Source organism: Leptolyngbya sp. FACHB-261, assembly GCF_014696065.1.
GTDB lineage: Bacteria > Cyanobacteriota > Cyanobacteriia > FACHB-261 > FACHB-261 > FACHB-261.
On sequence record NZ_JACJPL010000026.1, the window covers coordinates 1 to 115,343 of the forward strand.

The following is a 115,343-nucleotide window of genomic DNA, read 5'->3' on the forward strand; positions in this document are numbered from 1 at the left end:
TAACGGCTTCGATCGCTTTGGTGCGTAGGTCATAACTGTAAGGCGCAGGCATGGGTGTATCTCAATGCTTCTCTCTCTAGAATAGCGTCCTAACGTGCGTGCGTAGGGCTATAAGGTTTGCGTTCTAATCAGTACGTCAGTGCTGTGTTTCAATCCCTCAAAGGGATTTGCTGTTTTTGCGACACGGCAACGCCATGCTTTAGCCAATTTTCCCCTTTGGTTTCAATCCCTCAAAGGGATTTGCTGTTTTTGCGACCGCAGTGCGGCCAATGTGCTCCGCGATGTGCGGGTAGTTTCAATCCCTCAAAGGGATTTGCTGTTTTTGCGACTTTAAGGTTAGCTTCCTCCAGAAGCTTAGAGAAAGTTTCAATCCCTCAAAGGGATTTGCTGTTTTTGCGACAGCGACAGAAGCAAAGCCGCTCGGAGTACTGCCCCGTTTCAATCCCTCAAAGGGATTTGCTGTTTTTGCGACAGCTGATTAGAGATGTAGGGATCTAACCTTGTCATAGTTTCAATCCCTCAAAGGGATTTGCTGTTTTTGCGACGCCGTAGCGTTACCCGTTCGCATCAGTAGATCCCGGTTTCAATCCCTCAAAGGGATTTGCTGTTTTTGCGACTTTCTTCTAGTGGCTTGCCTTGTAAGTACCAACGCGTTTCAATCCCTCAAAGGGATTTGCTGTTTTTGCGACCAGCCTACGTTCTAGCAGTGGACAGCCAGTAACCGTTTCAATCCCTCAAAGGGATTTGCTGTTTTTGCGACCTTAAGCGCTTCAAATTCCATTGGAGAATCTGTTCTGTTTCAATCCCTCAAAGGGATTTGCTGTTTTTGCGACCTGGCGCTGTCGTGGGGGTCGGCGTCGCAGCCCTGTTTCAATCCCTCAAAGGGATTTGCTGTTTTTGCGACGATTTCGTACCACCAAGTAGGCGGATCATGGTCAGTTTCAATCCCTCAAAGGGATTTGCTGTTTTTGCGACACATCGATTTGCGACCCGTCCGGGTTGCTGATTTTGGTTTCAATCCCTCAAAGGGATTTGCTGTTTTTGCGACTTCGAGGATTTAGCAGGGTAGCAACGATGAATTATCAGTTTCAATCCCTCAAAGGGATTTGCTGTTTTTGCGACCTACACCAGCAGCGATGACCGCCACAGGAACGATGTTTCAATCCCTCAAAGGGATTTGCTGTTTTTGCGACCAATCTTTCGAGCGATTAGGAACGCGCGTCGGTTGTTTCAATCCCTCAAAGGGATTTGCTGTTTTTGCGACTATTTTTCTCCTAGCTGGGGCCTGCGGATTCACCAGTTTCAATCCCTCAAAGGGATTTGCTGTTTTTGCGACAGTTGAGCCAGTTGAGCCCCACGGGTTTAAGCTCCGTTTCAATCCCTCAAAGGGATTTGCTGTTTTTGCGACATAAGCAGTGGATCCCTCATCTAGTTACCGATCAAGTTTCAATCCCTCAAAGGGATTTGCTGTTTTTGCGACCGGGTCAGAGATGTTGATGGCATGTTGGCCGCTGGTTTCAATCCCTCAAAGGGATTTGCTGTTTTTGCGACGCCTGAGGACTTGGATGCCAGTTGTAAGGGGATTGTTTCAATCCCTCAAAGGGATTTGCTGTTTTTGCGACGGAGAAGAAAATGCCTGATCCAGCATCGCCTTGGGTTTCAATCCCTCAAAGGGATTTGCTGTTTTTGCGACACTCGGCAATTAATGGTTCGTCAATAGCGCTTGTTATGTTTCAATCCCTCAAAGGGATTTGCTGTTTTTGCGACAACCACGTCTTCGGCACCTGCTCCTAGGACCAATGGGTTTCAATCCCTCAAAGGGATTTGCTGTTTTTGCGACTGAGGTCAGTTTCCTCAGCTAAATCAAGCAGCTGCTGTTTCAATCCCTCAAAGGGATTTGCTGTTTTTGCGACAGTCGAGTGTGGTTAGGTTATCCCCTGAATACGAAGTTTCAATCCCTCAAAGGGATTTGCTGTTTTTGCGACTTGATCTATTGCAAGGCTGCCTATCAACTTCTCAGTTTCAATCCCTCAAAGGGATTTGCTGTTTTTGCGACGATTTGGATCGGAGCCGCTGGGCAGAGCTAACGCTGTTTCAATCCCTCAAAGGGATTTGCTGTTTTTGCGACGTTCAAGTTTTTTGCTGATGGGGTGAGGATAGGTGTTTCAATCCCTCAAAGGGATTTGCTGTTTTTGCGACGGCGGGGGGCTGGAGGGCTTGGTGTATTTAGTTTTCGAGGTTCGGTTGCGCGGATCAGCAAGAGTATAGCGTTTGTGGGGGGAGATGTCGTGAGTGGTCAAGGTGGCTTGGGGGCTGGATTCGGGATGTAGCAAGGGTTTCGGGAGTTGCGCGGATGGGGTTGGGCTTATGAAGGGGACAAAGCGGCTCAGGGTAGCGGTTTTAGCTGATATTTCTGCTGGGCTGGCTCCAACACCTACCCATTCGCGCGGAGCTAGGTGATTAGGCAGCAGATTAGACCAGGAAGATCGATTCGTCTCGGGGCATTTCGCCGCCGATGCGCTCGACTTTGCCTTGGCAGCAGGCGCAGAGAAAATAGAAGCGGATACTGTCTTGATCGGGTTTGATCAGTCTTGCGAGACGAGCACGCAGTTTGGCATATTCAGCATCGCTGAGATTGCATTCAAACAGGCTGAATTGCATCCACTGGCCGTAGGACTTGAGAACCTTATGAATTTTGGTTCGGCGCTTATCTTGCGGGATATCGTAGGACACTACCACATACATTCAGCACCCAGCCTGGCTACTTGAGCACGAGCGGTGGATACTGTTGGGTTTGCCCCAAAAGATATTTTGAAAGCAGTCTGGCCTGGATCTCAAAAGCTTCCTGGTAAGTGCATTTGCGGCCCAGGACTGGGTGCTTGAATGCCGACTGCTTCTTTTGCTCATAGAGTCGCAGGAAGGTACGGCGACCTTCGGGCGTGAGAGAGACGGCCTGACTCAGAGGCTCAGCCGTGAAGTCGGTGGGTTTGAGGAAGCGTTTGTTGAGGACGCTGAGAACTACTGCATCCACAACCAGGGGCCGGAACTCTTCCATTAAGTCGAGGGCTAGACTGGCGCGGCCATAACGTTGCACATGCAGATAGCCCAGGTAGGGATCAAACCCGACGATATTCAAAGCTCCCTGCACGTCATGGCGGAGTAGCGAGTAGCCAAAGCTGAGTAGTGAATTGACAGGATCGGTTGGGGGACGTCGGCAGCGGGTTGCGAAGTGAAAGCCTTCAACTCGAATCAATTGATTGAAGCAGCCAAAATAGGCGGCGCTACCGGTTCCTTCCAGGCCGCGCAAGGCATCAATTTCGGGTGTTTTGTCGATGGGAACAATTGCCTGTTCTAGCCGACTTAAGGCAGTTTGTAATTGAAGTTCGGGATAATCGCGCTGGGCTCGTAATAGGGCACTGCGATAGTTTTTGAGTTTGCCGCGAATGAAGCCCCGGATGATATGCACAGCTTTTTCGGGTTTGCCTGCTGCTTGCCATTGGGCTGAGCGCACAAAAATGTTCTTGGTCAGTTCGGGTTCCAAGCGGCCTAGATAACGCCCTGTGCTAGTCATAAAGCTCATGGGGATCTGGCGCTCTAGCAGTTCATTGAGAGCCGCTGGAGAAACGGTTGCTCGTCCCAAGACAACGACGCCATCGACTTTAATAAAAGGCACATCCAACAGCGATTTTCGCTCGGCTCGGACGGTGAGGCGCTCATCGGTTTTGCCGATGTAGGCGTCTTCCTGAGTGATGTAAACAGTTCCCATGTCTTCTTCCTGATCGTTCATTGGCGACCTCTGTGATCTTTTGCTGGTTGCAAGTTCAAGTTGGCGAGTTTGCCAGTGAGAGCGCTTAAGCTTCGCGGTAACGGCTCACCTTATCCACGGCTTGGGGCAAACATTGCTGATACAAACTACAGCCTTTGCAACGAGGTGTGTAAATGGCTGGGGGCATGGTGCCAGTCTCTATTAGCGCGCTCACAGCCTGAAGGGTATCGAGGGTTGTTCGCCGCAAGTCTGCGTTCATCTCTACTAGCTGGCGCTGATGGGAATGTGCGTAGTAGAGATAGCCCTGATGGATCGTTTGCCCGGTCATTTCTTCTAAGCAAAGGGCTTGAGCGCAGACTTGTAGCTCGTCGTTGTCCCATTCGCCGCGCTTGCCGCGCTTATATTCCACGGGGTAAAGCTGGCCGTTGGCTTCTTCAATCAGGTCCGATTTGCCGATTAGCCGGTAGCGGTCTGACTTGAGCCAAACCGCGCGAACTTGCCAGGTTTCTTCTCGCTGATTGCTGCTTAGGGTATGCACCCGTTCGTGCAAGGCTGTTCCTTCAATGGTGTAGGCGTTATCGGTGTATTCGCCTGCACAGAACATGCGCCAGCAGCGGTGGGGGCAGTAGGCATATTGGTTGAGGGCAGCAATGGGGATGTAGTCCTCGTTTAGGAGTTGGGCCATCGTCGCACCATGCCCATGCCCATCGGTGTTTTGCGGCCAATGCCTGCGTAGATAGCGAAGTCGGCAAGAGCGTTGATTTGTTTGATGATGGTCGGGTCAACATCGCCCAAGATTTTGTAGCTGACTTTGCCGACACAGCCGATGAATTTGCTGCGGTTGTCTTGAACGATTTCGGTGTGGATATCGAAGTAGCTGGGGAAGATGCAGGCGGCTAGGTTCTCGCTGAGCTCGATGTTGCTGTATTTGCGCCAGCGCATCGCCAAGCTGTTGAAGACGGCTTCGGCGCTGGGCAGGGCGGAGTCGTGTTCGCGCTGGCGAAAGGTGGTGGGGGTGTGGAAGTGCAGGCTGATGTTGCGCTCTTGGTCGGAGGCTTGCTCGTAGAGCTGGGTGTAGGGGGCGTAGTTGGCCCAGGGTTGGGTGGATTGGGGTGTACCGAGGACGCTGGTGATTTGTAGGTCGGCGGGGCCAAGGTGCCAGGGCTTGTGGGGGTTGAGGTTGAGCCACAGGCGACTCAGGTGGCCAAACAGTGGGTCGTCTAGCAGGGAAATGCGCCACCAGCAGCCGGTGCCAGGAGCGATAGTTGAACGGTGGTCCCATTGCAGGCGGCGAGGGTTGGGGGTGCGAGGGCTGGCTTGCAAGGGATTGGCTTGCAGAGGGCTAAGGGTGAAGGCTTTCTCGGCTTTCTGGGCGTGTAGGGAGTTGCCTAGGGTTTGATCCACGGAGCTGACCAGGGTTAGGAAGAGGGCGTGAAGATGGCGGCCTTCTAGAAATTGGGAAGGGATGGGGGATTGCGGGACTAAATTCAGAACTAGACTATGGGGCATTTTGTTGCTCCAAATAAACTTGAACTTGTTGGATGTATTGCGGATAGAGTTCCAAAGTTAGAAGAATAGAACGCCACACAATTCGTGAGTCGATTTCCTCGTACTGATTAACTAAGCGATTGCGTAGGCCGGTTGAGGGAGCTAGTCTTTGGGCTAAGCCTTGGCTGAGGCTGCTATTTCGACTCACTTTGATAAAGGAGTCGAAATAATCTTCAGGGATAGGCTGGGCCAGGCTGAGTAGAAGTTGAAGGTTGATGTCGATGGCTGTTTGCACAATGAGCTGTAGCAAACGCTCAACGATTAACTGTTGCCGAAGTTGTCTAGATATGCTTGTTGATCGCTGGTCGCGTAGGATTTCAGCACGTTGAGATACCGAACCATCGCTTGCAATTTTCGGGTGATAATTGCGCGATCTAGAGAAGTCATTGTTTCAAGTTCTCCAGACCTCGACGGATGTACTCCTGCTCATAAGCTCGCAGCTTGGCTGTATCTAGATAGATGTGCCAGGCTTGGCGCTGAAAGTCGATGAATAGGTTGGGCTCGGCTTCGTACAGGACTTTCCCCTGTAGCGCTACGGCATATTTCAGTAAGGGTGAGCAGTGATTGAGGTTTACCAAGTCGATTTGGTCACTGGAAACCTGAAGGATGTGTCCTAGTTTTTCGTAGAGCCCCAGCTCTCCCCAGGGATCTGAGGTTAGTTCAGAACCATCAGCTGAGAGTATGGCTAAATCCCAATCGCTGTGCTCCCTGGCTGTTCCTTTGGCCCGTGAACCAAAAAGGATCAGCAATTTTAGGTTGGGAATTGCCTGCAAGATTTCAGCTCTGAAGAGATCTGGGTTATGCACCATGTGAGGGGTCACCCCTTAAAGCGATACTGCATTTGATTTAGGGACATATTATTTGTTTAGCCTGCAATCCAAAACTCTTCTTCATCCATTAAACGAATTTTGATCTTGTTCATCGCTGCCGTCATAATCGCGTAGATTCCAGTAAAGAGAGTATATTCCTTAGCAAAGTCATCGCATTGAACTGTAATGTTGTAAGATTCAATCCCTTGTTTGCGAAGATAGAAGATGATGCCCTGATTAGTCAACGTTGGCACAATTACACCTGCAAGCCACTCTTTCTCTAAGGCACTGAGTAGCGGTGTTGGAGCAGTCACGCCACCTTGCCTGCGTCGAATAGTACAATTTTTTAGTGCAATAAGGCGATTAAGATTGGTAGCTTTGAACTCATCTGCTGAGCCGTCGTAGCGCCATGCAAAACTGATCTCGTAAGTGGCCTGGGCACGGTTGGTAACTTCAAGGAGATCGTCTTTTTGTACAAATTCATAGTTTCTTAGTAGATGAATCGGATCGAGATCGGTTTCCTCCGCAAGATCTACCAGCAGGTTATGGGGATCTCGGATGTGAACGTTCTCGAATAAACTTGAGCGAAATTGAAAGAGAGGAGCGTAGCTACTCAGCCATTCTTCAGCGAACTCTTTCATTTCTACAGCAATATCTTCTCTGTTTGCGAGCGCTTCGTTCCAATCCCTCAGGGTTGTCTGGCCCGACGTCAAATCCTCCGCATCGTCAGGATGCTTCGCCTCTAAAAAGGACCTAAGAAAGCAATACCTAGCACTGCAGGGTTTTGTACTCCAAACTTTGGCGAGATTCCATTGTCTCTGATTAGAAGTTCTAACCGGGGCTTTTTGCAAAGCTTCAGCAAGAATCAGTGCCTGCACGCGAGAGCGATAGTGCTGCCATTCACGCCCGCCACCTAGGATAGTTCTTAAGGTCGTGAATAGCTTAAGAATCAGGCTTTCTTCCGGAAGCTTCTTAAGCGATTCCTCCAAGAAAAACAGTGGCCGCGCTGTTTCTAAAAGGGCCTCAGACTGCCAATACACATGAAGGAATGGACGTTCCAGGCACTTAATTGCTCCCAGCTTTTCCTGAAGGGCATCATGACCGCCCGTTGTGTCTAGCGAAGCTAGGTCTTGCTCCCATGCAGTTTCTTTCAGGTAAGCAATCGCCTCTGATGCAATGTTTGTCTGCTTCTTGCCAAGCACTCGACCAACTCGCCCTAACCGTTGCCAGAATGCAGCGCGGTCGCGAGCTGAGAAGATGAGCCAATCTAAGTTTTGGCGCTCAGGTTCTAGATCTCGCTTAAAGTTAAAGCCAACATCTACTGTACTAGTTGCTAGGATGATTGGCTGTTGCGCTGCCCACCTACGTTCCCCAGAGGGTGTTGAGCCTGTAATCCTGCCGTACTGTCCAGCAAGACCTCGCTTCTTAAGAAGATCTCTGAGCCGACCAATGTGATCTTTAGAGTCGAGGATGACAGCTCCGTTCTGGGCAGGGTTCTCACGGAAGCGTCTTACGACCTCATCAGCTATTTCAGCTAAGAGTTGATCCCGCTCTTGCTGGGGACGAATTTCTAAATTGACAGCAGTTTGTGAAGGAATACGCTGCTCACCAGACTCACCGTTAATTCTTTGGATGCGAACCCCTTGCTCTGCAAGCATGTTTAGGGCAGCATCACAAGCAGGTTCAGGTGTTGCTGTCAGTAAAACAACCTTCACACTCTGCTTAAAGAAGCCAAACTCATGTAGGTAGACTAAGTAGAACAGTAAGCCAACTAGTTGTTTGGCATCGTAGAGGTGAAATTCATCAAAGATGATTGTGCCAAACTGCGTCAAGAAGGAATAAGCGATGTTGCCTTGATCGAGCTTGTTGTACTGGAAGAAAGTGGCGTAATAGAAAATATCAGGGTTGGTAACCAGTAGTAAAGGACGATTTGCACCAACCTCTGGAAATATAGAAGCTGGATTGCGAATCAGGTTATAAAGCTTTTCTCCAGAACGAGCGCCTGCGCGATCGTTGGACCATTCGCGAACTTCTTTCGCTGAAACAGCTTTAACTATATGGTTTAGCCTGCCTTCACTACTTTGAATGAATTGTTCTGCTGCCTCTCTTTGCTGCTCGATCAACGCGTTGGTTGGAGCAATGTAGATCGCACTACGATGGGGCTGATGTAGCAGAGTTGTCAATCCTGCAACTGTTTTTCCAGTTCCAGTCGGTGCTAAATCAAGAATGATGTCGTGGTGCTCTGCTTTCTCAAACACCTCAATCTGGTGCTGTAAAGCCTGGGGCATGAACCCTAGCTTCTCAGGTAATGGCAGTGAGTAGGTTGCAATGCTTCTTGGCTCTAACTGGATGATGAGAGGTTCATACCCCACTTTGAACACCTCCTCCGCAGAACTGTAAATTTGCAGGGACAATAAAGTTGCCAGCTTGCCATGCCTCGGCGTGAAATCGCAGATTTTTGACAAGAGGAGTTGGCGGTATGGAAATCAGATCAAATGACAGTAGGTTGATGCCCGATGGTAAATCGGCAGTGCTGAAGTAGGCTTGGCTAGAGTACTCGGCTGCTGGCAGGTTGGTAATAGGCATCTCCTCTAGAATCTGGACTCGGACTTTACTCATGAATTTGCCGAGCCGAATGTATTCTGGGATGTCATGATTGCCAAAAACCAGAGTGTGAAATCGGTTGTTTCGCTCAATCAGACGTAACCGGCCTGTCTGAGGATAATTGCTTGGTCGAAATGTATTTGGCTTATCGCCACGTCGCACCCTTAATACATCTTCGCGAGCAGTGGCAACTCGGTTATTGGTCATCGCGTACCAGTACGCGTCGGACAAGGCATTAAACCGCTCGAATCGGAACGTCGGGCTCCCGTTTGCTGACCAAGCAGGGAGTACATAGCATTCGTGGTTTAGAGGAGTTAAATCCTCAATATAGCGGGGGCGTCCTGCTTCGGAGCTAGTCAGACGGTAGGGCGATCGCGCCCAGCCAAAGGCATATGCCAAAGCATAATTGCCGATCGCACCCTCCGTGTAATAGGTGTCTGATAGTTCTCTAGAGGCAAAGAACACAGGCTCAGCACACCATAATTCAACTAGTTTTGCTGTATTGAATCTAGGAGTTGTGGCAGACTCTGCTTTGTCTAGCAAGTTTAGTTGAGCGGGCATCTTCTAGCTCCCTGCTTCAGCAGTTTCTTTCTTCTTACCCTTACCCTTCTTCGACTCCCCAACTTGACGGAACGGCTCGTAGGATTGATCTAATCGCCTCAAAAATGCTTCTCGCTCTGCATCTGACCAATGCTGATCTACATCTGCAATCACGGCGGCTAGTTCCTCATCTGAAAGTTGCAGCGAAACTCCCCGTCGATTTGTCCAGGAGGCAATAACTGTCTTGGTTGCATCGATCAAGTCGCCGTTGTCGAGCGGATGTTCTAAGGGGGTGCCAATTGTCGTGAACTGATCATGTATAGCCTGCACTAGTTCTAAGGAACTTGGCAGTTCCGCAATGCCCCCAAAGATGCCAAGGATTTGATTCTCCATCCGACCAACACGACTAGAAACAGCTCCATAGCGACCAGTCAGCAGGATGTTGCCAGTGAGGTAGCGAAACTCATCAGCTGTGACATCCTTGAGGGTAACAACATCTAGGAAATGAACACCTGGCTTTATGTATTCACTAGTGTTCAAGGCTGTCGATGCATTACCTTTCTCATCCCGCATCGTGCCTGTCTCAAAGATCGCATTAATAGTGCGGTCACTGAGGGTATCGGTCGCTGTCAAAATGCTGAATGCATCCTCTGTCCAGATGCGACTTTTCTGAGCCCCGCCACCTCCGGCAGCAAAGCCATATAAGAAGCAATCAATACACATCTCGCAGGGTGCATTAGTATTTAGAGAGCAAGTTAGGATCTCTTCCTTCTTCTTGATGGTGTAGAGCAGATTATAAGCACGTAAGTGCTCACGACCTTTACGGCGCTCCGGCGCGACCTGTTTACGTTTGGTCATTACCAATCGCTGAACCACCTGCCTCCGCGAGTCTCCTGTTGATCCTGCTTGGACAAACTCACGACACATCGGCTCTCCGGTGCCTTCAGTCCGCAGAATCAACTCTGATAGAGAAGTTCTGAGAGTCACTAAACTGATCATGCGCCCTTTTGGAAAGTTTTCATACGTGGGCGCAAGGAAACTGTTGAGTTTTTCGATTGACATGATAATTCCTCAGTAATTAGTAAAACGACGGCATACCGAACTGCTAAGCAACAGATTCTTCTGTTTGCTTGCTGCCTTCAGCTTTTGCTCTCAGCTCTCGACGAGCTTCCTCTAGGAAAAAGAGGTAGGCTGCTTCCAAGTTTTTTTGATCACTCAAAAGCTTATCTGGTCGGCCTTGATAAACCTCTTCATATAGTTTGCGAAGCACAGCGTAGTAGCTTTTAAGCTGCTCCAGTTTAGTTAGCCCTACACCGTGTTCTCGAATGCGATCGAGACGAGTGTGATATTTCTGGACTAGGGCAGCAAACATAAATTCCAAATCCATGTAGCTCTTTTGAGAACGAACGGAGGTAACGAACTCGGTGAAGGGCTCGGATAGTGAAGTTCGCTTCTCAGCTGAGCTACCCCAAAGCCTTGATTCTGCTGCAATTTGAGTAGCCTCTTTTAAGTAGCGGGTCAGGGCAGAATTTTCATTTGGCATTAGGCTCTCCAGTAAAACGTGTAATGGTTCACGGATACGGCTCCAAATCAAGGCAAAGCTTGGGCTCTCCTGCTCTCGCAAAAGCCAACGCATTAAAACGAAGTACAGACTAAAGGGCTGCGCACAGGCTCGTGCCAGGTCATAGACACAATCATCTAGTTTGGACAAGCTGACAATGCTGATTGCTAAGTCAGTTAGACAACGAAGTCGCTTGAGAATTTCTGAGGCTTGGGCACGGTCGTAAACTCCGATTTGAGATGCCTCAAGACTGAGTAAAGGCTGTAATCCAGAGGAGATGCCTTCAATTCTACCGAAGCTCTGTACAGATGCATCAACCTGTAAACCAGAGCTAAGAATAAACGGAAAACCGAACTCCGCAGATAAAGATAGTTCAAGCGCCAATCTTAAGGACTTTAACAATGCTAGGGATGCGGTTGTCTCACCCCACATGATTGGAATTGTCACGGTAGAGTGAACAAATTCCGCACGCTTTGGTAAAGCAGCACCAACAACTTTATTAGCTTTAAATTCAATAGCTCTATCGCGATAAAGCTTCAGCTCATCGACTGTTACTGGACCACCCTCTGCATTGGTTGCCGCCGTATCCTGTAGCCAGTCGCGCCAAATTCGAAGCAACGCAGGGGCGGATCCGTTTGGTAGTGCAAGGTGGAGGTAGTAAGGAGGCTCCTTCTTAGCTGCTGGTAGATGAGCACCAACGGTCATTAGTTGATAGGCGAGGGACGCTATTGGGTCTGCCTGTCGTACAGGATCGCTGGTCATTCCACCAGGTAACCGATTGGAAAACATTTGCACTTTTGTGCCGATTGGCATTTGGTCGGAGCTTAAAGCAGCGGTTTCACTGACAGTGGCTCCTAATGAGCACCGCTGCCGAGGATTTGCTTCAATGTATGCTGCTAATTCGCTGCTACCCGCCATATTTTTAACAAAAGGACAACTGAGCGAGCGTTGTACTGCGGCAATCATCTCTTCTGAAACTTCTATCTCAGTTGATGAAGCCTCTCCTTTTCGCAGTTCTAACGAATCTTGTAAGGCTGCAATTATTCCAGCTAATTTATTGGATGATGCTTTGGCTGCAAATAGCGCTCGACCGTACAATGCATCAAATGGATCTAAAGCTGCTCTTTGCTGCTCTGACAATCCGGTGTGTGCAGCTATTTTGTCCCAGACTTGTATTGGAGACAGTTTAGGCTGAACTTCCCTGTAACTCAAATAAGCAGCCTTCATTCCCTCAGAGGTATAAAAATCCTCTGCGTTATCAACAGGAACTAAGCCGACATCTAGTGCAGCCTGTAATTCGTCTGGGCTAACGTTCTGTTTGCTCCATTTGTCAACATCGCCTTGAATTTTATCGAGCTTGAATCCTGCTTTCTTTTTCTCCAGTAACCCCAAAACGGTATTGATGACTTCTTCACGATTATGTTGTACTGCTTGGCTCGAAATCTTTATGCCGTCCTTGGTTGCTCTAACTAGCTTCTCGATGTTGCCGCCAAAAACTTGCTCAATTTTATCTTCCCATTTCGCTGCAATCTTAGTGGTTAAATCTGAATTGCTATTTGCTGGGCCTTCGACTAGAACACCGTCAGGGAATATAGCTAGAACATTATATTGATGCTGATGCAGCACCTCTTCGCAAGCACTTAGCAACAGAGCAGTAATATACCCTCGGTCTTCTGTAACTCTGATACGGTAAAGCTCACAGGGGCGGTTGAATGCGTGAATTAGCTCTTTCCGCAGCTTTTGAGTCAGTTTTTCTTCCTCAAGCTCCAAATCAAATAAATCAGCCGCTCGGAGAATCGATGCCCAGCGTTCAATATTTGGGTCTTCAGGTAAGAATCGTGTCCCATCACTGACGTTGTGACCGGAGTGCCGCTCAATCAGTTTGCGGGCTAATTCAAGATCCTCATCATTTTCAATAAGGTCGCTAACTCCAGCCCTTTCAAGCTGCTCCTGTAAGAAGCTTCGATCTCTCACGAGTGTTTTGACATTACGTTCCTTCGCTCCTTCCAGCTTATTCAAGTCATGCACTGCTGTTGCAGCCAGCAATACCGCTCTTTTTGGCTCTGGCACATTCGCTAACCGGCTGACTGTTAACGTGAACTGACATGCAGAGTCCAGATGCTCCGCTAATGTCCGACTTTCACGGACTCCAGATTGCTGATGTTTACCATGCAGCTCATAAAGCTTAGGGCGAACCCCTTGAAAGTACCGTTCTTCCAGTGATTTGGGAGTTCGTTTCAGTAACGACATTTAGAAAACTCCAGCTTTGGCATTACTCAACATTCGAGAAGTGCCCGTGACCTGTTGCAATGGTCAAATGATGCCACTCATGATGAAAGAGCGTCAAGTATAAAGTACACGTACACTTTGGATGCTGTATGGGTCGTCGGGGACAATCGATCACTCTCTCGGTCTCGGAGAGAGACAAGGCACAGTTAGAAGCCCTGGCCCAGGAGCTGGGCATGATGTGGGGGGACCGGCCAAACATCACCAAGTTGGTTGAAGCCATTGCGCGGCGGCAGCTCTTGGTTGGAAAGAACAATGATTGGTCAGAAGCCCGGATTCAGATGCTGAATCGAGTCCGTCAATTCTTGATTGATGCGGGGCAGGTCGAGGACGCGGAAGCTTTGGCTAGTCTGCTCTTGGAGCGTGGCGAACTATCAGCGCCGTTACGAAAAGAAATAGAGCACTTTCTAGAAACACCGCCATTCCCCTGGCGAACTGAGCTGGATAGCTATATCCGTCGCCAGCAGCCCTTCCGCCTGGCTTATCAGGATGCGGCGGAGCGAGCTTGGAGCTTTACGATCCGTTTTGCTCGTATTGCGGCTCGGGAGCGGCGTCAATATTTGGAATGCTGGGTAGAAGAAGTGGAGGGCGGCGAGGATATCCCGGAGCTGGTGCATAACCGCTCGCTGCGGATAGACCGGATCCCTGAGGCGGCGGTTGTACCGATCCGTGGCGAATGGCTTCCCGATCTGGCTCAGGTGAAGGTGGAAATGCACCTGTTTGCGGGTCTGGCTTTTGCTTATCGAGCGAAGCCCCAAGATGAGGTGAGCGAGTGGATTCCAGACAGGCCGGATGTGCGGCGAGTGATGCGGCCTATTACGCAGACGTTTTGGTTTGTGCGCGAGGTTCTGCCCTATGGCGGTGATTGCGAGGTCATCTCACCCGCGAGTGTACGCGACAAGGTCAAGGCAGAAATGCAGCGGATGTGTAGCCGCTATGGTCTGACTGTTTCAGAGTCAGGCGAGCCGGACGGCAACTAAAGGCTGCAGGCTAAGGAACGGCTCTTGGCTTGGATGATTTCTATTTATGCTGTCGTGAGCCAGATCGTGGATCAGTAGAAAATTTACGTAGAGAAGTGAGATTAGATCGTTTTGAAAACAGAAAAGATGGTGAGCGAGTCGAAAATTTACGTAGAAGAGTGAGATTAGATTGTCAAAATCATAGAAAAGATGATGAATGAATAGAATAAATGCCTAGAGAAGTGAGATTAGATCGTCTAAGTCATAGAAAAGATCATCTAAATCATAGAAAAGATGGTGAGCGAGTCGAAAATTTACGTAGAAGAGTGAGATTAGATCGTTTTGAAAACACAAAAGATAGTAAACGAGTCGAAGATTTACGTAGAGAAGTGAGATTAGATCGTCTAAATCATAGAAAAGATAGTGACTGAGTAGAACAAATGCCTAGAGAAGTGAGATTAGATCGTTCTGAAGATGATCTTTTTCATCCTGGGAGAGCAGAGATGCTGGCTGAGTCGAAGAAATACGTAGTAAACCTAGATTTTTCTATGAGCGAGACGGTTCATTTCAGGCTGGCAATGGAAACGTCTCTCTCAGACTGCTGAGCAGCTATCGACAAAATAGAACTGAGTGACGATGACTAGCTATCAATAGTGAGCTCTATAAAGTGAAAGGAGCGCAGAGCTGCAATCTTCTTGCACTTCTCTTGCGCTCCTATGAAATTGTTTAGGCTTGGATTTAGGGTCAGAGACCAAGACCCCAGTTCTGAACTGGCCTGCTGGCTGCTGGGGTTGCCATTGGGTTCAGCGACCTAAGCGTCAGAGGTTGGCGGGTTGTTCTTCTTTTTGCGCGTGGTGCTAGGGTACCGGCGCTTCATTTGCCCCAGGACGGTGTCCAAACCGTTGACATCGTTGCTGGTGGCGTGGCCTTTGGCATGATAGTAAACTGTGCGGGCGGCGGTGTAGGCTTCGCTGCTGGCCAGCCGGTAGGTGTCGCTAACCAGTTCTTGTAGTTGGGTGAGGGCGATCAGCAGAGGATAAAGGGCCTCCGTGAGTTCGAGATCGCGGCGCATTTCTTCGATATCGAAGGAGCGGGGTAGGGCGTTGGGGTTTTGCATGGCGATTTGCATGGCCCGCTCGATGAAGAAGCGGGTTTTGTCGCCAACTTTGGACAGGGCCTTACGTTCAGCAGGGGTGAGGTCTATTAGACACGAGAGTTTCTCGCGAACCAGGGCGAGGCCTGCCATTGCTGCCTGTTGGTCTTCGTCGGATAGGTCAGCGCTAATTTGGTTTTTAGGCATGGGAAAAGAGCACTCCTTCGGTGCAATGAGTAGAAATTGGCTTGAAGTTCAAGCTAATTTCACAGTTCCCACCTGAAGCCCAACACGAACTTCATGGAATAGGGTTGTGGGCTGGCCGGGGCAAAAAGTATGCAAACCTACTTGCTAAACTCGGTGGAGTTCTGTAATCTTTATGGCTAACCTATCCGGTCAGCACCTAGTAGGAGTGAGGTCAACACTCCTACTAGGCTAACCCCCAAGCTGATTAGACCAGCCCGGAGGCTAGTGGGCAGTTTAACACTGCTATAACTCCCTCATTCTCTTTGGCGAAAGGTGCAAGGTGGCGCGGTGGGCTAGGGCTAGCGGGGTCCAAACTCGCTATCCCGTCAAACCCAATACCTCAAGGATTGACACCAATGTGGACAACATTTGGCACCCTTGCAAAAGGGGAGCGGTTTTACTTTGCGGGTCATGTGGCAGTGAAGTTGACGAGTGGCGGAATCAACACGCCCGGTCGCTTTATGTGGGATGGCGAGTCGGATCACGATGGCTGGCAAATCTATAACGGCACACGCGTGCAAACCTGCACCTGTCCGCGAGAAATTGTAGAACCCGCTGAGGAGGTCAGGTCATAAGTTAGCGCCTTGAATGCCCAGGCCCCCTTGTGTTTCTGGCATAGGGGGGCTGGCTACAATGGCAGGACTTATGAGTTGGATGCACTGAACAAAGCTCACTCAGCGCGGATGGGTAGGTGTTTTAGCAAGGGTTTCTCTGAAAGTGCTTGAAGCTGCCATGCCACAAGGGTTTGCGGCTGGTGTAGTCCAATTGCGATTCGCGCAAGCGGTGAAGGGATTGGCAGGTCTGGGTTTGAGCCTTGCTATCTCTTCTCTCCCTAATGACTTCCAAAGCGGCAAACGCTATACTCACCTTGTCCCGCGCAACTGGACCTTGAAAACCAAATACACCAAGCTCTCCAGGCCCCCTAGTCGCAAAGAACCTAAATCCCTTTGAGGGATTGAAACGTCTACGGGACCAGCGCCACTAGCATAAGCACCCGCGTCGCAAAGAACCTAAATCCCTTTGAGGGATTGAAACGCTACGGGATTGTGGGCTGCATCACAAAAAGCCCCCGTCGCAAAGAACCTAAATCCCTTTGAGGGATTGAAACGGGACACCTCTATTTTAGGCCCGGACCTACTGCTGTCGCAAAGAACCTAAATCCCTTTGAGGGATTGAAACGCAAAAGAGCCAAGGCGATTGCGCTTAACTTGGCAGGTCGCAAAGAACCTAAATCCCTTTGAGGGATTGAAACTTGGCATTGCAATCAGCCCGCAATGAACCGGACGCGTCGCAAAGAACCTAAATCCCTTTGAGGGATTGAAACAGGTTGCGGCTGAGAGGTCCGAGGCTTGCGGCTTGGTCGCAAAGAACCTAAATCCCTTTGAGGGATTGAAACGTTAGCCATTGCTGGGAGCCGCCAAGCTCCCAACAGGTCGCAAAGAACCTAAATCCCTTTGAGGGATTGAAACTGAAAGTGATTTGTTGAATCACGATTACAGGTGGCTGTCGCAAAGAACCTAAATCCCTTTGAGGGATTGAAACATGACACCCATCTCACACTTGCCCTCTTCTACCCGAGAGTCGCAAAGAACCTAAATCCCTTTGAGGGATTGAAACGTAAAGGCTCACTCGACTACCTACCTAGCTATCCTGTCGCAAAGAACCTAAATCCCTTTGAGGGATTGAAACCTGGCAGCGACACACAACCTAGGTCAGTCGCCTGTGGTCGCAAAGAACCTAAATCCCTTTGAGGGATTGAAACAGGCGTCACCTATCGCCCTGATAAATACGACTTGATGTCGCAAAGAACCTAAATCCCTTTGAGGGATTGAAACGGGGCACCGTAGGAGGGCAGACCGCGCCGCTAATGGTCGCAAAGAACCTAAATCCCTTTGAGGGATTGAAACAGGCTGACTGCCAGCAACAGTTGACCGGCTCTGATCGTCGCAAAGAACCTAAATCCCTTTGAGGGATTGAAACCACACCCCAATCTCTTCTACTTCGAACTGCCAGGTCGCAAAGAACCTAAATCCCTTTGAGGGATTGAAACATCACTAACACAGTAGACCCTATCTGTGTCCCTGGTCGCAAAGAACCTAAATCCCTTTGAGGGATTGAAACCTTTAATGATGCTCGCGCTCGGTCCATCAACATTTGTCGCAAAGAACCTAAATCCCTTTGAGGGATTGAAACGAGGAAATCAATGCGCGACTCACTGAGGTTGGGCTTGTCGCAAAGAACCTAAATCCCTTTGAGGGATTGAAACATCGCCTGCGGAAGCTGTTTGTTTTGATGGTTCTGTCGCAAAGAACCTAAATCCCTTTGAGGGATTGAAACTGAATCAGGCTGAACACACTAGGGTGTGTAATGCGGTCGCAAAGAACCTAAATCCCTTTGAGGGATTGAAACGTAGCGCTTGCCAAAGTGTGAGGCCAGCGCTGGCAGTCGCAAAGAACCTAAATCCCTTTGAGGGATTGAAACTTGGAGCGGGCGATTGTGAACATCGCTCGCCACTACGTCGCAAAGAACCTAAATCCCTTTGAGGGATTGAAACATCGTTGGTCGTGCCAACGATCACTGAATGCCTAGGGAGTCGCAAAGAACCTAAATCCCTTTGAGGGATTGAAACCATCCATTGATAAGCCCTTTCCGAAACCTCACCCCGTCGCAAAGAACCTAAATCCCTTTGAGGGATTGAAACGCTAACTTGTGTGTGGGCATATCGGAGGGATCTGGTCGCAAAGAACCTAAATCCCTTTGAGGGATTGAAACGTGATTTGCGCTTTCAAACCTTCGAATCATTTGCTGTCGCAAAGAACCTAAATCCCTTTGAGGGATTGAAACTGCTGTTCCTGCGATTCACGCATGATTCGCTTGAGCGTCGCAAAGAACCTAAATCCCTTTGAGGGATTGAAACTTTTCTGCATGTGGCGATGCAGAGTTTGAGGAGGATGTCGCAAAGAACCTAAATCCCTTTGAGGGATTGAAACCTGACAGCGGGTGGATTGAACGCAAGCTGATGCGGTCGCAAAGAACCTAAATCCCTTTGAGGGATTGAAACATCTAAAGAACAATTCTCCCACTTGCCTTTGTAGTGTCGCAAAGAACCTAAATCCCTTTGAGGGATTGAAACTTCGTAAACTGCACGCCTAGCAGTTACATTGCGTGGAGTCGCAAAGAACCTAAATCCCTTTGAGGGATTGAAACGCGTATTTACATCGAGGTCAAACCGGAGTTTCTCAGCCGTCGCAAAGAACCTAAATCCCTTTGAGGGATTGAAACTGATAATCGCCTCCGCACCCCTCAAGGACCCCTAGGTCGCGAAGAACCTAAATCCCTTTGGGGGATTGAAACGGTATTGAGGCGATCGATAATCTCGGGCCTGTTCTGTCGCGAAGAACCTAAATCCCTTTGAGGGATTGAAACTTTACTGCGGGAAACTATCCGCCTCAGGCTCCAGCGAGTCGCGAAGAACCTAAATCCCTTTGGGGGATTGAAACTACAGCCGCTAGAATTGACGACTAACTCAGAAGTATCGCGAAGAACCTAAATCCCTTTGAGGGATTGAAACAATACCTGCCCACCCGTGAGAGGGGTACACTCCCTTGTTGCAAAGAACCTAAATCCCCCTGAGAGATTGAAACTCCAAACCCGAACCGACCGGAACCGGAGAAAATCGTCGCGAAGAGCCTAAATCCCTATGAGGGATTCAAACTCTCTAAGACTTCAGGGGGCGTCTGGTATGTACGTCGCGAAGAAGCTGAATCCCTATGAGGGATTGAAACGCTAGCCGATGGGTTCTAGGGCGCACTGGGAAGCTATCGCGACAAACCTAAATCCCTTTGAGGGATTGAAACCTGAATGTGGCGGGAAACCGCCAGAGTGACTTTAAGTCGCGAAGAACCTAAATCCCTTTGAGGGATTGAAACAGCTCTCTCACGATCCACTGGCCATCAGCACCGGCGTCGCAAAGAACCTAAATCCCTTTGAGGGATTGAAACGTCAAGCTCTACCTAGAGTCCGAGGTACATCGACGAGCAATGGCGAAGAACCTAAATCCCTTTGAGGGATTGAAACTTGATTGTTCAATTATGACCTAGATTGCTGTTGGACATCGCGAAGAACCTAAATCCCTATGAGGGATTGAAACTCCTCATATGTGAAGCAGGCTGTACCCCTACTGCTATCGCGAAGAACCTAAATCCCTTTGAGGGATTGAAACCGCGCTGATACACCTAATTGCAAACGCACCCGAGCATCGCGAAGAACCTAAATCCCTCAAAGGGATTGAAACATAACTAGCTTAAGTTGGATCAACTAGCGAAGGAAAATCGCGAAGACCCTAAATCCCTTTGAGGGATTGAAACTTGATTGTCCAATTGTGACCTAGATTGCTGTTGGACATCGCGAAGAACCTAAATCCCTTTGAGGGATTGAAACTGCACCTGGTCTTTGTTGGCTAGCTGGCGTAGGGCGTCGCAAAGAACCTAAATCCCTTTGAGGGATTGAAACATTTAAGCCTCCAATAAAAGTGTTAACTGTCCTTGTCGCAAAGAACCTAAATCCCTTTGAGGGATTGAAACGGGTCCCTCCAGGCCAACTACACCGATAAGTTGGCGTCGCGAAGAGCCTAAATCCCTTTGAGGGATTGAAACGGTGCTGCACTATTACCTGGGCTTTGCTACGCCCGAACGTCGCGAAGAACCTAAATCCCTTTGAGGGATTGAAACGGGATAACGCAGGCAGAGAAGCCAGAATCCCTGGGAGCTGGCGCGAGCAGGTCGCGAAGAAGCTGAATCCCTATGAGGGATTGAACCCAAGCATAAATTCAGGCATACTTTTAATATTTATCACGAAGAAACTGAATCCCTATGAGGGATTGAAACGTGCTGGCCCACAAGCTTCTGTTCAGCTCACAGAGGTCGCGACAAACCTAAATTCCTTTTGGGGATTAAAAGAACTCAATCAGCTTTTGCAAGTCTTAAAGAGCTTAGGAAATGCGATCGAATCAAGAGGTAAATAATTTATTTAATGGGCTTGTTTAGGGGGGCTCAATTCAGATCGATTAGAATCCCAACGAACTTGAGAGGTGTGAATGCCTGTAATTTCTAACCCTGAAATACTAGAGATCCTGATGCCTCTACGAGAATACCTTCAGCAGGAATATCAGGAACGCTTTTATCGCGCTATTCTATTTGGTTCACAGGCAAGAGGTGAAGCAACCGCAGCCTCGGATATAGACATACTGATTGTATTGCAAGACCCAGTGGATGCCAGTGAAGAACTTGAGCGTACCAGTCATTATGTTGCAGGGTTGTGTCTGCAACATAATCTCCTGATTTCCCGACTCTTCATGCCGCGCTCACGCTTCGAGGCTGAGAACTCACCGCTGCTGCGAAATATTCGCTCTGATGGAATTGTCCTATGACTCCAGAACAACAAGCCTTGCTCGATAAAGCACACCGCAGCTTGGTAGCAGCCCAGAGCCTAATTGAGCGAGGGTTTTATGACTTTGCTGTCTCCCGTGCCTACTATGCAATGTTTTATATTGCAGAAGCCCTTCTTGATCTAGAAGGGCTCTCTTTCTCAAGTCATGCTGCCGTTATCAGCGCCTTTGGGTAATATCTAGTCCGCCCTGGTAAAGTTCCCACTGAATTTCATCGTCAATTGATTGATGCCCAAGCCCAACGAACGCGCGCAGATTACGATCTAGATCCTGGTTTGTCAAAGATAGATGCTGAAAAGCTCGTTAAACAGTCCCAAACATTTTTATCAATCGCAGAACGAAATCTGGACTCTAGTTAGAAAAATAGACAACAGAATTGCGATGCTCCTAATTGAGAGTGACAGAAAAGTTATGGTTTTAGTAACAAAAAATTTCATCAGGAATTTCAAGCACAACACCAGAGCTTTTTGCAGCAGATCGAGGGCATTGAGAAAGAGTCCGATCACCGCTGGTATGCCTCATGGCATTTAGACGACACACTAAGCGGGAAGGTCAATGAAATTAACCCGGATGTGTCGGGCTAGATCTTTGAGAATACATTAACCAGAAGGCATTTGGGGCGTACTATACGTTCATCGAGATTACCGAATATTTGTGTGATCGAACGCTCAACAAGCTGATTCTCGACCGGGTGAATCAAATTTGGCAGTAGCAGTTCGATAGCATTGGCGATTTGCTGGTGAAGTTGGATGCCAACCTGTGTCGGCAGCTGCTCTATTTGAGTAACCGATTGAGTCTTCGCTCTCTTTGGGACTTTAAACCTACCAGGGCAACACTTCTCCATTGGCGTGCCAGAAAGTGCCTGTGTTCTCCAGCGTTAACTCATTAAGCCGAGTCAGCAATCCCTTCACGGACTCTTCCGGTGTAATACCACCTGTCGTAAAGTTCGTCATGCGAGTTTGAACTAAGCCAGGATGCAGAATTGCCACCGCAATCCCACGGGGTTTAAGGTCGTGAGCCAGCGACTTACCTGCCATCGACAACGCCACCTTTGACATGCGGTAGCCATAGGAACTGCCAGAGGTATTGTCAGCGATCGAACCCATGCGGCTCGTCATCAAGACAATTCTGGAACCTGCTTTAAGATTGGGTAGGAACGCATGGGTTACTCGTAAACTACCCAGAGCATTTACCTCAAACTGTTCTCGAATGCTGTCGAAGTTCAGGTCTTCCAGCGTCACACGCTTGATGATGCCCGCATTGTTAATCAGAACATCGATTGCTCTATCAGCCAAACGAGTACGTAAATCTGCTACTGAGGCATCGGAGGTAATGTCAATTCCCTCCTCAAGCTGTATCCCAAGCTGCCGCAATTCTTCAGAGGCAGTGCGACAAACTGCAATGACAGTCTCTCCCCGTGCTTGCAGTTGACGGCAGTACTCGTAGCCAATTCCCCGATTCGCACCCGTAATCAGATAAGTTGCCATGTGAATTCCAATCGCTTGATTCGAGCGGTACCTCCAGAAAACACCTACAGGCAAGCTGAAAGTGTCATCTGCTATCAGGCTACCAACTTCTTCTACTACGATTCATTGGCACCAAAACCACGAGCACTAAATCCGAATTTTTGCCATAGACAGAAGCGGAAGTTCAGTTAAAGTTGCCAGTGTAATCCCTTGACAGGAGTGCTTCTACCATGTCTGAGCGTCCCTATGATGTTGTCCTTTACGGAGCTAGCGGGTTCGTGGGCAAACAAACCGTACAGTACTTTGCGCACCATACCTCCTCTAAAGAAGTCCGTTGGGCAATCGCTGGACGAAACCGTCAAAAGTTAGAAGCCGTTCGGGATGAAGTCGGTGCAGCAGTTGATGTGCTGGTGGCTGACAGCCAAGATCAACAGGCGATTGATCAAATCGTCTCTCAAACGCGGGTGCTGCTCACCACAGCCGGACCCTTTGCTGTTTATGGCAATGCCCTTGTCGATGCCTGTGTTCGTTTCGCAACTCATTACGTGGACATTACTGGCGAAACACCCTGGGTTAAAACACTGATTGATCGCTACCATACTCGGGCAGCCGCCGATGGTACCCGCATCATTCCCTGTTGTGGCTTTGATTCGGTGCCATCCGATCTAGGCACTTATCTGGTGGTTCGTCACATGCAACAACAACTGGGCGTACCTTGCAAGAGCGTGAATGGCTGTTTTCAGGTTGTTGGTGGTCTTAACGGAGGCACACTGGCCTCTGCTTTCAATCTCTATGACTCACAGGGGCCAGTACAGATGAGTGAACCCTTTCTGCTGAATCCATCCACACCTCATGAAGCTGAAGCCGAACGCAACCGTGACCCGCAAACACCATCTTTTAATGCCGACCTCAACACTTGGGTTGCTCCCTTCTTTATGGGACCTGTAAATACCCGCATCGTGCGTCGCAGTTCTGCCCTGTATGAAGAGTGGCAGGAACCTTACGGAGCTGACTTCACTTATCAGGAGTACCTCAAGGTTGATGAACCCCTAGCATCACTGAAAGCAACCGGCATCACCGCAGGCATGGCTCTGTTTACAGGTGTTCTGCAACAACCGCAACTGCGATCGCTGCTGCAACCCATCCTGCCCCAACCTGGTAATGGACCTTCTGAGCAAACGATGAATCAGGGCTGGTTTTCCTGTGAACTGGTGGGTACTAGTGTTGATGGACGAAAAGTACGGGGATTGATTCGAGATCAAGGCGATCCTGGCAATCGAGCGACGGTCAAATTTGTTTGTGAATCTGCCTTGAGCCTAGCGCTCCAATCCGATGAGCTACCAGGTGGTCAGGCGCGGGGAGGCATTCTAACGCCAGCAACCGGGTTGGGTGACATTCTGGCAGAACGGTTACGTCAGACTGGCATGATCCTAGAGGTGCCGATAGGTTAACTCAGGTATCGGGTTGGGATAGAGTAGCTGCTTCTGATCAACGTGTGGCAAAGCAGGAACAGGCTCTTACGGAAGTAGCACTGTGAGCCAACAGGCCGGCAACTGGACCTTGAAAACCAAATACACCAAGCCTTCCAGCCGCCCACCATCGTGAAGAAGCTGAATCCCTATAAGGGACTGAACCAAGATGAGCGTTGGCGGGCAGGTGCTCAACAAGGGCAGTCGCGAAGAACCTAAATTCCTATGAGGGATTGAAACTGCCTTGGGTGCAATGACTAGGGTAAACTCACGTTTGAACGTTAATCTACGGTGGACTGCTCGATTCGCGCCCTTGTTTGAAGCCAATCAATGGCGGTCTTGACTCATCGAGTTCCTTCCTGGCGCTTATAACGTTCCTCCATCTTCTAAAACAGTTTCAAGTAAAGGAGCAAGCTCTTGATTCAATCGACCCGCTCGAACAAATTCGGCATAGGTATCAGCTTCGATTGACAGCAGTTCCTCTCGCAGTTGTTGCATCATAAAGCCACTTAGATTTGGATATTCATCTTGAAGTTGGTTAATGTCGCTCTGTAAACGAGAAAGCTCTCCTTTGACCAGAGTTTCCTGGTAGCGGTAAAACTCTGATTCAATGCCTGGACGTTGCTCAATCTGGCCCAAATGTTGCAATACTCGATTCAACGCAACCTGGTGAGCGATCAGCTCCATGTATTGCTGGCGCACAGGTTGATCTCCTAAGAGATGAAGCTGTTTCAGCAGAGGTTGAATTGTTAAACCTTGCACTAGCAGCGTAAACAGGACTGCACCAAATACCGTTGCAATAATCCCTTCTCGATCAGGGAGTGTAGCAGGAATGCTGAGTGCAAGGGCAATCGAAACTGAGCCCCGCAATCCACCCCAACCAAGAATAGTTTGTTCAGCCAGTGAGATATCAGAATGAGTAAAACGATTACTCAAAAAGCTCAGACCGTAAACAGCAATCGCCCGTGTCACAGCATTGCTCCTAACGTCACAGCAATAATGCTTAAGTTATTGCCCAAGACAACAAAATGGATCTGGTCTCCAATTAATAAGAAGACAATCGAATTGACAAAGAACGCTAAAAAGTCCCAGAACTCGGTCACAATGATGCGAGTCCGGGGATTCATGCCAATGCGAGAACCAAAGTTGCCTAAAATCAAGCCAGTGCTGACAACGCCAATTACGCCTGAGCCACCTAAGTCTTCAGTGATCAAGTAGGTTCCGTAAGCAGCAACCAAAGTAAGCGACTGTTCCACCAGTGGCAGGTCAAATCGTTGAGTTAGATAAGAAATGCCAAACCCGATCAGGCTACCGGCTCCAATCCCAATTCCAACTACTACAAAGAATTCAACTAGAATAGACTGTGCTTGAAATTGAGCCGTTCCTAATGCAAAAGACAAGAGAAAGCCGAAAGCAACAATCGCCATCCCATCATTGAATAAGCTCTCTCCCTCCATCAGAGTTGTCAGTCGCTTGTCCACTCCCAATTCTCGAAATAGCGCAACAACTGATACAGGGTCAGTTGCAGACACACTGGCTCCAATTAATAGAGCCGTAGGCAAAGAGAGACCAGCAATCTGATTGAGCCCCAAAGCAATACCTACAATGGAAACGAGCACCCCAACGATTGCAAAGAGGCAAATTGGTATAAGATCCTGCTTCAGACGTGCCCATTGCAGATTCCAGGCAGCTTCAAATACCAGCGGTGGTAGGAAGATAGAAAGGATCAACTCTGGTGAAAGATTAACGAGCCGCACGTTGAGAAAGGCTAATCCCAAACCCACAATTACCAGCAGTAGAGTGTAGGGAATTTTGCGAAACCAGCTAACGATTTGGGGCAGTGTTGCTACGCTAAGGGAAACTGAAAGCACCAAAAGAAATTGCTTTAGATTAGTCTCAATTGCGGCTTCTCCCACTGCGGACTCAATTGCCATGTCAAAATTCGAGTAAATGTCTTGGATATCATAGTCAGCCTCTCTCCAGATGACACCTATCAAAGGAGAAGACTTCAATTGGAAGATATTTTGATGAGATTAAGGTTGTGTTTGGGTTGAGAGGCATTCGCGATCGGTTTCATCGCTTGAGAAGCAAGCGGGTTGAGACAAACCACGTCCAGCAGCTACAGACAGAACTGCTGGATGAATCGATTTTGAATGCGAGTTACGTGATTTTGATTGTCGGCTCTTGTGCAATCGCCACCTTTGGCCTGATTGCCAACAGTGCAGCTGTCATCATTGGTGCGATGATTATTGCGCCCCTCATGCTGCCGATTCGGGGATTGGCGTTTGGGGCACTAGAAGGCAATGTCCTTTTATTTCGCAAAGGATTATTTTCGGTCGTTGTGGGAACTTTGCTAGCGACTGCACTGGCATGGAGTTTAGGCTTGCTAGTCGGACTTCCTAGCTTCGGCAGTGAAGTGTTGGCTCGCTCTAAACCGACATTGCTAGACTTGGGAATTGCGGTTGCCGCAGGGGGAATTAGTGGCTATGCCAAGGTTCAGCCCAAGATTTCGGGCAGTTTAGCAGGAACGGCAATCGCGGTTGCCCTGATGCCTCCAGTCTGTGTCATTGGTTTAGGTCTAGCCCAGGCAGATTGGTCACTTAGCCTGGGAGCGACGCTACTCTACCTGACCAATCTGCTGGGTATCACGCTGGCTTGTATGCTGACGTTCCTACTGGCAGGCTATACGCCGCTGCAACGAGCACGAAAAGCGTTAGGTTGGGCTATTGCTCTCACCTCCGCCCTTCTCATTCCTCTTACCATTGGCTTTGCAGAATTGGTGCGTCAGGCTCGACTGGAAAATAGCCTTCAATCTGCGCTGATCAATCGCACCATCACGTTTCAGCGTATTGAGCTGTTGAGCATCAATACCAACTGGTTGACAACCCCTCCGCAAGTGCGATTGGGTGTGAGATCGTTAGCACCTATTACGCCAAAGCAGGTGCAACTCCTAGAAACATTCGTAGAGCGAGAGATGGGACGACCCTTTACCCTCATTTTTACCGTCAGCCAGGTGGAAGAGGTGACACGGGAGGGTGCAGTGGGGCAACCTGAGCGCCAACCTCCTTCGGACTGATAATTATTAGAGTAATATAAAGTATCTCGCGTTTTGGTGCAGCGTGTATCAAAAGGGATTAGCAATATGAATGCCGAACTTCTTGCTGGAAAGCCCTGGCTTGCATTCAGCTTGCTTGGAGTGGGCTATGCACTGCTGGGATGGTATTTGGCTGCTCACCACGTTTTTTGGCTAGTCGGTACCTTGGTCGGGATAGCAACCCTTGCTATTGCCTGGAAGAGCAATCCGATGTTAGAGTTCTTAGCTTGGTTAGTCAGGCAACGAGTATTTGTCGTCATCGGTGTTAGCTTTCTCTTTAGCCTGTTTGTGGCATTGATTCCTGTTCAACCGGTATTATTAAGCCTCATCCCATTGCCGCTGATAACGCTGCTCTACGCGCTGCTAGAGATGCGGCTGGCTGGGTTCCAACAATCTGACATATTGATATGGTCAGTAATAATAACTGGATTTAGTTTAGGTCTAGGTGAAGCTATCGACCTGTTTGTTGCACCCAGCATGAGGTATTAAGGCTTTCTAGCCTTTCATGAAATCTTGGTGCAAGGTACTGAGGCGCAGCTCTGCTGCGCCTCAGGTTTAACTTGGCGGTCGATTACGCGATTCCATGTTTATGGATCAGCGTTTAGGATCGGTAGACTGATCCTTATGCCTAGGTGGCTTGCTCTTATGTTCCGGTGAGTAGTGTGGGATTGCGATCTCAAGCCCAACCGATTGATCAAGTTCTTTGCAACGATTAACGACTCACGCCACTTAACTTCCAAACAGCCTTAATCAACAGACGGCAAAAGTACAACCGCGCGAATCTCTAGGATCAGCCCTTCAATACCCAGCTCGGTGATGCCGATGGCTGTCCAAGCTGGATTCCAATCGCCAAAAAACTTCTTTTTCTCTATGTTCACTAGCGAAAAATGTTCTCGCAAGCCGACATGAAAGGTTGTGATATCAACAACATCTCGTGGGCTGGCGGGGATTGCTTTAATTATCTCTCCCAAATTAGCAAAGGCGAGCGCGATCTGCACTTGCGGATCATCAATCACGCTGCCGTCCTCTTTCACTCCAAGCTGTCCGGAGATAAAGGCAAATTTGCCAGATGCTGTCACACCGGGAACGTAATCATAGGCTTCGTAGACGGCTTTGTGATGATCGGTTTTGATCCATTGAGGCTGCATGACTTAATATTCTCATCTTCGTTGGTAAGCAGTTGAAATTCTGAGTAGAGTTGTCCGTGATGTTCCTTGAGGTTTTGAGGCATAACTCTGCACCTCAATCCGCTCCACGTGGGTTATCGATTACGAATAACCACGTTCCATCTGGCTGGCGACGGACTACCTCGGCATTTTTTCCCGTTAAGGTGACTGGATTGCCATCGGTTCTTTTGGTGATACCACTCCATGTTCCACGCGTTATGGCAAGATTTCCGTCTGAGCTTTGGAATGCCTCGATCTCTGTTGTGAAACTGACCTCGTCAAACGCAATCCATGCTTTGAGAGCCTCACGAATAGCCGCTTGACCCGTGACAGCTTCCCCAGAGTCGAGTATAAACGTGGCGTTTGGCTCGTAGAGGGCAACGACAGTTTCTAAATCCTTTCGCTGCAGCGCCTCCATCAGTAGGATGTCGCATTCTTCTGGTTTGCGTGCTGGCATATTCTTTGTCCTTTGACTTGGTAGATGTGAACTTAACAACTTATCTGAGTTAAATACACTATGTCAGACGAACAGACAGAGCGTATTCTAAGAGCTTGCGGCGTTTTTACAAGATCTTGCTATCGTCGCAAAAAGGCTTTGGGAGTGATTCCAACAAGACGCTTGAAGTGATAATTCAAGTGTCCCTGACTGGAAAATCCAACGATTTGCGCAATATCTGCGAGCGCTAAATTTGTTTTAAGTAAGTCTTTGGCACGGTCAATTCGACATTTAATTTGATATTGATGAGGGGGTAAGCCTGTAGATTGCTTGAACAAACGAGCGAAGTGATAGGGACTGAGTTTAACAATCCCAGCCAGTTCAACTAAGCTTATTTTCCGCTCTAGGTTGCCATGAATGTAATCAATGACATGATTGAGCTGCTGTTGTGACAAACTCCCTAAATAAGTCGAAGCAGCGGATTTCTGTGCCGAGTATCGGAATAAGAGGTGTGTGACCAAGGTATGAATCATAGAGTCTGCATAAAGATGACTCGCTGGATCTTCAGTTTCAAGGATTGTCTTAAGTGCTAAACCAATTTGTAAAATCAAGGGATCTATAAACAATGCTGGTTGAGGAATGAGATCAACAGAAGCATCCCAGATTTCTTCGCTAGTTTGCCTCAAAAGTTCTGGTGCTATGTAAAGTTGCAGAAATTCTGCTTCTCCATCCCAAGAAAAAGATTGGCTAAGATTGGCCAAATATAGCCCGATCCCCCCAGGAATAGCCTCTACTGTTTCAGCGTAACCATCTATGACTTGTTCTAAGCGATAGGGTTTACCTAATTTGATACAGACCTGGTGATAAGGTAAACAATGCTCAGCTACACTGGTGGCTGGTTGCAGATGGTGTACAAGTAGAATGTTATTCCAATTGGCTTTGGCACTAGAGATAGTGGGTTCACGGGGGAGCACTAGTGAAGTATTTTGAATTGATTCAGCGCTATTAGATGCTGAGGAGATTGAGTATGGCATATTCACAAGTTCCTGCGTAAGTATTCGCCTTCCTACAATTTAGATATCCGATACCTCAAGGGGGGTAGTGTAAGAGGATCAACAACCGACCCAAGTAACTCTTGATTTGAAAGTGTCAGAACTGGATACTCATCATTATTGAGGATTTTACTTCATCTTTTAAGGGGGAGCGGTTTTACTTTGCAGGTCATGTAGCGATGCTAGCCAGTGATGTCATCAATGTGCCGAATCGCTTGATGTGGGATGGCGAATTAAAAGAACGCTGGTCATTAGCAGATTGCACTGCAACGTAGAGGCTTCACAGACCGTGGGCGCACTTAGCTGACTACTTGGAGCAATGCCGAGAGCCCAAGCCTATTCTCGCAAGTTGAGTTGACTGCCTCTAGCGGATAAATGCGTGAGTTATACCAATTCTCTCAATGAGATCTATCCATCAAAAAGCCACCGCCTACGGTACCTCCCCTTGCCAAGGGGAGGTTGGGAGAGGTCAATCTGTAGCGATTAAAGTCAGTTGGTATAACACAGTTGTTTCACTGTCTTTTGTGAGGCGGTTGGCAACTGCGCAGCCAGCCGACCTTCCTTGTCTGATGTTTATTGTGTGAATCGGTTGGTCTTGAACTAACGCAGTGACTTGAACGCCGCACGGATCTCCTCAGAGAAGAGCTGTGGCTGTTCCCACGCTGCGAAGTGGCCTCCCTTGTTGGCCTCATGGAAGTAGATCAAGTTGCGATAGGCGCGCCGAGCCCACGTGTCTGGAGCTTGATATATCTCCCCTGGAAATACTGTGATCGCCACCGGGAGCGAGATCTCGGCGGTTTTCTGCGCGGCCGCATTCAAGAGGCTGGCCTTGTTCTCCCAGTACAGCCGAGCTGACGAAACTGCGCTGTTTGTCAGCCAGTACAGCGTGATGTCGTCTAGCACCTCGTCTTTCGTTGGGGACTTTTCGGAATCGCTGCCTCTGGACGTCCACTGAGCGAAACCTGGATGCCCAAGCAGCCACGCCGCCAGTCCGGTTGGCGAGTCCGTCAGACCGTACCCGACCGTCTGTGGCCGTGTGCCCATCATCACGGCGTAGGCCCGTTCCCTTTTATTAAACGTGTCGAGTGAGTCGAAGGCCGCACGTTCCTTCTTGGACAGTCCCGCTGGCGCGGGTCCGCCGCTGGCGAGCACCGTGGCCACGTCGGGCGGTATCGTCGCCGGTAAGTTGATGTGGATACCGAGTAATCCTGCTGGTGCCTGACGTGCCATTGCGCTGGTAATGGGAGAGCCCCAGTCACCGCCCTGGGCGACGTAGCGGCTGTACCCGAGGCGCTGCATCAGCTCCGCCCAGGCTCGCGCAATGTGGTCGGGGTCCCAACCAGTGCCCGTCGGCTTACCGGAGAAGCCGTAGCCAGGAATCGACGGGATGACCAAATCGAAGGCGTCCTCCGGACGACCCCCGTAGGCCGTCGGGTCGGTCAGCGGGCCGATGATCTTTAGTTGTTCAATGACCGATCCGGGCCATCCGTGCGTGACAAGCAACGGCAAAGCGTTCGGATGTTTGGAGCGGACGTGGATGAAGTGAATGTCCAGTCCGTCGATATTGGTTACGAACTGCGGTAAGGCATTCAGCTTCGCCTCAGCTTTTCGCCAGTCGTAGTCTGTTCCCCAGTAACGGACGAGTTCTTTCATCGTCGCCAGTTGCACACCCTGCGACTGGTCAGTGACAGTTTCCTTGTCCGGCCAGCGCGTCGTTGCAATGCGCCTGCGGAGATCGACGAGCGCCGCTTGCGGGACCTGGACGCGGAAGGGGCGGATGGCATTTGTGGTGGAGCGCTGCGCCGTATTCTTCTGGGTAGTTTCTTTGCCAATGGCGGCAACTGTCACTGGCGACAACGCCGCAAGAGCTGCGATTGCTACGCCCTTAAGGAGCAGGGTCCGGCGTGACAGGACGGAAGCTGCAGTTGATTTGTGCTTGGTCATCGTCTCACTCCTTCCTGCTGTAGTTCTCGGTATTAAGGGGCGTAACGGTTGAAGACAGAGTCGGGAGCTTTGGCGATCGCGTGACAGGAAAAGCAAGTGTTTGACGCTGCCAGCTCCGAGTCGACGACTGGCAGAGGATATCTGGCTAGCCCCTCCTAGACAAGGTTCCTCAAGCCGCGACTCGACTCCGCGTAAATTCAGCAGCGTGCAATTTCACGAAGTCATACATGCTCGTCGGTGTCTTGCCAGTGAGCTTGAATAGGTCGTCGGTCATGCGGTCATAGCGCCCCTGCGCGTGAAGTTCGGCCATCGTCGCGAGGTGGTTGACCAGGTGCGTTGGCACGCCAAACTCACGAAGCGCGTCAGTCCACCTGGAGAGCGGCACATCACGGTAGCGGATCGTTCGGCCGAGGGCCTCGGAAAAGACGCGCGCGTAGTGGTCCAGACCCGCCGACTCAAATCCGGTCAGATTGTAAACCTGACCAATGTGCGAAGCAGGGTCGTCGAGGATCACGGCAACGGCACGCGCCACATCAACCGCCGAGATCGGCGAGGTCTTGCTGTTACCTAGTGGCAGTGCCAGTTCGTCGTTGTCCCGGATGCCAGCAGCGGCGAGACGCAGGAAGAAGCTCTCTAAGAAGACCGTTGGCCGCACTGTGACGACCGGCAGCCCCGACCATGCCAATGCCTGTTCCGCCAACCAGTGCAGCTTATGCTGTGGGCTCGGGGTGGTTTCGGTGATGCTCATCTGCGTCACCGTCATCTGCGACATGTTCACGAAAGCCTCAATACCGTGGTGCTTCGCCACCGCAGCGGTGTTGACCGTGGCTTCGAGATAGGCCGCTGAGACCGACATGCCGAAATAGATGCGTGCAACCCCTTCAATCGCGCGGTGCATTGAGGTGAGATCGGTCAGGTCGCCCTGCACGACCTCGGCTCCAAGGCGCCGCAGAGCTTCAGCGCGTTCATCCTTCCGCCGGACCAAGGCGCGCACCTTATGCCCCTTGGCGAGCAACATTGCGGTGAGGTTGCGGCCGATACCCCCGATATCGCCTGCTGCTCCGGTCACGAGGATGGGGCTGTTATGTGCAGATTTCATGGTCATATCGCTTACCTTGTAGTTGCGTTTAGATAAATACGGTGGGACTATAGGACCTCGACGGCCCTCTCCTCTGCGACAGCCGCGCGCAAGGCATCAGCTTTCGGGTGTGCGGTGCGTTCATGGATGGGCGACGCGGGCGTCCGGTCGATCAGCAAGCTGAGCAGTTCGGGGCGGCTGTAATGACCGCGTGCGTCCATGAGCCGCTTGCGCGCGTCGATCTGGCCAAAGTCAAGCTCGGCAATCACTTCGCCTTCGCCCACTTTGAGCGGCTCGCCAATGATCTGGCCGTCGGGACTCACGATGGCGGTGAAGCAGCCCCCCGAAATCGGCCCGATCGCACAACCCGTGTCTTTCATGATCTGAGCCTGCTGATCGGCATCCAGCCACGCCGTCGCACAGACGACAAAGCAGCCAGATTCAATGGCATGCTGGCGGACGTTAATTTCCGCTTGCTCTGCGAACAACGGGCCAGCAAACGAGCCTGGATACATCGCCGAGTGGATCTGCTCACCATCGGCAATCAGCGCATACCGGGCCAAAGGATTGTTATGCTCCCAGCAAGCAAGTTGTCCGATGCGCCCAACGGCGCTGTCGATGGCACGTAGGCCCGAGCCGTCACCCTGGCCCCAGAGTATGCGCTCGTTATAAGTAGGCGTGGTCTTGCGGCGGCGCTGGATCAGCGTCCCGTCTGCGTCGAACAGAAGCTGCGTATTGTAGATCGAGCCGCCGTCGCGCTCATTGACGCCGATCGAAACGACCATGTTTGCTTGCTTGGCGGCTTCGGCAATTGCTTGGGTCTCGGCGGACGGCACCGTAACCGACTCTTCAAGCAACCGCAGATGTTCCTTGGCCAACGCGAACGGGGCTAGCACATAGGAGAAGTAGGGGTAATAGGGAATGATGGTCTCAGGGAAGGTCGCGAACTGGACGCCTTGTTGGCCCAGCTCACGGATCTTCTTGACGACCTTCTCGACGGTACCCTGCCGGCTATACAGCACGGGGCTGATCTGCACGGCGGCGGCTTTAACGAGCGGACTGGCAAGGATATTTTTAGTCTTTTGCATGGTTTTATCAGCGAAGGAACGCTGCCGACACATTTATGCAGGTTTCAAAGTGAGGCTGCGGACAGGAGGCGAGATCCAGGGCCGTCCACGGCCTCGGGCGCAGCGACCTGAACGCCGCCCTGGATTCTTGAGCAAAAATCATTGCTTCGTAAGCCTCTGCCGCTACCTACTGGCTGACGTATTAGGCGGGTGTGGCAACTCTGGCCGCAGCCTCTGGAAGAGCAGAAAAAACTTCCATGTAACGGTCAGCGGCGGCGGCGGCCTCCTCCGGACTGCTGCCCTTCTGACGCTCACTCAGATAGGGCGCGTACCAGTCCCACCAGTTGTGCTCGGCGTGCGTCTTCTCGTAGGGGTCGTGGTGCTCTGCTGTCTCGCGCAGAAGGGCCGCAAGGGTTGCAACGTCTATGTTTTGTGTTTGCTGAGAGTCCCACAGACGACCAGGCAGCCGCGTTGTGATCTCCTGCAGCAACCAGAGGTTCCCGTCCGGGTCCTCAAACGAGGCAAAGGAGAAGTAGGAACGGCCTTGCGGGTCGCGCCCGCTGACGCGTGGGTTCTCCACGGCGTTGTTGAAGGGGCCGCCAGCGTAGTGGAAAACCTCGCTGACGTTGACACCACGGGCAATCAAGTCTTGGCGGGCGGCATCGAGGTCGTCTACAGCGAGGACTAGGTTTTGCACTGGGCCAGGATCATTAGGAGTAACTCCCTTGCCGAAGATGATTGAGGCGTCCGAGTTGGGCGGCGTCACATGCACGTTGCGGTAGCCGCCCGCCGCGATGTCGATGTCGAGTCGCCAACCGAGATTCTCGTAGAATGCCTTGGTGCGCTCCACGTCGGAAACGGTGAACACTACGACTTCGAGTTTCATGTTTGGACTGTTTACGGGATTGCTGCTCATCTTGTTCTCCGTTAGATTGGTGAGCTTGCTGCCCACGATTAACTTCATTCTTCTGTGATTGCCCAATGCAAGCCACTCAAGTTCTTTGAGTAAAACTGCAAGTTAAGCTTGCTCAATTTCCAACTGGCCTGCTCATTACTTTCAAGGGTTAGATAGAGTTAGGGTCAGGCTATATTCGAAGCCATTACACGCTGGTTGTGGTCAGTGCTGGTAGCAACTGGCAGCCATGCTTCGATTTCTTGGGCCATTTTCGCGGCGTTGTTCTGGTACATCGAGACTGCGTCTTTGCCGACAGGCAAATGCAGCGGCGGACGTTCTGTATTGGCAAGTTGAAGGATCACCTGGGCAAACTTTTTCGGATCACCGGGCTGGTTGCCATGTAGTGCATCGGCCCCGATCCGCATCCGTCCTACCGTTGCCTGGTAATCGTCGATGATAGTTTTAGCGGCAGCATAGGATTCAGTGCTCAGGAAGTCGGTCGTAAAAAGACCGGGGGCTACCGTCGTAACCTGAATGCCGAGCGGGGCCAGTTCGACTGCTAACCCTTTCGAGAGACCCTCGACTGCAAACTTAGTGGATCCATACAATCCCCAGCCTGGAACCACATCGTAGCCAAACAAAGACGAGATATTAATCACCCGCCCGGACTTTTGCTGGCGTAGGTAAGGCAACACGGCACGAGTCACGTTCAGTAACCCAAACACGTTGGTGTCATATTGTTTGCGAACTTCGGCATCCGTGGCTTCTTCAATCGCAGCAATCATGCCAAACCCAGCATTATTGACTAAGACATCAATTCGACCGAAACGGGCAATGCCTTGCTTGACTGCCGCTTGTACTTGGTCTTCCTGGGTGACATCCATCTGCACAACGTACAGATCTGGGTGGTTGTGCAGGGTAGTGGCGAGTTGTTCGGGCTGACTGCGAACCGTCGCCACTACTTGGTCGCCCTCTGCTAGGGCGGCTCTGGCAATTTCTAACCCAAAGCCTCTGGAAGCTCCGGTAATGAACCATACTTTCTGCGTTTTCATCTTGTGTCCTCGTTTTAGATATTGGCTAGTTTGTTAGCTTTAACTCTTTCGGTTAGTGCATGACTGCTGCACTGATGGTGAGGCTCAAAAAAAGCGAAAAGCTTGATACTTTTGGCTCCTTTTCACCCTCAAGCGATAGATCTCCTGTTATCGTCCGGGGGCGCGAGTTTTTACTTCTTGGAGCACCCAACCATTGCCGTCTGGATCACTAAATGAGGCAAAGGAAGCATAGTCACGGCGTTTCGGATCGGGACCCGATACCCGTCCCTCGGTTCCGGCGTGGTGGAAGATCCCGCCGATGTCGTGGAACACTTCACTCACTTCGACGCCCCGCTCAACGAGTTCGGCACGGGCGGCTTCAATGTCGTAAACGATCAGGTACAGACCTTGAACTGAACCCGGCACAGCTAACGAAATTCCTTTGCCAAAGATGATCGAGGCTTCCGATCCAGGAGGAGTTAACTGCACCACCCGGAAGTCCTCACTAGTGACAAAGTCGGCATCTAGCCGCCATCCCAACGTTTTATAGAAGTCCTTAGCCCGATCGACATCGGAGACGGGCAAGACCACAACCTCGAGTTTCATGCTTTGACTGGTTACAGGATTGCTAATCATCTTGATTTTCTTTAGGTTGATGAGCTTGCTGCTCACCTCGGTTAACTTCATTCTTCAGCGATCGCCCAATGCAAACCACTCAATTTCTTTGAGCAAAAACGCAACTTAGTCGTTCTGCATTAGAGAGCAACCGCAGGAAGCGAACCAGGAGCAATTGAACCTGATATACTTCAGCCCAGATAGAATCATCTGCCTGTCAATCTGTGTTGCTGAAACTCTTTGTCAAGCCTGGATTGAAGAAACCCCCGGTACTTTGAGGGAAGATCCGCTCTGTCCCTTACACCATTGGCTGATCTATGGACTCCAAACCATCAAAGGATTCCAAGTCATTGTCATCAAGAGCTGGACAGGGTCGCTCCACTGCTGGGCGAGGGCGAGGATTTATCCTATCGCCTCAGGGATGGCAAAGATTCCAGACGGCAAAACAGCAGGCAGAAGCAGACGAAACCTGGGGCAAGCACTTCACCCAGGAAGAGCTGAGCGAGCGCACCGGTCTCTCCCTCAATACTCTCAGTCGTATCTTCAAGCGCGAACTGAGAGTTGATCGTCAGTCCCTGGAGTACCTCTTCCGGGCCTTTGGGCTGGAGTTGACCAAGACAGACCTCACCTCCCCTGCCGCATCTGAAGAGACAGAAAGCCGCTGGAGCAATCCCCAACAGGACTGGGACACGGCGGTGGATGCCTCAGCATTTTATGGACGTGAGGCAGAACTGAGGCAACTGTGGCAGTGGGTTGTCGCTGATCGCTGCCGCATCGTCGGGTTGTTGGGCATTGGTGGCATTGGCAAAAGTACAATCGCCGTCAAAGCTGCGCTTGGCATGCAAGCAGAGTTTGAGGTCGTCGTGTGGCGCTCCCTGGCTAATGCGCCACCACTGGCTGAACTCCTGTCGAGCCTGCTGAAGTTTCTCATGCCGCTCTACGGGGAAGATCCGCTCATTCCCACCACGTTGGATCAGCAGATCTCCAAACTGATGCAGTATCTGCGAGGGCGTCGGTGTTTGTTAATTCTGGATAATACTGAAACCATCTTGCGACGTGAGCCAGTGGGACAATGGCGAGCGGGCTACGAAGGTTACGGGCAGTTGCTCAGAGCCATTGGTGAAACATCTCACCTCAGTTGTTTGTTGCTCACTAGTCGAGAAAAGCCACGCGAAATAGCGCTGCTGGAAGGTGCACAGGAGCTAGTGCGAGCGCTGAGCTTGAGCGGACTGACACCTGATGATGGACGCACCATCTTTCAACAAAAAGGAGCATTTGCAGGTTCAGAAGCCGAATGGGAGACTTTGATCCACCACTACGGTGGCAATCCTCTGGCCTTGAAACTGGCGGCAGCCGCAATTCAGGATTTGTTTAACGGCAGCATTACCGAGGTATTGCCCTATCTCAGTCAGGGATTGGCTGTTTTTGAAGACATCCGCGATTTGCTAGACCGTCAGTTCGCTCGCCTCTCTGAAGCTGAGCAGAGAACACTGTCCTGGTTTGCAATTCATCGGGAGCCAGTCTCGATCGCAGATATTCGAGAGAATGTGGTTGATCATGCTGCTCAACAAAGTGTACCTAATTTAATTAATTCTCTGCTCCGGCGATCGCTAATCGAAAAAACAGAGGGGTTATTCTTCTTGCAACCTGTGGTGATGGAATACGTCACCGAGCGGTTTGTACAGCAGATTTGCATCGAATTTGAGACGCAGCAGCTTAACCTTTGGCAAACGCATCCCTTATTGCGAGTACAAGCAAAAGACTACATTCGAGAGATTCAGACGCGCCTAATTATGCAGCCTGTGATGGAACAGTTGCTGTCTTGTTTTGGCAGTGTGAAAGCGATCGAGGCACAAGCAAAGCACCTATTAAAGCAACAGGGAAAGAAACCAGGATACGTGGCAGGCAACCTGATTAACCTGCTGGTGCAGCTTCAAGTGGACTTACGCGGCTCAGATTTTTCGGGTCTCGTAGTGCAGCAAGCCGACCTGAGACAGGTCGATTTAGCTGGGGTCAATTTTCAAAATGCCACTTTTGCCAAGTCCAGCTTTTCAGAAACACTCAGTATTGCCATGTCGATCGATCTGAGCCCAGACACTCAGCTGATGGCAGTGGGTGATTCCATTGGCAACATCTATCTCTGGAACATCACTACAACCCAACTCTTAGCTACCTTTGAAGGTCATATCGGCTGGGTTTGGTCAGTTGCCTTTAGTCCCGATGGCAGAACGTTAGCCAGCAGCAGTAGCGATAGTTCTGCGCGTTTGTGGGATGTCCAGAGTGGGCGATGCTTGCAGGTGCTTACAGAACATACTGGTGGCGTTCGATCAGTGGGTTTTAGTCCCGATGGTCAGCAGTTAGCAACTGGCAGTGAAGATAAAACGGTGCGTGTTTGGAATTTGCAAGGGCAGTGTCTGCGTGTTTTGGAAGGACACACCCAGAGCGTTTATTCTGTCCACTTCGCGCCGAATCAGCAAACTCTAGCCAGTAGCAGTAATGATGCAACCATTCGAATCTGGGATGTAAGCAATGGGAACTGCTTAAGTGTCTCACAAGGGCATACCAGTGGAGTTCAGTGTGTGCGCTACAGCCCTGATGGTCAACTGCTCGCTAGCGGCTGTCGGGATGGATCGATTCGACTGTGGAGCGGTGCTCTCTCTCACGATCGGCAGCCAAAAACCAGCTTCATAAATTCCAGTGCCAAGCTGTTGCAAGGACACACCGACTGGGTTTGGAACATTGCCTTTAGCCCGGATGGTCATTGGTTAGTCAGTGCCAGCCTCGACGGTACGCTACGCGTTTGGGATATTCAAGAAGGGCAACCCATCTATGTCCTTGAGGGTCATACCCACGATGTTTTTGGGCTTGCCATCAGTGCTGATGGTCAATTGTTGGTCAGTACAGGAGAAGACCAGACAGTGCGGCTATGGCATTTACAGAGCGGAAAAAACCTGAAAATGTTGCGTGGATATACGGGTGGGATTCACTCCCTGAGCCTCAGTTCAGATGACCAAATCCTTGCCAGTAGTGGTCAGAGTGAAATGATTCAGTTATGGCATTTGCAACCAGATGGCAATTTGTCATCGTATCACCCCTACAAAACGTTTCCCAGCCCAACCCGTCGGACTGCATCATTCAGCAATGTCAGTTTTAGTCCCGATGGTCAAACGCTGGCGATCAATCGACATGATGAGTCGATCGCTCTATTGAATATTCAAACTGAGCACTTCGATCGATGGACAGCGCACAACGCGGCTGTGTGGAGAGCGTTGTTCAGTCCAACGGGACAAATTTTGGCAAGCAGTAGTTATGATTGCACTGTGTGTCTGTGGGACGCACAGACGCATTCCTGTTTGCATGTGTTAAGCGGACACCAAAACGGTATTGCTGCGATTGCCTTCGACAACAGCGGTCAATGGCTGGCAAGTGGCAGTTTTGATCTCACCATTCGTCTCTGGGATGTGCAAACTGGAGAATGTTTGAGGATATCGCAGGGACATATGGGCACAATTTTTGCACTGGAATTCGATTCCAGCAGTCATCGGCTAGCAAGCGGCAGTCAGGACCAAACAGTTCGATTATGGGATAGGCAAACTGGAGAATGTCTGAAGGTTTTTCAGGGGCATACAGGAGCTGTCTGGACGGTTGCCATCAGTCCCAACGGTCGATTCCTGGCAAGCGGCGGTGATGATCAAACGATTCGAGTGTGGGATCTGCAAACGGGGCATTGCCTACACATCCTGGATGAACATAGCGCTTGGGTCCGGTCAGTCATCTTTAGCTCTAACAGTCAAATTCTATTCAGTGGAAGTGACGATCGCACTATCAAGCTGTGGGATGTGCAAACAGGGCGCTGTATTGAAACGTTAACGGTCGATCGCCTGTATGAAGGTATGAATATTCAAGGCGCAATCGGATTGACCGCGGCTCAAAAATCAACCCTTAAAGCATTAGGGGCAATTGAGCATTAATGCATTCGCCTTTGGCAGGCACATCGTGTTTAGCAACCGATTGAAGGTGTTGAGCAATCGCGCTCTTTCCTCATTCACCAGTTGGTTGGTGAGTTCGTTCAAAACAAGCTCTTGCAGTCCGCTTGTTGGCAGTTGGTCAGCTCACTCATCGTCAATCAAACTCGCGCTCTGGGGCAGGGAATGACCGTTGCAAAGAACCTAAATCCCTTTGAGGGATTGAAACAGACGCCCTCTATAATTGCCCTTTTGATAGGGCAGTTGCAAAGAACCTAAATCCTTGATGTGTCATTGGTTGCACAATATTTCGTCCTCTTTGGAATTGGTCAGGCATAAGTGAGCAGGGAAGATGGCACAAGTAGATCACTAAAGCCACTGTTGCTAATGGCCTTAGATAATCTGCTCACCCACAGCAGGTTTACTCTATGCGGTAATCTCGAAAATGACTTCAAGAATCACGGTATAGCCACCAGGAAGACTTGCAGCACCTTGGACCGAGCGGGTGTGAGAGTTTTCTGCTCCAAACAGCTGACCGAACAGATCTGAGACACTATCGGCCACCTTCGCATGTTCAGTGAACTCTGGTATGGCCAGCTGAATCACATTGAGTCGCACGGCTCGCTTTAGCCGATCAAGGCTCCCCAGTTCAGACTTCGCGACAGCTAGTGCATTCAGCCCTGCAATTCTAGCCCCCTCCTGGCCATCCTCCACGGTGCGTTCTGCGCCAAGCCGCCCAGTTAAGTAGGGTTTTCCATTCACAACTGGAACCATGCCGCTGACAAAGAGCAAGGTGCCAACTTGAACTGCTGGGATATAAGCACCGAGCGGCTGGGGGGCCGCTGGTAGCGCAATCCCCGATTGCTTCAACCGTTCTTCCAGATGTTGTTGTGACATAGCTACCTCCTCATTTCCCAGCGAAAGTGGTGCCATCCACATGCAGGATTTCTCCAGTTGTGAACTGCGTTTCAATCAGATAGAAAACTGCATCGACAATCTCCTTGACTTTACCCAAGCGTCCCATTAGAGCCAGGCTTTTCGAGAAGTCAGGAATTTCAGGCGTATTAAGTGGGGTATTAATAAAACCCGCAGAGACGCTATTGATGCGAATACCTTGTTGCGCGTACTCGACTGCACCGGCTTCGATGCCCTGGGATGTGCCCTTCACAATTGCTCTGTTTAACTGATCTGCCATGGTTATTCTTTCTTTTCAAGCACGTTAATGCTGCTCATCTTGTTCGCCGTTAAGTTGGTGAGCTTGCTGTCCACCTGGCTACACCTCATTCTTCAATGAGCGCTCAATCTAGACCACGTAAGTTCTTTGAGTGAAAACGCAACTTAAGCGTTCTGCATCAGGACGACCTACTGGTGAGGGACTGGCGGGCGCGCTTGCAGGCGCTCAGGTTGTCGTCGATGTAGCGAACTCGCCTTCGTTCGAAGACAAAGCAGTTTTGGAGTTCTTGGAGACATCACAAAGGATCTCTCATTCTGGGCCGATGGAGGTGGCAAGGTCGTTGCTGCGCTCAAGCCTTTGCCCGGCGCAATGAAAGCGTCTCGGTTCCTGCTGGCAATTCGCCGCAAGTGGCTCTCCGAAGCAACTTCTCGCTTGGTTGAGATTAATGGGCAACCCAGCATCATTTATAGCCTGAACGGATGCATTTTTAGTGCTTTGATGTTTGACATTGTGGATGGCCGCATCGACTCCATTTCCATTTACAATGCGCAATTCAGAAAAATTAATGCAAATTAGCACGATCGTTGATTGCCAAGGAATTGAAGGGAAAGATTAATGGGAGTATTCTTTGAAAACCCGTAGAAATAACTTGAGCAATTGAGCGGATTTTCTAGGACTAATTTGATAGTTCAGATCCCTAAAAAATCGCTTCGCCAAATGGCAATAGGCATAAAATCAGGATAAACAGACCAACCTTCATGGCATAGAAATATAGGAATAGCATTGCCAAGTAAAGCGTATACCCAAAAGACCTAGATCACCAAAAGCTGACAAAAGCCTACTAATCGTGTTACTTGATCTATGTTGCTAATATGAGAGGCTATTTCAACTTTGATCGTGATAAATAAAGCCTCAAAACTGTTTGCCTTGATGATTACAACCGGCTTGGTTTTAGTTCTAGCTGGCTGTGGCTCTAGTAGTACAACCTCTTCCTCAGTCCAGCAGTCTGTGACTCCTAGCACTAGTTCTCCAGAGCGGAGCAGCCTGCCAACTGCTGAAACTATTTCATCAGAAGGAATTGGCCCTGCTCGTTTGGGAATGACGTTAGGCAAGCTAAAACAAGCACTGGGAGCAGGCTCTACATTCAAGGTAGAGTCCCCCTTTATCGTAGATTTCGATGCGCTTGCAGTCATTCAGTCAGGAGAGGTGCAATATTACATTCTTTATCCGGCTGGAACCACGCTAGGTGATTCAGATGTGATTACAGCGCTACTAACCGATAATTCTCGCTACCGTACAACTCAAGGCGTAGGACCGGGAACATCCATCCAGCAAGCCGAAGCAATTTATGGAGAGGCAACCTTGTCTTACAACACCTCCAATGAGTCTAGGGAATATGTAAAATTTGCGGCTCAACCCGCTCAAGACATTTTTTTTAGGACTGCGGTTGAAGAGGGATTTGCAGGGATTTATCCTTCGCCAACTGAAGAGTACAACACAACCCAGGAGTTTCAGAACACCGCTTTAATTCGCTCAGTTGAGGTTAACTGCCCTCCTGAAAGCTGTCCTAAACCCTAGGCCGTGTTTATCTCATCATTCAGCTTGCCATTAGCCGTCAACCGCTAGGCAGCTTGAGCAAACAGCAACTGCCAACCAACGATAGCGAGGGCGATATCGGCAAGGCTGTGGCTGATGTAGCTAGGCCAGATGGAACGGTAGGCTTGATAGCTCCAGGACCATAGCGCTCCCCCAATAAACACACCTACTGACCCCAGCAAAACAACTCGCCACTCAGCATAGGCGGCCAGACCAATGATGTGATGGAGTGTGAAAGCTAGGGCGCTGAGCACAATTGCTGGGGTGCGGGGCAGGAGCGCTTCGAACTGGCGGTATACAAACCAGCGCCAGCTATATTCCTCAGCCAGGGAGTTAAACAGGGACCAATAGATAGAACTGAGCAGGTAGGTACTGGGGTTGAGCCGTCCAATTTGTTGCACCTTGGCCTGAATCTCTGCGGGGTCGAGCCAGTGAGTTCCAATCAGCCAATAGGCCGCCAGGATCGCGCCGAAGATCAGCAGCCCTGAGAGGATGCCGAAGCCAATGCCTCGACCTGATAGCTGCACTCGGGGTTTACCTTGCTCTACCCACAAGAGCCACAGGAGCGGCAGAACCAACACCCAAATTTGCCCCAGGCCAAAGACTGTCCAACCGATGGCGCCCGGCGCAAGATGCAGGTTGACGAAGGTGCCGATGCTAGTGACGGGGACAAAGAGCAACAGGGCAAGCCAGGCCTGGGGCTTGCGAGGAGGGTTAGCCATATAGTGATAGAGGAGCGGTGGGACTACCAAAAGTGAAAGGAGTGTAAGGTCTTACACTCCTATAGAGTTGTTCACGATTGGGTTTGGCGTCAGAGACCAGGAGCCAATTTCTGAACTGGCAGACTGGGCACCGGAGGTTCATAGGCCTTTGTGGTGCCGTCTGGTTCAGTCGCGAGGTGCTGCCCTACGGCGGCGATTGCCTCGTCTTACCACTGAGTGTACGCGACAAGGTCAACGCAGAAATGCAGCGGATATGTAGCCGCTATGGTCTGACTGTCACTGAGTCAGACAAGCTGAAGGGGTGACCAAAGCTTGTGAGCTTAGGAACTATTCTGGGCTGGGATGATGAGGCTGGAATGAGCTAGAGCGTGAGTGAGTAGAAAATTTACGTAGAAGAGTGAGATTAGGTTTCTGAGATGGTAATTCTCGCTGGCGTTACTTGGCGCTAGTGAATCTACTTTTCATAAGAATGAATGGCTTCTCATCTTCGCGACCGCTACCTACACTTTTTTTAGTGCTGTACGCTGACAAAAAATAGGAAGATGCATGAATCAACCCTAATCAAATCATTGCTGTAATTTCCTTCAAACCAAGGTTGCCTCCCAGTAACGTGTGGAGCGGTTGAGTAACTGAGTATTGAGCATCTCTTCCAAAGCATTCACTTGCCGAGTTACAGAAGAGACAGCCATTTGCAATTGCCGTGCCGCTTCAGAGAAGCCATCAGTTTCTACCACCTTTACAAAAGCACGCATCGCCGCAAATTGATCCATTGGCTGAGAATCCTCTTGCCATTGCAGAAAACGCAAAAGTGTTTAGCTTAATCGCCATATTATCATTGCTAATAAACGGAAGTATGGTTGAAGTGTCAGCAATTAGCTGCAACTTAAGCATAGGAAACGACCATGAATTTAATGATCGAAATCACCTCTGACTTCATTTGCCCGTGGTGTCTGGTTGTTGATGCACGGCTCAACCGAGCAATTGAACAACTCAAAACGCCGATAGAAATCAAGCGCGTCTGGCATCCGTTTGAGCTAAACCCGTCCATGCCCGAAGCAGGTATGGATCGCAAAACCTATCGCTCCAACAAGTTTGGTAGTTGGGCTTACTCTCAATCCCTAGATGCTCACACTGTAGAGGTCGCTAAGAATGACGGCATTGAATTTCGCTATGACTTGATCCAGGTCACGCCTAATACCCTCAAAGCCCATCGTCTAACTTGGTTGGCGGATCAAGCAGGAAAAGCAACCGAGATGGCTGAGCGAATTCTAAACGCTTACTTTACCGAAGGACAAAACATTGCTGAAGCTGAAACTCTCGCCAAACTTGCGGCTGAAGTTGGTCTAGACGCAGATGTAGTGACGTTTTTAACTTCAACTCAAGGGGTTGAGGAAGTAAGAGCACTAGAACAGCAGGCAGCAAGCCGAAATATTCGGGGCGTACCGTCCATCAAAATCGGCAAGGAAACAATAGTGGGTGCCCAAAGCGTAGAAGCCTTTTTGGCCGCTTTGCAAACCACAGTGCATGAACTACAGAAGTTGTAACACGGCTCACCTGAAAATCCTCAACAAAGGTTTAATGCTTATGAAAACTACAGGCAAACGTGCCATTGTAATCGGCGGCTCGCTTGGCGGCTTGTTTAGCGGGATCATGCTGCGATCGATCGGGTGGGAGGTCGATATTTACGAACGTTCCGCCCATGATCTCGACAGTCGAGGGGGAGGTATTGTCCTTCAGCCGGATGTGGTTGAAGCGTTTCAACGGGTAGGTATTGAGGCTCAGGCACTGGGAGTCGTGGCCCATGAACGCTATTACCTAAACCCAGATGGCAGCATTGCTCAACCGATGCCGCTGCGTCAAACGCTAACCTCTTGGAACTTACTGTATGTCTCCATGCGGCGACATTTCCCATCTGAACATTACCACTGCGGCAAATGCTTGAGCGACATTCAGCAAGTCGGTGAACAGGTAAGCGCTATCTTTACCGATGGAACTCGTGACACAGCTGATTTACTGATCGGCGCCGATGGACCAAACTCCACGGTGCGACAACATTTTCTACCAGATTCCCACTATCGCTACGCTGGCTATGTTGCTTATCGAGGACTGGTCAACGAAGCTGAACTAGAGCAGGAGGCTGCCGCGCTCTTTACCGAGCGCTTTGTATTTTATCAGTTCCCCAGTTCCCACATTCTCCAATATGTGATTCCTGGTGAGCACGAATCTCTAAAGCCTGGAAAACGCCGTTTCAACTGGGTCTGGTACGTCAACTATGATGAGACAACAGAATTGCCTCGCATTTTGACAGATAAGCAAGGCAAACGCCGAGATTATTCCATTCCGCCTGGACTACTAGCCTCAACAGTGGAGCAAGAAATGCGCTCCTATGCTGAGACTGTCCTGGCTCCGCCATTTCAGAAACTGGTTGCAGCTACCCAAGAACCATTTGTACAGGCAATTTTAGATATGGGAGTGCCGCAAATGGCTTTTGAACGGGTCGCATTGGTCGGTGATGCTGCTTTTATCCCCCGTCCACACACCGCCGCAAGTACAGCAAAGGCAGCAGCAAACGCGATTGCCTTGGCAGATGCATTAGTGCAACACGATCACAAAGTGACCAAAGCATTGAAAGACTGGGAGCGACCTCAACTTGCCTATGGCAAGCAACTCATAGCTGCCGGTCAGCGATTGGGTGATCGCTCTCAGTTTAGCCACGGAACTAATCGGTTTGGTGAGAAGGCGAATGTTCTTTAACCGATAGCCTAAAGTAACTGTAGGCCAACCACCTGTCAGTTTTCGATGCTATATGTAGCGGAACCAGCCTAAGTTCTTAGAGGTATTCCCCTACCCATCGCCGTTCAATTCAGGATCACCCTAGCAGTACCCCTTCTCGCTTCCAATTGCACTCAAATCCAGCTAATCCCAACATCTTGGGATGCAAAATATAAGGTCAGTCAGACAGCGATTGCCAATAAACTGTAGCCGGGGTCACAAATAGCAACCTGGTCCAATATCCCTCTCAAAAATCCTATTTGTAGGCAAACCTAGGTCTCGGCGGATACCTTAGGGTAGATCGGTGAACACACGACGAAGAGAGGCACAGTGTCACTCCGGAAAAAGACCCTACGGATCCTCGGCGTAGTGCTGCTCTCCCTGAACATCCTGGTATACGCCATCTCTTCAAACGTGCTCCTCGAAAACTCGGCTGAGTTAGAGAGGCAAAGTGTCCACCAGGACGTCGAGCGGGTCCTGGATGCCCTGGACCGTGAACTTGCCGATCTTAGTAAAGTCGCCAGAGATTGGGCCTGGTGGGATGATACCTATCAATTTATTGAAGACGGCAACCCAGAATATATTCAATCCAATATTAACGACACAACTTTTACTAGCCTAAAGCTCAATCTACTAATCCTCTTTAAATCCTCTGGTCAGCTGGCTCTCGCTGAGAGTTTTGACCTGGAGCAAAAAAAAGAAATCCCCGTACCAGCGCAGTTGCAAACGCTCCCCAACCGTGACCTGCTCCTGCAAAATGTCGACACTGAGAGTAGTCACTCCGGCATTGTTCTGTTGCCCCAAGGGCCAATTCTCATTGCCTCGGAGCCAATTTTAACGAGTAATAACCAGGGACCCAGCCGAGGCACTCTACTGATGGGGGCTTACCTGGACGCCAATAAAGTCAAACAACTGGCTGAACTCACTCACATTCCAATCAATTTGCAACCCGCTAGCTCAGCAGATATCCCAGCCGAGCTAGGACGAGAGCCAAGACAAATCCTGGTTCGCGCCCTCAACACCGATGCAATCGTGGGCTATACCCTCTTGCCGGATATCTACGGCAGGCCTGCCCTCCTGCTGCGCGTGGACATCCCACGGGCTATCTATCACCAGGCACTGAACAGTGTTTATTACCTTTTGCTTTCCCTACTAACCGTGGGGCTAGTATTAGGGACCATTATCTTATTAATCCTAGACAAATTAGTTCTGTCTCGATTAGCTCGTCTCAATACAGGCGTCAGCAAAGTTCGCGCCAGTGGTGACCTTTCACTACGAGTTCCTCTGGCGGGAGATGATGAGCTCGCGAACTTAGGCCGCACAATTAACGGCATGCTGGAAACAGTTGCCTTCTCTCAATCTGAGCTACAAACCAGCGAGAAAAAATATCGCTCAGTTGTTAATAACGTCAAAGAAGTTATTTTTCAGACCGATGCCATTGGCTTATGGACTTTTCTCAATCCAGCCTGGACAGTGATTACTGGTTTCACGCATTCAGAAAGCATCGGTACCCACTTTCTCACTTACATTGACGCCGAGGATCGCCAAACCAGCCTGGAGCTTTTTCAAGCACTAGTTGAGCGTCAGAAAACCGAGTATCAACGAGAAATACGTTTCCTTACCAAAGCGGGTAGTTCGCGCTGGATCGAAGTCTACGCTCGACTCATGCTAGATCCTGATGGTCGAGTTATGGGTACTTCTGGCACGCTGAATGACATTACAGAGCGCAGGCAAACGGCAGAAGCCTTATTGCGGGCCAGGCTAGCCGAAGCCGCCAACCAGGCACTAGAAAAAGAAATCGCTGAGCGGCAGCGGGCAGAAGCAGAACGGGCAGAACTGCTGGCGCAAGCCGAAGCTGCCAACCGACTTAAAGACGAGTTCCTCTCGATTTTGTCCCACGAAATTCGCACGCCGCTCAATGGCATTTTGGGCTGGGCTCAGTTATTGCGGCGAGGGCGGATGGAGCCAGTCAAGGCAACCCGAGCCCTAGAAACCATTGAGCGCAATGCCAAGATGCAGGCGCAACTGATTGACGACTTGCTGGATGTCTCGCGCATCATTCGCGGCAAGCTCAGCTTGGAAGTGCAGCCACTTTCCTTGGTCTCGGTTGTGGATGCTGTTCTTGAAACCCTGCACCCCGCGATTGATGCCAAGGGCATTCAAATTGAGGCCAAGCTGGACCCTGCGGCCAGTTCAGTTTTAGGCGACGCTAACCGCTTGCAGCAGGTGGTGTGGAACTTGCTCACCAATGCTGTTAAGTTCACTCCTCAGGGCGGTCAGGTTGAGGTTCGCCTAGAACGGGTCAACGGCTCCGCCCAAATCCAGGTCCAAGATACGGGTCAGGGCATTAAAGCCGAGTTTCTACCCTATGTCTTCGAGCGTTTTCGTCAGGCGGACAGCACAACCACGCGCGCGCAGGGCGGACTGGGGCTGGGATTGGCGATTGTGCGCCATCTGGTTGAACTGCATGGCGGTACGGTGCAAGCAGACAGTGCCGGTGAGGGACAGGGCGCAACTTTTACAGTAAAGTTACCCCTACGCGCCAAGGATTCGCAGGAGAGCGAGGCCAAGCAGAGCCTGCCATCGGTGTGGGCCAATGCGGTTTTCCCTGGCTTGCGGGTGCTGGTGGTCGATGATGAAACAGACGCCAGAGAGCTGCTGACCTTTGTGTTGGAGGAGGCTGGCGCTGAAGTAACCGCCGTTGACTCAACCCCTGAAGCCTTGGCCGTATTGGACCGCTGGTCACCAAGCATTCTGCTGTCTGACATTGGCATGCCGGGGGAGGATGGTTATGCGCTAATTCGACAGATCAGAAGCCGCTCAGCCGCCGCTGGGGGGCAAATTCCAGCGGCAGCCCTCACCGCATATGCCAGTGAAGAAGACCGGACACGGGTGCTAGCAGCAGGCTTCCAGTTCTACTTGACCAAGCCGATCGATCCAGTCGAACTCAAGGAAACCGTTGCGCGTCTGGCACGACAGATTTTAAGACCGCTCTAGACTGCTCTAGATTGAATCCAAACAGAATGTTGGTCCTATGAGTTCTGCTTCCTATCGTGCTTCAGGTAGGAATGATTTTTTGTTGTTTGAGGCGACCGATCAACTTCACAATCTCCTCCCCTGTGTCGAGGTTCATCTCCTGAAAACCGAAGCGGCGAGCCTTATTGACGTCGAAGAATGCGTCGTTCTCGACATTAAAGATGAAGTCACCAAACGGCCAGTTGGCGAGGTCTTTTAGAGAATTGGGCACAAGACCATACTTTTGCACCATCGCTTCCCAAACTAGGCCTTTGTCCTGCATCGCCTCGGTAAGTGAGAAGGTTTGGGGCTCAACACAGTCGATACCAAAAGCTGTGGCAACCTGTGAAAAAACTTGGCTCCAGCGAAACACATCGCCATTGGTGATGTTGAAGAGCTCGCCATAACAGGCCTCGTTCAACGCCGCCCATTCCATCGCTTTCGCCAACAGGGTTGCATCGGTGCCATTGGCAAGGATTTGGTAGGCTTTGAGGCTGGCCGGATAACGTAAGGGCACACCTAGCTCCTTGCACAGGCTAGCGTAGACGGCGATCAGGTTACCGAGATTCATCGGGTTACCGACCGCGAAGCCAAATATGATGTCCGGTCGCAGAGCCGTCCAGCTCTAGGGCTTACCCTGGGCCGCGCCACGTAGGTAATCCTCCTGGTCGTAGTAGAAGTTGGGCGGGAAGTGCCGAGGGTCGGTTTCCTTGGCAGGGGTTTTGTACAGGCCGAAGTGCGCACCATAGGCTTTGCCGCCCTGAATGAAGGTGATATGGCGGAAGCCACTCGCTACCTTTTCTACAGCCTCAACAATGTTGCGCAACATGCCGACGTTGTATTTGGACAGATCGGCGGAAGTCTTATGTTCCTGATAGGCCGCGTAGAAGATGTGCGTGACGTCCTTTAGCCAGTCCTGCTGCTTGGCAATGGCATCCGGATTGAGCAAATCAATGGACTGAAACTCTGCCTGGGTTTCGAAGTCAGGCGCACGCCGCGATATCGCCTTGACTTGCCACTTGACTTGCTGAGTGTCTTTGCCTTCGACGTAGTGGATCAAATTGCGCCCAATAATGCCCTGTCTACCTAATACCAGTGCCATATGCTTCGCCGTCATGTATTTGCCCCCTGATCTGGATCGCTCCGGCTAATGTAAATGTTGGTAGTCGCTAATTCAAGGCTAATAAAAAACTTTCATCAGCTCATACCGTCTAAGTTTTAGATTTTGGATGTAAAAACCTACGGGGGATTACACTCAGGTTCTGAATCTATTGCCAATAAATTGTAATTTATAAATCCAGATAAAATTCTAATCAAACTGGATGCTATTCCAACCCCTATATAATGCATCTGTTGTGTATTTGTTAACACCTCGTGCTCTCCCTTCTGGTGGAAGATAGGCGATTCCTCCGGAATTATGGTTGGTCTATGGTAGTTCTGTTCATGCATTGCACGGACTGCATTGGCGGTTTGGATAGTAGAGCTAAAATCCTTTTTGGTTTTTATCACTCCAATCGTGTCGGTGCCTACAAGCAATCATTTTGAAACCACTGAATGAGTTGCAGGATTAAGGAGATTATTTGGGAAATTATTGGGTATGGTACCAACAACCCTACTCCTCAAAACAACTCTAGATTTCAACTGATAGACAAGATACCTGCATCAACCAGTATTCTAAGCTGCATTTGGCTCTGAAAAAAGCTCTGAAAAAAGGCTCTGAACCGACATTGTTCACAATTTTCTCTGCCGTTGGGATGAATTTATTTTATCCAACCATTTCTAAAGTGAGAGCTTAGTTTGCGAAGCGGAGAAACCACACTCAAATTTAGTCACTCACCGACCACTCGTTCCTAATTGTTGTTCTGGAGCATTTGATTGATGAGCGCCCCCGACAATGTGTGGTCATTAGCTTTTGGTATTTATCGTGATGTGTTGCCCATCGTGCGGCAACATTTGGGCGACTGGCAAACACAGGCTCGCCAAATCCCTGATCCAGAACTGCGGCAACAAGCATTGGCAAGCATCAAGACGAAAACCTTTCATTGTGAAGGTGGCTCGATTTACGGCTTGCTGGTGAGGGAACACCGCCACAAAATTATTCGGTTCATTGTGGCTTACCAAACCATTAGTGATTACTTGGATAACTTGTGTGACCGTAGTACGTCTTGCGACCCTGACGATTTTCGAGCTCTGCATGAAGCGCTCTTGCAAGCGCTGACTCCCGGCGCAGAACCTACAAACTACTACCGCTTGCGAACTGAGCAAGAAGACGGAGGATATCTCCAAAAATTAGTCGCCACTTGTCAATCGGTACTCCAGCAACTTCCAGCTTATTCAAACATTGCGCCTGCTCTGCAAGAGCTAGCCACGCATTACTGTAATTTGCAAGTGCATAAGCATGTCACCCCTGAGGAACGGGTGCCCCGCTTAACCGCCTGGTTTGCCTCGCAGCAAGCGAGCCTGCCCGAGATGAGTTGGTATGAGTTCTCTGCCTGTGCTGGCTCCACGTTAGGCATCTTTTGTTTGGTTGCCTATGCCTGTGAAGAAACCTGTTCAGCGGACCTAGCTGAGCGTGTGAAAGCCAGTTATTTCCCCTGGGTTCAGGGACTACACATTCTGCTAGATTACTTTATCGACCAGGAAGAAGACCGCAGCAAGGGTGATCTGAATTTCTGTGCTTACTACCGCAACGATCAGGAAATGATCCAGCGGTTTGCTCACTTTATTCAGCAAGCTAATCGCGCTGTACTTTGGCTGCCTCACCTGAAGTTTCATCGCATGATTAATCATGGCTTAGTCGGGATTTATCTAGCGGATGAAAAAGTGAGCCAACAAAAGGAATTGCACAGGCTAGCTAGACGCCTAATGCAGGCGAGTGGCCTTTCCTCAGTCTTCTTTCTGGTTAACGGCTGGATCATGGCACGCTTACGTTCGCGCTCTAGCTCAGCACCTTCTGGCAGACAAACCTCTAGGGAACCCATCTTGTCAACCTAAAAGCTCAACCTAAGACCCCAACAGGAGCAGGATCATGCCCAGAATTGTTGTGCTTGGAGCAGGGCCAGCAGGCTGTTCAGCAGGCTACCACCTGGCTAAAAGCGGGCATCAAGTCACCCTTATTGATAAAGCCACCTTTCCTCGGGACAAAATCTGTGGGGACGGGATCAGTTTTGAGTCTGTCCAAGCTCTGTTTACCTTAGGAATTTACCCGCAGGATATCAAGTGTCTGGCCCAGTATGCGCCCGTTTGTGGCTTACGGCTGGGGGTTTCCAATGGCAACGAGCATATGCAGACCACTCAACTCGAAGGGTATTGCATTCCTCGATTTGAGTTGGATAACCTGCTCTACCAACATGCAGTAGAAGCAGGTTGCATTCCTCAAACCCAAACAATCACCGACCTTGCCCGTTCTCATCCAGACCTGTACCACGATTACGACCACATTATTGACGCTCGTGGGGTCTATGCCGGTGAAGCCAATGCGATTGCAATTAGAGCCTATTGGAGTGTTAAAGTAGAAGACTTTCCAGAGCCTTACTGTTCAAAAGCCCATATTTACTTTGACCCCAAGCTGGGAGTCAATGGCTATGGCTGGCTATTTCCAGTGACCGTTAAAGATGGACTGATTAAACTTAACGTTGGTGTCATCTTGTGGCTGGATGAGTACCAGAAACTGAATACAAACATCATTCGTCTGTTCGACCAATTCGTCCAGAAAAACGAGACAACTAAAGCCCTTTTGAGCAAACTGGTGAGCCAGCAGAAGCCCAGAGCTTACCCACTCACGACTGCTAAACGGGACAACAGGGTCAGTGATGGCAAGGTCCTGAAGATTGGTGATGCAGCTAACCTGACTGACCCCCTAACTGGTGAGGGCATCGCCAATGCCCTGCTAAGTGGCTTACAAGTGGCCCAAGCGATCAATATGAGCGTTATGCCAGCGGCGGCAGCAGAAAACTGGCAACGGCTTTACCAAATTCATTTTGAACCAGATTTTCAGGCTGGCTTATGGCTGAAGTCTTTGAGAAAGTCCTTTCTCGCCAATCAATTGCTGATCAGCTTGATGAAGCGCAACCATTGGGTGGCTGAACGCGTGATGTATGCCGTTGCTGGACTCATTCCCTACAGCGAGTTTGTCCCCTCATTGAGGTATTAGGAGCTTGAATATTGGCGCGGTTATACCAACTCGTTCTTTAATCGCTACCCATTGACCCCTCACAACTTCCCCCTGCCAAGGGGAGTTGCGTAGGCGGTGAGGTTCTAATGCGTGGCTCTCATTTAGAGAATTGGTACCACTGGCATAGAGGTTCTTGAAAACTCAGATTCTTAAGAGCTCGAATTCTAGCTAGACTGACCTCTATGCCCGCCAGTTTTCTCCCGCCCCAGGTCAAATATTTAAGTGAACCCACGTCGATTGCCTTGGCTGAACGCATTGAGCGTCAGCCGATCCAGACTGCCCTAAGTACACAACCGATTGCGACTGCCTATATTCGTCAGGGCAGCGGTGGCACACCGATTCTGCTTTTGCATGGCTTCGACAGCTCAGTGTTTGAGTTTCGCCGTCTCCTGCCGCTGCTAGCTGCTCAGAATGAAACTTGGGCGCTCGATCTGCTGGGCTTCGGTTTTACCGAGCGTTTGACGGGCTTACCCTTTGCCCCGCCCGCGATCAAAGCTCATCTGTATGCCTTTTGGAAAAGCCTGATTCAGCAACCCATGATCCTGGTAGGGGCATCGATGGGAGGAGCCGCTGCTATTGACTTCGCCCTCACCTTCCCGCAGCTCGTGCACAAGCTGGTTCTGATAGCCAGCGTGGGCTATAGCGGTAGCTTTCCGCTGGCGCAGTTTCTGGCGCCTCCCTTTGATTTCCTGGCCATGGAATGGTGGCGGCAGCGCAAACTGCAACCCTTGGCCTTCTACAGCACCTTTGCGCCTTGGGATATAGCCTCGCAGGAAGCACTCCGCTGTGCTGCACTGCATCTGGAGATGCCTGGCTGGTATGAAGCTTTGCTGGCCTTCACCAAGAGCGGCGGCTACAGCTTGCAACAGCAGATTACTCAGGTCCAATCGCCAACGTTGATCCTGTGGGGTGAGCAGGACGACATGTTGGGCACTAGCGATGCAGCTAAATTCAAGCGGGACATTGCCCAGAGCCAGCTAATCTGGCTCAAAGGCTGTGGTCATGTGCCCCATCTAGAACAGCCTCAGCTTACTGCCCAACATATTCTGGCGTTCCGGTAAGTGCTTGGTCGTCCCGGCTAGCCCTGTTAAGAAACAGGCATCAGTCCATTAGCTGGGACAGCAGAATGATCAGACGCCAAGTGAAAGGGTTTAGTTGAACTCTCGGATCCGATCTAGGGCTCGCTGACCACCCCACTTGCTCACGATCAAATCGTCGTACTCATCTGCGACATCTAAGACTGCTGTGACCGAGGCTTCAAATTCTTTCTTGTCATCGCCGTAGTCAACGATCGTGTCTTCAAAGAGAATGTCACCTTTCTGATCTACACCAAAAGCGCCGAAGCGCATCCTAGCGTTTTCTTGCAGCAGAAAAAGCATCAAATCTGAGGTTAATTCTGCCCCAACTGCCACAAAGGACCGACTATTAATCACCGCATCATTCTCGCCCCAGGGGTAGATCAGCACCTCTACTAAAGCTGAACCTCTAAATAGCCCTAATCCTGGCACATCTGGCCTAGCACAGGGAAATTTGCCGAACAATTGGCCCATCCAGGTAGCAACCTTATCGTAGCAAGCTCTCTGTGCTTCTGTCTCAAATTCCATTTTGTTTGTCCCGAGATCATCTCTACTGGCTCTGGGGCCTGAATAGTAATGAAGTTAACCGACTAGTGCCCAGTTTCAAAATATTTCTGGTTAACGCTGAAGCAAACCTCCTAAGTAAACGTAGCGGTTTTGTTGCCGTTAGAAAATCTGGCGAGTAAGGATAGCACGTTTTGAAATAGCTATGCTTGCAATGAATGGTGCAAGAGCATGCGCACAGGACTGATTCCTGATCCATTTCGCTCACTTGGGGAACGCATCACCACTTTTGTAAATATTTTGTTACACTATTAACATAGCTTTACACGAGGAGTCCCAACCATGCGTTACACAGACCAACAAGGGAACACCCTCAGCCTTAATCAATGTATGGCTGCCAACAGCTTCTTCATGGAAGACGAAATGTACAGCCGTGAACCCCTAGAGATGCATTTCACCTCAACAGGAGAGTTACGGGCAGGCAAGAAACCCAAGAATGCTGGTAGCGAGCTAATTGCCACAGAGAGCTAAGCTCACAAGACCAAAGCCCAACAGGCATGGCTAAGTATTTAGCCTCAAATGCAAATGCCTCAAATGTAAATATTGAGCTCGCATTGACCCTTTAGATTTTGTCCTGATTTGACATAGGAACCAATATGAATCAGCCCACCGAACTGTCTTTAGAACAACAATTCAGTCTTAAAATCTTCGCAGACCAGGTGCAGCAGATGTCCCACGAGCAAGCCCAAGAGTTTTTGCTCATGCTGCGCAAACAGATGATGATGCAGGAAACGATGTACCAGAAGTTTCTAAGGCATGAGTGGAAACTTGATGTAGATGCCTTCTCTGTGTAGAACACAGGAGCATAAAGTTTAGAGTAAGCGGCTCCCCAGAACAGGGGAACCGCTTACTTTTTTAGTAAATCGGACTGACGCTGCCAACGTCTACCCAAATCCCGCTGCACACAGCAACGGCTTCGAGATTGCCTATATTTCGGCCTTTAGGCAGAGCTTTAAGAGTAATGGGGACCTTGCGATTGAGCATAAGCCGCAGAGGTTAGCCTACCTATAGCTGAGTTTTTGCTGCACTTGCAATAATAGGCTACACCTACGCTTTAGGTATACCTAATTGATGATTAATGACTAAAGACATAACTAAAGTACAACTTATTTTTGAAGTAAACGGAGTGACTGTGCCCCAGGGTAGGGACATAGAAGCGTCACCTTCTCTAGCTAAAGGGGCGTGCCACCTATTTTTCTACTCCCTCTACAGGATGAGTTCTTGTAAAGACTAGAAGGTTAGTGTTGATACTGATGTTGTTTTGTTTCGTTCTGGTTTCGATTTAGTTCTTGCTGTTGATGCTTGGTGATGGCTCAAATAGGAGCAAAGCGACTGATCTCCAGAATTGACCTCTAGATTATTCTGTTTGTTTTCGACCAGATCTAGCTTAAAGGGTTGAAGGAGCAAAAACTTGAGCAGTTTTGCAGCTAGTTGCACTTTGGCTAAGTAACTCAATGAGCATAAGAAAAGACGCTATAGAGTCAGCCTGGAGGGCACTCGATACCTCCCTTATTTACTACAAGGGAGAGCCTATTGGCACCGTAGCCGCCTGCGATCCTGATGCGGAATCACTCAACTACGACTAGTGCTTTGTCCGTGACTTTGTCTCTTCAGGTCTAGTGTTTCTGGTGAGTGGACGGGCTGAAATTGTCCGCAATTTTCTAATCGAGACGCTGAGGTTGCAAAGCCACGAGAAGCAAGTGGACTTCTTCAGGCCAGGCCCAGGTTTGATGCCAGCTAGCTTCAAAGTAGACACCAGGGATGGTGAGCAATTCCTGATAGCCGACTTTGGGGAACACGCTATCGGTAGAGTGCCTCCGGTTGACTCCTGTTTGTGGTGGATTATTCTGCTGCGAGCCTATGTGAGAGCGACTGGCGATCTTGCTTTAGCCCACCAAGAAGATTTTCAGAGGGGACTAAAGTTAATCCTTGAACTTTGTTTGGTGCATCGCTTTGCCATGTATCCAACCATGTTGGTTCCAGATGGCGCTTTCATGATTGATCGGCGCATGGGAGTCTATGGTCATCCCTTAGAAATTCAGGTGCTGTTCTATGCAGCTTTGCGTGCGGTTCGTGAGCTACTTATACCTGAGGGGGACGGCGTTCAGTACCTCAAAGTGACAACCCAACGCTTGATGGCATTAAAATATCATATCCGTAAATATTACTGGCTGAATCTCAAGCGATTGAACGAGATTTACCGCTACAAAGCCGAGGAGTTTGGCAAAGAGGTTGTCAATAAATTTAATATCTATCCAGAATCAATTCCAGACTGGTTAACCGAATGGCTACCAGAAACGGGAGGCTATTTAGCAGGTAACCTTGGGCCTTCTCAGCTCGATTTTCGCTTTTTTGCCTTAGGGAACTTGATGGCCATCCTCACTTCCTTAGTAAATGAGCAAGAGTCTCAAGGGATTATGAACTTGATTGAACAGCGCTGGTCTGACCTAGTGGGGTGTATACCGCTCAAAATTTGCTTTCCTGCCCTGGAGGGTTCGGAATGGCGAATTGTCACTGGCTCTGATCCCAAGAACCAACCGTGGTCCTACCACAATGGCGGCAACTGGCCGGTTTTGCTTTGGATGCTGGTAGCGGCGGCTCACAAAATGGGTCGGACTGACCTGGCTCACCAAGCGCTTGACCTAGCTCGCAATCGCTTACACGAAGATCAATGGCCGGAATATTACGATGGGCGACATGGTCGTTTAATAGGCAAAGAAGCTAGAAAATATCAAACCTGGACGATTGCTGGCTTCTTAGTAGCTGAAGAACTGAACGTAAACCCAGCTCACTTAGACTTAATTAGTTTTGGTGAAGACCCAGATGATCTCACCTGTGACCTATAAGGGCACGCGCTGTGAACTCTTGCAAGCTCTTGCAGCCGTTGGTCTTAGCTTTGCTTAGAGGATGCAATGGTGACGGTAGCGCAGACTGCAACGATTGTCTTGCTACCCTGACTCCGCAACCGGTATCTAGAAAAGCTCCAGCTTACTACTCAGCTCAATATATTAAGTTACGTTAAGAAGTTACTTGCCTGTGGCCAGCTCTATAGACTCCGATATTAGACATCTTTGATACAGTTTCAGTTCTTCAAATCTGCATAGAAGTTATTCTGCTGGTTCTTTAGCTCGACTTACTTATATCTCCACTGTAGATTTTTACATATCTTTATGTTAGCTTATGAGCTCAATCTACGGATCTTTGTTAGAGCAGTCTCGAATTAGGACTTCTGTATGAGAGGATCAAAGTTCAGTTAATTTGTTGAATTAAGGAGTCCTTGAATGGCGATTCCAGAAATTACTCAGACCCTTCTATCTGCCAAGCAAGCTAAGGGACTCAGCTTTGCTGATTTAGAAAAGCTACTCGGACGCGACGAAGTCTGGATTGCAGCCCTTTTCTACCGACAAGCCAGTGCCTCAGAAGATGAAGCGAGCAAACTGGTTTCAGCCCTTGGTCTTAGCCCTGAGGTTGCACAAGCCTTAACTGAATTTCCGATCAAAGGATTGGGTCCAGTCGTGCCAACTGATCCCCTGATCTATCGTTTTTATGAAATCATGCAGGTTTATGGGATGCCTCTCAAAGAGGTAATTCATGAGAAGTTTGGTGATGGCATTATGAGCGCCATTGACTTCACTTTGGATGTAGAAAAAGAAGAAGATCCCAAAGGTGACCGCGTCAAATTGATCATGTCCGGGAAGTTCTTATCCTACAAAAAATGGTAGGGATAGTTGCTAATGGCTGAATGATTGATAGCAGTTCAGTTTAAAGTTATAGGCCGGAAGATAGGAGTACATAAGGATGTGCTCCTGTTTGTTTTTAAGTCTCTTTTTGGGCCAAGAATTTTGGATCCAGAATAGCCTGGATTGTGTTCCTAATCTTGATCTTAAAATTAGGGGCCAAGACTAGTTTTTAGTTGGCCTGTTTTGACCTTAATAGACTGGCTTCGCGCAGCACATCTAGAAAGGCAAATACAGCCGGACTGTGCAAGGCATTGGCCAAAACCACGGCTTTAATCACTCGTGGTAGAGGCACCGGCAAACGGTAAGCCCGAATTTCTTTGGGTAAAGGCGCCGCTGCTAAGGATGGCATGATCGTAGCGCCTAGCCCTTGAGCGACCATCGCCAGTACTGTCGAGTCCTCTTTAACCCGGTAGGCCACGTTTAGCGATACCTGAGCTGCGGCACAGTGGTCGAGAATCCGGGGCCCCTCTGGGCAGTCGGTCATGATGAACGAGTGGGTGGCTAGGTCTTCCCAAGTGAGCTGTTTGCGTTTGGGCGCTTTTGAACTGGCGATCAGCATCATGTGCTCATCTCGCGTGATCTCCCAAGTGTCAAAGCAAGCATCAAAGCCTCCCACAGACAGCCGATAGGTCAAACCAATATCAGCCCGACCTTCGCGCAAGCTCTGCTCGATGCCTGGTTCATCCTGCTCAGTGACCGTGATTGCCACGTTAGGAAACTTGCTGCGAAACTGGGCAATGGCCGGGGGCAGAATATGCATGGCAGCACTGCGGAAGGCAGTGAGGCGAACCCGTCCTCCGTGTAACCCCTTTTCTAGAGTTGCCTGGTGAATAATTTTGCTTTGCAGATCTAGCATCTGGCGAGCATAGGGCAAAATGTGTTCACCAGCGGAGGTGAGCCGCGCGCCATAACGCCCCCGCGACAACAGCGAAACGCCCAATTCTTCTTCCAAACCCGCAATTGCGTGACTGATCGCGGACTGGGAGACATCAAGACTAAAGGCTGCTTCGGTGAAGTTACCGTGCTCTGCGACCGCGACTAATGCCTGAAGCTGGGAGATCTTCATGACTGCATTCTACCTGAAGGCTTTTCGCATCCTCAAATCGAAAGAAATCTTGCCTATGGCAGCCACTTTCGATAAATCAAATTCTAGTAAAACCAAAGCTCCCAGAATTCGCTCCGCCCATAAGCGCGTGGGGCAGACTTAGCAAAAAGTATAGAGAGCCACTGGCTAAACTCAACAGAGTTCTGTAATCTCTTTGCTAACCTATCCGGTCAGCACCTAGTAGAAGTGCGATCTTCACTCCTACTAGGCTAACCCCCAAGCTGATCACCCAGCCCGGAGGCTAGTGGGCAGTTTAACACTGCTATAACTCCCTCATTCTCTTTGGCGAAAGGTGCAAGGTGGCGCGGTGGGCCAGGGCTAGCGAGCTTCCAAACTCGCTAGCCCGTCAAACCCAATATCCCAGGATTGACACCGATGTGGACAACGTTTGGCACCCTTGCAAAAGGGGAGCGGTTTTACTTTGCGGGTCATGTGGCAGTGAAGTTGACGAGTGGCGGCATCAATACACCGGGCCGCTTTATGTGGGATGGCGAGTCAGACCATGAGGGCTGGCAGATCTACAACGGTACGCGAGTGCAAACCTGCACCTGTCCGCGAGAAACTGTAGAACCCGCTGAGGAGGTCAAGCTATAACTTAGTCTTTATTAGTCCATAACCTAGCCTTGAACTGTGCGCAGGCCACCTTCTTTAAGATTGGGGGCCATTAGATCAGTCAACGGCGAACCGGTTCACTAAGCACTGAATCTTGGGAACCCAAATACCACAAGCCGTAAGTTGTCCCCTAACAAGTCCCTAGCAAGTCCCGTGGGGCCTCCAAAGGAATTGACCTACAAGAGGAATGTATCAAGAATTACCTTGAGATGTGTTTCGAATTACACAAATCCCACAAGCATTGTCAAAATTCTGTTCAAGAATTTGCTCCAGCTTGAATTAGAGCGCATTTGCCGGAAAATCAATAACTTTTGCTAAAAATTAGCCCGCTAAGCTTGAACAACACCCTTAAATCTACCGAGAACTTAAAGGCTATGCCCCTGGCTTCTTAAAATTGCCCGTAGGAATACTGAGATAACAAACGAAAGCTGCTCTACAACTCGTATTTGTACAGGGTGAACGAACCGTTAGCTCCTCTATGCTAGTGAAGCCCATTTGTAAGCCCTATCGCTCTATTGCAACTGCCCTGTGAGTGGGTGCAAGCCCATTAGAAGAAAGAGCTTGCACCTTGAACTCTCCCAGGCAACTCACACCCAACAGCTGGCGGAAGACCGTCGACCAATGCCATTACCCTAATTGCCCTAGTTCTGGAAAAACTGCGGGGAGTGACAGCTGTGAGCTTTGCACAGAGCTTTCTCAACGACTTTTTGTGGTCGCGACAATTTGTTCCGCATGGGCACTGCTATCTGTGGAACCCAGGCTTGGTGTCGCTGCATGTTCTGGCAGATCTGCTGATTGCTCTGTCCTACTACGCAATTCCAATTGGCCTGCTCTCTTTCATTCAAAAACGGCGTGACGTACCCTTTCCGAGTATCTTCAGCCTGTTTGGTGCTTTTATTATCTGCTGCGGCACTACACACCTGCTTGCAATCTGGACCCTCTGGCAGCCCAGCTATTGGCTATCCGGAAGTGTGAAGGCGGTAACAGCCGTCGTCTCTCTCTACACAGCACTGGAATTAGTGCCTCTTATTCCTCAAGCCCTAGCTCTGCCCAACCCAACCCAGCTTGCAACTGCCAACCAAGACCTACAAAACCAAATCGCTGAGCGTAAGCGAGCTGAGGCAGACCTGGAAAGCGCAAGGCAAGACCTAGAAATGCGAGTGCAGGAGCGCACCCTGCAATTGAGCCGCATCAACGAGTCCCTGCAGGTTGAAATTACTGAGCGTAAGCGAGTAGAGCAAGCCCTACGCCAAAGTGAGGAGCGCTACCGCTCGCTGATTGAAGCCACTACTCAGATCATTTGGGATACCAATGCGGCTGGGGAGTTCGTGACTGAGCAGCCGAGTTGGAGCGCTTTTACCGGTCAAACCTATCCTGAAAGTGCAGGTTGGGGCTGGCTTGCGGCTATTCACCCAGAAGACCAACAGGATACCGCCCTGAAATGGTCAGCAGCAGTGCAACAGCGCGAACTCTATGAAGGTGAGCTTCGCCTGCAGCGACAGGATGGTGAATATCGCCATATGAATGTCAGGGCGGTCCCAGTCTTAGAGCCTGACGGCAGCGTCCGAGAGTGGGTAGGATTTCAAACTGATATCACCCCTGCTAAGCAGGTGGAGGCGGAGCGAGCCCAACTGTTAGCCCGCGAACAGCTTGCCCGAGCCGAAGCTGAAGCCGCTCGACAGCAATTGGCGGCGATCTTTGAGACCTCACCGATGGGCATTGCTCTACTAGACCAGCAGCAGCGATTTGTAGCGATTAATGAAGCACTGGCGGAGATCAATGGCATCAGTCGTGATCAACACCTGAGTCACTCAGTACCTGAGCTGTTTGCCGCTTCTGACCCTGCGATTGTTGAGCTATTTCAAATCCTTTACGCAACAGGCCAGCCGTTCATTGCGCCTGATATGCCAGCTAATGTACCTGGGCGAGAAGACCGCCGCCCAGGCTTTTACAACGTTTATTATCTGCCCAGAACAGGGCCCAATCTGGAAGTTGAGAGCGTGCTGGTTTACGTCGTCGATGTCACTGAGCGGAAACAAGCAGAAGAACAAATCAAGGCATCACTTCGCGAAAAAGAAGTGCTGCTCAAAGAAGTGCATCACCGTGTCAAGAACAACTTGCAGGTCATTTCTAGTCTGCTAAATCTTCAATCTGATCAGATTCAGGACTCACAGGCTCTTGAGGTGTTTAAGGAGAGCCAAAATCGCGTTAGATCAATGGCACTGATTCACGAGAAGCTATACCAATCCAAACATCTTGCCAGCATTGATTTCTCTGACTACATTAGGAGCCTAACTGATACCCTGCTGCGTTCCTACGGCAACAGTGCTAATCGCATTGAGCTGAGCATGAGCGCGGGCGAAGTTCTCTTAGGTATTGATACCGCCATTCCCTTAGGTTTAATCATCAGCGAGCTTGTCTCTAATGCTTTAAAGCACGCCTTTACTGAGCAAGAACCGGGTATGATTCGGGTTGGGCTTCACAATGGCAGCAACAGCGAGCTAATGTTAACGGTCAGCGATAATGGTATTGGTCTGCCGAAGGATTTTGACTGGCAAAACTCAGAATCTTTAGGCTTGAGGCTAGTCAACGATTTAGCCGAGCAGCTGGACGGCAGCATTGAGTTCTGGAACGGCAATGGCACCACCTTTAAACTCACCTTCGCTGTGCATGAGCAATGAGAGCTATGAATGGCAGAGAGTGGACACGAGGCGTGAGATGCAGACAAGAATCATGATTGTTGAGGATGAAATCATTATTGCTAGAGACATCCAAAGAAGTTTGAAAAAATTGGGTTATTCTGCTCCGGTAATCGCGGGCTCCGGCGAAAAAGCAATTGAGAAAGCGACGGAGACAAATCCCGATTTAATCTTGATGGATATCATCCTCAAAGGCGGTATGAATGGCATAGAGGCTGCTCAGCAAATTTATAGCGACCTCAACATTCCTATCGTTTACCTGACTGCCAACGCAGATGAGAATACCCTGCAACGGGCCAAGGAAACTGGTCCCTTCGGCTATATTCTCAAGCCTTTTGAGGAACGAGAATTACATACAACCATTCAAATGGCCCTAGAACGGCACAAATTAGAGAAGCAATTAAAAGAACGAGAGCAGTGGCTTGAAACTATTCTTAATAGTGTGAGCGATGCGGTCATCGTCACCGACATGGCTGGAAAAATCAAGTTTGTTAATCCGGTCGCCGAAGTGATGACCGGCTGGGGAACAGATGCTTTAGATCGAGATTTGGCAGATATCATTCATATTATTCAGGAGCAGACCCGAACTCCTGTTCAGAGCCCAAATCCAGGCGCTCTCCAGGGGTTAGCAAATTTGTATTTAGTTGCTGATCTCCTGTTGATTTCCAAGGCTGGCACCGAACTCCCCATTGATCTTAGTGCAGCACCCTTAAAAGACCACCAGGGCAACACTACGGGCACCGTGTTGGTTTTTAGAGATCTTACAGAACGCAGGCAATCTGAGGCTAGCCACTTTGCTGTGGAGCAAGCCAGACAGCTGGAAGCTCAAATGGCTGAACTGCGTCGGCTAGATCAACTGAAAGATGAATTTTTGAACACTGTTTCTCACGAACTGCGTACGCCCCTGTCCGTGATCAAAATGGCGATTCAAATGTTGGAAATTTCACTGAACCAGCGCGGGACCACCGCTGCTTCAGGACCAGAATCTGATCCCACCGCTCGCTACCTGCAAATTTTGAGAGAGCAGTGTGATCAGGAGATGCACTTGGTCAACGATCTGCTGGACTTGCAACGGCTCAATGCGGATGCTGAACCGCTAATCCCTGCAACCATTTATCTGGAAGACTGGCTGCCTGAGTTTGTGGAAACCTTTCGAGAGCGTGCCAGCAGTGATCAACAAAACTTGCAGGTCCAGATTCCGCCAGATATACCTGCCATTGTTTCTGATGCCTCTTGTCTACAGAGAGCCTTGCGTGAGTTGCTGCACAATGCTTGCAAGTACACTCCCCCGAATGGCCAAATTAACGTGGAGGTTAGCGCTGCCGCTCAGCAAGTTCAGATCCGAGTTTGCAATACTGGCCCCGAAATTCCGGCCAGTGAGCTGCCTCGCCTTTTTGACAAGTTCTATCGGGTTCCAGGTGGCGATCCGCGTGGCAAAGGCGGCACAGGTTTAGGGCTGGCTCTGGTCCAGAAGCTGGTTTTTTTCATTGGTGGCACGATTAACGTCGAAAGCAACGCGGGCGAAACCTGCTTCACGATTGAGCTACCCCTAGACAGAACTAGTTCAGACTAAAGGTATGACCTGCCTATGACTTGGCTATGACCTGCCGACCGCCCTTTTACCTCTTCGCACCTCACTAAAGTCTTTTTGCAATTCACTGAGACCGATGCCTTTAGCCCCAGATGGCCCAGTTCCAACCCACGGGCCTTCCTATGACGCCTTTGGTCAGGCCGAGTCCCACATGCTCCAGGAAATTCGGGAGCAACCCAGCGTCCTGCAAGCCTGCCTGGATACTTTTCTCCCTCTGTCGGTAGGGACTGAACCGACCTTAAAACTGGGCTTACCGGATCTGAGTTTGGACCTGGAACGGGTGCATATTCTCGCCTGTGGTAGCAGCTACCATGCCGCTCTGCTGGGGAAGCACCTGCTGGAGCAGTGGGCGGGTCTATCTGTTGAGGTGCAGTTTGCCTCCGAGCACGCCGAGAATCCCCCCCGTCCTACACCTAACACGCTGATCCTGGCCATCAGTCAGTCGGGAGAATCTAGTGATACGTTGCGCGCAGTTCAACGAGAGCAGCAACGTCGAGCTGACCAGTTTCGCCTACTCGCAATCACCAACCGAGCCGATAGCAGCTTGGCCCGTTTAGCAACCCACACCCTGCTCACTCCCGCTGGACCCGAAGTTGCAATTGCTGCTACTAAGTCCTTTACCGCTCAGTTGATGGTGCTGTATGTCTTGGCCCTGGAACTTGCCCAGCAGCGTCAACAGTCTTCCGCAACTCAAGTTGAAGCCCGTTTGAGGCAGTTGTCCAACCTGCCTGCGCAGGTTCAAACCTTGCTAACTGCCCAAGAGCAAGCGACCAAACTGTTGGCAGAACACTTGGCAACCGCTCAAGCCTGCATCTTTCTCGGACGAGGCTTACATTATCCAATTGCCCTGGAAGGGGCGCTTAAGCTACGCGAAACAGCATACCTGCAAGCGACTGGCTATCCTACGGGAGAATTTCGCCATGGCCCTATTGCATCCGTTAGCGAACAATTGCCGGTTGTGCTCCTCGCCGTTCCTGGCAGCAAAAGCTATCAGCAAACTCTGGATAACGCTCAGGAACTCAAGGCAAGAGGCGCTTATTTGATTGGTGTCACCTCTGTCGATCATCTTGATATCAAGTCTGAGCCTGTCTTCGATCACGTACTGCCCATTGCTTCAGCAAACGCAGAATTTGCGCCACTGCTGAGTGTGGTTCCTTTGCAGCTATTGGCTTATTTTGTTGCCCTGCAACGCAATTTGAATGTGGATCGGCCCAGGCACCTGACCAAAGCCATAGTTGATGAAGCTGTTGAGCAGGTTATCTAAAAGGCAAGGTAAGTTGCTAGCTGACCCTCTTAATTAGCCCTACTAATTAGCGTTAATCAGTTATTGGGCTTAGCTCCCGTCTGAATGCCTCCCTCATCGGAGAGAAGCAATCCAGGACTCAGCTCCTTAAGGTGAGGGCTGAAGTTTAAGATGCGGTGGTAATGGCGAACCAGAGCAGTGACTACGGAGTAGAGTTTCAACCCAGCTCTGGACTTGAGCAGCCCTGGATAGAGTTAGGGGTAGTTCAGACTGTTGAGTCCGATGCGCGTACCCTCTACCTCGATTGCGGTGGTCCCCGTTTGACGCTCAGTGTTCTGGCCCCCAACCTGATTCGGGTGCGCCTTGCTCCTACTGGCGAGTTCTTGCCTCGTCGCTCATGGGCAGTGACCCAGCCAGATGACACCTGGCCCCCAGTGCCCTTTGAGCTGCGTCAAACCGAAACTGCAATCGAGATTGAGACCGGGCAGATTCGGCTTGTGGTTGAGCGTAATCCCTGCCGCCTGAGTTGTTTTGATCATGCGGGCCGCCCCTTTGCTCAAGATACAAAAGGCATGGCTTGGCGCTTGGGCGCAGTGGCTGGCTGGAAGCATATTGAAGCGGAAGAGCATTTCTACGGTTTTGGCGAGCGGACTGGCCTACTCGACAAGCGGTCAGAAATCAAAACCAACTGGACCGTAGATACTTTTTTTGACCAGGGTTCGCCGGTTGATAATATGTATCACGCGATCCCATTTTTTATTGCTCTGCGCCCACATCTGGGCTATGGTCTTTTCTTTAATACAACTTTTTGGAGCCAATTTGATCTGGGTGCCAATCAGCCTGGTGTTTGGCAAATGCAAACCCAGGGACCTGAGTTGGATTACTACATTATTTATGGTCCAGAGCCTGCCCAAATCCTGCTGACCTACACCGAACTCACCGGACGGATGCCACTGCCGCCGCGTTGGGCATTGGGTTATCACCAATGTCGCTGGAGCTATCGCTCCGAGTGGGTTGTGCGCGACCTAGCCCGAGAGTTTCGCAGCCGCCGCATTCCCTGCGATGTCATTCACCTTGATATTGACTACATGCGCGGCTATCGCGTTTTTACCTGGAGTCCCCAACGCTTCGGTCAACCCGCAGACCTAATTAAGGACTTAGCCCAGGCAGGTTTTAAAACAGTCACGATTGTCGATCCTGGCGTAAAGCACGAACCAGAAGCGGGTTATACCGTTTTTGATCAGGGCGTAGAGCATAACTGCTTTGTGCGCAAACCTGACGGGCAACTTTTTCACGGTTATGTCTGGCCCGACAAATCTGTCTTCCCTGATTTTCTCAACCCAGAGGTGCGCGATTGGTGGGGCGATTGGCATAAGGAACTCACCCAATGCGGCGTCGCTGGGATTTGGAATGATATGAACGAGCCGTCAATTCAAGATCGGCCCTTTGGGGATGGCGGCAAAAAAGTCTGGTTTCCCCTCAATGCATTGCAAGGCCCCAGTGACGAGCAGGCAACCCACGCCGAAGTCCACAATTTGTATGGGCAAATGATGGCTCGGGCTGCTCGTGAAGGGCTCAATCGTCTGCGCCCCAGCGAACGCTCATTTGTGCTGACACGAGCCGGATATGCGGGCATTCAGCGCTGGTCGGCAGTGTGGATGGGCGACAACCAGTCACAGTGGGACCACTTGGAAATGTCATTGCCCATGCTCAGCAATATGGGGCTATCTGGCGTGGCTTTTGTCGGTTGCGATATTGGGGGTTTTGCTGGCAATGCAACCGCCGAAATGTTTGCTCGCTGGATGCAGGTTGGGCTGTTGTACCCTTTCATGCGTGGCCACTCAGCTATGAGCAGTGCCCAGCACGAGCCCTGGGTCTTTGGCGAAGCCGTTGAGCGCATCTGTCGCGAGTACATTGAACTGCGCTACCGGCTGCTGCCCTACATTTACACCCTTTGTTGGGAGGCCGCTACCACTGGCGCGCCGATCTTACGCCCCTTGCTTTACCATTTTCCGAATGATGTTAAGACCTACGCGCTGTATGACCAGGTGTTGCTGGGTCCCTGGTTGATGGCCGCGCCAGTCTATCGTCCCGGCGTAGAATGTCGCGCCGTTTACCTGCCTAAGGGCACCTGGACTGACTGGTGGAGTGGTGAGCGCTACGAAGGTCCAACCCACATCCTGGCTCAAGCTCCCCTGGAACGCCTGCCGCTGTATGTGCGAGCGGGGGCGATTTTACCAATGGCACCCGTGATGCAGTACACCGACGAACGCCCACTGGATGAGCTGACCCTGCGAATCTGGCCTGGAACCGCTGAGTGGACGTTCTATGAAGACGACGGACACAGCTTTGACTACCAAAACGGTGCCTACGCCACGACCACCTATCGTGTCTATACCGATGGCTCCCAAACCACTGTGGAGATTGGGGCACGGGAAGGGCAATGGACACCAGCTCAACGCGAAATTACCGTGGAATTGGTCGGTGTTGGTGAGCAGCGCTTCACCGATGACGGTACGGCTCGGCGTTTGAGTTTTTAGGTCTCTCTAAGCAGAAGCTTGGTAAGCAGGGCTGGCTGGGCAGCATCACCTTTGCGCGTGCCTGCAGAATGATGCAAACATGCGCAAAGGTGATGCTGCCCAGCTTTTTGCAGGCCATTGTTTTGCAGCCCACTGTTAAAATTTGGAACGCATAAGCTGGCTGCATTCAGGATGCTGCGCTTAGGATGTCGCTGATTAAGCTAAGTAGGTTTGGAGGGGCTGCAATGCAGACGTTTTTGGTCACTGGGGGAGCTGGTTTTATCGGTGCCAATTTCATTCTCCAAGCTAGAAGCTTGCAGTGGGCTAATGTAGTCAACCTGGATATTTTGACCTATGCCAGTAACCTGCAAACCCTGGCAGAGTTGCAAAACGACCCCGGTTATCATTTCGTCAAAGGCGATATTGGCAACTCAGAACTGATAGCTTATTTGTTAGAGCAACATCAGCCTGATGCAGTCATCAATTTCGCTGCTGAAACTCATGTGGATCGCTCGATCCTAGGTCCTGAGAGTTTCATTAGAACCAATGTTGTGGGCACATTCCAGTTGCTAGAGGCAAGCAGAGCCTATTGGCAGAAATTATCGCCATCCAAACGAGACAAATTTCGCTTCTTGCAAATCTCCACAGATGAAGTCTATGGCTCTCTCCGCTCTACTGACCCAGCCTTTCGGGAAGATACCCCCTACTCCCCCAATAGCCCCTATGCCGCCTCTAAAGCAGGGGCCGACCATCTAGTGCGGGCTTACTATCACACCTATGGCTTGCCGACTTTAACCACCAACTGCTCCAATAATTATGGCCCGCGCCAGTTTCCTGAAAAGCTGATTCCTCTGACCATTCTCAATGCGCTAGATGGCAAAGCTTTGCCCGTTTATGGAGATGGTCTAAATGTTAGAGATTGGCTCTATGTGACCGATCACTGTGAGGCGGTTTATCTTGTTTTAGAACACGGCAAGATTGGTGAAACCTACAACATTGGTGGGCGAAACGAGCAAACCAATTTGGCCGTAGTTGAGAAGATTTGTGCAAGTCTCGATAGCCTGGCTCCTCAAGCGGGTTTGCACCGTTCTAATCTGATTGCCTTTGTTAAAGATCGGCCTGGGCATGACCGGCGTTACGCGATCAACTGCGACAAAATTAGCCACGAACTGGGATGGCAACCCAAAGAAGATTTCGATAGCGGTCTACAGAAAACCGTCGACTGGTATCTCAACAACCCAGTGTGGGTAGAGCAAGTGCGTTCTGGTGCTTACCAGGATTGGATTAGCCAGAATTATGAGAACCGGAAAGGGTAAGATTGCCCTTAGCTCAGATATTTAGCTCAGATACTTAGCTCAGACATAAGATAAGAGGATTTCGGATGAAGGGAATCATTCTGGCGGGCGGCTCAGGTACAAGGCTCTATCCGTTAACCCATGTGGTTAGCAAGCAGCTGATGCCCGTTTACGATAAACCGATGATCTACTATCCTCTGTCGGTGCTGATGCTTGCGGGGATTCGGGAGATTTTGATTATCTCTACTCCCTTAGATTTGCCGCAGTTCCAACGCTTGCTGAAGGATGGCAGCCAGTGGGGATTGCAGTTCAGTTATGTTGAACAGCCGAAGCCAGAAGGCTTGGCGCAAGCTTTTATTCTAGGCAAAGACTTTATTGGGGATGAACCGGTTTGCTTGATTTTGGGTGACAACATTTTCTATGGGCATGGCTTCAGTGAGGTCTTGAGCCGAGCCACTAAATTGCAGAAAGGGGGCCTAGTCTTCGGTTATCAAGTTAAGAATCCCCAAGCTTATGGGGTGCTCGAATTTGATGAGCACGGTCAGGTGATTAGTATCCAAGAAAAGCCGAGCTCGCCCAAATCTAAATACGCGATACCGGGCATTTATTTCTATGATGCCAATGTTGCAGAAATGGCTGCGGGCTTGAAACCCTCCGCTCGCAATGAGTTAGAAATTACTGACCTGAATTTGGCTTATCTCCGCCAAGGTCAATTGCGAGTTGAACTGCTAGGACGAGGCTATGCCTGGCTTGACACAGGCACTCATGAATCTCTCCATCAAGCTGCTAACTTCATTGAAACCTTGGAGCAACGGCAGGGGTTAAAGATCGCTTGCGTCGAGGAAATAGCCTATCGTCAGGGCTACATCGACTTAGATCAGCTGTGTCGGCTAGCTGAAGCCGTTGGCAAAAGTAGCTATGGTCACTATCTGCTAGAGATCGTCAATGATGACAGCAATACCAATTCAGGGCCAGCCTATCAAACTGCATCTCATCGTTCAGGACAATCTTCTGAGAAGTTCCTAGGCTTAGGAGTGTGAATCAATGGAAATTTTAGAAACCGAAATTCCTGATGTGCTCCTGCTGCAACCCAAGGTTTATGGCGATGAACGTGGTTTTTTTTACGAGAGCTACAACGAGCGCGTCCTCCTAGAAAAAGCAGGAATCGTAGCGAAATTTGTGCAGGACAACCACTCTTGCTCGGCCCAAAACGTGTTGCGCGGTCTCCACTACCAAATTCAACAGCCGCAGGGAAAATTGGTAAGAGTGGTTGTCGGTTCTGTGTTCGATGTAGTAGTCGATTTGCGAAAAAGCTCCGCAACTTTTGGCCGACATACCTGCGTGCATCTAGTCGCTGAAGAGAAGCAACAACTTTGGATCCCGCCCGGTTTTGCTCACGGCTTTCTAGTTCTGTCGGATCGGGCTGAATTTCTGTATAAAACAACCGATTACTACGCGCCAGAACACGAGCGCTGCCTCCATTGGGACGACCCTACTCTGGCAATTGCTTGGCCGCTACAAGCGGAGCCCATCTTATCAGCCAAAGATCGCTCAGGGCGATGGCTGCAAGAGGCTGAGGTATTTGAGTGAACAGAATTTTGTTGGTTGGTGCTGACGGTCAAGTCGGTTGGGAGTTGCAGCGCACTTTGCTCACGCTGGGAGATGTGATTGCCGTGGGGCGTAACACCAGCCAGAGTGCCCTACGGGTAGACCTCGCCGCTCCAGATACGATTCAGCAAGTTGTTCGTGAGCTAAAGCCTAGTCTGATTGTTAATGCCGCTGCCTACACAGCTGTGGATAAAGCTGAACAGGAGGTTGAATTAGCTGAAAAGGTCAACGCTGTAGCGCCTGGCATTTTGGCAGAGGAGGCCAAACGCTTGGGGGCAGCAATCGTTCATTATTCGACTGATTATGTCTTTAATGGCAGCAGCGATATTCCTTATACCGAACAAGATCAACCTGACCCGCTCAACACCTATGGCAGAACTAAGCTGATAGGGGAACAGGCAATCCAAGCCGTAGGTTTGCCCCATTTGATTCTGAGAACTAGTTGGGTTTATGGCCTGCGGGGCCGTAACTTTTTGCTCACCATGCTCAAGTTGGCCCAGGAACGGGAAGAGTTGCGGATCGTTAGTGACCAGATCGGTGCACCCACCTGGAGCCGAACCATTGCTGAGGCGACTGCTCAGGTTCTGGCTAGCTCTATGCGAGATCCAGAGAGGTTTTGGGCTGAGCAGGCAGGCTTGTACCATCTAACTGCCGTGGGGCGAACCAGTTGGCATGGTTTTGCAGAAGCGATTTTTCAGTTGCAACGGCTTAAAACGCTAAACCTAAAAGCGCTAGTTGCCATTCCTTCAGAGCAGTATCCAACCCCAGCCAAGCGACCGGCTTATTCTCAATTGGACACAAGCAAGTTATCTGAAACCTTTGGTCTCAAGCTCCCTGAATGGCGGCGGGCTCTAGAGCTAGCCCTTGATATCTCCAGCAACTCTGTTGAGTAGTAACCCGCGTCTATTTGTCCATTTAGATAGCAAGTAACACTCATTGACTAGTTCAGTTCACGGCCTACAGTAGAGAGCAGGCTGATGCCACTCTCTCACGTCTCTCATTGCTGGAGGTGCCCCCTTGATCGTTGTCATCGATAACTACGACAGCTTTACCTACAACTTGGTGCAATACCTGGGCGAACTAGGCAGCGAGTTTCCAGTGGCACAGGACTGCCGCGTCTTCCGCAACGACCAGATCAGCCTAGAGGAATTGCGGGCGCTAAACCCGGAGGGGATTGTCATTTCGCCTGGACCAGGGCGGCCTGAAGATGCCGGAATTTCGCCGGAGGTCATTCGTGATTTGGGACCGCAGATCCCGTTGTTGGGCGTGTGCTTGGGCCATCAGGGCATTGGCCTGGTTTTTGGGGGGCAGATTGTCTCCGCTCCCGAACTGATGCATGGTAAGACTTCTGCGATTCAGCACACTGGGAAGGGTGTGTTTGCTGACCTGGAAAGTCCGTTCACTGCCACGCGCTATCACAGCCTAGTGATTGACCGCGAGAGTTGCCCATCCGTCTTGGAAATAACGGCCTGGACCGAGGATGGCACGATTATGGGTGTTCGACACCAGGAGTATCCCCACATTGAAGGTGTGCAGTTCCACCCGGAAAGCATTCTCACGCCCTACGGCAAGGATTTGATGCGCAATTTCCTCAAAAGCCTGAAACCCCAACCGGTGACGGTCGGGGTTTGAACTGGAAGTGGTTTCTGCTGGAAGGTTGGTTGTAGGGCAAAGGCAAGGCAGAAACTCGCTCCTGCCTTGCCTTTGCTTTCGGCTTAAACCTCAGACTTAAGTTCAGGACTATGAGTGAGCAAGGCTAGGGACGTTGCTGAGGCTGGGGGCTTGACCATGCACCATTGTGTAGGCGTATTCGATGCCTATACCGTAAGCACCCCCATGTTCCTTGGCAATTTCAATTACGGCGTCATAGGTGTCTCGACGCTAGAAGAATCACGTTGGTGAATCCTGGGCACTAATTTAAGCAGGCAGTTGCGGTCTGTCTTGTCATCTCTTGCTAAAAATGGTGCAATCTTACCAGAGTTTGTGTCCAAAGCTTTTCGGGTTGTAATTGTTTTGATTGATTGGAATCAAATAATCCAAGATAAATGATTCCAGGAGAATTAAATTTGCTTGAAAGAGTTGCTTTAGAAAACAACAAGAATCTCCTATAGATAGCAAGAAGTTTCTATACCTTCGAGTAGGGGAGCTTGTACTGTTGTCTGACGAGATCGCCGTACCTGACGAGTCTGAGAGCCACATCATGTTTACAGGCGTCTCAATGACTAAGATTTCCACTGGTTACTCGTAGGGATGGAGAATTAGCAGATGGCAGAGCACTCAAAAAAAGTTGCGATTGTTACAGGCGCTTCCCGGGGTATTGGTGCGGCAGTTGCTAAGAAGCTAGCTTCGGATGGTTTTGCAGTTGTCGTTAATTACGCAGGCAACCAGCAAAAGGCAGATGAGGTCGTCAATGAGATCAAAGCGGCTGGTGGAGAGGCCATTGCTGCTCAGGCTGATGTTTCTAGCTCCAAGGATGTCAGCTATTTGTTTGATACAGCTGAAAAAGAATTTGGTGGTATTGATGCCCTGGTGAATAACGCAGGTACTCAAACTCTCACCCCGATCAATATTGCCGACATGGATGATGAGTCGTATGACCGGGTCTTCAACACCAACACTCGGGGTACTTTTCTGCTTCTACGGCAAGCGGCAAAGCGATTGCGCGAGGGCGGACAGATTGTCAATTTCTCAACCAGCGCTGTAGGTTTGGCCATGCCGGGATACGCCGTCTATGCAGCCTCAAAGGCAGCAGTTGAAACTTTCACTAACATCATGGCGAAGGAACTGCGGGGCCGAAATATCACCGTTAACGCCATTGCGCCTGGACCGACGGCCACTGACCTGTTCTATCAAGGCAAGTCCGAAGAGCTGGTTCAGAAATTTGCCCAGCAAGCTCCGTTAGAACGACTAGGACAACCAGAAGACATTGCTAATGCGGTTGCCTTCTTAGTCAGTCCTGCGGGCAGTTGGGTCAATGGTCAAACAATTCGGGTGAATGGCGGCATCATTTGAGGCTGGTTTTAGGGCTGGAGCAGTTGGCAAACCGCTTGAAATTAGGAGGAACCAGACGTCTTTTGCAACAGAAATTCAGCTGTCGCGAAAGGCTTTAGGGGTAATTCCTGTGTATTGACGGAATTGCTTGGTGAAGTGGCTTTGGTCGGAGAAACCAATTTGCGAGGCAATGTCTGCAATGGGCATGCTCTTTTGCTTCAATAACTGCTTGGCTCGCTCCACGCGTTGCTGAATCAGATATTGATAGGGCGTAATTCCCATCGAACGTTTGAACAGACGGCAGAAGTAGTAGTGGCTCATGTTGAGTTCCAGTGCAATTGCCTGCAAGGAGACGTCCTCGGCCAAATGCTCGTTGATATACTCAACTGCCTGTCGCAGTTTGTGTTTGGTCAAACCGCCGGCGTAGTTGCGAATGGTGTGTTTGCGGGTTGAGTAATGGCGCAGGAGATGGGTGGCTAGAAAGGTTGCTGCGGATTCTGCATAGAGGCGGCTGCCGGTGCCATCGTTAGCTTCAAGCTCTGCTTTCAAGGCCAAGCCCAGTTGATGCACCAGGGGATCTGGTTTTGAAAAATGGGGAATTAGTTCAACGGAGTCTGGATGAACTGATTCGTAGGCAACTTGAGTTTGTAGCGCAGGCTCCAAGCCAATCATCAGAAATTGAGCTTCTGCGTTAGAGGAGGTCTGATGGCGGGTATAGGCGGGAAGAAAGAAGGTATCGCCATCAACCAACCACTCCCTCTCAAAACGTCTATCTAGTTTCCTTGCAGTCGGATTTTCGGAAGGTTTCCCGATATAAGTGCCAATCAAGTGCTGGTCAAAGTAATGCTCGGGAGTGTCATGAAAAGCGAGGTGATAGTATTCAAAGTAAATTCCTTGCCACCCTGCTTGACGGCTTGAGAGTAGAGGCGCACAAGAAAGAACTTGAAGCATTGCGTCTTCCTGATTTAAGCTGAGACTAATCGCTTCTTCTCCAGCATTGTGTTCATCTCTCTCAATCAGAAGCTGATTCATGAGCCATGCCTGCGAGTCTGGACCGAGTTGTAGAACTAAATAGCTGTAAGGCTATTTAGTTGAGGGGATCAAGCGCGGTGTTGCCTACATTAAAGCTGTTGTTCTAATGAGCCTGGTATCGCTTTAGAATAAATCAATAGTGCAAATAATTTATTGATTAGAATCAATTATAAAAATAGAGTGTCCATAGTATAAATTGATGCTGCAATAACATAACAATTGCAGTTGGAATTGCGGCTGATATGTCGTAATACTATTTTCTTCTCGCAGGCTAGCTGAACCCGGACGCTGCAAGTTCTTGCGCATCCACAGCGTTCTGGGTGTGGATGCGCTACCGATAGGTTGGGATGGCTGAGGTTTCGGTAGATTTGCTGGCTGGTCTGGTTTTGAAGCAGGTGAAACCACCTAACAGACACAAATGGAGGGGGTCAGAACCACTATGCATTACCTAATAGACACCTAGGCATTACCTAACGGACATAAACGATAGGGTTCCAAACCTAAACGGAGGGGGTCGGAACACCTAGGCATTACGTAGCAGACACCTAGACATTACCTAGCAGACACAAACGATGGGGTTCCAGACCTAAACGGAGTGGGTTAGAACCACTATGCATTTGGTTTGAACCCTCAACGATGTGGGTTGGAACCACTATGCATTTGGTTTCAGACGTAAACGGAGTGGGTTGGGACCTAACCCCCCGACCCCCTTCCCTCGCAGGAAAGGGGGAGGCTTGGTGGTAACTAGTTGGTGGATGGTGGAGGGGTTGGGGGAAGAGACGCTTCAGGGTTTGATGTCTAGAATGGCGCTGTCGGCTTACCGATTCTGATTCCTGGAGTTCCATGACGGGCGAACTAATCTGGATTCCTATGGCTGTGTCAGCTGTTAGTGGTGTGGCTGGTCCCATCCTTCAAGCTCTCCAGGCAGCGAAGGAGAAAGGTTCAGCTAACAAACAAGCAGCCAACGAGGCTTTCCAACGCGCCCGTGATGCATCCAAACACTACGTTCAGAACTACGTGAACCGCCACGGCACGCTGAAAGTGTTGGGGATGAATGAGTCAATGATGCTGGAGTCGGTCTACACAGGAGTCCAGTTCTTGAAGGAATGGAATCTTGGGCGTTCTGAGTCGTTAAGACGGCTGGAGGAGCGGCATCGTCAAAAGGGAAGACGGGGCTTTCAGCTTGACGACACCGGCAAACAGCAAGGAGTTTCAGTAGCCAACCAGACGCAGTATCTCATGGTGCTGGGCGGTCCTGGAGCTGGTAAGTCTACGTTCTTAAAGAAGATGGGGCTCGAAGCTCTGAAGGGTAGCCAGAAGGAGTTTAAGCATAGTTGTATTCCGGTTTTTATTGAGCTAAAAAATCTAAGGTTTAGTAATCTGACTGTTCAGCAAGCTATCACCAAGGAGCTAGAGATCTTTGGTTATCCAGATACTTTTGCCACAGTAGCTCTTGAGCAGGGAAAGCTCTTGCTCTTACTAGACGGCTTGGATGAAGTCCCAAGCAACCAGATTGAGAGCGTTGCTACTCAAATTCAGAATCTAGTCGATCAATACAGCAAAAATCGCTTCATTGCCTCCTGCCGAATTGCAGCCTATCAAAACCAATCCTGTTTCCACCGTTTTGTGGGTGTGGAAATGGCAGATTTTGATGATGAGCAGATTAAAGCCTTTATTGACAATTGGTTTAGTAGCAGACCTAATTTAGCTCAGGATTGTTGGGAGAAGCTGAACAGCGGGGAACACGAGGCCGCCAAGGAACTAACTCAGACACCATTGTTGTTAACGCTGGTGTGCTTGCTCTATCAGCGCACCAACCGATTCCCAGACCTGCGCGCCACGCTTTACGAAAGGGCATTATGGGTTCTGCTAGATGAATGGGCGGGTAACAAAGGCATTCCTCAAGAGGACCTTTATAAAGGGCTGGATACCCGACGCAAGCAAATGCTGCTAGCTGAAGTTGCTCATGATGCTTTTCAGAATGATTATCTATTCTTGCCTCGACAGACTATTGCGGAGCAGATTGAGGAGTTTTTAGGAGAGATTATTCCCAACGAGAAACCAATTAATGGAGAGGCAGTGCTCAAATCCATTGAAGTTCAGCATGGCATTTTGGTGGAACGAGCAGAAGGCGTCTATTCGTTCTCACACTTGACACTGCAAGAGTTTTTGACTGCTCGCTACGTTGTAAGAGATAGCCAAAAAATTGAGCAACTGGTTGCCGATCACCTCACAGATGAGCGTTGGCGAGAAGTGTTTCTACTGCTACCAGGACTGATGGAGCAGGGACCTGATGAGTTGCTGTTGCAGATGGAACAGGCAGCTCAAAAACTTATCAACACTCCTAAGCTTAGAGCTCTGCTGCATTGGGCAACTCAGGTAACAGACAGTTTGGAACGTGGATCTAAGCCTGCGGCTAAACGCGTTTCTGCTATCTTCTTCTCCCTCTCCCTTGCCCGCGCCCTTTCCTTCTCCCTTAACCACAACATTGCCCTCAACCACGACATTGTCCTCGCCCACGCCCTCTCACTCTCCCTCGACCTCGACCTCGACTGTGCCCTCGCTCTCAATCACGCCCTCTCCTTTGACCACGCTCTCTCACTCTCCCTCGACCGCGCCCTCGCTCTCGACCGCACAAAGATTTTTAAGAGCGTAGACTTTACAGTCTTAGCTACGCAACTGGAAACATTGAAAGATGAGATTCCTAGTAATGATCAGCCGCTTGAGATCCGTCGAGCTTTTGCTGAACGTCCTAGAAAAACTTGGTTTGATACCCTCAGTCTTGACCCTGAGTGGATTAGTCTTTCCGAAGCAGAAATAGAGGCGTTGAACAATTGTTTCTATATCAACCATCTCCTGATCAAGTGCCAGCAAGAAGCCTTGCGACCACCAAAAAACTGGGCAGCAATTGAAGATCGGATGCTGAAATTGGAGGAGGAAGACCTAACCCCCCGGCCCCCTTCCCTCGCAGGGAAGGGGGAGGCTTAGCGATGGCTGGCTTATGGATGGTGAGATGATTCAGGGAAGGGGATGAGTTGCTGTTTGGAGTTAGGGCTTTCTGGTGAACACTTTGTAAGTTGAATTCAGCAGGCGGTTGTGGAGGACCCAACCCCCTGGCCCCCTTCCCTTGCAGGGAAGGGGGAGGCTAGCGGCATCGTGGTAGGGCAGAAAGTGAGTTCTGTAAAGGTGGAGCGGTCTAAGGAACTGCGGCGTCAGATGACCGAGGAAGAGAAGCTTTTATGGCAACGACTTCGAGGCAATCGATTGAACGGCTTACGCTTTCGTCGCCAACAGATTATTGATGGATTCATTGCAGACTTCTACTGCCACGCAGCTAAAGAAGTAGACGGTGCAATTCATCAACAACAGGCCGAATACGACGCAGCCCGAGATCAAATTCTCACAGCACACAACCTAAAGCTGCTAAGAATCCCCAACAAAGCTGTAAGACAAAACCTACCCGAAGTCCTCCAACAAATCACCAACGCCTGCACCCCCCAACCCCAACCCTAACCCCCCAAACAACTCCACCTCCCCTCTCCTCGCAGGAGAGGGGCCGGGGGTGAGGTCCTCCCCTACCCCCCTTGACAGCTACTCTGGTATTCCTTTAGTCTCTGAGCCTAAGTAGCCGCCAACTTCCCGGCGTCACCTGGAGCCATACCAAGCTCCAGATGACTAACCTCTCGGTTGTTAAGACCAACCGGAGGCTGGGAGGCAGTGTAACACCTGACCCCCTCGTCGCCCCTGACGAGGGGCGGGTCCTGCGGCTATTTGCCTCAACTTGCCAACCTATTGAGCTTGCCAAGCCATGAATGCCGTTGAATTGTCGCCCTCGCAAATTCGTCTGCGCCTGTGGGACCACATCGCCCGTGAGCTGAACCTATCGCCTCAGGCCAAACTGCTGATGCTGATGCTCGCCAACTACACCGAACCCCGCAGCCTCAAAGCCAGCGTCCCCATCTCGCTCCTAGTGCTCAAATGCAGCATGCCCGAGCCAGTGGTCAATCACCTGCTCGTGCCCCTCGAAGCCAGCCAACTGATCGAGCGTCAGCGCGTCCTCACCGATGCCGGACGCTCCGTGATCCTCTGCAACTTAAGCCGCCAACTGATCCAACAGAGCTTGGTCTAGCCCCCGATCTTGTCTAGTCTGGGCCAAGATCACGTCCCAAAATCACGCCTCAAGCCGCTGGTGCAGTTGCCTGAGCCGTTGGGCTTCCGGTCGCCACTGTGCCAGCGCTTCAGGATTAGACGGCACACCCCGTTGCAGCAGCACCCCGCCATCAGCAAAGCTCACCAGCCCATAGCCACTGCCGAGCATCTGGTCAATCTGGTCCAGGAATAGCGGCAGGCAACCCCGCTCATAGCTGAAGGCTGGTGCATAGCGCTCGATCTGGAACATGTCCAGAACCGCATAGTCCACCAACTGCGTCTGTCCGGCATCGTCCTTGTACTGAATCCCACCTGGCAGACGCACCACCGCCCGACGGCTAGAAACCTGCGGCACTAGATAAGTCGTTGAGCTGACGCTGGCATCCGGCGGAATCTGGGCCAGCAACGGGCGCATCTGCACCACATGGGACCACTGACGCGGCAGCGAAACATAAACCCAGGGCGAAAACGAATCCGGCAGCAGGAAGTAAAACACCCGATGGGGAACCGACGCGAAAATACTGCCCAGCAAAAACGAAAAGCCAATGCAAAAAGCCCAGAAGCGCCGAAAGCGTCGCTGCGTAAAGCGCTCAGGATGCTGTTGCCACCAGAGAATCGCCCCATAAAACAGCGGCGGCACCACCGACATCGCATAGCGCACATTCAGCGACAGCACCGTTTGCCCCTTCGCCACAAACAGCTTGAACAGCGGCGGCCCAGCCATTAACCAGGCAGCCCCAGACAGCGAGGGCACAAACGCCAACGGCAACCACTGGCCCAGCAGATAGGTCAGGGTTTTATCAACCGGCGTCACCAACTCCTGAAGCACCAGCCAGGGACGGGTCACAAAGGCCAGCAGCACATCCAGCGAACTGCCACCCTTGCCGACATACTGCCCAAAGCGCTCCTGCATAAAGCGGTCAGAAATATCCGGTGAAAACAGCGGCATAATCACACTGCTCACACCCAACACATAGGCCACACTCAGACCGCAAGCCGTCAGCCCCACCGAGGGCGCTTTACGACTGACCAGCAAATACAGCCCCAAGCCAAACAGCCCCACCCCCGCATCTTCGCGAATGCCCAAACCCAGAGCGAACAACAGCCAAAACCAGCGCCACTTCCGATGCTCCGCACACAGAACCAGCAAAAAGAAACACAGGGGCGTCTGCGAGATGTCGTGGAAGTTAGAAAAAGCAGGCCCAATCACCGCAATCGCTGCAAAGTAGCTGGCCGTAATCCACAACGGCAGCCAGGGCTGCGTCAAATAGTGCTGAGCCAACCGATACAGCGCCAATCCTCCCGCCGTAATCAGCAGCGTTTGCAGAAAAATCAGCACCACCGGCCCCGAAAGCAGGCTCGAAAACAGCCCGTAGACGGGCAACCACAGCAGCAACGTCGGCGTGAAATGCTGGCCCAGGCGACGATAGGCCACATCCGGTGCTTGACCCAACTGCTCAACCAGCGCCGACTCCGTTGAAGACAGCGAACTCTGAAACCAGCGTCCGTGCAGGCTATTCCAGAACACCTGGTTGAAAATGCCCTGGTCAAACGACGTGTAAAACGTGAAATGGCGGTTCAGCTCGAAAAGCAGAATATAGATGCAGAAGGCTGCACTAATCCCCCATAGCCACCGCTGTGGACCGTCGAGCTTAAACCGACCCAGCATCTCCCCAAGCACCTGTGTTTGGACAGTCCCAACCATACCAGGCTGGTAGGGGAGATGCTAAAGCTATTGGTAAGGGCTTGGCAATGCCAAGCCCTTATACCAACTCACTTTTTAATCGCTACACATTTGACCCCTCCCAACCTCCCCTTGGCAAGGGGAGGTGCCGTAGGCGGTGGGGTTCTAATTTGTCGCTTGCATTTAGAGAATTGGTATTACACGGATCGCCCCATCAGTCGCGCCGGTTATTACCCCGCTGCCTAGAACCGCCCTCGTCATTGCTGCCACCGTGGGGGCGAGAGTTACCCGGATCGCAGCCCTCAGCGCCGTTGCCTATGCCCTGGTTGCAGCTCCGACGACGGCGTCCACCTTCGCGGTCATCATCGTCATCGTCATCGTCGTCATCGTCACGACCGCGACCCACTTCGATATCATCGTCATCGTCGTCATCGTCATCATCGCGCTCCACTTCGACCCGGTTGCGGTCGCCGGTAATCACACCGACTTCGCGGTTATTGAAGATCAGCGTGCTGGCCTGGTAGGTCGTATTGTTCGTGACCGACACGATGTTGACCATCTGGCCCGGTCGCGCCAAGATTGCCGGTGCTAAATCCCCCGTGAAGCAGTTAAAGGCTCTGTCCACCAGCGTGAAATTGCCTCGAACGAAAGACACCGGATACAAGAACGTCGTTGGCACAGACGGATAGCCATTGAAGGTGAACAGGCTAGTCGTGATGTTAGTCAGACGGCTTAAGAACGTGACCCGGTCATCACGGTAATTCTGGTCGGCACTGCCGCTGACCAGGGTAAAGAAGTCATAGAACTCCGAGCCACTAGAGCGGTCAATTACCCCATTCAGGTCGGTATCCAACCCAACAATCGTGCGCACCAAACGGTTCTGGAGCGGCCGATCCGAGAGCATGAGCGTCACCGCAGCATTATCGGAGAGTGTTTCAAACTCACTGAGGCCGAGGAAGCGTCCAGCCGTATCAAACAAGCGCACAACGACCCGGTCGCCCGGATTGATGCCTTGCACGAAACGAGCCCGCTCATTGGGGTTGAAGCGGAAGTCACCGATATAGCGTTCGCTGAGGTAGCCATTGGAGCGCAAAGACTTCAGCGAAACCCGAGCAATCGCCTGCGAGAGAGTCGGCTGCTTTTGCAGAACGGCCAGGCTAAAGTGACCGCGGTGGACGGGCAGAACATTGTTGCGACCCGAAGCAGCGCTTACCGTATTGCCCTGAACATAGGTGCCCTGGCCGTAAGTACCCTGAACATAGGTGCCGCTCTGTCCATAAGTATTTTGGACAGCAACTCCCTGGCTCGTCTGCTGAGTGAGGACGCGACGGCTGCTGCTCTCGGAATAAACGCCCGACTGCCCCACAGATTGGTTAACGGCAACCGTGCTCTGCTGTGTGCCAATCGCCAGCGTGTTTAGGCTACCAAGCTGCTCCAGTTCCAGGCGTTGATCGCGGGCGCCACCAGGGAGGTCATAGCGTACCTGAACCACAGAGCGCAGTTCAGCCGTAGTGAGATCCGGCATATCAGAGCGTTGGAGGTCGCGCAGCGAAACCACTTCCACTGGCAACCTGTAGCTACCAGCATTAGCCGGAAGCAACCGGGCTCCGGGTGAGACGTAAACCTGTTGCCAACGCCCTCCCTTAGAACGAGCGTAGAGCTGATAAACCGCATTGGCGTAGGAAGTGACAGGCTTATTACGCACCATCAGAGCCATTTGCAGGTCTGTGGTTTGTCCGCTGGTACTGACCAAACGCGTGAGTTCTGTGCCCAGATCCCAACCTTGAGCGAGCTGCTTATTAGGCCCAGTTTCCATTAAGGGCGATGCCGCCTGCACCAAACTGCCCCCCATGCCAAGCAACAGTGAAGACAGCATCAAAGCTGTGGTCGCCCGTTGGGTCAAGCTGATCACCGAAGCATCACGAGTTTTCATAAATCTCCCAATTAGCAAGAACGAGATTGAATCGAGTCCAGGCACTGGTTGTCGTCAAAGTGCTCAGTTGTGCTACAGCCTCATTCAAACTACAGGCCGTTCCTACGTCGTCGGGATGCCCAACGCAGTAAATTTTGCTACCTCTTTGCCTAAAAGATCTTGCGTGTTTACGCACTGAAGCAGCCGACTCACATAGAGTCGGCTGCCATGATTTCAACTTGAGCTTGCACTTTAAGCTTTCAGCCTGCGCCTAGTAGCGACACCGACCGTTTCAGCCTTTGTCTTTTTTCTTGCCAGGTTTATTCGGTTTATCGGGCCTGTTAGAGCGCTCCTCACGTCCGCGTTGACTCCGTGCTTGCTCACGGGCTTGGCGTGCCTGCTGGCGGGCTTGCGCACGGGCTGCATTGCGAGCTTGGTTACGGGCTGAGTTGCTCCGTGGCGCACTTTGAGCCGGAGCGCTCTGAACTGGGGGGCGAACCCGAGTCGCAGCAGGGCGAGGGGCCGCTGGACGAGGAGCCACTGGAGCGGGAGCGGCTGGACGCGGGGCTGCGGGTTGGCTCTGGCTAGTTGGCTGAGGCTGAGGACGGGGAGCCACAGGAACTGACGGGCGCGGCGCTGCAGAGCTGGGGGCAGGGTTGGCAGGGACTACAGGGACAGGCGCAGCAGGAATAGGCACAGGAACCCGAGGCACCGTAGGCACAGGTGCTGCAGGAGCCAGCGGTTGCGAGCTGGATGGGGAACTGGGTGAGCTAGAAGCTGGGCTTGAGGAGGGGCTTGAGGAGGGGCCAGATGCAGCACCGCTTGGTGAGACCTGAGGTGAGGCACCCGGTGACGAAGCAGGCGCTGCTGGGCTGATTGCCCCGGAAGGTGTTGGGGTGCTTGCGGGTGGGCTGCTGCCTGGGTGCTTCAGCCAGAGGCTCGTGAGGCCTCCTAATCCTAATAACCCCGCTAAGGCCACAACAGCCCAACGTCCCAATCGCGTCTCTGATCGTTGAGGCGTTGACGCTGGGGTAGCGATTGCTGCCGGTTGCCCCGGTGCAATTGGCAATGTGGGGCCGGTTGCGGTGGGCGTGCCTGTCGGTGTACTTGCTGTCGGACTGCCTGTAGGTGTGCCTGTGGTTGCGGGCGCGTTTCGGGCAAAAGACGCCGTTGGGCCTGGTGTCGGCTGGGGAAGCTGATAGGGCAGGGTCGCCGCCTGTGCATCAACATCACTGAGCTCAGGGGGCGCGGCTGGCACCGGATTGCCCAGGGATTTGAGGGTAGCCAGCACTTCAGCAGCGCTCTGCGGACGATCCTGAGGGTTTTTGGCGAGACAGGCCATGACCAGGTCTTCTAGCACCGGCGGCAGTTGTCGGCTCAGGCCCACCGCTTCAAAGGTGCGCGGCTCTTGGGACTGGTGAGCATGGTACCAACCGGCAAAGGAGTGAGTGCTGCTCTGCAACGGCAACACACCGGTCAGCATCTCGTAGAGAATGATGCCGAGGCTGTAGAGGTCTGAGCGTGCATCTAGGGGTAGCCCCTGCATCTGCTCCGGTGAGGAGTAAGCCAGAGTGCCCACATAAGAGGTCGTTTGTAGACTGAGCGTGCCTTGCTCACTCACAAACTTGGCAATGCCAAAGTCCAAGATCTTGACCAGCTCGTCCAGAGTTGTGTCTGGGATGACGACTATGTTTGAGGGTTTGAGGTCGCGGTGAATGACTGGATAGTGGCTGCCATTGACCTTAATTCCCTCGTGGGCAACTTGTAGACCCGCACAGATCTGCCGGGCCAGCGCTAGAAATCGAGTTAGGGGCAGGCGACGGCGGGCAATCAGTTCGCGTAAGTTCGGCCCCTCCAAGCACTCCATTACATAAAAAGGCACCTGGTTTTCACCCATGCCATAGTCGCTGACCCGCACAATGTGCAAGCTTCTGTGGCTTAGCAGAGCGCAGATGTGTGCTTCTCGCTCAAATCTGGTCTGAAGCGTGTCAGTGCCGTCACTCTGAATTTGGGTCAACAGCTTGACCGCGACAGGAGTATTGCCCAGTTGCTGGTCTTCGGCCCGATAGACGCGCCCCATACCGCCCTGCCCAAGCAGGCTCACCAGGCGGTAGCGACCAGCAAATACCTGTCCTTGCAGCGGGTCAGTTACTGAGGTGGGCATGATGATGATCGAAAAATGACGAGCAGAGAACCACGACTACAGCCTTCCTACACTCCTTATATGCGATCCGGTAGATAGCACTATTCAGTCAGAGGTTCAGGCAGGGATTGAGGCGGAGAGGCTGGGTAGAGGCAACTTAACCCCTGTTTAACCAGGGCTTTTCTGAGCGATGGCCAGGCGTTTCTGAGCATAGACCAGGTTGCGCTGATACTCCCCGATTTTGGTTTGCGCCAGTTGCCAACGCTCATGAGTCTTTGGTACCGCTTTCATGAGGGCAATGGCTTCCTGCCACTGGGTGACTACTAAATCCCAGTCTGTTTTGCTTTGAGCGGTTTGTACCAGGTTGGCAGCGCTGACAGCGGTATCAACAGCCTGGCGGAAAAAATCGGACTGCGGTGCGGTTGGAGCTTGGACATTCGTTGCGGGGGTGGGGCTTGTGGCAGTGGGTTCTCCACCCACACAACCTGTCGCCAAAATCAAAAAGGCTACGGTGGCCCAGCAGGTCGGTCGTCTGATCAAGGCTTGCCTCAAAACTCCCCAAAGAACTTGCCCGAAAACTTGCATGCTCAAATCTGAACTTGCAGTACCCTTAGCCTCAATTTTGACAGCTATTGGCAACTGCTGAAGGTTTAACCTGTACAGAACCTAATAGTGTGAACATACAAGGCGACCGGTCTTCTCTACAAGCACACCCCAAACGTCTCAACGAGTGGCGGCAGCGACTTCGGTTAGTTCTGGTTCTGCCGCTTGCAGATGCCGTTCCAACAAAGCCAGATTGCGAATATTAGACTTATAAGTGGCGTCAAATAAGTCCCCAACCAGTGGCACTGAGCCAACCACTGCTTCTAAGCCCACGTTAAAGATCATTTTGGCCATGGTTTCACGAGGCAAACCGAAGCGAGCGGCCAGAAAAATAATATAAGCCGAAAACCCAGTACTGATCAGATCACCAGCACCGGGAATCAAGCCCATAATCGGATCCCAGCCAATCCGAAAGCGAGTACCGGGAATGCCTATTGCCGTATCCATTAAACGGCTAAGTCTACGAATACGGTTAAGGGTAGCGAGACGTTCAGCAATATTCATAGCTACAACAGTAGCTGTGTGTTCCCAGGCACTTCTGTACCGTGGGAGAGAACCTCTCCCCGTCTTAATGCAGAATCAAGTTGAATCTTTGAAAATCTCTCCTGCGTCAGTCGCCAAGAACGGTAAGATCTGGCAAGCTGGTTCAGTTTTCCTTAGCCTGTCGCTATGAGTGCTACGCCGATCACTGCAACCTATCGCCTTCAACTTACCGATAAGTTCACACTAGACCAGGCTCGCGAGCTTATTCCTTATTTTCAGAAGCTGGGCATCAGTCATTTCTACACCTCACCGATCCAGCAGTCCCGCAGTGATCACGGCTACGACATCACCGAACACAGCCACGTCAAAACTGAGATCGGCGGTGATGAAGCATTTCGCAGCTTTGCCCAGGCTGCAAAGGCGGCTGGGCTCGGCATTATCCTCGATATCGTGCCCAATCACATGGGCATTATCGGCAATCAAAATCACGTCTACAACAAGGTGCTAGCCTTTGGCCCTCGATCGCAATGGGCGCAGTTTTTTGATATTGACTGGCTGGGCTACACGTCTTTACCACCCGAGAATCGAGTGCTCATTCCTATCTTGGGCGAGCATTTAGGGCAAGTGGTTGCTAAAGGCGAGATTCAACTGGTATTCGCGCCTGAAGAGAAGGGAGTTTTTTATCCCTTATATGTAGATTATTACGATAATTGGTATCCTCTCAAGCCAGAAAGTTATGCCACAGTTTTAGAAGCAGCTTCTAATCTTAGGCCATCTGGAGCTTATTCTGATCTGATTTCGCGATTTCAGGCTTTGGCCAAGTGCGATCAAGAGAATTATGAAGTCCAGTCTATTCAACTGATCGCTGATTTGCAAAGTAAACTGGCTCAAAATCCTGATTGGGCTGAAGCGATTAGCCAGGCTGTTGCAACCATCAATCAGCAACCAGAGCAACTACTGAAGCTCTTAGATCAACAATATTATCGCTTAGCCAGTTGGCGCATCGCTGCTTATGACATTAACTATCGACGTTTTTTTGATATTGATGCCCTGATTGGTTTGCAGGTAGAATTGCCAATTGTCTTCGACGCAGCCCATCAACTGATTGAACGCTTTCATCAGGAGGGTCTCATTGATGGTGTCCGCATCGACCACATTGATGGCCTCAAAGATCCAACTGCCTATCTGACCCAGCTACGGCAACGCTTTGGTCCAGACTTTTACATTACTGTTGAGAAAATCCTAGAGCACGATGAGGTATTGCCCGAGTTTTGGCCGATTCAAGGGACTTCGGGCTATGACTACCTGAGCACTCTCAACCAGGTGCTGGTGGATGAAGAGCAAGGGGAAGCCTTTCGAGCCGGTTATCAAGCTTGGTTGAACGAACCAGTTCTCGATTTTGCGGAGCTGGTTTACACCTCCAAGCACAAAATCATGCATTTCAGCTTGCCCGGTGACATTGCCCGTTTGTCAGCCCAGGCTTATCGCATCAGTCGCAGTGAACATTACGACTTCTCAGAAGCGGTGCTGCGCGACTGCCTGCGCGAAATTATTGCCTGTTTTCCGGTTTACCGCACCTATATTGATGCTGGCAATGCTGAACAGATCTCAGAGATTGATCGAGCACGCTTACAAGGAGCCGTGGCTGAGGCAAAACAGCGCCGGGTCGATATCCCAGCATCAACTTGGGACTATGTCGAGAACTTGCTCTTGCAGCCTACGACACCAGAACGTTTGACCCTAATCCAACGCTTTCAGCAAGTCACTGGGCCAGTGATGGCCAAGGGCAAAGAAGATACAGCTTTCTACAATTACAATCTGTTGATTAGCCTGAACGAAGTGGGTTGTGAACCGGCTCATTTCGGTTGGCCAGTTGCAGATTTTCATGCTGCCAATCAGCAGCGTCAGAGCCACTTCCCCTATTCGATGTTGAGCAGTTCAACTCACGATACTAAGCGCAGTGAAGATGCGCGTGCACGTTTGCATGTGCTCTCAGAAATTCCCGAGACCTGGTATTACCATCTGGGGCAGTGGCATCAACTCAATCAGAAGCATCCGTTAGCCATTCATCCTAACGACGAGCTGCTGATCTATCAAACCTTACTAGCGATTTGGCCAATACAAGGTCGCTCAGGCTTAGATGAAACTTTGATTCAGCGGGTCAATACACCTGGCCAAGGGATCAGCAAGGCGCTACGCGAAGCCAAAGCCCGCACTAGTTGGACGAACCCCAATGCTGAATACGAAGCGCAAGTTCAGCAATTTACTCAAGCCATTCTGCATGATGAAGAGTTCATCAATGCTTTTGACCTGTTTGCCACCCAAATTGCTGGCTATGGTGCCTTAAACAGCTTGGCTCAAGTGGTGTTGAAGATTTTCTCACCGGGAGTTCCCGACTTTTATCAAGGCAGCGAAACCTTGCTGTTCCAGATTGTGGATCCGGACAATCGAGTGCCTGTGAAATATGGGCCATTGCAAACCATGCTGGCAGAGGTTGAGAGCCTCAATTCAGTTGCTCTGCCCGCTCATGATCCACGACTGAAACTGCTGGTCACTCAGCGCGCCCTTACTTACCGCCGCCAGTACCCAGAGCTGCTGACCATTGGCGCTTATCAGCCGCTTGAAATAGCAACCAAACATCTGGTTGCCTTTGCCCGCAGCCATGAACGTCAGCTTGCCTTGGTCCTGGCGCCTCGCTTTTTGTCGCAACAGACCGATCAGCACTGGGAGCAAACTCAACTCAAGCTGCCGCCCCAGCTAGAGGGAACCTATCACCACCTGTTCACTGGCGAGCAGATAGACTTTCGTGGCGATTTAGCAGCTCTGTTTAGCCGCTTTCCCGTTGCTGTCTTAGTGCGAGAAGCTTGAGCAATTAGTCCCTCTGGTGCCTGCCCCAGAGCTGAATGAGACCATCTGAACTTAGGGCAGAGGCGAGCCTGCAGGCTCTGTAGGCTCGGCGGGGAGATTGATAAACAGGCCGATACCGTTGTGGACCCGAGCTGCGGTCTGAGGCGACCGGTTAATCATCTCGCCTCCTAGCCATAGAGCACTAGAACTACCGCCATCTAAGTTGAGCGCATCGACTGCGCCTAGCTTCTGCATCAGTTGGGCAGTTTCGCCTAGCGTTGGACGATCCCCCGACGGTCCATTACTGAAGGTCGCCAGGACAATCTGGCCATTGTCTAGCCGCCCGATGGCGCTGCGGTCGGCCCGCTGACTCTGGAACCCAGGCTGAAAACTCTCTGCTGCGGCATTGAGCACAATCTGCCCGTTTTTGACCAGCAGGGGACCGGCCCCAACCACGTGGGGAAACACTTCAAAGCTGCCAGGGGTAGTCTTGGCCACACCCTCAACGGCAACACCCGGTTGCAGGGCATTGACCGCTCGTTGAAAGCCGCGGGCGACCAGCAAATAGCCATTGGCTGGAATCGAGACCTCGACTTGCCCAGCGGCCCCTCCTGCGACCTGGCTAACCACTCGGTCATTCTCAACCGTGATCAGAACTTCGTTGTCAATGATTGGACGATACACCGCTCCCCAAGCCGTGGTGTAGCGGGCTAGCCCTGCCTGCACATAGCCGCTGTTAAGGTTAGTTAGCGCGAATGAGCCATTGTCGCTTTGGACCGTTTCCTGAAGACTCAAACGGTCCATCTCAATGTCGCCCTGGTCGTTCCAGGCAATGGCAGCTCGGTTCAGAATCGGTCCTGAAACCCAGCGTCCTTCTCGACGGATTGCACCCAGAGGCAAGCGATTATTGCGATTAAAGAAGCCACCGTTGATCACGGCTGCGGCTTGCCAGCGTCGGGCCATCTCCCCTACCGAGGTGGTTCCTGGTTGAGACTGAGGATTGGTCCAAATCGGTTTCAGTGAAACTCCGGGCTGCTTAAGGTCTACAGCCAGCCAGGACGCCGCAAAGCTGCGATTGCCAAGGTTCAGCGTTTGCTGGCGGCGGTGCACACCTGGGGCCCAACGCAAATCCCGAGTTGGAAGATCGGCTGGGCGCAGATCAATCACCAGGCGCGGCGGCGAGCCCAGAGTGGTAACCCCCGGAGTGAGATCGGCTTGTGCCAGCTGAAAGTTGAGATTGATTCGGTTGCCCTGACGGAGCACCTGTAGATCGGGCAATGCTTGCTTGGTTCCGCTTGCCTTCTGCTGCCTAGAAATTGACCTGGAAGTTGATAGGAGCTCATCAGACGCTGTTGCATCTAAGGAGAGGCTGTAGACACCAGCCGCCCGGATGCCCCGCCAGGGTGTTGGGTGATCTAGTTCCACTACCCAACGTTCACCCCAAGGCTGTCTAGCCCGTCGCAGCGATAAAACTTGTGCCGGTAGAGTATTCAGCTGCAGGGTGTTGCCTCGGATTTGCGCTTGCCAACCCAAGGTTCCTAGCGCATCCAAATCCAAAAAGCGGTTTTGCACAGGACGGTCAAACAGAACTCGGGTCAGCAGAGGGGGTGTAAACCAGGTGAATGGTTGCTGAGCTGCATTTTGCGTATCTGCTAAGTTGAGGCCCGCTTCCTGGCTCAGCCAAAAATCACTAATGCCAATTGCCGTGCCCCACTGTCCCCAAGCTCCCGTTGAGGGATTGCCGTTCAGTTCCAACTGGCTGCCTGTCTGAGCTGGACCAACGGAGAGTTGTGCGATCCCCGGTGCTGATACCCCCATTAGCGTCATAGCAGTGAGCAAGGGTGCACATAACAGCGTCGATAGCAGCGCTGCTGAAACCGGCTTTAATTCCCCACGGCCTGCCCTAGTACACAGCCGCCACAGGCGCGTTTGTGCGCCGAACTTAATACTTGACTTCACGACCTGCAATTCTCCTGAAACCCTTGCGGTCTTTGGGATAGGTTGCCCCAATTGGGCGGGTTAAATACACCGGAGTCTAACGCGTATCAGGAGTTAGTGACTTGAGATTTTGCTAATGCCTGCATAATTTAAGAAAAAGATCAAGAATGGTTTAATTCAGACAAAGCTAAGTGCGCACTCCAGCCTATAAGTCCCCATGAGCCTTTGTGCTCAGGTCGGTAAGGCTATCCCATATAATGTCTCTGCTACATTGTTGAGCCGGATTCACGCGTCGGAATTTGCTGGCTGCCTGCTATTGTTGAATTCTTACATCGGGCGTCGGGTCAGCAATTTCAGTGTCTCCTAACTCTTCGGGAGCCTGTGGCTTTATTAGTTGACCTCCGCGCAGCGGTTCCGTAATGTTCAGTACACAGAGTTCTGGTCTGATTGCCCAATCAGGCCCATGTTGCATCTCTAGTCTGCCTCTGAATTAACCAGATTGAACGAGCTGTCATTCATGTCTAGACCCCGCAAGGAACGCATCGAGATGGTACATAACGCCGGTGACACCAGTTTAGGTTACTCGGAAGCAGGCTACAGAGGCCAACGGTGGCTGGTCGAAGAACGGGATGCCTGCGGCGTGGGCTTTATCGCCGATCCCGAAGGACAGGCTGGCCACGACCTGGTAGCCAAGGCACTCGCTGCTGTAGCTTGCTTGGAGCACCGTGGTGGTTGCAGTGCCGACCAGGATTCAGGCGACGGCTCTGGCATCATGACTGCTTTGCCCTGGGATTTGTTGCAAGATTGGGCAGTCAGTGCTGGCGTGAGCTTAGCCGATCCGAAGCAGACCGCGTTGGGCATGGTATTTCTGCCCCCACATGCTGAAGCAGCTGAAGCTGCACGACAGGTAATTACGGCGGCTTTAGCAGAGGAAGGGTTTCAGGTGTTGGGCTGGCGGGTTGTGCCCGTTCGACCTGAAGTGCTGGGGCCACAAGCGCGGGCTAACCAGCCTCACATTGAGCAGGTGGTGGTACAGGCCAGCAATCTTCAGGGCGACGAGCTAGAGCGGATGCTGTTTTTAGCCCGCAAGAAAATTGAAAACCGCATCGCCCAGCAATACCCAGATTGGTCCGCTGATTTCTACATTCCGTCGCTGTCCGGCCGCACGGTTGTCTACAAGGGCATGGTGCGCTCGATTGTGCTCGGCGAGTTTTACGAAGACCTCAAGAACCCGCAGTACAAGAGTGCTTTCGCTGCTTACCATCGCCGCTTTAGCACCAACACGCTGCCCAAGTGGCCGCTCGCCCAGCCTATGCGCTACTTGGGCCATAACGGTGAGATCAACACGCTGTTGGGCAACGCCAACTGGATGATGGCGCGGGAGCCCAACCTGTCCCATCCCTGCTGGGCCGAGCGCATTGAGGAACTCAAGCCCATTGTCAAGCTAGATAACAGTGACTCAGCCACTCTAGACAACGTGCTGGAGTTGCTAGTGCAATCGGGCCGCACACCGCTTCAGGCTCTGATGATGCTGATTCCGGAAGCCTACCAGAACCAGCCTGACCTGAAGGATCATCCCGAAATTGTTGATTACTACGAATACTACAGCGGCATCCAGGAGCCTTGGGATGGTCCTGCGCTGGTGGTGTTCAGCGATGGCAAGAAAGTTGGGGCCACGCTCGATCGCAATGGTCTGCGTCCGGCTCGTTATGTGATCACCCGCGAAGGCTATGTTGTTGTGGCCTCTGAGGCCGGGGTCGTAGATATTCCTGAGGCGGAAATCGTTGAGAAAGGCCGTCTAGGCCCTGGCCAGATGATCGCCGTCGATCTCGAAGCGGGTGAGGTTCTCAAGAACTGGGAAATCAAGCAGCGCGTTGCCTCTCGCGAGAACTACGGTCAGTGGTTGCAAGAGCATCGTCGGACTCTGACGCGTCAGCCCTTTGCTGAGGATCCTCAGCTTGAACCGGCTATCGCCCTGCGTTACCAGGCTGCCTTCGGCTATACCGCTGAGGACCTGGAGCTGATTATTCAGGACATGGCCGCTCAGGGTAAAGAGCCTACCTTCTGCATGGGCAACGACGCGCCCCTAGCGGTTCTCTCCGATAAGCCCCGCCTGCTTTACGATTACTTCGCTCAGCGCTTCGCCCAGGTTACTAACCCGCCGATTGACCCACTGCGCGAGGGCATGGTGATGTCCTTATCCATGCGCTTGGGCCGTCGCGGTAACCTGCTGGAGGCAAGGCCAGAGGGTGCTCGTCAACTCAAGATCGAGTCGCCTGTGCTCAACGAAGCCGAACTGGAGCAGCTCAAGCAATCCGGCTTCTCGGTTGCGACTCTGCCTATTCTGTTCCCGTTAGCTCAGGGACCGGAAGGGCTGAGGGCCACGATTCAAGACGTTTGTGCCAGAGCGGCACAAGCAGTTCGCGATGGCATTGAAATTCTAGTCCTCTCCGACCGGGGCTTGGACACTGAGCAAGCCTTCATTCCGCCGCTGCTGGCGGTGGGTGCTGTACACCACCACTTGATCCGGGAGGGCTTGAGAATTCGGGCCTCGATTGTGGTTGAGACCGCTCAGTGCTGGAGCACCCATCACTTCGGTTGCTTGATTGGCTATGGGGCCAGTGCTGTCTGCCCTTACCTCGCCCTCGAAACCGTGCGGCAGTGGTGGGGCGACTCGCGCACGCAGAAGCTCATGGAGCAGGGCAAGCTGGAAGCCCTGTCGATCACCGAGGTACAGAAGCGCTATGTCAAGGCAGTGGAGGGTGGTCTGCTCAAGATCCTCTCCAAGATGGGCATTTCGTTGCTGTCTAGCTACAACGGCGCTCAGATCTTTGAAGCCATTGGCATTGGCCGTGAATTGCTGGAGCTGGCCTTCTGGGGCACAACTTCGCGGGTTGGTGGCATGACCGTGGCTGATATCGCCTCTGAGGTGATCGCCTTTCATCACCGCGCCTTTCCTGAGATCAACCTCAAAAAGCTGGAGAACTTTGGCTTTATTCAGTACCGCCCCGGCGGCGAGTATCACATGAATAGTCCAGAGGTTGCCAAAGCGCTCCACAAAGCGATTGGCGGTAGTAAGGGGGGCAAAGAGCCGAGCTACGATCACTACGAACTTTACCGTCGGCAACTCCAAAGCCGGCCGGTGACTGCGTTGCGCGATCTGTTGGACTTCCAGTCCGACCGCGAGTCAATCCCCGTTTCAGAAGTCGAGTCTGTAGAGAGCATCGTCAAGCGCTTCTGCACTGGCGGGATGTCTTTGGGAGCCCTGTCGCGGGAAGCTCACGAGACCCTGGCCATCGCCATGAACCGGATTGGTGGTCGTTCCAACTCAGGAGAGGGCGGTGAAGATCCAGATCGCTTCTTGATCCTCAACGACGTGAATGAAACTGGCCAATCGCCGACCTTCCCGCACCTGAAGGGGTTGCGTAATGGCGACACGGCTAGCTCAGCGATTAAACAGGTCGCCTCCGGTCGTTTTGGCGTCACGCCTGAGTACCTGATGAACGCCCAGCAGATCGAAATCAAGATCGCGCAAGGCGCCAAGCCAGGTGAAGGCGGTCAGCTACCAGGTAAAAAGGTCAGCCCATATATCGCGATGCTGCGGCGTTCTAAGCCCGGCGTCTCGTTGATCTCACCACCGCCACACCACGACATCTACTCCATCGAAGACCTGTCGCAACTGATCTTCGACCTGCACCAGATAAACCCGCGCGCGCAAGTGTCGGTGAAGCTGGTGGCGGAGATCGGCATCGGTACAGTGGCGGCTGGGGTTGCCAAAGCGAATGCTGACATTATTCAGGTCTCTGGGCACGATGGCGGCACTGGCGCTTCGCCGTTGTCTTCGATCAAGCATGCTGGTGGTCCTTGGGAATTGGGCCTCACTGAAGTGCACCGGGTCCTGATCGAAAACCAACTGCGCGACCGAGTGCTCCTGCGCGTTGATGGCGGCTTCAAAACCGGCTGGGATGTGATGATGGGCGCTCTGATGGGCGGTGAGGAGTTTGGCTTCGGCTCTATTGCCATGATTGCTGAGGGCTGCATCATGGCCCGGATTTGCCATACCAACAACTGCCCAGTGGGTGTCGCTTCTCAACGCGAAGACCTACGCAAGCGCTTCACAGGCATCCCAGAGCATGTGGTTAACTTCTTCTTCTTTGTGGCAGAAGAGGTTCGCTCGCTGCTGGCCACGCTGGGTTACCGCTCGCTGAATGAAGTGATCGGTCGTGCTGACCTGCTCAAGGTGCGCGAGGATGTCAAGCTAACCAAGACAGCAGCCCTGAACCTGGATTGTCTGACCCAACTGCCTGATACTCGCGAGGACCGCACTTGGCTGACTCATGAGCCAGTTCACAGCAATGGGCCAGTCCTAGATGATGAATTGCTGAGCGATGCTGAAATCCAGAAGGCAATTGCTGAGCAAGGCAACCTAACCAAGGCCGTGAACGTGCTGAATACCGACCGCACCCTGGGCGCCCGTCTATCAGGAGCGATTGCTAAGCAGTACGGCAATTCAGGCTTCAGCGGTCAGATTACGCTTGACTGCACGGGTAGTGCTGGCCAGAGCTTTGGTGCGTTTATTCTGCCGGGCCTCACCCTCAAGCTGACAGGCGAAGCCAATGACTACGTTGGCAAGGGCATGCATGGGGGCGAAATCATCATCAAACCGCCAGCCACCGTTCAATACGATCCCTCGCAGAACGTGATTGTGGGTAATACCTGCCTCTATGGGGCAACCGGCGGCTATCTGTTCGCCAATGGTCTGGCGGGTGAGCGCTTCGCAGTGCGTAACTCAATGGCTCAGGCGGTAATCGAAGGCGCTGGCGACCACTGTTGCGAATACATGACTGGCGGTGTCGTCGTCGTTCTGGGTCGAGTTGGCCGCAACGTTGGTGCGGGCATGACCGGTGGCTTGGCCTACTTCCTAGATGAGCAGGGCGACTTTGAGCAACGGGTCAACCACGAGATTGTCAAACTCCAACGCGTGATCACTCCAGCTGGAGAAGCTCAATTGAAGGATCTGCTCCAGGCTCATGCTGACCGTACCGGCAGTGCCAAGGCCAATCACATTCTGTCTAACTGGGCTGAATTCTTGCCCCGGTTCTGGCAGGTAGTGCCGCCTTCAGAGGCCAATTCTCCAGAAGCCTGTGAAGTTGCGCCTGAGAAGGAGCTAGCCCCGGTTCAATAGCGTTTGCATTTGCAGCGCTAGGGTTGTTACTTAAAAAAAGCCTCAAAAGAAGCCCGAAGAGTTAAATCAAACTCTTCGGGCTTCTTGTAGGGCTTTCTATTTATTGAGAAGTGCGCTTAAAGAGTAGCGGAGGCTCCGGCAGCTCGGAAGGTCGGAGCGAGAGGGAAGCGGTTCATGAACTCTAAACCACCCATGGCAACCGACATACGGCCATTCGGTAGGAAATGGGGTTCCCAAGACTCTTTGATTTCTCCTTTGATCAGCTCAGCACTGCCTCCAGAGAAGACCATGTGCTGCAAAGGTAAACCCACGAGTCGATTGGAAATTTCCTCTAAGATTTGCCACCTGAAACCTGTGATTTCGGGTTGAAAGTATTTTCGGATATCGATCGTGGTCGAGCCGTTAGCCGTAAATACTTCCAGGCTGGAAACACCGTTGGTTGCGTAAGCAACAAAGGCTCTAAAGATCTCATCGTTGGTAATGCGGGGATTGACTTTATCCCGCAGTTGGCTCGCCACCGATTCAACGATGGTGATCGTGCCCATATCGATCGGCAGCTTGTCTTCGAACGGTAAATAGAGCGGCTTACCGTAGGAACTCACCGTAAAGCCAGCAATCTGCACATCACGGTTGCCTGCCTCTACCACGCCTACCGTTGAGTTAGCGGGAAATAGCTTCTCAACATAGGCTGCTCGGACCCAGGCGAACCAAGTTTCTGGCTTAATTGCCAGGGTTGCTTCACCACCAAATAGGCGGCGAGCAATGCTGGTGGTAATCATGCGGGTGCCCCGCTCATTGGTGACCTCAAAGGTACGAGGCGTGCCGTCTTCCTCTTCAAATAGACGGCGCAAATCTTCCCAATGGGGCAGACCACTACGATTACCTGCTGTGTTGATCAGATGTTGGGGCAGGCCGAAGCCCAGCTCTACATGCAGATCTTTATCCCAGCGGCCCTGCACACTCAGAGTGGAAAGGACAGACAGCGTCAGCAGTAACGTGTTCGTACCTGTTTTTCCGGAGTTGGCAATCCGCCCAAATTCCTTCACTTCCGCGCCGACACCCGCAACCAACTTGGGGTAGCCATCCACCTGAAATGTAAATAGTGTCTCGCCACTCAGGGTCGAAGTTCTATACCGGCCTAGAACCGATGGAATTAAGCCAGAGGAGGCAGGGGCTTGCCCAGGCAGATGGAAGGTAGCGCCATCAGCAGCGAATTTGAGGGCGCTGGTGCCCGGATCGATAAAAACGGCGATGAGCCGATCTGACGTTTTGTCTCTCTCGACGGTTGCTGTCATAGATCTCTGTTGAACCTGTGGGATGCGACTGCGGCGAAGGGTAGGTGCAACTCTCTAGTCTCTGAAGGGCAGCCAGTAGTCTCTACAGAAGCTCTAGCGTTGTCCCGGACAACGCCACGTTAGCCCCGAGACTATTACAAAACTTCACTGAGCTTATGGCGGAGGTCGTGATGCGTGGAGCGTTAAGCTTCTTCCTGTTTTAAACTCAATGAAGAAGCACTAGTTTTATCGAGTATTAACTAAATTGTGATCCAAATTTGAGTTGCACAAACTTCTGTTAACCTGATCGTTTTCTAGAGGCAGAGTTGCTACTCTTAAATCAGGCACAAGGACATAGAGCGGTTTTAGGGTTGTGTCGCCTCCCCTAAGCCATTGCAGCACTACTTACAGCATCAGTTCACTGCAGTAGCCATAAAAAGAACAGCTCAAATTTTGAGTCGTACCTGGCAAATTTGCTGATTGTTAGCATCCGTGGTCTTGCCAGATTCGGCCTCATAAAAGAGAGCTAAACCATTCAGTTAAATAAGGAGGGATGTACTAAGCTTACTCGTCAGTGCTGTAAGTATCGGTAAACCTTAGTTGGAACGCTGGTTTGAATAAGTTTGCGTGGACCTGGTAGCCTTCTACTAGGTCCACTGAGTTTTTGTAGCGACTTAACAACTAACTAATCGTTGCTCTTTACAGGCCGGTAGGGATGGAGCCAGCGCAGGAAAGAAACCAGTTGGCGAGTTTGGACCCATACTCGGCCCTGACCTCGGAAGCGGCACACCAGACCCTCACCCCCAAACAGGCTGGTCTTCAGGCCACCTACAAACTCAACGCTGTAATCTAAGCTATCTTCAAAGGCCACAATGTAACCTGTATCGACGACATAGTTGCCGGTAACAGGGATTTCTAGAACGGCGCCATAGGTACTAAACCAGAGATCACCCTGACCAGTCGCTCGTAGCAGAAACAGGGATTCGCCATTGAAAAAGCCTTTGAAACCCTGCCATTTACTGTCTAGATTGACACCCATGCCAGCCGCAACAAAGGCTGAAGATTGTAGAAAAATTGAGTTGCCATTTAGATAGTAATGTTGCACATCTCCGGGCGTAGCGGGTGCAACATACAATTCCCCAGGCTGCTGCTCGGCTGAGAACTCGTTAATGAATAACGACTCGCCCCCTAACATGCGTTTAACGCCTTTCAATAAGCCACCCTTGACCTTGGTTTTCATGGTCAAATGGCGATCCATAGAGGCCATGGCTGAAGCCTCAACTTGCACCGTCTGTCCAGCCTGAAGTTGCAGTTTTAGGAAGGCGTAATCGGGCTGATGGCTGAGTTCATAGGGTGTATCAAATTGTTCGGTGCGACGGTCTTGAACATTCATCGATCGAATCTCCAGGAGCAGCTTAGCGAGGGGGAAGTTTAGGACCAACCGTGCGTCCAAAGGCAGGTGGGTTGTGAGTTTGGCAAAAGACTTTGCCTTTGCCTTTGAAACGACAAACTAAGCCTTCGCCACCCAAGAAAGAACCAATCCAACCTCGACCGGCTTTGGTGACTTTGAAATCCAGGCTTTGCTCAAACGCGACAATGTGACCGGTATCGACAGTGTATTCACCATCGACATCGATCTCGTATACAGCCCCAAAGGCATTCAGCAGCACCGGCCCCCGTCCTGAGACATCGATCCAAAAGACTGATTCACCGGAGAAGAAGGACTTAAATCCTTTCCATCCCAGGTCAAGATGGACGCCAAGCGCGGAGGCCAAATAGGAACTTCCCTGTACAACTAGATTGAGGCCGTCTCGCATCTGGTAGACGATCACATCCCCCACCAGAGTTGGTGCTAGGTAAACTTCGCCTCCCTGCTGGCTGGGGCGAAAGGTATTGAGAAATAACGACTCGCCCGACAGCATGCGCCGCAGACCTGCCATCAGTCCCTTGCCCCGTTGTTTAATGGCGGTGCTGACGTTCATGTCACCGCTCATGCAAATCATGGCTCCGCTTTCCGCAGTCAGCTCCTCACCAGGCTCTAGTGCGACATGAGCAGCAGCAGCACCAGGTGAGTGCAAAATTTCAATCTTCATCAGCGCACCTTGGGGTAAAGGAATTTCACGAGGCTGTCCATGCTGCGAGACTGAAGCACAATTTTGCCGTTACCCATGATGCGGTTGACTAGTCCCTCACCGGAAAAGAAGGACCCAAATAAGCTGCTGGATAGGCCCACCTGCAAGTTCAACTGCGGCTCGTAAGCTACTAGGTGGTTAGTATCTACAACATACTCACCAACCACTGTTTTTTCGGTTAGCCCACCGTAGGAGCCGAAAAAGACCCGGCCATTGCCCGAGACAACTTGCTTGAAGAGTCCTTCCCCAGAAATCCAACTGGCAAAGCCTGCCCAACGGATACTCAAGTTGACACCAGGTTCGTGGGCGATGTAAGCACCGGGTTGCAGACAGAGTTGATTGCCCTGGAGGTTGATGAACATGATGTCCCCAGGGGTGCTTTGCGTAAGCACCACCTGTTGGGGCGCAGAACTCAAGTTGGCAAAGGTGTTGAGGAACAGGGACTCGCCGCCCAATAGGCGTCTGAGTAAGGCACTGAGAACACCACCTGAAAATTGGGTTGTCATCTCAATGCCGGTGGACATACTGACCATAGCGCTGGCCTCGGCGGTGATTTTCTCGCCCGGACCCAGCGTTACGAAGATAGTGGCAAAGGCAGGTTTATAACGAATTTCAGTTTTCACAAAGACCTCATATGAATGTATCGGCTTTGTCGCTTGGCTTTAGCGTTCCCGCACGACCTTTCGAGGTCTATTTCTGTCACAAAAATCAAACTTGGCTTGACTTAAGCTTGACCTTGGCTTGACTTTGGTGCGCTGAAGCTGTGAAAGCTTGTCTCAGTTCTTCTCCATCCAGGCCACACACTGTTGCATCTGTTGATGCATGGTTTCGGAGCCCGCGTGATGGCGCCGACCGTGACCCGGCAACACCCATTCGAACGAGTAGTCTGCCAGCCTACGCATTGACTGAAGGCACTCGGACCATGAATACCAGCAAACACTACGAAAGGCGATTAACTGCTGAAGCTGGTCAGACCAGGCTAAATGATCACCAGTAAACAAAAACTTGTTCTGGTACAGCAAAGCAGTATGGCCTTTCGTATGACCCGGAACCGGAATAATTAGCAGATCGGGTGCGAGTTCTGTTGGCTCGAAACCGGATAGCTGAATCTCAACCTGACGGGTGCCGCTATTGATTTCATCAACGTGCAAAATACGCTCACAACCGAAGTGGTCGTGAAATTTTTGATGATCAGCGACATCGTCTCGATGAGTTAGGTATAAGTAGCGGATACCCCCCATCTCTTCTAAGCGCTTGACCAACGGAGCCGTGAACCGAGGTGAATCTACTAAGATGTTACCTTCGGCACGCTGGATCAGATAGCTAGCGGCACCATAGGAATCTTCTGAGTGATAGCCGCAATGGTAAACATTCTCAGAAATCAGTGCTGGGAAGCTGCGTTGAGCTGCTTGAATATCCTTTGGTTTTTCGACGGTACCAATTGAAGCCGTTGGACAAGCCAACAGAGCTTGCATGGCTAATAATCGCTGGTGTTCATCACTGGGTTGATGGTGAACAGCAGACTGCTCTCCGACTCGATAAAACACCTCCGGAGCCATCCAGCGACAAGTATCACAATCGATACAAGTGCGATCGACATAGAAATCACCGTCAACATTTTGTGAGAGACGTTGATTGAGCCGAGCCATATTTCATCCTTCTTTTGTAGATTTGTGAATGGAGATGCTTAAATCTTCTTAAATCACCTACAGACTTGCTCCAGATTCTAATTGTAGAATCAGGCTGAGGCTGCCTCAACTAGCTCAAGGTAGGGGGCACAAATCGTATTCAATTGACCCCCTACACTAATTAGCCTTGCTGCACTAACTAGGCGCTCATTGGATAATGCCTAGAGATTTAGGCAGTTGCTTGTGCAAAGCGACGGTTCACTTCATCCCAGTTGAGCACATTCCACCAGGCATTCAGATACTCAGGGCGTCGGTTCTGATATTTGAGATAGTAAGCGTGCTCCCAAACATCGTTGCCTAGAATTGGATATTGCCCTGTGGTGATCGGGTTATCTTGGTTAGCAGTGCTGGTAATCTCTAGCTTGCCATCTTGATTGCGAACTAGCCACACCCAACCGCTACCGAAGCGCTTGACACCTGCGTCATTGAACTGCTGCTTAAAGGTATCGAAATTACCAAAGGTGTCATTAATTGCTGTGGCAATAGGACCGGTGGGTTCACTACTAGCATTGGGTCCCATAATCTGCCAGAACATTGTGTGGTTGACATGCCCACCGCCATTGTTACGCACTGCTGGGCGAATGCTCTCAGGCACGCTATCCAGATCGCGGATCAGTTCTTCAGGGCTTTTGTTTTGCAGATCTGAATACTGCGATAGAGCATTATTCAGATTATTGACATAAGCCGCATGGTGCTTATCGTGGTGCAGCTGCATGGTTTTAGCGTCAATGTATGGCTCTAGCGCAGCATAATCGTACGGCAACGGTGCCAATTCGTAAGCCATTGGACTCTCCTGTTATTGGGTCTATGGTTAGGTAAGTATGCGGACGTGAAATACGAAGCTATGAAAACTATGAAACGGAGCAAACTGACAAAAAATAATCAGCGGCAGACTCTAAAGCCTGCCTAATGTTAGAGGAACTTAGTTTGCCTCTACCTGCAAAGCCTGAGGGACCGCAAGTCCATTTAACTTACGAGTATTCTCGACTAGACTACGAGCAAAATCGTCAAACCGTTGACGGAGTTTTTCGTCTTTAATTTGTCCGTTTTGATCGAAAGCTTGCCAGGCTCGCCCTACTGCGATTTGTTCGGGGATGACCCAACCGTGAACCCAGCGCACAATCAAGCGTAAATCATTGAGGGCATTGCTATTTTGTTCGCCACCCAAAACGCTAATTGCCCCAACGACCTTACCATCAAGCTGCTCAAAGCTCATCAGGTCTAGAGCGTTTTTGAGAACTCCACTAAGACTGCCGTGGTATTCCGGTGTTGCGAGAATCAGACCATTCGCCTGCTTCACTGTCCGACGCAGTTTTTCGACATCAGGGTACTCGGAATAATTATCTAGCCCGTCACAGAAGGGCAGAGTCAGTGTGCGCAGATCCAAGACTTCGACGCTCGCACCCAAGCTAGCAACTCGCTGAGCCGCAAAATTCAGCGCTTGATAGGTGTGAGAATCTGGTCTGAGGCTACCGCTGATACCGACAATCTTGACTTGTTCTGGGTTGCTTTCTTCTAGCGGCAAGTGGGAGTTGACTTGAGCCGCGATACCGATATTTGTTGGCATGCTCAATTCCTTTGATTTACGAAAGCGCGATCTGATCTGGCGTTCAGAAAACTCTTCGCCTCAAGCAGTGGTATTAGTTCGCCTGCAAGACTGAAGTGACTTTGAGGTTGGGCTTCTCCTAAATCATAGTCAGTATGAGTTCGATTTTCAAGAGGGGCTTGGTTGGCTCAGGCGAATTGAGCGCAGCAGGGACGCCAAAATTGCGCCCAGAGGTACCTGCTCATAGAAAATCCTCCACTGCCTCTCGGGTTGGAGATGATGGTGGGGGGACTGAATTTGCTCAGGCCAGCCTTATCGCTGACTGAGCGTCCGGGTCAAAGACTCGGCAGGGGTGATGTCAAGCACAAGCTTTTCAGAGCCGTGCATAACTGTGAGTGCTGGTCTCACGCCGACTTGGGTATCTGGCAATAAACGGCGCAAGTCGTCAATGCTGGCTAGGAGTTGATCATCAGAAGCAAGGGCAGCCTGGGCGGATTCTAGTCCCCCAGTTGCAAAATCATGGTCGTAGACCAGGGGTAACACTTGCGACATGGCTGCGACTTCTCCTGTTTAGAGGATTGGACCAGAGTTTTCAGCCTACTTGCGAAGCTCGAAGACTCTGGCTTTTAATTGATTAAACACAACGCAAAAGCAGCCTGATGGCTGTCTCGGCTCTCTCCCGAAATGTCTACTAAGCTCGAACCTAACCTGTTCCCAGCCTAGGAGTAGCGTATCTAACAGAAAAAGATGACGTCGAAGGTCTCCCCCCGGGTACTTTTCAGCCTCTAGCCAACTCCTTATAATCGGATAACTCTATTTATAAGAAAGCGACTTGGGAGGCTAGCGTGGCCTATACATTCGAAATCCTGGGTGTGTCTCCAATTTTACAATTTTTTTACCAGCAACAGACGATTTTGCAGCAGCCCCAGCGCTCTGGTCCGGAGTATCTAGGAGCCTATCGTTGTACGCTAGATGCCTTCATTGAATCGGTTGAAACCTCGTTGCCGGTGAGGGGCTGGGAACTGGATAAAGTTGTCGATACCGTTGTAAATTTCTGGATTGAAAACTCGGATAACATTCAGTATTGGAAGCGCCAACTAACAGATGCTGGCAGTGAAAATCTGCTAGTTGCTAGAGTTGCCAACTTCAAGGTTCTGCGCGCTGAATTTGAGTTTTTGATCCAGCACGACACTTGAAAAGTTTTCTCGTCGTCAGCCTTGTATCTTGTTAAGCTCTCAGAAGGCTCTTGACGCTGATTGATTGCGTCAACAAGAGTGGATTCTACTTGTTTGTTACCGATTGACCCCCGTGTTCTTCTGGTAGCTCAGCCGGTTATTGCCAGAAGAACATTTTGTTGAAGGGGATGCGGTTGTGCTGTCTGTCAGCAGCAGGCGGCATAAGCAAAACGACTCGGATGGACAGAACTATCCTGCGAAGACTAGAGTAAAGGCAAAAACTCTGCAAGGGATTCGGTTAACAGCCGAGGGCGATCATGGAGGATATAGTGCGTCGTATGCCGCTCAATCAACGCCGCCTGACAGCTGACTCTATCAGTCCTGTCTAGACCTGTCTAAGTCCCTGAGCGCTCCCTCTTGCATGATGGTGATCAAATCGCTGCTCAGCCAGTTTTCTCAAAGCTCTAGGAGAGTTCCCCTTCGAGCCGTCCTGGTTGTACCCTTTGTGCTCCAGATTTTTGCAGCCGTGGGCTTAACCGGTTGGCTCTCGTTCCGGAACGGTCAGCAGGCCGTGAATGAAGTGACTGCCCAACTGCGAGACGAGGTGACCGCTCGTATCCAGCAACAACTGGACCGCTACCTGGAGGTCCCTCTATTGGTGAACCAGATCAACGCCGATGCGATTCGCCTTGGGCAGCTCAACATCCAGGATGAGCGTAGTCTGGAACGCCATTTTTGGCAGCAGATGCAGTTGTTTAGCTCTGTCGGCTACATCGGTTTAGGCACCAACCAAGGCGAATACGTTGGTGTACAGCGGCTCGATAGCGGTGAGCTGTGGATTGATGTAGCTGGCCAGGCGACAGGGGGCAGTATCCAGACCTATAGTAGTGGCCCTCAGGGTAGACGCGCTCGCCTATTAAGAACTAAGCCTAACTATGACCCTCGTGCTCGAAGCTGGTACCGAGCGGGTTTAACCGGTGCAGGGAAACCCGCCTGGACTGAGGTTTACCCTTACTTCGGCACAAAAACACTGGCTATCAGTGCCAATCAGGTTTTCTACAACGAGCAGGGCAACGTACTGGGTGTAGTCAGTGCTGACCTGATCCTGTCTCAAATCAGTGACTTCCTGCACGGTCTTAGAATCGGGCGCACGGGCCAGACCTTTATTGTGGAGCGCTCTGGCTTTCTCGTCGGTACCTCAACCCTAGAGCGCCCCTTTCGCGTTACCAGAACAGCTGAGTCCCAGGAGCGACTCAAGGCGATAGAAAGCCGCGATCCGCTCACCCGCCTGACTGCCCGCTATCTAGAAACCCACTTTGGCAGTTTGACTCAAATTGGCAGTAGGCAGCAGCTAGATTTCACGATTAATGGTCAGCGCCAATTTCTACAGGTGTTACCACTGCACAACTCTCAGGGGCTGGACTGGTTGATTGTGGTGGTGGTACCTGAAGCTGACTTTATGGAGCGTATTGATGCCAACACCCGTTCCACGGTTTTGCTGTGCTTAGGTGCCTTGGTCTTCGCAACGCTGCTGGGCATTCTTACTTCGCGGTGGATAGTCGAGCCAATTCTGCGGTTGAGCGCTGCGGCTAAAGCGCTTTCTCAAGGGCAGTGGGAGCAAAACGTGCCCGTTGAACGGGAAGATGAACTGGGAATTCTGGCAACGGCTTTTAATCAGATGGCAGGGCAACTGCGCGCGTCCTTTGCAACTTTAGCCCAGCGCAATGAGGAGCTAGAGCTACGCGTAGAAGCTCGTACAGCTGCGATTCGCCAAGCTAACGAGCAGTTGTTGGTAGAGATTGCTGAGCGTCGGCAAGCGGAGGAAGCGCTCCGGCAATCGGAGGGAGATCTGCAAAAAGCCAAAGAGGCAGCGGAGGCAGCTAACCGGGCCAAGAGTGAATTTTTGGCCAACATGAGCCATGAGTTGAGAACCCCCCTCAATGGCATCTTAGGTTATGCGCAGATTCTTAAGCGAGGCAAGAGCCTGACGGAGCAGCAGCAGAATGGCGTGGAGATTATTCAGCAGAGCGGCGAGCACTTACTCACGCTAATTAATGACATTCTCGATCTCTCTAAGATTGAAGCTCGAAAGATGGAGCTTTATCTGAGCGAGTTTCATTTTCCTGAGTTTCTCAAAAGCATTGCCGATCTATTCAGAGTTAGAGCTGATCAGAAAGGAATTTCATTTATTTATGAACCGCTTTCTTGGCTACCCTCGGGTGTATACGGCGACGAAAAAAGATTGCGTCAGATTTTGATCAATTTGTTGGGCAATGCCGTCAAGTTCACGGAACAGGGTGGCGTTGTTTTCAAAGTAGGCTATCACAATCAAAAGATTCGCTTTCAAGTAGAAGATACAGGAATTGGTATTCCCTCGGAGAAACTAGAAGAGATTTTTCTGCCGTTCAAGCAGGTAGGGGATCATAACCGCTGGGTTGAGGGCACCGGTTTAGGACTACCGATTAGCAGCAGACTTGCCAAAATGATGGGCGGGGAGCTGCAGGTCAAAAGCACTGTTGGTAAAGGCAGCACATTCTGGTTTGAATTGGAATTACCAGAAGTGTCTCAATGGCCTGAGATGAATTTGAACGACAAGCAGGCAATTGTTGGTTTCAAAGGTGAGAAACGCAAAATTCTAGCAGCCGATGATAAACCAGAAAATCGCTCAGTTTTAGTTAATTTGCTCTCCCCTCTGGGCTTTGAAGTGATAGAGGCTATCAATGGCCAGGATTGCCTGAGTAAGGCGGTGGAATTTCAGCCAGATGTCATTTTGATGGATCTGGTAATGCCAGTTATGGATGGTTTTGAGGCCACACGCCAGTTGCGGAAATTAACCGGACTAAAAGATGTGATCATTATTGCCACATCTGCAAGCGCCTTTGATTATGACCAGCAGGGCAGTTTAGAAGCGGGCTGCAATGATTTTGTTTCCAAGCCCGTTCGGGTTGAGGAGTTATTGAGTGGCCTGCAACGGCACTTGGGTCTGGAATGGGTGTATCAAGAGGGCCGCTCGGTCTCTGTGGCCCCTATTGGGGAGAACGTTCCAGTCTTAACTTTGCTGCGGCCATCGGCTCAAGAGATGACTGTATTGCTAAATCTAGCGGTAATTGGAGATATCAGAGGCTTGTTAGAACAGGCGGACAAGCTAGAACAACACAATCAGCAGTTCGCACCATTTGCAACAGAGTTACGTCAGCTAGCCAAAGGTTTTCAAGTCAAAAAAATTCAAGATTTTATCAAGAAGCAAATGGCAGGCAATCCATGAGTGTTGGCAACAGGCAACAAAGTATTGTTCTGATTGTTGATGATAACCCAACTAATTTGGGGGTTCTTTTTGATTCGCTCTATGACTCTGGTTTCAAGGTGTTGGTGGCTCAGGATGGGATGAGCGCTATCGAGCAATTGCAATATATTAAACCCGATTTGATCTTGCTGGACGTGATGATGCCCGGCATTGATGGTTTTGAAACCTGCCGTCGCTTAAAAGCAGATGAGGCAACCAGAGATATTCCTGTGATTTTTATGACAGCATTGGTTGAAACTGTTGACAAGGTCCGAGGGTTGCGTATTGGCGCGGTTGATTATGTAACAAAACCCATTGAACATGAAGAGGTTTTAGCTCGCATTACAACCCATTTGACCCTTCAAAATCTAAGTCATCAGCTGCAAGAAAATAACGAGCATTTACAGCAAGAGATTAATGAGCGCAAGCGAGCAGAAGAGGCGTTACGTGTCTTTTTTCATGCGGTCTCTCATGATCTACGCAATCCCGTTGCAGGCATGCTAATCGTGTTACGTAATCTGCTCGCAAAGCAGACTGAGGAGCAGCAGAGTGGGGAGCAGAGTAGCCCTGCAACAGCTGCCGTTCCAGTTTCAACTTTGGAACGAATGATTCATAGTAGTGAGCGCCAACTTGAACTCATAAATTCGCTGCTCGAAACTCATATTAACGAGACTCAGGGCATGGTTCTTCAGCCTGAGACTATCCAGTTACAGCCATTAGCGCAGGCTGTGATCTTGGATCTGGAACCTCTATTAGTACAGAATCAGGTGGTTCTGACCAATCTAATTCCTTTAGATCTGCCAAGGTTTAGTGCGGACCCTGCCCAGCTCTGGCGAGTCCTAGAAAACTTGATCACGAATGCCCTGAAGCACAATTCTCCAGGAATAATGGTGCGCCTCAACGCTGAGGTTCAGGATAAGTTCATTCGCTGTACAGTTGAGGACAACGGTGTAGGTCTGAACTTAGAGGAGGGCCGTAACCTGTTCGATCTTTATGAGCGAGGGACTCAAAGTCAGCACTCATCTGGTCTCGGTTTAGGTCTGTATCTCTGCCGCCAAATCATCGAAGGGCACGGTGGTCAGATTGGAGTAGTTAGTGGAGTTGGAACTGGAGCGACCTTCTGGTTTACCTTGCCTTGCTAGCGGTAGCAGCTCTTTGTAGAGATTCTTGTATGGATATATCTGAGAGCTTTTCGAACTGAAGCAATGACAGACGGAATTAGCTTCCTCAGAGCAGGCAACCGATAATGGAGTAGAGTCAAACTAGATTAATCCAATGGAACCTTTCCAAAATTGGAAAACTAATTTCCAGAGACAGCCCTGTATATTTTTAACTTTGCCGCTAGCATAACTACTAGCTTACTTCACTCAATCTTTGCCAACATAATCCTGATGAGGTCTAATTCATCATGAGATTGAAAAACTTGAACACAGCGTTAATATCAGCTTTACGATCGATGTTTTACGCTTGACTTCGCTCAACTTCCAACTTAATCTCAAGAGATCGTAAAGGCGGTTTCGAGCCACCGAGCAATCGATTAACAGGTATGTATATGAGCCAGGCAGGATCAGACACAACTCAGCAGACGTTCCTGGTTGTGGACGACCATGAGGCAATTTTGGAGGGAACGGTTCCTGCCCTTAAAAGCAAATATCCTCAAGCTGAAGTTCTTACGGCTCAAGATGCGCAGAGTGCTCTGGGCCAGGTTGCTCGTCGGCAACCAACCTTGGTTGTGGTGGATTTGAGCTTGCCCGAAAAACCACAGGCGGTAGCTAATCCGGAGGTCGGTATTCAACTGCTCAAAACCTTGATGCAGGGCCACCCTGCTCCTAACTTAATGGTGTTAAGCACAAATATCAAGCCACTGGTACGCCTCAAACCATTGATTAACGCCTATGAAGGTGGTTTCGCCGCGATGGATAAATCTTTACCCATTCGCGAGATGCTAAGGCTGATCGACTTTGCCCTCAGAGGCTCAATTTATCTGCCTCCTGAAGTGCGTGCCCGACCGGAGTTTGACCGTAAGTGGCTAGAAGTCCTGACACTCAAGTTCCAAGAAGGATTGACTGACAAAGCGATTGCAGAACGGATGGAAGTTAGCGATCGGACTGTGCGCAACTATTGGATTAGGTTACAAGATGCTTTGGGCGTTTATGACGAACCGGGCAAAGACTTGCGCATTCAAATTGAAATAGAGGCTAGAAAGGTAGGATTACTGAGTTGATGCGTGGTTTCCGGCAGAGATTAAGTGAATCTGGAGCCTGTAGAAAGATCAAGCAACAAGTCAAAGTATGGCGAGCAGGAGCCTTGCCGGGTTTGGCGGTAGCTGGGTTAGTGGTTGTTGCCCGTCTAACAGGCTCGCTTCAAACCTTAGAGTGGATGGCCCTCGATAGACTGCTGCAGTTGCGGCCAATAGAGGCTAGGGATCCACGAGTTGTCATTGTTGGAATTGATGAGCAAGATATCAATGCTGCTGGGAAGTTTCCTATTCCTAACCGGGATTTAGCCCAAGCTTTACGAATCATAGAAAGTTATCAACCTAGAGCTATTGGGCTTGACATTTTTAAAGATCTGGTCGCAGAGCCAGATCGAGCCGAGTTAACAGCCGTTTTCAAAAACGCGCCCAATCTAGTGGTTATCGAAACTGTTTTGAACAGAGATACCAATGTGAAACCTCCACCGGAGGTTCCTCCGGAGCGGGTGGGTTTTGCAGATAGCTTATTAGATCCGGACAATAAATTACGTCGTAGCCTACTGGCCGGAAAAATACGAGGCTCAGAGACAATCGAATACTCGCTGCCTTTGCGTTTAGCAGCCCTCTATTTGCGCTCAGAGGGTATTCAGTTTCAACCGAATACCCAAGTGAGTCAACCCCTTCGTTTCGGCACTACTGAGCTACCTCGTTTTTTGGCTAATTCTGGCGGATATGTTGATGCTAGGGCGGGCGGGAATCAAATTCTTTTGAATTTCCGTGCTCACCCAGAGCCGTTTCCAACCGTTTCCTTGCAAGATATTCTGGGGAGCAAGGTTTCTGCTGAACTGATGCGGGACCGCATCGTGCTTGTGGGCATGACTGCGTCGAGTGTCAAAGATAACTTTGCGACTTCTGCCCTGCCGAATCCACCTGCATTGGGAGCGCGAATCGGGGGACCGAGTGCCGATCAGTATCAGTTACTTTACGGTGTGGTCATGCATGCCCACGCCACGAGCCAAATTATTAGCGCGGTTCTGGACGGACGACCCATGATCAGAGTTTGGACAGATGGCTGGGAGTACCTTTGGATTGTGCTCTGGGGCTTGTCTGGGATCACCCTAGGTCTCGTGTTGCAATCCCCCTGGAAAACTATTCTGAGCATTGGTCTTGGCAGTGCTGGTCTAATTGGCATTTGCTATGTGCTCCTGATCTGGGGTTGGTGGGTTCCAGTGGTGCCAACTTTACTAGCTTTTTGTGCCGCAGGTCTCACTAGTTCATTTTTTGATCGCGACTTGAGGATCCTATTAGAGCAACGAAGCTTAACCCTAAAACGCACCTATGATGCCGTGCACAATGGTCCTCTACAAACCTTAGCGGCGATGCTACGCAGTATTGACGAGGCAGAAACTTCACCAGAGCAGTTGCGTTCACAATTACAGTGTCTCAATCGTGAATTGCGCTCGGTTTATGAGTCAATGAACCAAGAAATTTCAAGTGGTGAAACTCCGTATTCTGAGATTCCATTGCAAGAGCTGCTCTATCAAGTCTATGAAGAAACTTTGCTGCGGGACTTTAAAGGTTTCACAACGATTAGAACTTTTATCCCACCCGATTTTTCGTCCTTAGAAGCTCTCTCACTAACAGCCGATCAAAAACGCAGTCTCTGCACCTTCCTACAGGAGGCTCTATGCAACGTTGGCAAACATGCTGTCGGGGCAACTCGCTTGGATGTGGTCTGTAGTCAGGATGAAAATTGGTGCAGCCTGCGCGTGATTGACAATGGTACCAGCAGCCTTTTAACTCAGAGCCCTGATGGTGGGCGGGGAACGGAGCAGGCAAAAGAACTGGCACGGCAACTACGAGGGAAATTTCAGCGACGGCCCCACTCTCCTCAAGGAACGGTTTGTGAGTTGAGTTGGCCCCTCACAAGAGGCTGGCGCTTCCGCTGGTTGGCTGCACTCACTAAACACCTATCAGCCTAAATATCCTGAACAGTCATAAAACTGTTTGAACAATTTAATTGCAAAAATCGGAAGCCAGGGAGTGCCAAACTGGAATGAAAACTTGCCATGACCTCGATATGATCAGGATGAAACAAGGCTGATGATTGCCCCTTCAGGCGGGGATAAGCTTCTAACCATTTCTTCTCCAGGCGACGATGATGCGACCTCCAAGATTTCTGAAAACTCAATCGGTTACTAAGACATTGAAGACATTAGCAACCGGTAAGGCACTAGTGGCTGGCTTGGTGCTGACGACGTCTCTGTTGCTACCTACACTGGCTATTGCTGGTGATGATAGTGATTATCTGCCTGACACCAGTCGTTCTGGTGGCTCTAGAGGCTGTAGTACCAGAACTTCCCCCTCCGCTGAGAGCAGCGCTGCTCTCATCCTGCTCACTCCTCAGCAAACCTTGGGACAAACAATTTCTACGCGCCCAACTTTTGCTTGGTTTGTGCGCGATGCTGGCTCCTGGCCAATGGAATTCAGGCTCTATGAGCATGACTTGAGCAATGACCAATTCAAGTTGGTTAAGGAAATCAAAGATGAGAGCTTCAAAAGCGCTCCCGGTATTACAGTGCTGTCTCTCTCTCAGTCGGTACCCGAGCTGACTCCCGGCAAGCGTTACCGTTGGCAGGTGGAATTAGTCTGTAACGCCAGTCGGCCTTCTGGTAATCCTTTTGCCGAGGCTGAGCTTGAGGTTATCTCGCCCCGTTCTGAACTTAGAACCAGCCTAGCGGGGGCTCGTGACCGCTTGAACCGTGCAACCCTCTACGACCAAGCCAACCTGTGGTATGACGCTTTGGGATTGGCCCTCACCGCGAACTCAGATACTCAGCTCAGGGCGTTCAGAGCCTCATTGCTGGATAAGGTGGCACTTGGCGCAGCGGAAAGATCAGAACTACAAGGCAGCACCGTTCATCAGGTGCAACGCTGACCTTAGGCAGGAACGAGGGGCCATAGTTACAGCCAACACTTACAGCCAACCAGCTACAGCCAGCTGCCCACCAGAATAAAAGGGGCCCAATAACCCGGATGACGGTAGCGCCCTCGGGCATGGGTGGCCAACCAATCCCGTTGGGCCACCTGTAGAGCTTTGGCTCTGCTTAGTCCCTGCTGTAGTCCTTGGTAGAACTTGACAATTAATTGCTCCGTGGCTCGGTCGTCAACTTGCCACAGTGAGGCAACTGCACTGCGTGCGCCTGCTTGTAAAGAAATCCCTGCAATGCCAAGAGCATCCCGGTCACTCCCAGCAGCGGTTTCGCAAGCAGTTAGGGCCAACAACTCTAAGGGGCGATCAGGACGACGGGTGTTACTAATAATCTGGTAAAGCTCATTCATCGTCAGTTTTTGATTATTGCGTTCTGGTGGCGAACTCAGCTTGCCGGTTACCAGAAACGTCTCACGAGCATCGATGCCAAATTTGCCGTGGGTTGCCAGATGAATCACCGGGTAAGCGCTACGCTGGAGCTCTTGTTGAAGGCGATCAGGCGTGAACTGATCATCCAAGAGCCCCTTGCTGCCAGGGAGCGCTGTTGCAATGCCATCAATCTCTGATTTGACCTGATTTAGAGGTTCGAAGAAGGTTTGGCCATCAATAACTGAGGGTTTTGTTAGGCCAAAGGCTAAAACTCGAAGATCCTGAGGCTGCAACTGTGTCGGCTCAACCAAAGTCAAGCTAGGTGTATTGGCGATGGCATACTGCTCAACCAAAAACTGCTGACCGTCGTGAAGTGTAGACATTGGAATGCTACGCAGAATGCCATCCTGGATAAACACTAGGGTGTCGATCTGAGCTTTCGCTAAATCAGTGCTAAAAGGCCGGATCAGCCAGTCATACAATTGCCTCGCTGGAGCACGATAGGCATTTTCTAGATCAGACCGTTTTTCTAGCTTCAAACGAAAGTCATTGACTGTTGCTGTCAGTTCTTGATTGCTCACTTGCAGCCAATGGATGCGTGAGTTCCCCTTCGCTTGTGAATCTTCTTGTGAACTGGGCAAAGTCAAGATCAAGGCAACGCGATCGCGAAACAAAATAGAATTAAAGACAGCAGTTTTAGCAGCAACTAAGCTGACTGGTTTGGCAATAGTTTCTAAAGAGCATTCATCACCAAAATAGTTTTCCAGTTCTGCCAGCCTTAGGCCGTCAATCGTTTCAAGCGCTGATTCCAAGTCTTTTTGCAGCTCTGCGAGAGCAGATGGTTGTACAGCTTGCTCCAGTCTTAGTTGCGCTAGTTCACGGTAGACCGGGTCGACGGTATCGCGAAAATCAAACTGAAAATCGCGGCTGGCCACAGCCAAGGTACCGCGAAGTTTGCGTAAGGTCTGTACGGATTGCTCATAGGCTCGCAGCGACTCAGGCTTCCGCCCTTGCGCTTTAAAGATACGCCCTGCCTGCCATTGCCATAGGTACAGCGTTTCGTCGGTAACAGCGGCGAGTTCGGCTTGCTGAGTGAGAGATAAAGCCTGTTCTAGCTTGCCCTGGCATTCAGCCACGTGACCCAATCGCCCCAGCGCGTACGATTCAGCTTGGCGGTCTCCAATCTGCTGAGCAATCGTGGTTGCTCGATTGAGCAAGGCGACGGCGCTAGCTGGCATGGGCTGGCTCAGACATTGAGCCGTAGGGTCTAACTCAGAGTCAGCAGGAGGCAACGCAACCAAGTGAGTTAAATTTGCCAATTTCATAGCCATGTAGGCTTTGTCGCGAGACTCTGGCAGACGCTCCAGGGCCTTAAGCGCTTGCTCAAGGACAGCATTAGCCTGATTAGTATCAACCTGAGTTGTATTGACCTGACGGGTACTTGCCTGAGTTACTGCATCAGCATGAGCGGCGCGGTGGTAGGGCAAAACTAAGTTGAGCAGGGCCCGAATTTCGCCAGGTAAATCAGCCTGAGATCGGGCGAGGTTGAGGCTTGCTTCAAAATATTCAAGCGCTTTGTTGTTGGCATCGGCGGCGTTGCGTTTGAATTTCTGGGCGACTTCAGAATCATCGGATTGAGTTGCAAACTGAGTCCGACGAGCATCACGACGAGCAATGCTGGCGTAGAGGTTACCCAAACTATTGAGCGCGGCAATTCTGTAGTTCAGTCGCTCGATTTGGGTTGCCAATTTCAAGCTAGCTTCTAGTTCCTGCATAGCCTGTTCATAGGCTCCCTGAAAGCGATGGGCATTGCCTAGACTGCCAAGTGCCGCAATCTCACCTTCAACATCCTGTTGGTTACGAGCCAAGGCCAACGCGCTATCCCGACTGCATTCTCCCCCTTCAGTTGTCCCGCATAAAAGTGCTACGGCTCGTCGGTGTTGACCGAGGCTGCTATAGACCTGCGCTTGTTCAGTCAGGAGTCGGCCTAAAGGTTGTTGGTTGCCCTGTCGACGGTAAATTGTGATGGCTCGTTCTAGGTAGGCGATAGTTTGATCGGCCTGTCCCATTTGCTGATGAGCT

The 115,343-nt window shown here is 50.9% G+C and carries 88 protein-coding genes, 2 pseudogenes and 2 CRISPR repeat arrays (1 of these 92 running past the window's edge); of the genes and pseudogenes, 43 read left to right on the top strand and 47 right to left on the bottom strand.

The annotated features are described in order from the left end of the window. Positions 1-146: 146 nt before the first annotated feature. Positions 147-2,199: direct repeats of the CRISPR family, unit length 37 nt; unit sequence GTTTCAATCCCTCAAAGGGATTTGCTGTTTTTGCGAC. A gap of 273 nt (positions 2,200-2,472) precedes the next feature. From cas2 to H6F94_RS16225, 11 genes are all read right to left on the bottom strand, one after another. Next, positions 2,473-2,745, bottom strand: coding sequence for a CRISPR-associated endonuclease Cas2 (gene cas2, locus H6F94_RS16180; RefSeq protein ID WP_190803288.1), 273 nt, complete (start codon positions 2,743-2,745; stop codon positions 2,473-2,475). A gap of 16 nt (positions 2,746-2,761) precedes the next feature. Continuing rightward, a complete protein-coding gene (gene cas1d / locus H6F94_RS16185; RefSeq protein ID WP_242041239.1) occupies positions 2,762-3,787 on the bottom strand; it encodes a type I-D CRISPR-associated endonuclease Cas1d in 1,026 nt (341 codons plus the stop codon). Between the two features lie 64 nt (positions 3,788-3,851). Next, positions 3,852-4,451 carry a CRISPR-associated protein Cas4 gene (gene cas4 / locus H6F94_RS16190; protein ID WP_190803289.1) on the bottom strand — a complete coding sequence of 200 codons (600 nt, stop codon included), beginning with the start codon at positions 4,449-4,451 and terminating at the stop codon, positions 3,852-3,854. Continuing rightward, on the bottom strand, positions 4,436-5,275 hold the full coding sequence (cas6, locus tag H6F94_RS16195) for a CRISPR-associated endoribonuclease Cas6 (protein WP_190803290.1): 840 nt from the start codon (positions 5,273-5,275) through the stop codon (positions 4,436-4,438). The genes cas4 and cas6 overlap by 16 nt, the downstream gene beginning before the upstream one ends. Then, the gene (gene hepT, locus H6F94_RS16200; protein WP_396426447.1) at positions 5,265-5,630 is read right to left on the bottom strand and encodes a type VII toxin-antitoxin system HepT family RNase toxin; all 366 of its coding nucleotides are present in this window, start codon (positions 5,628-5,630) and stop codon (positions 5,265-5,267) included. Before hepT ends, cas6 begins: the two co-directional genes overlap by 11 nt. Beyond that, a complete protein-coding gene (locus H6F94_RS32995; RefSeq protein WP_277878105.1) occupies positions 5,576-5,701 on the bottom strand; it encodes a hypothetical protein in 126 nt (41 codons plus the stop codon). Before H6F94_RS32995 ends, hepT begins: the two co-directional genes overlap by 55 nt. Continuing rightward, on the bottom strand, positions 5,698-6,123 hold the full coding sequence (gene mntA / locus H6F94_RS16205) for a type VII toxin-antitoxin system MntA family adenylyltransferase antitoxin (RefSeq protein WP_190803291.1): 426 nt from the start codon (positions 6,121-6,123) through the stop codon (positions 5,698-5,700). Before mntA ends, H6F94_RS32995 begins: the two co-directional genes overlap by 4 nt. A 56-nt stretch (positions 6,124-6,179) precedes the next feature. Beyond that, positions 6,180-8,411: a type I-D CRISPR-associated helicase Cas3' gene (gene cas3, locus H6F94_RS16210; protein ID WP_199320472.1), complete on the bottom strand. Its 2,232-nt coding sequence runs from the start codon at positions 8,409-8,411 to the stop codon at positions 6,180-6,182. 73 nt (positions 8,412-8,484) lie between these two features. Continuing rightward, positions 8,485-9,288, bottom strand: coding sequence for a type I-D CRISPR-associated protein Cas5/Csc1 (cas5d, locus tag H6F94_RS16215; RefSeq protein WP_190803293.1), 804 nt, complete (start codon positions 9,286-9,288; stop codon positions 8,485-8,487). A gap of 3 nt (positions 9,289-9,291) precedes the next feature. Further along, the gene (gene cas7d, locus H6F94_RS16220) at positions 9,292-10,329 is read right to left on the bottom strand and encodes a type I-D CRISPR-associated protein Cas7/Csc2 (protein ID WP_190803294.1); all 1,038 of its coding nucleotides are present in this window, start codon (positions 10,327-10,329) and stop codon (positions 9,292-9,294) included. Between the two features lie 43 nt (positions 10,330-10,372). Next, positions 10,373-13,078 (bottom strand): CRISPR-associated protein Csc3, encoded by a 2,706-nt coding sequence (locus H6F94_RS16225; RefSeq protein ID WP_190803295.1) that lies wholly within the window; start codon positions 13,076-13,078, stop codon positions 10,373-10,375. A 128-nt stretch (positions 13,079-13,206) separates the two neighbouring features. Here H6F94_RS16225 and H6F94_RS16230 point away from each other — a divergent pair, with 128 nt between their 5' ends. After that, entirely contained in the window at positions 13,207-14,094 is an 888-nt protein-coding gene (locus H6F94_RS16230; RefSeq protein WP_190803296.1) for a helix-turn-helix transcriptional regulator, read from the top strand. Positions 14,095-14,884: 790 nt separating this feature from the next. On the opposite strand, the gene H6F94_RS16235 is transcribed toward H6F94_RS16230, so the two are convergent. After that, positions 14,885-15,373 carry a hypothetical protein gene (locus H6F94_RS16235; RefSeq protein WP_190803297.1) on the bottom strand — a complete coding sequence of 163 codons (489 nt, stop codon included), beginning with the start codon at positions 15,371-15,373 and terminating at the stop codon, positions 14,885-14,887. A 395-nt stretch (positions 15,374-15,768) separates the two neighbouring features. On the opposite strand from H6F94_RS16235, the gene H6F94_RS16240 reads away from it, so the two are divergent. The 3 genes from H6F94_RS16240 (at position 15,769) to H6F94_RS32400 (ending at position 21,034) form a co-directional block, all read left to right on the top strand. Continuing rightward, positions 15,769-15,987 (top strand): hypothetical protein, encoded by a 219-nt coding sequence (locus H6F94_RS16240; RefSeq protein WP_190803298.1) that lies wholly within the window; start codon positions 15,769-15,771, stop codon positions 15,985-15,987. A 350-nt stretch (positions 15,988-16,337) separates the two neighbouring features. After that, a CRISPR array of direct repeats spans positions 16,338-20,298; the repeat unit is 37 nt; unit sequence GTCGCAAAGAACCTAAATCCCTTTGAGGGATTGAAAC. A gap of 209 nt (positions 20,299-20,507) precedes the next feature. Beyond that, a complete protein-coding gene (locus H6F94_RS16245) occupies positions 20,508-20,840 on the top strand; it encodes a nucleotidyltransferase domain-containing protein (RefSeq protein WP_190803299.1) in 333 nt (110 codons plus the stop codon). After that, a complete protein-coding gene (locus H6F94_RS32400; protein WP_242041241.1) occupies positions 20,837-21,034 on the top strand; it encodes a HEPN domain-containing protein in 198 nt (65 codons plus the stop codon). Before H6F94_RS16245 ends, H6F94_RS32400 begins: the two co-directional genes overlap by 4 nt. A gap of 645 nt (positions 21,035-21,679) precedes the next feature. Here the strand turns inward: H6F94_RS32400 and H6F94_RS16255 are convergent. Then, on the bottom strand, positions 21,680-22,345 hold the full coding sequence (locus H6F94_RS16255) for an SDR family oxidoreductase (RefSeq protein ID WP_190803300.1): 666 nt from the start codon (positions 22,343-22,345) through the stop codon (positions 21,680-21,682). A gap of 209 nt (positions 22,346-22,554) precedes the next feature. On the opposite strand from H6F94_RS16255, the gene H6F94_RS16260 reads away from it, so the two are divergent. After that, on the top strand, positions 22,555-23,775 hold the full coding sequence (locus tag H6F94_RS16260) for a saccharopine dehydrogenase family protein (RefSeq protein WP_190803301.1): 1,221 nt from the start codon (positions 22,555-22,557) through the stop codon (positions 23,773-23,775). A gap of 384 nt (positions 23,776-24,159) precedes the next feature. On the opposite strand, the gene H6F94_RS33275 is transcribed toward H6F94_RS16260, so the two are convergent. After that, positions 24,160-24,765 carry a cation:proton antiporter domain-containing protein gene (locus tag H6F94_RS33275; RefSeq protein WP_313949311.1) on the bottom strand — a complete coding sequence of 202 codons (606 nt, stop codon included), beginning with the start codon at positions 24,763-24,765 and terminating at the stop codon, positions 24,160-24,162. Continuing rightward, positions 24,762-25,727, bottom strand: a complete 966-nt coding sequence (locus H6F94_RS33280; RefSeq protein ID WP_313949312.1) for a cation:proton antiporter — start codon at positions 25,725-25,727, stop codon at positions 24,762-24,764. The genes H6F94_RS33275 and H6F94_RS33280 overlap by 4 nt, the downstream gene beginning before the upstream one ends. A 107-nt stretch (positions 25,728-25,834) precedes the next feature. Between H6F94_RS33280 and H6F94_RS16270 the strand changes: the two genes are divergently transcribed. Further along, entirely contained in the window at positions 25,835-26,869 is a 1,035-nt protein-coding gene (locus H6F94_RS16270; protein WP_313949313.1) for a DUF389 domain-containing protein, read from the top strand. Between the two features lie 66 nt (positions 26,870-26,935). Then, positions 26,936-27,376 (top strand): hypothetical protein, encoded by a 441-nt coding sequence (locus H6F94_RS16275; protein ID WP_190803302.1) that lies wholly within the window; start codon positions 26,936-26,938, stop codon positions 27,374-27,376. Positions 27,377-27,633: 257 nt separating this feature from the next. Here H6F94_RS16275 and H6F94_RS16280 read toward each other — a convergent pair whose 3' ends face one another. The 9 genes from H6F94_RS16280 to H6F94_RS16320 all read right to left on the bottom strand — a co-directional run bounded on the left by H6F94_RS16280 (position 27,634) and on the right by H6F94_RS16320 (position 36,162). Next, a complete protein-coding gene (locus H6F94_RS16280; protein WP_190803303.1) occupies positions 27,634-28,035 on the bottom strand; it encodes a Rid family hydrolase in 402 nt (133 codons plus the stop codon). Positions 28,036-28,129: 94 nt separating this feature from the next. Beyond that, positions 28,130-28,510 carry a YybH family protein gene (locus tag H6F94_RS16285; protein ID WP_190803304.1) on the bottom strand — a complete coding sequence of 127 codons (381 nt, stop codon included), beginning with the start codon at positions 28,508-28,510 and terminating at the stop codon, positions 28,130-28,132. Positions 28,511-28,629: 119 nt separating this feature from the next. Further along, a complete protein-coding gene (locus H6F94_RS16290; RefSeq protein WP_190803305.1) occupies positions 28,630-29,523 on the bottom strand; it encodes a helix-turn-helix domain-containing protein in 894 nt (297 codons plus the stop codon). Between the two features lie 618 nt (positions 29,524-30,141). Further along, complete coding sequence (locus H6F94_RS16295; protein WP_190803306.1) at positions 30,142-31,485, bottom strand: epoxide hydrolase family protein; 1,344 nt, start codon at positions 31,483-31,485, stop codon at positions 30,142-30,144. Positions 31,486-31,654: 169 nt separating this feature from the next. Beyond that, entirely contained in the window at positions 31,655-32,590 is a 936-nt protein-coding gene (locus tag H6F94_RS16300) for an SDR family NAD(P)-dependent oxidoreductase (protein ID WP_199320473.1), read from the bottom strand. Positions 32,591-32,631: 41 nt separating this feature from the next. Beyond that, complete coding sequence (locus H6F94_RS16305; protein WP_190803307.1) at positions 32,632-33,651, bottom strand: nitrilase-related carbon-nitrogen hydrolase; 1,020 nt, start codon at positions 33,649-33,651, stop codon at positions 32,632-32,634. Positions 33,652-33,832: 181 nt separating this feature from the next. After that, on the bottom strand, positions 33,833-34,594 hold the full coding sequence (locus H6F94_RS16310; RefSeq protein ID WP_199320474.1) for a VOC family protein: 762 nt from the start codon (positions 34,592-34,594) through the stop codon (positions 33,833-33,835). Positions 34,595-34,710: 116 nt separating this feature from the next. Beyond that, positions 34,711-35,577, bottom strand: a complete 867-nt coding sequence (locus H6F94_RS16315; RefSeq protein WP_190803308.1) for an oxidoreductase — start codon at positions 35,575-35,577, stop codon at positions 34,711-34,713. A gap of 147 nt (positions 35,578-35,724) precedes the next feature. Then, the gene (locus H6F94_RS16320; RefSeq protein ID WP_199320475.1) at positions 35,725-36,162 is read right to left on the bottom strand and encodes a VOC family protein; all 438 of its coding nucleotides are present in this window, start codon (positions 36,160-36,162) and stop codon (positions 35,725-35,727) included. Between the two features lie 359 nt (positions 36,163-36,521). On the opposite strand from H6F94_RS16320, the gene H6F94_RS16325 reads away from it, so the two are divergent. Further along, a complete protein-coding gene (locus tag H6F94_RS16325; RefSeq protein ID WP_242041242.1) occupies positions 36,522-40,142 on the top strand; it encodes a WD40 domain-containing protein in 3,621 nt (1,206 codons plus the stop codon). 420 nt (positions 40,143-40,562) lie between these two features. Here H6F94_RS16325 and H6F94_RS16330 read toward each other — a convergent pair whose 3' ends face one another. Further along, on the bottom strand, positions 40,563-41,033 hold the full coding sequence (locus H6F94_RS16330) for a RidA family protein (protein ID WP_190803311.1): 471 nt from the start codon (positions 41,031-41,033) through the stop codon (positions 40,563-40,565). A gap of 10 nt (positions 41,034-41,043) precedes the next feature. Then, entirely contained in the window at positions 41,044-41,331 is a 288-nt protein-coding gene (locus H6F94_RS16335; RefSeq protein WP_190803312.1) for an SDR family oxidoreductase, read from the bottom strand. A gap of 130 nt (positions 41,332-41,461) precedes the next feature. Here H6F94_RS16335 and H6F94_RS31720 point away from each other — a divergent pair, with 130 nt between their 5' ends. The 3 genes from H6F94_RS31720 to H6F94_RS16350 all read left to right on the top strand — a co-directional run bounded on the left by H6F94_RS31720 (position 41,462) and on the right by H6F94_RS16350 (position 42,888). Further along, complete coding sequence (locus H6F94_RS31720; protein WP_199320476.1) at positions 41,462-41,683, top strand: hypothetical protein; 222 nt, start codon at positions 41,462-41,464, stop codon at positions 41,681-41,683. Continuing rightward, on the top strand, positions 41,680-41,886 hold the full coding sequence (locus tag H6F94_RS16345; RefSeq protein ID WP_190803313.1) for a hypothetical protein: 207 nt from the start codon (positions 41,680-41,682) through the stop codon (positions 41,884-41,886). The genes H6F94_RS31720 and H6F94_RS16345 overlap by 4 nt, the downstream gene beginning before the upstream one ends. Positions 41,887-42,318: 432 nt before the next feature. After that, the gene (locus H6F94_RS16350) at positions 42,319-42,888 is read left to right on the top strand and encodes a hypothetical protein (RefSeq protein ID WP_199320477.1); all 570 of its coding nucleotides are present in this window, start codon (positions 42,319-42,321) and stop codon (positions 42,886-42,888) included. Positions 42,889-42,932: 44 nt separating this feature from the next. Here the strand turns inward: H6F94_RS16350 and H6F94_RS16355 are convergent, their stop codons facing one another. Together H6F94_RS16355 and H6F94_RS16360 are read right to left on the bottom strand one after the other, a co-directional pair. Further along, complete coding sequence (locus H6F94_RS16355) at positions 42,933-43,628, bottom strand: CPBP family intramembrane glutamic endopeptidase (RefSeq protein ID WP_190803314.1); 696 nt, start codon at positions 43,626-43,628, stop codon at positions 42,933-42,935. A 584-nt stretch (positions 43,629-44,212) separates the two neighbouring features. Then, entirely contained in the window at positions 44,213-44,398 is a 186-nt protein-coding gene (locus H6F94_RS16360; protein WP_277878107.1) for a LysR family transcriptional regulator, read from the bottom strand. 132 nt (positions 44,399-44,530) lie between these two features. Between H6F94_RS16360 and H6F94_RS16365 the strand changes: the two genes are divergently transcribed. From H6F94_RS16365 to H6F94_RS16375, 3 genes are all read left to right on the top strand, one after another. Further along, positions 44,531-45,172 (top strand): DsbA family oxidoreductase, encoded by a 642-nt coding sequence (locus H6F94_RS16365; protein ID WP_190803315.1) that lies wholly within the window; start codon positions 44,531-44,533, stop codon positions 45,170-45,172. A 40-nt stretch (positions 45,173-45,212) separates the two neighbouring features. After that, a complete protein-coding gene (locus H6F94_RS16370) occupies positions 45,213-46,382 on the top strand; it encodes an FAD binding domain-containing protein (RefSeq protein WP_242041243.1) in 1,170 nt (389 codons plus the stop codon). Between the two features lie 348 nt (positions 46,383-46,730). Further along, entirely contained in the window at positions 46,731-49,397 is a 2,667-nt protein-coding gene (locus H6F94_RS16375; RefSeq protein ID WP_190803317.1) for a CHASE4 domain-containing protein, read from the top strand. A 61-nt stretch (positions 49,398-49,458) separates the two neighbouring features. On the opposite strand, the pseudogene H6F94_RS33575 reads toward H6F94_RS16375, so the two are convergent. Next, positions 49,459-50,532 (bottom strand): annotated as a pseudogene (locus H6F94_RS33575) (SDR family oxidoreductase). A 761-nt stretch (positions 50,533-51,293) separates the two neighbouring features. On the opposite strand from H6F94_RS33575, the gene tbcS reads away from it, so the two are divergent. The 3 genes from tbcS (at position 51,294) to H6F94_RS16400 (ending at position 54,650) form a co-directional block, all read left to right on the top strand. Next, complete coding sequence (gene tbcS, locus H6F94_RS16390) at positions 51,294-52,409, top strand: tetraprenyl-beta-curcumene synthase (RefSeq protein ID WP_190803320.1); 1,116 nt, start codon at positions 51,294-51,296, stop codon at positions 52,407-52,409. A 34-nt stretch (positions 52,410-52,443) separates the two neighbouring features. After that, positions 52,444-53,568 carry an NAD(P)/FAD-dependent oxidoreductase gene (locus H6F94_RS16395; protein WP_190803321.1) on the top strand — a complete coding sequence of 375 codons (1,125 nt, stop codon included), beginning with the start codon at positions 52,444-52,446 and terminating at the stop codon, positions 53,566-53,568. 203 nt (positions 53,569-53,771) lie between these two features. Further along, positions 53,772-54,650, top strand: a complete 879-nt coding sequence (locus H6F94_RS16400; protein ID WP_190803322.1) for an alpha/beta fold hydrolase — start codon at positions 53,772-53,774, stop codon at positions 54,648-54,650. A 90-nt stretch (positions 54,651-54,740) separates the two neighbouring features. Here the strand turns inward: H6F94_RS16400 and H6F94_RS16405 are convergent, their stop codons facing one another. After that, the gene (locus tag H6F94_RS16405; protein ID WP_190803323.1) at positions 54,741-55,193 is read right to left on the bottom strand and encodes a YbjN domain-containing protein; all 453 of its coding nucleotides are present in this window, start codon (positions 55,191-55,193) and stop codon (positions 54,741-54,743) included. A gap of 318 nt (positions 55,194-55,511) precedes the next feature. Between H6F94_RS16405 and H6F94_RS16410 the strand changes: the two genes are divergently transcribed. The 4 genes and pseudogenes from H6F94_RS16410 to cynS all read left to right on the top strand — a co-directional run bounded on the left by H6F94_RS16410 (position 55,512) and on the right by cynS (position 58,951). Continuing rightward, complete coding sequence (locus H6F94_RS16410; protein WP_190803324.1) at positions 55,512-55,700, top strand: hypothetical protein; 189 nt, start codon at positions 55,512-55,514, stop codon at positions 55,698-55,700. Between the two features lie 125 nt (positions 55,701-55,825). Then, positions 55,826-56,023 carry an NblA/ycf18 family protein gene (locus H6F94_RS16415; RefSeq protein WP_190803325.1) on the top strand — a complete coding sequence of 66 codons (198 nt, stop codon included), beginning with the start codon at positions 55,826-55,828 and terminating at the stop codon, positions 56,021-56,023. Positions 56,024-56,683: 660 nt separating this feature from the next. Beyond that, a pseudogene (locus tag H6F94_RS16420) lies at positions 56,684-58,075 on the top strand (glycoside hydrolase 100 family protein). Between the two features lie 435 nt (positions 58,076-58,510). Then, the gene (gene cynS / locus H6F94_RS16425; protein ID WP_190803326.1) at positions 58,511-58,951 is read left to right on the top strand and encodes a cyanase; all 441 of its coding nucleotides are present in this window, start codon (positions 58,511-58,513) and stop codon (positions 58,949-58,951) included. Between the two features lie 187 nt (positions 58,952-59,138). On the opposite strand, the gene H6F94_RS16430 is transcribed toward cynS, so the two are convergent. Next, a complete protein-coding gene (locus tag H6F94_RS16430) occupies positions 59,139-60,035 on the bottom strand; it encodes a LysR family transcriptional regulator (RefSeq protein ID WP_190803327.1) in 897 nt (298 codons plus the stop codon). A gap of 414 nt (positions 60,036-60,449) precedes the next feature. Here H6F94_RS16430 and H6F94_RS16435 point away from each other — a divergent pair, with 414 nt between their 5' ends. The 11 genes from H6F94_RS16435 to H6F94_RS16490 all read left to right on the top strand — a co-directional run bounded on the left by H6F94_RS16435 (position 60,450) and on the right by H6F94_RS16490 (position 74,653). Further along, positions 60,450-60,668, top strand: a complete 219-nt coding sequence (locus H6F94_RS16435; RefSeq protein ID WP_190803328.1) for a hypothetical protein — start codon at positions 60,450-60,452, stop codon at positions 60,666-60,668. Positions 60,669-61,360: 692 nt separating this feature from the next. Next, complete coding sequence (locus tag H6F94_RS16440; RefSeq protein ID WP_190803329.1) at positions 61,361-63,367, top strand: histidine kinase dimerization/phosphoacceptor domain -containing protein; 2,007 nt, start codon at positions 61,361-61,363, stop codon at positions 63,365-63,367. A 37-nt stretch (positions 63,368-63,404) separates the two neighbouring features. Further along, complete coding sequence (locus H6F94_RS16445) at positions 63,405-64,958, top strand: hybrid sensor histidine kinase/response regulator (RefSeq protein ID WP_190803330.1); 1,554 nt, start codon at positions 63,405-63,407, stop codon at positions 64,956-64,958. Positions 64,959-65,052: 94 nt separating this feature from the next. After that, on the top strand, positions 65,053-66,240 hold the full coding sequence (locus tag H6F94_RS16450; RefSeq protein WP_190803331.1) for an SIS domain-containing protein: 1,188 nt from the start codon (positions 65,053-65,055) through the stop codon (positions 66,238-66,240). 161 nt (positions 66,241-66,401) lie between these two features. Then, positions 66,402-68,759, top strand: a complete 2,358-nt coding sequence (locus tag H6F94_RS16455) for a glycoside hydrolase family 31 protein (RefSeq protein WP_190803332.1) — start codon at positions 66,402-66,404, stop codon at positions 68,757-68,759. Positions 68,760-68,983: 224 nt separating this feature from the next. Next, a complete protein-coding gene (gene rfbB, locus H6F94_RS16460) occupies positions 68,984-70,054 on the top strand; it encodes a dTDP-glucose 4,6-dehydratase (protein WP_190803333.1) in 1,071 nt (356 codons plus the stop codon). Between the two features lie 65 nt (positions 70,055-70,119). Next, positions 70,120-71,073, top strand: a complete 954-nt coding sequence (gene rfbA, locus H6F94_RS16465; RefSeq protein ID WP_190803334.1) for a glucose-1-phosphate thymidylyltransferase RfbA — start codon at positions 70,120-70,122, stop codon at positions 71,071-71,073. Between the two features lie 4 nt (positions 71,074-71,077). Then, entirely contained in the window at positions 71,078-71,623 is a 546-nt protein-coding gene (gene rfbC / locus H6F94_RS16470; protein ID WP_190803335.1) for a dTDP-4-dehydrorhamnose 3,5-epimerase, read from the top strand. Continuing rightward, positions 71,620-72,534, top strand: a complete 915-nt coding sequence (gene rfbD / locus H6F94_RS16475; protein WP_190803336.1) for a dTDP-4-dehydrorhamnose reductase — start codon at positions 71,620-71,622, stop codon at positions 72,532-72,534. Before rfbC ends, rfbD begins: the two co-directional genes overlap by 4 nt. A gap of 124 nt (positions 72,535-72,658) precedes the next feature. Beyond that, complete coding sequence (locus H6F94_RS16480; RefSeq protein WP_190803337.1) at positions 72,659-73,273, top strand: anthranilate synthase component II; 615 nt, start codon at positions 72,659-72,661, stop codon at positions 73,271-73,273. A 633-nt stretch (positions 73,274-73,906) separates the two neighbouring features. Then, positions 73,907-74,653: an SDR family oxidoreductase gene (locus H6F94_RS16490; RefSeq protein ID WP_190803338.1), complete on the top strand. Its 747-nt coding sequence runs from the start codon at positions 73,907-73,909 to the stop codon at positions 74,651-74,653. 75 nt (positions 74,654-74,728) lie between these two features. Here the strand turns inward: H6F94_RS16490 and H6F94_RS16495 are convergent, their stop codons facing one another. Then, complete coding sequence (locus H6F94_RS16495) at positions 74,729-75,664, bottom strand: AraC family transcriptional regulator (RefSeq protein WP_199320478.1); 936 nt, start codon at positions 75,662-75,664, stop codon at positions 74,729-74,731. An 843-nt stretch (positions 75,665-76,507) separates the two neighbouring features. Between H6F94_RS16495 and H6F94_RS16500 the strand changes: the two genes are divergently transcribed. The 3 genes from H6F94_RS16500 (at position 76,508) to H6F94_RS16510 (ending at position 79,793) form a co-directional block, all read left to right on the top strand. Then, a complete protein-coding gene (locus H6F94_RS16500) occupies positions 76,508-78,652 on the top strand; it encodes an NACHT domain-containing protein (protein ID WP_190803339.1) in 2,145 nt (714 codons plus the stop codon). A gap of 108 nt (positions 78,653-78,760) precedes the next feature. Continuing rightward, on the top strand, positions 78,761-79,177 hold the full coding sequence (locus H6F94_RS16505; RefSeq protein ID WP_313949314.1) for an endonuclease domain-containing protein: 417 nt from the start codon (positions 78,761-78,763) through the stop codon (positions 79,175-79,177). Positions 79,178-79,472: 295 nt separating this feature from the next. After that, positions 79,473-79,793 (top strand): hypothetical protein, encoded by a 321-nt coding sequence (locus tag H6F94_RS16510; RefSeq protein ID WP_190803340.1) that lies wholly within the window; start codon positions 79,473-79,475, stop codon positions 79,791-79,793. A gap of 42 nt (positions 79,794-79,835) precedes the next feature. Here the strand turns inward: H6F94_RS16510 and H6F94_RS16515 are convergent, their stop codons facing one another. From H6F94_RS16515 to H6F94_RS16535, 5 genes are all read right to left on the bottom strand, one after another. Next, entirely contained in the window at positions 79,836-81,518 is a 1,683-nt protein-coding gene (locus H6F94_RS16515; RefSeq protein ID WP_242041244.1) for a DUF2079 domain-containing protein, read from the bottom strand. Positions 81,519-81,711: 193 nt separating this feature from the next. Continuing rightward, entirely contained in the window at positions 81,712-83,430 is a 1,719-nt protein-coding gene (locus H6F94_RS16520) for a hypothetical protein (RefSeq protein WP_190803977.1), read from the bottom strand. A 271-nt stretch (positions 83,431-83,701) separates the two neighbouring features. Next, complete coding sequence (locus tag H6F94_RS16525) at positions 83,702-85,573, bottom strand: serine/threonine-protein kinase (protein WP_190803341.1); 1,872 nt, start codon at positions 85,571-85,573, stop codon at positions 83,702-83,704. A 147-nt stretch (positions 85,574-85,720) separates the two neighbouring features. Beyond that, positions 85,721-86,137, bottom strand: coding sequence for a hypothetical protein (locus tag H6F94_RS16530; RefSeq protein WP_190803342.1), 417 nt, complete (start codon positions 86,135-86,137; stop codon positions 85,721-85,723). Between the two features lie 138 nt (positions 86,138-86,275). Continuing rightward, entirely contained in the window at positions 86,276-86,659 is a 384-nt protein-coding gene (locus H6F94_RS16535; protein WP_190803343.1) for a DUF4112 domain-containing protein, read from the bottom strand. Positions 86,660-86,824: 165 nt separating this feature from the next. Between H6F94_RS16535 and treY the strand changes: the two genes are divergently transcribed. Next, positions 86,825-89,506: a malto-oligosyltrehalose synthase gene (gene treY, locus H6F94_RS16540; RefSeq protein WP_190803344.1), complete on the top strand. Its 2,682-nt coding sequence runs from the start codon at positions 86,825-86,827 to the stop codon at positions 89,504-89,506. A gap of 51 nt (positions 89,507-89,557) precedes the next feature. On the opposite strand, the gene H6F94_RS33285 is transcribed toward treY, so the two are convergent. Then, on the bottom strand, positions 89,558-91,444 hold the full coding sequence (locus H6F94_RS33285; RefSeq protein ID WP_190803345.1) for a phosphodiester glycosidase family protein: 1,887 nt from the start codon (positions 91,442-91,444) through the stop codon (positions 89,558-89,560). Between the two features lie 496 nt (positions 91,445-91,940). Here H6F94_RS33285 and gltB point away from each other — a divergent pair, with 496 nt between their 5' ends. Beyond that, a complete protein-coding gene (gltB, locus tag H6F94_RS16550; RefSeq protein WP_396426441.1) occupies positions 91,941-96,608 on the top strand; it encodes a glutamate synthase large subunit in 4,668 nt (1,555 codons plus the stop codon). A 116-nt stretch (positions 96,609-96,724) separates the two neighbouring features. Here gltB and H6F94_RS16555 read toward each other — a convergent pair whose 3' ends face one another. The 8 genes from H6F94_RS16555 to H6F94_RS16590 all read right to left on the bottom strand — a co-directional run bounded on the left by H6F94_RS16555 (position 96,725) and on the right by H6F94_RS16590 (position 103,800). Beyond that, positions 96,725-97,903: an acetate and sugar kinases/Hsc70/actin family protein gene (locus tag H6F94_RS16555; RefSeq protein ID WP_190803346.1), complete on the bottom strand. Its 1,179-nt coding sequence runs from the start codon at positions 97,901-97,903 to the stop codon at positions 96,725-96,727. 664 nt (positions 97,904-98,567) lie between these two features. Continuing rightward, positions 98,568-99,275, bottom strand: a complete 708-nt coding sequence (locus H6F94_RS16560) for a TIGR00266 family protein (protein ID WP_190803347.1) — start codon at positions 99,273-99,275, stop codon at positions 98,568-98,570. A gap of 22 nt (positions 99,276-99,297) precedes the next feature. Beyond that, the gene (locus H6F94_RS16565) at positions 99,298-99,975 is read right to left on the bottom strand and encodes a TIGR00266 family protein (protein WP_190803348.1); all 678 of its coding nucleotides are present in this window, start codon (positions 99,973-99,975) and stop codon (positions 99,298-99,300) included. Further along, on the bottom strand, positions 99,975-100,637 hold the full coding sequence (locus H6F94_RS16570) for a TIGR00266 family protein (protein WP_190803349.1): 663 nt from the start codon (positions 100,635-100,637) through the stop codon (positions 99,975-99,977). The genes H6F94_RS16565 and H6F94_RS16570 overlap by 1 nt, the downstream gene beginning before the upstream one ends. A 153-nt stretch (positions 100,638-100,790) precedes the next feature. Then, positions 100,791-101,663 carry an MBL fold metallo-hydrolase gene (locus H6F94_RS16575; RefSeq protein ID WP_190803350.1) on the bottom strand — a complete coding sequence of 291 codons (873 nt, stop codon included), beginning with the start codon at positions 101,661-101,663 and terminating at the stop codon, positions 100,791-100,793. 208 nt (positions 101,664-101,871) lie between these two features. Beyond that, positions 101,872-102,486, bottom strand: coding sequence for a superoxide dismutase (locus H6F94_RS16580; RefSeq protein WP_190803351.1), 615 nt, complete (start codon positions 102,484-102,486; stop codon positions 101,872-101,874). A 138-nt stretch (positions 102,487-102,624) separates the two neighbouring features. Then, positions 102,625-103,269: an NADPH-dependent FMN reductase gene (locus H6F94_RS16585; RefSeq protein WP_190803352.1), complete on the bottom strand. Its 645-nt coding sequence runs from the start codon at positions 103,267-103,269 to the stop codon at positions 102,625-102,627. A gap of 291 nt (positions 103,270-103,560) precedes the next feature. After that, a complete protein-coding gene (locus H6F94_RS16590) occupies positions 103,561-103,800 on the bottom strand; it encodes a hypothetical protein (protein ID WP_190803353.1) in 240 nt (79 codons plus the stop codon). 293 nt (positions 103,801-104,093) lie between these two features. On the opposite strand from H6F94_RS16590, the gene H6F94_RS16595 reads away from it, so the two are divergent. From H6F94_RS16595 to H6F94_RS16620, 6 genes are all read left to right on the top strand, one after another. After that, complete coding sequence (locus H6F94_RS16595; protein WP_190803354.1) at positions 104,094-104,444, top strand: hypothetical protein; 351 nt, start codon at positions 104,094-104,096, stop codon at positions 104,442-104,444. A 400-nt stretch (positions 104,445-104,844) separates the two neighbouring features. After that, positions 104,845-107,688 (top strand): hybrid sensor histidine kinase/response regulator, encoded by a 2,844-nt coding sequence (locus tag H6F94_RS16600; RefSeq protein WP_199320479.1) that lies wholly within the window; start codon positions 104,845-104,847, stop codon positions 107,686-107,688. Then, positions 107,685-108,848, top strand: a complete 1,164-nt coding sequence (locus H6F94_RS16605) for a hybrid sensor histidine kinase/response regulator (protein WP_190803355.1) — start codon at positions 107,685-107,687, stop codon at positions 108,846-108,848. Before H6F94_RS16600 ends, H6F94_RS16605 begins: the two co-directional genes overlap by 4 nt. A gap of 410 nt (positions 108,849-109,258) precedes the next feature. Then, positions 109,259-109,930 (top strand): response regulator, encoded by a 672-nt coding sequence (locus H6F94_RS16610; protein WP_190803356.1) that lies wholly within the window; start codon positions 109,259-109,261, stop codon positions 109,928-109,930. After that, positions 109,930-111,882 carry a CHASE2 domain-containing protein gene (locus H6F94_RS16615; protein ID WP_190803357.1) on the top strand — a complete coding sequence of 651 codons (1,953 nt, stop codon included), beginning with the start codon at positions 109,930-109,932 and terminating at the stop codon, positions 111,880-111,882. Before H6F94_RS16610 ends, H6F94_RS16615 begins: the two co-directional genes overlap by 1 nt. Before the next feature lie 176 nt (positions 111,883-112,058). Then, positions 112,059-112,838: a DUF928 domain-containing protein gene (locus H6F94_RS16620; protein WP_190803358.1), complete on the top strand. Its 780-nt coding sequence runs from the start codon at positions 112,059-112,061 to the stop codon at positions 112,836-112,838. Between the two features lie 53 nt (positions 112,839-112,891). Here the strand turns inward: H6F94_RS16620 and H6F94_RS16625 are convergent, their stop codons facing one another. Further along, positions 112,892-115,343, bottom strand: partial view of a CHAT domain-containing protein gene (locus tag H6F94_RS16625; protein WP_190803359.1) — the 3' portion only. 326 nt of this gene lie beyond the right edge of the window; 2,452 of the gene's 2,778 nt are visible here — the last part of the coding sequence; its start codon lies beyond the right edge, outside the window — the gene reads right to left on this strand; it ends in the stop codon at positions 112,892-112,894.

Coding starts and splice junctions, on each gene's coding strand:
- H6F94_RS16430 (WP_190803327.1), bottom strand. CDS start 60,035: ATGAAGATCTCCCAGCTTCAGGCATTAGTCGCGGTCGCAGAGCACGGT.
- H6F94_RS16320 (WP_199320475.1), bottom strand. CDS start 36,162: ATGAAACTCGAGGTTGTGGTCTTGCCCGTCTCCGATGTCGATCGGGCT.
- H6F94_RS16415 (WP_190803325.1), top strand. CDS start 55,826: ATGAATCAGCCCACCGAACTGTCTTTAGAACAACAATTCAGTCTTAAA.
- H6F94_RS16585 (WP_190803352.1), bottom strand. CDS start 103,269: ATGCCAACAAATATCGGTATCGCGGCTCAAGTCAACTCCCACTTGCCG.
- H6F94_RS16245 (WP_190803299.1), top strand. CDS start 20,508: ATGCCTGTAATTTCTAACCCTGAAATACTAGAGATCCTGATGCCTCTA.
- H6F94_RS16515 (WP_242041244.1), bottom strand. CDS start 81,518: ATGGTTGGGACTGTCCAAACACAGGTGCTTGGGGAGATGCTGGGTCGG.
- H6F94_RS16365 (WP_190803315.1), top strand. CDS start 44,531: ATGAATTTAATGATCGAAATCACCTCTGACTTCATTTGCCCGTGGTGT.
- gltB (WP_396426441.1), top strand. CDS start 91,941: ATGTCTAGACCCCGCAAGGAACGCATCGAGATGGTACATAACGCCGGT.
- H6F94_RS16240 (WP_190803298.1), top strand. CDS start 15,769: ATGTGGACAACATTTGGCACCCTTGCAAAAGGGGAGCGGTTTTACTTT.
- H6F94_RS16310 (WP_199320474.1), bottom strand. CDS start 34,594: ATGAAGTTAATCGTGGGCAGCAAGCTCACCAATCTAACGGAGAACAAG.
- H6F94_RS16520 (WP_190803977.1), bottom strand. CDS start 83,430: ATGAAAACTCGTGATGCTTCGGTGATCAGCTTGACCCAACGGGCGACC.
- H6F94_RS16450 (WP_190803331.1), top strand. CDS start 65,053: ATGCCTTTAGCCCCAGATGGCCCAGTTCCAACCCACGGGCCTTCCTAT.
- H6F94_RS16530 (WP_190803342.1), bottom strand. CDS start 86,137: ATGCAAGTTTTCGGGCAAGTTCTTTGGGGAGTTTTGAGGCAAGCCTTG.
- H6F94_RS16370 (WP_242041243.1), top strand. CDS start 45,213: ATGAAAACTACAGGCAAACGTGCCATTGTAATCGGCGGCTCGCTTGGC.
- rfbB (WP_190803333.1), top strand. CDS start 68,984: ATGCAGACGTTTTTGGTCACTGGGGGAGCTGGTTTTATCGGTGCCAAT.
- H6F94_RS16605 (WP_190803355.1), top strand. CDS start 107,685: ATGAGTGTTGGCAACAGGCAACAAAGTATTGTTCTGATTGTTGATGAT.
- H6F94_RS16295 (WP_190803306.1), bottom strand. CDS start 31,485: ATGACCAAGCACAAATCAACTGCAGCTTCCGTCCTGTCACGCCGGACC.
- H6F94_RS16590 (WP_190803353.1), bottom strand. CDS start 103,800: ATGTCGCAAGTGTTACCCCTGGTCTACGACCATGATTTTGCAACTGGG.
- H6F94_RS16315 (WP_190803308.1), bottom strand. CDS start 35,577: ATGAAAACGCAGAAAGTATGGTTCATTACCGGAGCTTCCAGAGGCTTT.
- H6F94_RS16510 (WP_190803340.1), top strand. CDS start 79,473: ATGAATGCCGTTGAATTGTCGCCCTCGCAAATTCGTCTGCGCCTGTGG.
- H6F94_RS16500 (WP_190803339.1), top strand. CDS start 76,508: ATGACGGGCGAACTAATCTGGATTCCTATGGCTGTGTCAGCTGTTAGT.
- H6F94_RS16280 (WP_190803303.1), bottom strand. CDS start 28,035: ATGCAGCCTCAATGGATCAAAACCGATCATCACAAAGCCGTCTACGAA.
- H6F94_RS16525 (WP_190803341.1), bottom strand. CDS start 85,573: ATGCCCACCTCAGTAACTGACCCGCTGCAAGGACAGGTATTTGCTGGT.
- H6F94_RS16575 (WP_190803350.1), bottom strand. CDS start 101,663: ATGGCTCGGCTCAATCAACGTCTCTCACAAAATGTTGACGGTGATTTC.
- cas2 (WP_190803288.1), bottom strand. CDS start 2,745: ATGTATGTGGTAGTGTCCTACGATATCCCGCAAGATAAGCGCCGAACC.
- H6F94_RS16580 (WP_190803351.1), bottom strand. CDS start 102,486: ATGGCTTACGAATTGGCACCGTTGCCGTACGATTATGCTGCGCTAGAG.
- H6F94_RS16230 (WP_190803296.1), top strand. CDS start 13,207: ATGGGTCGTCGGGGACAATCGATCACTCTCTCGGTCTCGGAGAGAGAC.
- H6F94_RS16395 (WP_190803321.1), top strand. CDS start 52,444: ATGCCCAGAATTGTTGTGCTTGGAGCAGGGCCAGCAGGCTGTTCAGCA.
- tbcS (WP_190803320.1), top strand. CDS start 51,294: ATGAGCGCCCCCGACAATGTGTGGTCATTAGCTTTTGGTATTTATCGT.
- cas6 (WP_190803290.1), bottom strand. CDS start 5,275: ATGCCCCATAGTCTAGTTCTGAATTTAGTCCCGCAATCCCCCATCCCT.
- H6F94_RS16600 (WP_199320479.1), top strand. CDS start 104,845: ATGATGGTGATCAAATCGCTGCTCAGCCAGTTTTCTCAAAGCTCTAGG.
- H6F94_RS16435 (WP_190803328.1), top strand. CDS start 60,450: ATGTGGACAACGTTTGGCACCCTTGCAAAAGGGGAGCGGTTTTACTTT.
- H6F94_RS16285 (WP_190803304.1), bottom strand. CDS start 28,510: ATGCCAGCACGCAAACCAGAAGAATGCGACATCCTACTGATGGAGGCG.
- H6F94_RS16565 (WP_190803348.1), bottom strand. CDS start 99,975: ATGAAGATTGAAATTTTGCACTCACCTGGTGCTGCTGCTGCTCATGTC.
- H6F94_RS16495 (WP_199320478.1), bottom strand. CDS start 75,664: ATGAATCAGCTTCTGATTGAGAGAGATGAACACAATGCTGGAGAAGAA.
- cas3 (WP_199320472.1), bottom strand. CDS start 8,411: ATGCCCCAGGCTTTACAGCACCAGATTGAGGTGTTTGAGAAAGCAGAG.
- H6F94_RS16300 (WP_199320473.1), bottom strand. CDS start 32,590: ATGACCATGAAATCTGCACATAACAGCCCCATCCTCGTGACCGGAGCA.
- H6F94_RS16615 (WP_190803357.1), top strand. CDS start 109,930: ATGCGTGGTTTCCGGCAGAGATTAAGTGAATCTGGAGCCTGTAGAAAG.
- H6F94_RS16305 (WP_190803307.1), bottom strand. CDS start 33,651: ATGCAAAAGACTAAAAATATCCTTGCCAGTCCGCTCGTTAAAGCCGCC.
- H6F94_RS16225 (WP_190803295.1), bottom strand. CDS start 13,078: ATGTCGTTACTGAAACGAACTCCCAAATCACTGGAAGAACGGTACTTT.
- H6F94_RS16535 (WP_190803343.1), bottom strand. CDS start 86,659: ATGAATATTGCTGAACGTCTCGCTACCCTTAACCGTATTCGTAGACTT.
- H6F94_RS16255 (WP_190803300.1), bottom strand. CDS start 22,345: ATGGCAACTTATCTGATTACGGGTGCGAATCGGGGAATTGGCTACGAG.
- treY (WP_190803344.1), top strand. CDS start 86,825: ATGAGTGCTACGCCGATCACTGCAACCTATCGCCTTCAACTTACCGAT.
- H6F94_RS16410 (WP_190803324.1), top strand. CDS start 55,512: ATGCGTTACACAGACCAACAAGGGAACACCCTCAGCCTTAATCAATGT.
- H6F94_RS32400 (WP_242041241.1), top strand. CDS start 20,837: ATGACTCCAGAACAACAAGCCTTGCTCGATAAAGCACACCGCAGCTTG.
- H6F94_RS16610 (WP_190803356.1), top strand. CDS start 109,259: ATGAGCCAGGCAGGATCAGACACAACTCAGCAGACGTTCCTGGTTGTG.
- mntA (WP_190803291.1), bottom strand. CDS start 6,123: ATGGTGCATAACCCAGATCTCTTCAGAGCTGAAATCTTGCAGGCAATT.
- H6F94_RS16345 (WP_190803313.1), top strand. CDS start 41,680: ATGAAAGCGTCTCGGTTCCTGCTGGCAATTCGCCGCAAGTGGCTCTCC.
- rfbA (WP_190803334.1), top strand. CDS start 70,120: ATGAAGGGAATCATTCTGGCGGGCGGCTCAGGTACAAGGCTCTATCCG.
- H6F94_RS16260 (WP_190803301.1), top strand. CDS start 22,555: ATGTCTGAGCGTCCCTATGATGTTGTCCTTTACGGAGCTAGCGGGTTC.
- H6F94_RS16360 (WP_277878107.1), bottom strand. CDS start 44,398: ATGGATCAATTTGCGGCGATGCGTGCTTTTGTAAAGGTGGTAGAAACT.
- H6F94_RS16330 (WP_190803311.1), bottom strand. CDS start 41,033: ATGTCACAACAACATCTGGAAGAACGGTTGAAGCAATCGGGGATTGCG.
- H6F94_RS16405 (WP_190803323.1), bottom strand. CDS start 55,193: ATGGAATTTGAGACAGAAGCACAGAGAGCTTGCTACGATAAGGTTGCT.
- H6F94_RS16620 (WP_190803358.1), top strand. CDS start 112,059: ATGATGCGACCTCCAAGATTTCTGAAAACTCAATCGGTTACTAAGACA.
- H6F94_RS32995 (WP_277878105.1), bottom strand. CDS start 5,701: ATGACTTCTCTAGATCGCGCAATTATCACCCGAAAATTGCAAGCGATG.
- H6F94_RS16445 (WP_190803330.1), top strand. CDS start 63,405: ATGCAGACAAGAATCATGATTGTTGAGGATGAAATCATTATTGCTAGA.
- cas1d (WP_242041239.1), bottom strand. CDS start 3,787: ATGAACGATCAGGAAGAAGACATGGGAACTGTTTACATCACTCAGGAA.
- H6F94_RS16355 (WP_190803314.1), bottom strand. CDS start 43,628: ATGGCTAACCCTCCTCGCAAGCCCCAGGCCTGGCTTGCCCTGTTGCTC.
- H6F94_RS16455 (WP_190803332.1), top strand. CDS start 66,402: ATGGCGAACCAGAGCAGTGACTACGGAGTAGAGTTTCAACCCAGCTCT.
- cynS (WP_190803326.1), top strand. CDS start 58,511: ATGGCGATTCCAGAAATTACTCAGACCCTTCTATCTGCCAAGCAAGCT.
- H6F94_RS16335 (WP_190803312.1), bottom strand. CDS start 41,331: ATGGCAGATCAGTTAAACAGAGCAATTGTGAAGGGCACATCCCAGGGC.
- H6F94_RS33280 (WP_313949312.1), bottom strand. CDS start 25,727: ATGGCAATTGAGTCCGCAGTGGGAGAAGCCGCAATTGAGACTAATCTA.
- H6F94_RS16560 (WP_190803347.1), bottom strand. CDS start 99,275: ATGAATGTTCAAGACCGTCGCACCGAACAATTTGATACACCCTATGAA.
- rfbC (WP_190803335.1), top strand. CDS start 71,078: ATGGAAATTTTAGAAACCGAAATTCCTGATGTGCTCCTGCTGCAACCC.
- H6F94_RS16290 (WP_190803305.1), bottom strand. CDS start 29,523: ATGCCATACTCAATCTCCTCAGCATCTAATAGCGCTGAATCAATTCAA.
- H6F94_RS16235 (WP_190803297.1), bottom strand. CDS start 15,373: ATGCCTAAAAACCAAATTAGCGCTGACCTATCCGACGAAGACCAACAG.
- cas5d (WP_190803293.1), bottom strand. CDS start 9,288: ATGCCCGCTCAACTAAACTTGCTAGACAAAGCAGAGTCTGCCACAACT.
- cas7d (WP_190803294.1), bottom strand. CDS start 10,329: ATGTCAATCGAAAAACTCAACAGTTTCCTTGCGCCCACGTATGAAAAC.
- H6F94_RS16555 (WP_190803346.1), bottom strand. CDS start 97,903: ATGACAGCAACCGTCGAGAGAGACAAAACGTCAGATCGGCTCATCGCC.
- H6F94_RS16490 (WP_190803338.1), top strand. CDS start 73,907: ATGGCAGAGCACTCAAAAAAAGTTGCGATTGTTACAGGCGCTTCCCGG.
- cas4 (WP_190803289.1), bottom strand. CDS start 4,451: ATGGCCCAACTCCTAAACGAGGACTACATCCCCATTGCTGCCCTCAAC.
- H6F94_RS16400 (WP_190803322.1), top strand. CDS start 53,772: ATGCCCGCCAGTTTTCTCCCGCCCCAGGTCAAATATTTAAGTGAACCC.
- H6F94_RS16275 (WP_190803302.1), top strand. CDS start 26,936: ATGAATGCCGAACTTCTTGCTGGAAAGCCCTGGCTTGCATTCAGCTTG.